General features: G+C 57.1%; 62 protein-coding genes, 1 rRNA gene and 4 pseudogenes. 28 read left to right on the top strand and 39 right to left on the bottom strand.

Annotated features, from left to right (window positions below; translation table 11 throughout):
• Nucleotides 1-299: pseudogene (locus BT125_RS24065) on the bottom strand (IS3 family transposase); the annotation flags it as partial.
• Between the two features lie 114 nt (nt 300-413).
• On the opposite strand from BT125_RS24065, the gene BT125_RS24060 reads away from it, so the two are divergent.
• A complete protein-coding gene (locus BT125_RS24060; RefSeq protein WP_072411103.1) occupies nt 414-659 on the top strand; it encodes a hypothetical protein in 246 nt (81 codons plus the stop codon).
• Nucleotides 660-890: 231 nt separating this feature from the next.
• Here the strand turns inward: BT125_RS24060 and BT125_RS24055 are convergent, their stop codons facing one another.
• On the bottom strand, nt 891-3,230 hold the full coding sequence (locus tag BT125_RS24055) for a KAP family P-loop NTPase fold protein (protein WP_072411101.1): 2,340 nt from the start codon (nt 3,228-3,230) through the stop codon (nt 891-893).
• Between the two features lie 544 nt (nt 3,231-3,774).
• Here BT125_RS24055 and BT125_RS24050 point away from each other — a divergent pair.
• From BT125_RS24050 to BT125_RS24025, 7 genes are all read left to right on the top strand, one after another.
• Nucleotides 3,775-4,623 carry a DUF2726 domain-containing protein gene (locus tag BT125_RS24050; protein ID WP_256573826.1) on the top strand — a complete coding sequence of 283 codons (849 nt, stop codon included), beginning with the start codon at nt 3,775-3,777 and terminating at the stop codon, nt 4,621-4,623.
• 291 nt (nt 4,624-4,914) lie between these two features.
• Nucleotides 4,915-5,526, top strand: coding sequence for a hypothetical protein (locus tag BT125_RS24045; protein WP_072411099.1), 612 nt, complete (start codon nt 4,915-4,917; stop codon nt 5,524-5,526).
• A 395-nt stretch (nt 5,527-5,921) separates the two neighbouring features.
• On the top strand, nt 5,922-6,926 hold the full coding sequence (locus tag BT125_RS29790; RefSeq protein WP_256573825.1) for an ATP-dependent nuclease: 1,005 nt from the start codon (nt 5,922-5,924) through the stop codon (nt 6,924-6,926).
• Nucleotides 6,927-7,003: 77 nt separating this feature from the next.
• Nucleotides 7,004-7,645: an ATP-dependent endonuclease gene (locus BT125_RS29785; RefSeq protein WP_256573824.1), complete on the top strand. Its 642-nt coding sequence runs from the start codon at nt 7,004-7,006 to the stop codon at nt 7,643-7,645.
• A 2-nt stretch (nt 7,646-7,647) separates the two neighbouring features.
• Nucleotides 7,648-9,285 (top strand): UvrD-helicase domain-containing protein, encoded by a 1,638-nt coding sequence (locus tag BT125_RS24035; protein ID WP_072411097.1) that lies wholly within the window; start codon nt 7,648-7,650, stop codon nt 9,283-9,285.
• A gap of 712 nt (nt 9,286-9,997) precedes the next feature.
• A complete protein-coding gene (locus BT125_RS24030; RefSeq protein WP_139271794.1) occupies nt 9,998-10,459 on the top strand; it encodes a hypothetical protein in 462 nt (153 codons plus the stop codon).
• A 363-nt stretch (nt 10,460-10,822) separates the two neighbouring features.
• Nucleotides 10,823-11,668, top strand: a complete 846-nt coding sequence (locus BT125_RS24025) for a hypothetical protein (RefSeq protein ID WP_072411093.1) — start codon at nt 10,823-10,825, stop codon at nt 11,666-11,668.
• A 323-nt stretch (nt 11,669-11,991) separates the two neighbouring features.
• Here the strand turns inward: BT125_RS24025 and BT125_RS24020 are convergent, their stop codons facing one another.
• The 3 genes from BT125_RS24020 to BT125_RS24015 form a co-directional block, all read right to left on the bottom strand.
• Nucleotides 11,992-13,233: a hypothetical protein gene (locus BT125_RS24020; protein ID WP_072411090.1), complete on the bottom strand. Its 1,242-nt coding sequence runs from the start codon at nt 13,231-13,233 to the stop codon at nt 11,992-11,994.
• Nucleotides 13,234-13,389: 156 nt separating this feature from the next.
• Nucleotides 13,390-13,551 (bottom strand): hypothetical protein, encoded by a 162-nt coding sequence (locus tag BT125_RS29500; RefSeq protein WP_170866867.1) that lies wholly within the window; start codon nt 13,549-13,551, stop codon nt 13,390-13,392.
• 387 nt (nt 13,552-13,938) lie between these two features.
• Nucleotides 13,939-15,588: a hypothetical protein gene (locus tag BT125_RS24015; RefSeq protein WP_072411088.1), complete on the bottom strand. Its 1,650-nt coding sequence runs from the start codon at nt 15,586-15,588 to the stop codon at nt 13,939-13,941.
• A 1,007-nt stretch (nt 15,589-16,595) separates the two neighbouring features.
• Here BT125_RS24015 and BT125_RS24005 point away from each other — a divergent pair.
• Both BT125_RS24005 and BT125_RS24000 read left to right on the top strand, forming a co-directional pair.
• Entirely contained in the window at nt 16,596-18,467 is a 1,872-nt protein-coding gene (locus tag BT125_RS24005; RefSeq protein WP_083564550.1) for a TraI domain-containing protein, read from the top strand.
• Nucleotides 18,468-18,712: 245 nt separating this feature from the next.
• Complete coding sequence (locus tag BT125_RS24000; RefSeq protein ID WP_072411086.1) at nt 18,713-19,030, top strand: hypothetical protein; 318 nt, start codon at nt 18,713-18,715, stop codon at nt 19,028-19,030.
• Between the two features lie 398 nt (nt 19,031-19,428).
• Here the strand turns inward: BT125_RS24000 and BT125_RS23995 are convergent, their stop codons facing one another.
• The 4 genes from BT125_RS23995 to BT125_RS23980 form a co-directional block, all read right to left on the bottom strand.
• Nucleotides 19,429-20,166, bottom strand: coding sequence for a hypothetical protein (locus BT125_RS23995; protein ID WP_072411084.1), 738 nt, complete (start codon nt 20,164-20,166; stop codon nt 19,429-19,431).
• Nucleotides 20,159-20,983: a hypothetical protein gene (locus BT125_RS23990; RefSeq protein WP_072411082.1), complete on the bottom strand. Its 825-nt coding sequence runs from the start codon at nt 20,981-20,983 to the stop codon at nt 20,159-20,161. The genes BT125_RS23995 and BT125_RS23990 overlap by 8 nt, the downstream gene beginning before the upstream one ends.
• Before the next feature lie 379 nt (nt 20,984-21,362).
• Nucleotides 21,363-21,779: a hypothetical protein gene (locus BT125_RS23985; protein ID WP_047598456.1), complete on the bottom strand. Its 417-nt coding sequence runs from the start codon at nt 21,777-21,779 to the stop codon at nt 21,363-21,365.
• Nucleotide 21,780: 1 nt separating this feature from the next.
• Nucleotides 21,781-22,335 (bottom strand): Panacea domain-containing protein, encoded by a 555-nt coding sequence (locus BT125_RS23980; protein ID WP_072411080.1) that lies wholly within the window; start codon nt 22,333-22,335, stop codon nt 21,781-21,783.
• A gap of 620 nt (nt 22,336-22,955) precedes the next feature.
• On the opposite strand from BT125_RS23980, the gene BT125_RS23975 reads away from it, so the two are divergent.
• Nucleotides 22,956-23,915 carry a hypothetical protein gene (locus BT125_RS23975; protein ID WP_072411078.1) on the top strand — a complete coding sequence of 320 codons (960 nt, stop codon included), beginning with the start codon at nt 22,956-22,958 and terminating at the stop codon, nt 23,913-23,915.
• Between the two features lie 213 nt (nt 23,916-24,128).
• On the opposite strand, the gene BT125_RS23970 is transcribed toward BT125_RS23975, so the two are convergent.
• The 5 genes from BT125_RS23970 to BT125_RS23950 all read right to left on the bottom strand — a co-directional run bounded on the left by BT125_RS23970 (nt 24,129) and on the right by BT125_RS23950 (nt 29,626).
• Nucleotides 24,129-24,950, bottom strand: coding sequence for an exonuclease domain-containing protein (locus tag BT125_RS23970; protein WP_072411076.1), 822 nt, complete (start codon nt 24,948-24,950; stop codon nt 24,129-24,131).
• Nucleotides 24,951-25,216: 266 nt separating this feature from the next.
• On the bottom strand, nt 25,217-26,206 hold the full coding sequence (locus BT125_RS23965; RefSeq protein WP_072411074.1) for a hypothetical protein: 990 nt from the start codon (nt 26,204-26,206) through the stop codon (nt 25,217-25,219).
• Between the two features lie 257 nt (nt 26,207-26,463).
• Nucleotides 26,464-26,949, bottom strand: a complete 486-nt coding sequence (locus BT125_RS23960; RefSeq protein ID WP_072411072.1) for an HNH endonuclease — start codon at nt 26,947-26,949, stop codon at nt 26,464-26,466.
• Between the two features lie 882 nt (nt 26,950-27,831).
• Complete coding sequence (locus BT125_RS23955) at nt 27,832-28,770, bottom strand: AraC family transcriptional regulator (RefSeq protein ID WP_072411070.1); 939 nt, start codon at nt 28,768-28,770, stop codon at nt 27,832-27,834.
• A 22-nt stretch (nt 28,771-28,792) separates the two neighbouring features.
• Nucleotides 28,793-29,626 carry an oxidoreductase gene (locus BT125_RS23950; protein ID WP_072411058.1) on the bottom strand — a complete coding sequence of 278 codons (834 nt, stop codon included), beginning with the start codon at nt 29,624-29,626 and terminating at the stop codon, nt 28,793-28,795.
• Nucleotides 29,627-29,835: 209 nt separating this feature from the next.
• Here BT125_RS23950 and BT125_RS23945 point away from each other — a divergent pair, with 209 nt between their 5' ends.
• The 3 genes from BT125_RS23945 (at nt 29,836) to BT125_RS23935 (ending at nt 33,817) form a co-directional block, all read left to right on the top strand.
• Entirely contained in the window at nt 29,836-30,351 is a 516-nt protein-coding gene (locus BT125_RS23945) for a sigma-70 family RNA polymerase sigma factor (RefSeq protein WP_072411106.1), read from the top strand.
• Nucleotides 30,338-31,321 carry a DUF4880 domain-containing protein gene (locus tag BT125_RS23940; RefSeq protein ID WP_072411056.1) on the top strand — a complete coding sequence of 328 codons (984 nt, stop codon included), beginning with the start codon at nt 30,338-30,340 and terminating at the stop codon, nt 31,319-31,321. The genes BT125_RS23945 and BT125_RS23940 overlap by 14 nt, the downstream gene beginning before the upstream one ends.
• Before the next feature lie 123 nt (nt 31,322-31,444).
• Nucleotides 31,445-33,817, top strand: a complete 2,373-nt coding sequence (locus BT125_RS23935; RefSeq protein ID WP_072411054.1) for a TonB-dependent siderophore receptor — start codon at nt 31,445-31,447, stop codon at nt 33,815-33,817.
• A gap of 121 nt (nt 33,818-33,938) precedes the next feature.
• On the opposite strand, the gene BT125_RS23930 is transcribed toward BT125_RS23935, so the two are convergent.
• Nucleotides 33,939-35,420, bottom strand: coding sequence for a hypothetical protein (locus BT125_RS23930; RefSeq protein ID WP_072411052.1), 1,482 nt, complete (start codon nt 35,418-35,420; stop codon nt 33,939-33,941).
• A gap of 485 nt (nt 35,421-35,905) precedes the next feature.
• Between BT125_RS23930 and BT125_RS23925 the strand changes: the two are divergent.
• Both BT125_RS23925 and BT125_RS23920 read left to right on the top strand, forming a co-directional pair.
• Nucleotides 35,906-36,177, top strand: a pseudogene (locus tag BT125_RS23925) (hypothetical protein).
• A gap of 293 nt (nt 36,178-36,470) precedes the next feature.
• Nucleotides 36,471-37,229 (top strand): annotated as a pseudogene (locus BT125_RS23920) (ABC transporter substrate-binding protein); the annotation flags it as partial.
• Between the two features lie 21 nt (nt 37,230-37,250).
• Here BT125_RS23920 and BT125_RS23915 read toward each other — a convergent pair.
• A complete protein-coding gene (locus BT125_RS23915; RefSeq protein WP_072411050.1) occupies nt 37,251-37,841 on the bottom strand; it encodes a hypothetical protein in 591 nt (196 codons plus the stop codon).
• 356 nt (nt 37,842-38,197) lie between these two features.
• Between BT125_RS23915 and katG the strand changes: the two genes are divergently transcribed.
• The 7 genes and pseudogenes from katG to BT125_RS23880 all read left to right on the top strand — a co-directional run bounded on the left by katG (nt 38,198) and on the right by BT125_RS23880 (nt 57,446).
• The gene (gene katG, locus BT125_RS23910) at nt 38,198-40,462 is read left to right on the top strand and encodes a catalase/peroxidase HPI (protein WP_072411048.1); all 2,265 of its coding nucleotides are present in this window, start codon (nt 38,198-38,200) and stop codon (nt 40,460-40,462) included.
• A 40-nt stretch (nt 40,463-40,502) separates the two neighbouring features.
• Nucleotides 40,503-41,774: pseudogene (locus BT125_RS30100) on the top strand (methyl-accepting chemotaxis protein); the annotation flags it as partial.
• Nucleotides 41,775-41,816: 42 nt separating this feature from the next.
• Nucleotides 41,817-42,680 carry a methyl-accepting chemotaxis protein gene (locus BT125_RS30095; RefSeq protein ID WP_371857826.1) on the top strand — a complete coding sequence of 288 codons (864 nt, stop codon included), beginning with the start codon at nt 41,817-41,819 and terminating at the stop codon, nt 42,678-42,680.
• A 331-nt stretch (nt 42,681-43,011) separates the two neighbouring features.
• Complete coding sequence (locus tag BT125_RS23895) at nt 43,012-45,567, top strand: Tc toxin subunit A (RefSeq protein WP_072411034.1); 2,556 nt, start codon at nt 43,012-43,014, stop codon at nt 45,565-45,567.
• Between the two features lie 31 nt (nt 45,568-45,598).
• Nucleotides 45,599-50,167: a Tc toxin subunit A-related protein gene (locus BT125_RS23890; RefSeq protein ID WP_072411022.1), complete on the top strand. Its 4,569-nt coding sequence runs from the start codon at nt 45,599-45,601 to the stop codon at nt 50,165-50,167.
• Nucleotides 50,164-54,651, top strand: a complete 4,488-nt coding sequence (locus BT125_RS23885) for a SpvB/TcaC N-terminal domain-containing protein (RefSeq protein WP_072411020.1) — start codon at nt 50,164-50,166, stop codon at nt 54,649-54,651. Before BT125_RS23890 ends, BT125_RS23885 begins: the two co-directional genes overlap by 4 nt.
• A complete protein-coding gene (locus BT125_RS23880; protein WP_072411018.1) occupies nt 54,648-57,446 on the top strand; it encodes an RHS repeat-associated core domain-containing protein in 2,799 nt (932 codons plus the stop codon). Before BT125_RS23885 ends, BT125_RS23880 begins: the two co-directional genes overlap by 4 nt.
• 67 nt (nt 57,447-57,513) lie before the next feature.
• Here BT125_RS23880 and BT125_RS23875 read toward each other — a convergent pair whose 3' ends face one another.
• From BT125_RS23875 to BT125_RS23860, 4 genes are all read right to left on the bottom strand, one after another.
• Complete coding sequence (locus tag BT125_RS23875; protein WP_060739274.1) at nt 57,514-57,882, bottom strand: glyoxalase superfamily protein; 369 nt, start codon at nt 57,880-57,882, stop codon at nt 57,514-57,516.
• Between the two features lie 124 nt (nt 57,883-58,006).
• Nucleotides 58,007-59,479 carry an N-acyl-D-amino-acid deacylase family protein gene (locus BT125_RS23870; protein ID WP_072411016.1) on the bottom strand — a complete coding sequence of 491 codons (1,473 nt, stop codon included), beginning with the start codon at nt 59,477-59,479 and terminating at the stop codon, nt 58,007-58,009.
• A gap of 1 nt (nt 59,480) precedes the next feature.
• On the bottom strand, nt 59,481-60,341 hold the full coding sequence (locus tag BT125_RS23865; RefSeq protein ID WP_072411014.1) for a MurR/RpiR family transcriptional regulator: 861 nt from the start codon (nt 60,339-60,341) through the stop codon (nt 59,481-59,483).
• 27 nt (nt 60,342-60,368) lie between these two features.
• The gene (locus BT125_RS23860; protein WP_072411012.1) at nt 60,369-61,718 is read right to left on the bottom strand and encodes a GntT/GntP/DsdX family permease; all 1,350 of its coding nucleotides are present in this window, start codon (nt 61,716-61,718) and stop codon (nt 60,369-60,371) included.
• Nucleotides 61,719-62,001: 283 nt separating this feature from the next.
• On the opposite strand from BT125_RS23860, the gene BT125_RS23855 reads away from it, so the two are divergent.
• Entirely contained in the window at nt 62,002-63,447 is a 1,446-nt protein-coding gene (locus BT125_RS23855; RefSeq protein ID WP_072411010.1) for a SulP family inorganic anion transporter, read from the top strand.
• A gap of 148 nt (nt 63,448-63,595) precedes the next feature.
• Here BT125_RS23855 and BT125_RS23845 read toward each other — a convergent pair whose 3' ends face one another.
• From BT125_RS23845 to BT125_RS23835, 3 genes are all read right to left on the bottom strand, one after another.
• A complete protein-coding gene (locus BT125_RS23845; protein WP_072411006.1) occupies nt 63,596-64,489 on the bottom strand; it encodes an NAD-dependent epimerase/dehydratase family protein in 894 nt (297 codons plus the stop codon).
• 101 nt (nt 64,490-64,590) lie between these two features.
• Entirely contained in the window at nt 64,591-65,502 is a 912-nt protein-coding gene (locus BT125_RS23840; RefSeq protein ID WP_072411004.1) for a LysR family transcriptional regulator, read from the bottom strand.
• Between the two features lie 88 nt (nt 65,503-65,590).
• Nucleotides 65,591-66,181, bottom strand: a complete 591-nt coding sequence (locus tag BT125_RS23835) for an NADPH:quinone oxidoreductase MdaB (RefSeq protein ID WP_072411002.1) — start codon at nt 66,179-66,181, stop codon at nt 65,591-65,593.
• Between the two features lie 199 nt (nt 66,182-66,380).
• Between BT125_RS23835 and BT125_RS23830 the strand changes: the two genes are divergently transcribed.
• Nucleotides 66,381-66,695 (top strand): putative quinol monooxygenase, encoded by a 315-nt coding sequence (locus BT125_RS23830; protein ID WP_072411000.1) that lies wholly within the window; start codon nt 66,381-66,383, stop codon nt 66,693-66,695.
• Here BT125_RS23830 and BT125_RS23825 read toward each other — a convergent pair.
• On the bottom strand, nt 66,685-67,449 hold the full coding sequence (locus BT125_RS23825; RefSeq protein ID WP_072410998.1) for a sulfite exporter TauE/SafE family protein: 765 nt from the start codon (nt 67,447-67,449) through the stop codon (nt 66,685-66,687). The genes BT125_RS23830 and BT125_RS23825 overlap by 11 nt on opposite strands.
• A 170-nt stretch (nt 67,450-67,619) precedes the next feature.
• On the opposite strand from BT125_RS23825, the gene BT125_RS23820 reads away from it, so the two are divergent.
• On the top strand, nt 67,620-68,501 hold the full coding sequence (locus BT125_RS23820) for a LysR substrate-binding domain-containing protein (protein WP_072410987.1): 882 nt from the start codon (nt 67,620-67,622) through the stop codon (nt 68,499-68,501).
• 97 nt (nt 68,502-68,598) lie between these two features.
• Nucleotides 68,599-68,943 carry a cupin domain-containing protein gene (locus BT125_RS23815; RefSeq protein ID WP_060739285.1) on the top strand — a complete coding sequence of 115 codons (345 nt, stop codon included), beginning with the start codon at nt 68,599-68,601 and terminating at the stop codon, nt 68,941-68,943.
• 67 nt (nt 68,944-69,010) lie between these two features.
• Here the strand turns inward: BT125_RS23815 and gntB are convergent, their stop codons facing one another.
• The 8 genes from gntB to BT125_RS23775 form a co-directional block, all read right to left on the bottom strand.
• Nucleotides 69,011-69,997, bottom strand: coding sequence for a guanitoxin biosynthesis L-arginine gamma (S) hydroxylase (gntB, locus tag BT125_RS23810; protein ID WP_072410985.1), 987 nt, complete (start codon nt 69,995-69,997; stop codon nt 69,011-69,013).
• 202 nt (nt 69,998-70,199) lie between these two features.
• The gene (locus BT125_RS23805) at nt 70,200-71,315 is read right to left on the bottom strand and encodes an aminotransferase class V-fold PLP-dependent enzyme (RefSeq protein ID WP_072410983.1); all 1,116 of its coding nucleotides are present in this window, start codon (nt 71,313-71,315) and stop codon (nt 70,200-70,202) included.
• Between the two features lie 3 nt (nt 71,316-71,318).
• Entirely contained in the window at nt 71,319-72,500 is a 1,182-nt protein-coding gene (locus BT125_RS23800; protein ID WP_371857825.1) for an MFS transporter, read from the bottom strand.
• 23 nt (nt 72,501-72,523) lie between these two features.
• A complete protein-coding gene (locus BT125_RS23795; RefSeq protein ID WP_072410969.1) occupies nt 72,524-73,828 on the bottom strand; it encodes a hypothetical protein in 1,305 nt (434 codons plus the stop codon).
• Nucleotides 73,825-74,886: a threonine aldolase family protein gene (locus tag BT125_RS23790; protein WP_072410967.1), complete on the bottom strand. Its 1,062-nt coding sequence runs from the start codon at nt 74,884-74,886 to the stop codon at nt 73,825-73,827. The genes BT125_RS23795 and BT125_RS23790 overlap by 4 nt, the downstream gene beginning before the upstream one ends.
• Before the next feature lie 11 nt (nt 74,887-74,897).
• Complete coding sequence (locus BT125_RS23785; RefSeq protein WP_072410965.1) at nt 74,898-75,860, bottom strand: proline dehydrogenase family protein; 963 nt, start codon at nt 75,858-75,860, stop codon at nt 74,898-74,900.
• A gap of 274 nt (nt 75,861-76,134) precedes the next feature.
• Complete coding sequence (mmsB, locus tag BT125_RS23780; RefSeq protein WP_046063065.1) at nt 76,135-77,022, bottom strand: 3-hydroxyisobutyrate dehydrogenase; 888 nt, start codon at nt 77,020-77,022, stop codon at nt 76,135-76,137.
• A 10-nt stretch (nt 77,023-77,032) separates the two neighbouring features.
• Nucleotides 77,033-78,559 (bottom strand): CoA-acylating methylmalonate-semialdehyde dehydrogenase, encoded by a 1,527-nt coding sequence (locus tag BT125_RS23775; protein WP_072410963.1) that lies wholly within the window; start codon nt 78,557-78,559, stop codon nt 77,033-77,035.
• Nucleotides 78,560-78,698: 139 nt separating this feature from the next.
• Here BT125_RS23775 and BT125_RS23770 point away from each other — a divergent pair, with 139 nt between their 5' ends.
• Complete coding sequence (locus BT125_RS23770) at nt 78,699-79,646, top strand: LysR family transcriptional regulator (RefSeq protein WP_053181727.1); 948 nt, start codon at nt 78,699-78,701, stop codon at nt 79,644-79,646.
• Here the strand turns inward: BT125_RS23770 and BT125_RS23765 are convergent.
• The 7 genes from BT125_RS23765 to rrf form a co-directional block, all read right to left on the bottom strand.
• Nucleotides 79,643-80,146 carry an outer membrane lipoprotein YfiB gene (locus BT125_RS23765; protein ID WP_072410961.1) on the bottom strand — a complete coding sequence of 168 codons (504 nt, stop codon included), beginning with the start codon at nt 80,144-80,146 and terminating at the stop codon, nt 79,643-79,645. The genes BT125_RS23770 and BT125_RS23765 overlap by 4 nt on opposite strands.
• 3 nt (nt 80,147-80,149) lie before the next feature.
• The gene (locus BT125_RS23760) at nt 80,150-81,418 is read right to left on the bottom strand and encodes a diguanylate cyclase DgcN/YfiN (protein ID WP_072410959.1); all 1,269 of its coding nucleotides are present in this window, start codon (nt 81,416-81,418) and stop codon (nt 80,150-80,152) included.
• The gene (locus tag BT125_RS23755; RefSeq protein ID WP_072410957.1) at nt 81,415-81,990 is read right to left on the bottom strand and encodes a regulatory sequestration protein YfiR; all 576 of its coding nucleotides are present in this window, start codon (nt 81,988-81,990) and stop codon (nt 81,415-81,417) included. The genes BT125_RS23760 and BT125_RS23755 overlap by 4 nt, the downstream gene beginning before the upstream one ends.
• A 138-nt stretch (nt 81,991-82,128) precedes the next feature.
• Nucleotides 82,129-84,225: an exodeoxyribonuclease V subunit alpha gene (gene recD / locus BT125_RS23750; protein WP_072410955.1), complete on the bottom strand. Its 2,097-nt coding sequence runs from the start codon at nt 84,223-84,225 to the stop codon at nt 82,129-82,131.
• Nucleotides 84,222-87,911 (bottom strand): exodeoxyribonuclease V subunit beta, encoded by a 3,690-nt coding sequence (gene recB / locus BT125_RS23745; protein WP_072411105.1) that lies wholly within the window; start codon nt 87,909-87,911, stop codon nt 84,222-84,224. The genes recD and recB overlap by 4 nt, the downstream gene beginning before the upstream one ends.
• Nucleotides 87,908-91,360, bottom strand: coding sequence for an exodeoxyribonuclease V subunit gamma (gene recC / locus BT125_RS23740; protein WP_072410953.1), 3,453 nt, complete (start codon nt 91,358-91,360; stop codon nt 87,908-87,910). The genes recB and recC overlap by 4 nt, the downstream gene beginning before the upstream one ends.
• 155 nt (nt 91,361-91,515) lie before the next feature.
• A 5S ribosomal RNA gene (gene rrf, locus BT125_RS23735) occupies nt 91,516-91,631 on the bottom strand.
• Between the last annotated feature and the right edge of the window lie 186 nt (nt 91,632-91,817).

Genomic DNA, 91,817 nt, shown 5'->3' with positions numbered 1-91,817 from the left:
TGCGCTTTCTGATTGGACAGAGCTAACTGCTCTTCAAGCTCTTTGATGCGTTGCTCTGGCGTTAATGGTCGGTTTTTGTCGGGCATAGACCCCATCCTCGGCGAGCCAATGTATCTGCCTGGGCTCCAATCCTGCCGACCGTGCTTGCGTAACCATGTCAGAACGGTAGTTTTGCCTTGAATCCCGTAGCGCTCCTGAGCCTCTTTATAACTCAGCTCGCCTTTTTCGACCTGATCGACGACCGACAATTTAAAGGTCAGCGTGTAGTCGCGCTGACTACGCCTTTTTGCTGATTCCATTACGTCCTCCTGAAAAACAGATCAGAAGGTGTAAACCTTATTCAGGACGGGACACCCCCACCCAGTACGGGCCTCCCCGTCTTGGGGCAGGCCTTTTTTATTTTGGAGGCCTTAATGAAAATTCGACTGGCAATGTATAAAGCCCTGAAGGCGATCAACGTGCCTGAGCAGCAAATCGAAACAGTTATCCAAGCCTTGGACTCTGATACGCGTTTCTCTTCTGCAGTTAAGTCCGATCCCGACATAGCACCATTTCGGGCAGAGCTATCTCGGTTTGAGGTGAGTCTCATTGTAAATATCGGCGTGATGCTCTCCCTCGTGGTGGCGATTCTCTTCGCTGGGATTGCGTTTATCCGCTGACAAGCTCTTTCTTCAGCAACACCGCGAGCCACCTGTTCTAGGACAGGTGGTTTTTTATTTTCTTATCTACAGTCCCCCGTTCGCGCAGGCGGTGTCTGCTAGGTCGCCACGCCTAGCCAGTTGCTTACACACGACTAAAGGCAGCTATGGGCCATAAGGAGCCCGTCGCATCTGTCTGGGAACTCAGGTGCGCTGCAGTGTTGTACGTTGCTGACCTGTCGACAGGCCCTATCACATGTCGAAAAGGTCGCCCTCTTTTATTCCGAGCCAGATCTCCAGATGGTTATGCAAAGTTCTCAAGGGCAACTCATGCTCCGGGAAGTCGGTGAGGTTGATCGCGTCGCACCTAGCCTTGGCTATTTCGATGCCTATGAAGTCTTCAATCGTTCCTCTGTTGAAGTAGTTTTGTACAGTGGAGACTCGATCACCCCAGGAATGGCTTGTGCCAGTGCTCATCATGCTCGTGGCCATGTTTGCAAAGCCATCGTCAGTTCTGATCGCGTCCAGCATCCAGGTACGAGGCTCATTGAAGGACCCCGCGTAATCTTTCCATCTGTAAAGTAAAGACACGAGATCCGGCTCGGCAATCAACACGTGACCGTCCGCAGCGCGTTCTCTTATCAACTGCAACCAAACGGCCTTCATCGCCTCGACGGTCTCGAGATCGAGTACAGGATCAAAGGTATCTGCCTTACCCTCTCTCTGATCAGTTGGATCATTCAGATGAATAAGGATCGCAGCTACAGATAGGGCTTTGGTTTGGCTGAGCGCTTCGAGCGTTAGTCCATTCCGTAACTCTGCCGGGATTCGTTTTAGGAACCAAGATGTAGCTCGCCATGCAGAAATCCATGGAGAGTTGAAGGAGGCTCCACGCAGGCCAACGAGCTTCTGAGCAATACTGAACATTCCTGGCAATAGCACGGCCGCGCTCTGTACAGGAAGGCGATCAACGGACTCGTCAAATCTCGCAACGAGCGAGGGGAGTAAGCCATCTGATTCGACTTTTGCGATCATCTCAGCCAGCCCGTCATGTGTTGCCGTCGCGTCTAGGAACTCTACGAAGCGACGTTCGGAAATTTCGCCGATCGACGTCTGAAGCTCAAAGTAGCGAGGGAAATAGCGCGCAGAACAAACCCGTTTTGCCGACAACCACTTGAGATGAAATCCATCGCCATAGTGCATGTTACCAAATGCCCACTCCAGCGGCGGGAACAGCTCGATGACCGTGTCTCGGGCGATGGCACGTCGTGCCTCTGGTACGACCTCGAGAAGTCGCTCTGCTGCGGCTTTTTCAGCATCCCGTCTACCGTCATCTCGGAAACGTCCTTCTTGGAGAACCAATGCTCTTTCTCTAAACAGGGCTTCATGTAGGTCCGACTCGAATACTCGTATAGCTTCCAGAACCAAGAAATCCACAATATTTACTTCGAAGACGTCCCCGGACGCTTGCAGTGGCAAATGCACCACGATGGACGAGATCAGTCGGCGCGCATCTCGCATGTTGCGTAGTCGAGGTTGAATACACCCAATCAAGGCATTACCCCAGCGCGTATGTGAAAATCCATTCGCCTCGATCGCGTAGCGGTCTACCAACTGGGACAGTTCCTCCAAAAAAATGCGATGTACAACCGACACCGGTACGGCAGGCAGGTCGAAATTGGCTTGCACGATTTTTTCAAGGAAGGCTCGACCATCGCCGTCGGCGACTGGATCGAGCGCTCGTTCTACTATGCTGGGCTGAAATAGCAGGACGAAGACGATATTGGGCAAATTAGCGTTCGCCTTCACTTGCCGGAGTAGAACCCGAATTTGTTCGGGTTCGAGTCTATCAATGTCATCAACGAAAACAATTAGCGGTCGATCGAGTTCGCGGAGACGGGCGTCCAGTGCTTCACGTACCTTATCGATCGACTCCCCGCTTTGGTCTTTTCCCAGATGCAACAGCATGCGCCCAAGAATAGAAGTTCCGACAGAAATAGCGGCGAGGGCGGCCGCGACTTTCGCAGCGGTCGGAAGATCGAAGCCTATGGCTGAGGCGACGAAAAGCACCGAGGTGCTAGTCAGCGCTGACGAAATGGCGTTGTTCGAGCTGCTCGCCTTTTTAAGCGGTGCGCCCATTCCCGTCAGAATCGCCCCGTATCGTCGCAGTGCTTCAGCACGAGCACGTGCTGCCTTTGAGTGTTCGCCCCCTAGTCGATCAGCTATTTGACCGAAAAGCGCACGAGAAATCGCACTACTGTCTCCCCACTGCCAGGGATTGAAGTCAAGCCAGTTTGTATTGTCGCATCTAGCTTCAAGTCGTTCAGTAATAAGGTTCTTTAGGGATGATTTTCCAAAGCCCCATCCGCCGCGGATTGCAAATACTCTACCTTCGCGCGGACTGAGCTCGGATAGAACGCCGGCTATACGATCCGCAAAGTCAGCTCTCCTCAGGCGATCCTCTGACCTCTTGCGAATGGGCGCCTCCGATCCTATTTCGCCCATCGGTGGATTGGCCGGAGCGACATCGTTTTTGAGCTTAGCTCGGCGGTGGGCCCACAATGCCGACAGGCGGGCCAATAATCCGGTCATAGCGATCAAACTTCCGTGTGGCGCAGTGCGCGTTGAGTAGTAAGGCAGTTCATAGCATGTTCCAGCCAAGCCCCGACTCCACAAAAAGATGAAGCTGTTGGCTCCACTAAGGCATGGTTACTGGGGGGCTCAGCCCAACATCGACATCCCTGTATCAGCTTGAGGCCTGCATGCTGCTATTCAGAGGGATAGGGAGTCAACCCGGTGCTCGCTATTGGCCGATTTCTGCCTGTCGCGAAGGGCTGAAAACGGCCGATTCTGTTGAAAAAGTCGGCCATGGTTTCCGCAGCAGAAAAGCATGCGTCTGAGATTGAAATCTTTACTTCCGAGAGCGGTTGCCGGACGCAGATTTCACGTAACAGCGTCCTAAAAAGGCGTTTTCACCGATCGCTCTCATGGCCTTTTCAGAAAACCGACTTTTTCAACACAATCGGCCAAAAGCGGACGTTTCGAGTAGGGGATCAATTTAACCAAACGACTGTCGGCGTTTGTCAGAAGCCCGGCTTCGGCCCTATCCTAGCCGCAAGATCAGGACAAGCAGAGCATGCGCATGGAAGATAGAGAGCAGCTGTACTTACTGCTGGCCCAAAAAGACTGGGAAGCGATTGGTAAAAGCATCTACAAGCACAAGAAGGCTAGGACGCAAGATCCCTTCTTGACGCAGGTCACTGCGTTCTTTGAGGCTGAGTTCTTTACCTTCGCAGAGCCTTTGTCGGCTGGCGAGCGCGCAAAGCAGTTTGAGTTCACCAACTTGATCATCGAGCTAGGTCAACACGGCTTTAGCCAAAATTTCGTAGATCGATTTGTGGATGAGCGTTTGAAGCTGATGCAGGAAACCAAGCACTCTGCACTCCTCAGCTACGCGCAGTCGTATCAACACCGCCCACTGGCCAAGCAGATCATCCAGTCATTTTTGCAGACAAAGCCAGAAGCGGTTGCCGCCAGTCTGCGTGAGCACATGACTATTCACGCGACAGAAGTGCGGGGCGGCGAGGCCAAAACCATTCGCCTGTTCAAGTCCAAGCAGGAAGAACACTTTTATGAGGCGGTACGCAAGGTTTTCCCGACTTATCATCCTTACCCAAATGTTGCGTTAAGTTGTGTATTGGATTACCAAGCCATCAAAGATCAGTTGTCGGAGAAGGCCAAATCATATTTCTTCCAAGCCATCATCGACAGTGTGGTGTTTGATGTGGGAAGTGGATATGAGCCTAGATACTTCATTGAGCTAGATAGTAGCTTCCATGATGGGGCTAAAGCCCAGGCCAATGACCAGCTAAAGGACTCTATTTTCAGGGCGGCGAACACTAAACTTATTCGCATCCGCCCCTTGAATGCCAAGGCATCCTCGGTCGAAGAGTTTGTAAAAGTGGTGCGTGAGGTGATGCGCTAGCTTTAAACGCCGGATTAGCCATCCATTACACAGGTATCCGACGAGAAGCAATGGCAAGGGGCTCTATTGACATCCGCTCTAGCCGTAAATCGGAGGCGTCCACGAAACCAATGGCGATTCATTCAGCCCGACAAACGGGTTTACTGCAGAGCATTTTGGAGGCTTAACGCTGCACTCGTTTCTATGATCGATCTCGACAATTTGGTCCCTTGAGACCCAACACATCACTCCACCGGATCTGCGCAAAAAATCGCGCAGAGCCGCTGAACAGACGTTAGGTAAACAATAAGCATGAAGCCGCCTTCCTATTCGCCACCATACGACAGCCCGCTAGAAAACGACTTCGCGTATCAAGCCGTGAAGCATCTTGACGAGTCCGTTGACTTGCAGGCTCAGTACCACGTCGAAACAATCTGCGGCTTATTTATCGTCGACTTTGTTGCGGTATCCAGGTCCGGTCGTCATGTGGGGTTCGAGTGCGATGGAAAGGAGTTTCACAACACCTCGAGGGATGAATGGCGCGATGCAATGATTCTTGGCTCGGAGGAGTTGGATGCAATTTACAGACTCCGAGGAGCGGACATCGCTTTCCAATTGGACAACATTTTGTTCCTGCTCTCTCGCTGCGAAACAGAGTTGTTTTCGGAGCGAGGCCGTCAAAACTTGATCTCTCTAGCTCATCCCGAGGTCCGGGATTTTGAGTTCAGCCCCGAGGATACAAATTTTCACGTCGCATTTGGCGATGACGATTTCAGTCCCATTAACCGAATTCACCTTGGGCTACGCCGCCGTGAAATTTCAGCTGGTCGTCGGCAGTTTTGGCAAACGGCTTACCAGTTCGCTGCCAGCATCGGTGGTGGGTCGCTAGATGCGGTTATTGCGGAATATCGGCGTGGCACCTAACAAACGATTGCACTCGGAGGTTCCAGCCGGCGCTTCGCAACAGTCGGGCTGCGGGTGAGCCGGGGCTTTAGTGAGCGCTTTTGGCCGCTTTTTGCCTGCCGTAACAGACCGAGATCGGCCAGAAGCAGTCATCGGCTGTCTAGGAAGTCCGCGGCGATCCAAGGAGAATTCGAGCTGATGTTGGACCGCGTCAGATAACACGGTCGTGAATGCATCCTCAGCCGTTTCGTGTGTGAACGCGCCATGCACGCGGCCTTGCGCACCCAGCCCCACCCGAGCCGGGAGCACCTACCGCTCAGCATCGAGAGCTGGCGCTGTTACTAATGCCCTATTGACACCATAGCCTTTCCGCCCGAAGCTCAAAATCTTACGCGAAGCTAAAACCAGGGAAGAAAATGCTTATCACCAAAGTGGTTTTAAAAGGTTTTCGAAATTTCGCGGATGCCTCAATCAACCTTGAGCGTAACACGCTGATTATTGGTGCGAACAATGTTGGTAAAACGAATCTGGTTTATGCTTTGCGCCTGCTATTAGACAAAAGTCTTTCAGATGCCGAAATTGAGCCCATGGAGTCTGATTTCCATATCTCAGGCGCTGGAAAAATTTCGGACACGCTTTCAATAACGGTTTATTTCTCTGAGGTAATAGAAGACGCTGTGCTCGCGAGCCTGAAGGGAAACATTACAAATGATTCGTGCTTTGTCCTTCAATATACTGCTGACAGGAGGAGCCTGACCTATGACGTTAAAATTGGTGCCACAAGATCTTCGCTTGTAGAAATTCCTTCAAGATACTATCTAAAGCATATAAATCTGAGATACGTGAAATCTCGAAGGGATCTTGAAAAATATATCAATACGGAAAAGAGACAACTTTTAAAGCTATCTTTAGAGAGTCGTAGCGAAACCGAATCGAAGTCCGATCATCGCCAGATGGCCAGAATTGGAAAAGCCTTAGAAGCGATCAACGACAAAATTCGAAACCTGCATTACGTAAAAGGAGCGACAGACTCTGTAAATGAGGAGCTGCAAAAGCTTGCTCACGATTTCAGTGAGTACGAAGTAAAGCTCGATTCAGGTGCAATTCAGGTGCAGCAATTTATTGATAGCCTTCGCTTGGGCGCATCTACATCTGGAGCATCAGTAATGCTTGGGGGCGACGGACGTAATAACCAGATCCTGATGGCCTTGTGGAAAGCTAAAAGCCAGCGCGAACATGATCCGGATAGTGAAGTGGTGTTTTACTGCGTTGAGGAACCTGAAGCACACCTTCATCCGCATCAGCAAAGAAAACTGGCTGATTATTTAATTAATGACCTGCCTGGCAAACGCTCATTACTAGTCACTCACCCCAGATTACGGCTCGCTATATACCCTCTTCAATTGTCCACCTCAAGGTAACCAGTGGAAGGACCAGAGCGGCGAGCAATGGTTGCAGTAACTGCATCAGCAAAGCATGGGATCACTTGGGATATAGAATGAGCATTTTACCTGCCGAAGCCTTTTTTGCTAAATGTGTTCTGCTTGTAGAGGGGCCTTCAGAAATTTTATTTTTTAGTGAGCTTGCAAAGCACCTATCCATCGATTTGGATTTCTATAATATCTCCATTTTATCTGTCGATGGAATTCAATTTAGCGTTTATGTAAAGATTTTAGACGCCATGGAGATACCATGGGTAATGAGAACAGACAATGACGTCTCGGGTATAAAAGTAAAAAAGGTACCGCTGCGTCATTTGGCTGGGATTAACCGTTGTCGCGCAGCGATAGGTCTAAGTGCTATGTCACATGCTCCACTCGGCACGACCACTCAATCATTGCTGGTCGATGGCACTTGGGAAAAGACATCCAAGGAGACGAACCCAAAAGGCGCCTATCTGTCTCGCGTCGATCTTGAGCATGACTTGGCGGAGGAGATGGAGTCTGAAGTGGTTTCTTATGTGTGTAAAAAATTGAAGAAACGAACTTTAGATGTCACAAGTGCCATCAAGTACTTACAGGGAAAGAAAGCTATCCGCATGAGGGAGTTGCTGGCTCAGATTTCGGCTAGTCTTCCTCTAATCAAAGATGGCTTTTTGGCGAAACCACTACTACATGCAAAAGCATTGGCTGAGGCCTAGGTATGCCTACTAAATTCACTTACAGTGATGCTCAGAAGGCGGCCATTGATTGCGCTGGCAGCATGGTTATCACGGCCTGCCCTGGAAGTGGAAAAACAACAGTAATGGTGGAGAAGATCCGCCAGGAATTTGGTAATCTCAAGCCACACCAAGGGATCATAGGAATTTCCTTCACCATAAAATCCAGCAAAGAACTAGGTGACAAATGCAAAAAGAACGGAGCCAATACCAGAGCAAGCTTTTTTGGAACCATCGACAACTTTTGTCTTGCTGAGATTATATTCCCATTCCTTGCTCGGATTTACGGAGTTAGCAAACAAGTAATCTCATGCGTGCAGTTCAGCCAATTAACAGATGAATACAAAGCTCATCTCCCTGACCTTTCAAAACCAAATATCAATTTAAGCACTGATGACTACGACTTCTACGAATCTGAATTTGTGGAACACTACCGGCAAGGGTTCGTTCTTCTAGAGGCCGTCACAATAATTGCTTGTAAGGTCTTGGAAAAGTCAGAGGCTTGCAGGCGTTATATCAAAGCCAAGTATCGCTCAGTTTACATAGATGAATATCAGGATACATCTGAGCCTCAACATGCCCTTTTTTGCGCCCTGCACTCACTGGGCTTGAAAGCTGTAGCCGTTGGTGATACCCGACAATCCATATTTGCGTTCCGAGGAAGTGATCCTCGCCACCTTCTGGCACTCGCAGCGGATGTGGTCAATTTCGAACATCACGTAATTGACATCAATCATCGCAGTCATCCCTCAATAATTAATTACTCCAAACGTCTATACTCCCCTCAGTGCCAACTAATTCCGGTTGCTGCCAATGAAATACATGTTTATCACCGTAGCTTCGATGGGACGCAGGAGTCTGTTGCTAGCGGCCTTAGTAATTGGATAGAGAAATCAGTTCGCGCATTGAAAATAGAGGATCTGAGTGAGGTCGCGGTATTAGTGAGATGGAACGGTTCGATTGATCGCCTACAAAGACATCTCACGCTGCCTGCAAGATTTTATAGAGACGATTCGTTGTCAAAAATTGCGAGCCCGCTGGGACGTTTCTTCTCTTCTCTGCTTACCTTTTATTTCGACGAGCGTAAGCTGGCAGAGCAGTTACTGGATGATTTCCTGCTAAGCAAAAGGACACCTGCAGGGCTCAGGGCTATTAGAAGATCGATCCATGGTCTGCGAAATTTTGAATTGAATAAGCTTCCAGACGAATTCATAAAAATTGCGACGCTTTTCAATTTTTCTGCGGATAACAAAACTGAGGTCGATGCACTACTACAGACCATTTCATCTCCAGAAGATATATTGCACTACAAAGCGGTACAATCAGGTGAAATTCAAGTGATGACCCTCCACAAATCGAAAGGACTAGAGTTTGACTTGGTTATTCACCTGGACCTCTATGACTGGGTGTTCCCCACGAGAACATACACTGGAAATTTTAATGAGGAAGTTTTTACGGATTGGGATCAAGACCTGAATCTTCACTTTGTAGGTATCACTAGAGCTAAAAAATGGTGTGTTTTGATCACGAGTACTCATAGAATAAACTCTGAAGACAATGTTAAAAAAGGCAGTCCCTCTCAGTTTCTTAGCTTGCCAGGGATAAAAGGACTGTATCGATAGAACGGCACTGCTGAAATGAGTTTCAACCACCGTCAGACAGTCCTCCTGCCATTTACCTGCCGTCGATTATTTTCTGAGTTATGCGATGACCATTCGGACCTGATGGCAATGGCTTTACGATGTCGCGTAATTCTGTTACAGATACTCGATTATCTGCGACATGACAATGCGACAAATGTGGCATTGAGATGAAGGGATGTTAATCCGATACCTGTCACGACTGACCGCTTATGGCCGACAGCAGCCCTATGTAGCAGGCTGCTATCGGCCAATTGCGGTCATTCCGCGTCTACGAAGCTCTTGAAAAATTCACTTATTGGAAAATCGCCTATAAAAAAAGGGGCGGTGAAGGCTCTATCTAGCCCGAGCGAAATCACTTAGTCAGCCAAGACTCGACAGTGTCTCATCTGGTTATACCTCGTCGGCAGGTCATCATGACTGACATTTGGTCACCGTCCACCGATGATGACGGGCTCCAGTCGGCTAGAAGCAACCCGTGGACAGTCGGTTTACAACTCAATAATATATAGAGCACATGCCGCCTTTCCTTCCCGGCAAAATGTCGCGTTTGCTAATACGACACTCAAGCTGACAAAAGAGTTGTGCATGAACAAGGTGCGTCATAAAAAAAATAGCGTAAAATATTACACCGCTTCTGCCACCTGCTTATAGTTAAATGTACAGAATTTACCACCTGAGAGATTGCTGATATATGAATGACATAGTCGAGCTAGCTAAAACTCCTGCATTTTGGTTTTCAAGTGTAATGATTGCCTTTCTAATGAGTTTGTTCTCCTCGTACGCAAGAGACTGGATTGATGGAGGGAGAGCAAGGTTGTTTAGCAAGTGGAAAGCTAAAAAAGCCCAGAATGATAAAGTGCTCCAAGAAAAATTAGAAATATTCAAAGCGGACGCAACTTTAATTTCGCTATATCAATCAGATATCGTTTTTCAAAAAGTCAGAAATGTGCTGTATCACATTGTGGTCTATATAGCCTGTTGCTTCTCTTTGCATAATGCCGCAAATTACAATTTCGAAGCCGCATTGATTTTCGGTGCAATTGCGCTGTTTATATTTTCCATACCTGTTCAATTAACAAATTTTAAAATAAATAAAATGTCGAAATTTCTTAATGCGCTGACGAGCGAGTCAGAAAGTCACTTTGAGCATTAACACCTAACAAATCGCTAGTTTCACTCGCGGACTTCAAAACGGTGCATGCGTTTTCACACAGCCTGGGCCAATAGCAGGCGGTGGAGTAAAGTAGGTGTTGACCCTGCGGGAGGCGCTTGTCACAGGCCTTGAATTTGATTAGCACAAAAGGCCTATTTCACATACCTCAGTAATTGATCGTGCCCTTAGGCCTTAAACAGCGCCAGCAGCCACTCAGCTTTCCGTGCAATGGCGTTTTTCAGCGTTTTAGGTAACAATGGATAAAATATGCGCCGGTGCGGATTATCGACTTAAGCAGTCTTTTCGCGAAACACTCGGTAAGCGAAAATTTTTCCATTCTGAATATAACGCAAGAGGTGGTATTTGAGAGAAAAAATCTTGTTTTGGTTGGTCGGGTATTTCCGAAATATAAAACCGCTTTCTGAGACATTGTTAGGTATTGTTTTTGCAATATTGTGCTTGTTGCTGCTGTGGGGCGGTTCTATTGCAGTCCAGAAGCTCACAGTGGCTGACTGTATCCAGATTGTTATAATGCTGTTTATTGCAGGTACTATGGCAGTTGGATTTGCATCCCATAGTCATGATAAAAAACATTCACAATCTTCCTTGAATTTATCCAGCGCACTTTCACTGCTAGAACGAGCTGCACAAGTTATAGTCGTTGACGGAAAATTGACGAATGACAGGGTAGCCTGGGTTACTTGTGCACGACTTATTTCTAGGGTTGAGGGGATTAAGCACCAACTTGCGACTAATACTCATAAATTAATTTTTGAGGCGGAGCATGATTTTCAACGCCACAAGTTTCGAGAGTTATTGCGGCCAGGCGGTAATGACCTCAATGGTGCGTTCTTCTGTGGTGGCACGTTGGAACAATCCATTGGCGAAGCGGTAATGTCACCTAATCATCTCCCTGACGGCAGAAGCTGGATTCCGGAGAGAATCATTAGGGTTGTGTATGATTTTATAAGTTTTCCAGAGGTGTACGAGGACCCATTGGATTCATCAGAAAAATATAGCAATAGTGATCGTAATAGATTGGATAGATCAGGATACGAAGGAGTTTGCGACTACTTAGCCTTTAGAAAGAAATTCTTTGCTCTAGGAAATGATATCAAACAAAAGGGCATAAAAGGCGACGAGCCGATTCAGGCGGAGTATATTGACAGCGTTGTGATTTCTGAGAAATATTCGTTCGATGACGACTAACCACACTCAGTCGCTGTCGAAAAAATATGACATTTTCGCTGTCTCGAACTTGCGCGCCTTTCGATTTTCAGAGGTGACTGAAAAACATGCTGATCCATTACGCAGATCCTCTAGATCCGGAGCACTGTCCCTGTTGCTGGTCGCGTCTCTTTCAGGAATGGTCGTCACTAGTTTTGTGTTAGCGGCATTGAGTACATCGATGGCTACGCTTATACGCAATTCTAGTGGTGCCGTCTTTCCTAGAAGGGATGAGTATGGTTACTCAGAAAAAAGCAGGGGCCGGGCCCCCACATAGTTGTGTAAATTTTTTCACCGTCGGTTACTTACTCAGCCGGTGTGACGTCTGGTATTGGTTCCCATGGCTCCCCCTCATCGGTTCGGCCTTCGCCTGGCGCGGAGCTTCTCGGATCTGTAGCACTGGCCCTAAAATCGGCAATACTTTCTGGAAGTAAAAAACCAAGTCTTCCTGTTTTAGTATTTATCCCCATAAGGCTTTGCTCAACTATAAAGCGAATCTGCCCTGCAATTTTGTCATCGAGTTGTTGAATGATATATTCGATAAAACCTTCGATAGCAGAGTAGTCAGAGTGAATCATGCCGAAGCGTACCGACTCCATAGATGCGCCTATAGTTATACTCCAGAAATCATCGTACCGTTTAAAAAGAGGAGTGTTTCCATGGAAGTAAATATCTCCAACTGCAAGCTTGCTCACTTCGACGTTTCCGTGTAGAAGATCATTTCTTTCATTCATTAAAGAATGGAAGGCTTTACACTCACTAGAAGAATAATCGACTGCACTCTTAAATCCCAAGCAGTGCAAGTGAAGTGTCTGAACCCTTATATCGATATTCTGCCGAATCAAGCTTTTGAACAACCGATCGTTCGATTTTATCTCTGGCCGAGCTAGTACAAAAAAAACCAGGTTCACAAAGGATTCCGCTAGCACGGGCAGCATCGCTCGCAACCCAAATACTAGACCTACCGCGGCACTGTATTTAGTTCTTAGGGTACGCCATGACTCTTCCAGCTCATGGGCGTCACCACTGTTTCGAGGATGCTTTAGTCTGTCGCGCTCTGGATCTACATCCAGTGAATCTAATTGCTTGAAGTTTTGATCAACTGCTCTTTTAATTCGATGATAAGGGTTTGTGAATTGCGTCCACGTTTCGATTTCCTTACGGAACTCTGTAATTTTCTTCCCGTACTTTCCCATGTCAGTCTTTATTTGACTGATAAACATATCCTTCGTGAGGCCTTTGTCTTTAAAATTGCCTTTTAAAGCTACCTCTGTACGAAAGTTCATCCCCATAATAGATATCAATCCGTCACTGGTAGCAAAATTCCAATCCCAATGTATTAAATTATCAGAAGTGTTTTTCTTAAGTAGAGTCATCAGTCCGTTCGGATGCCCATACTTTGCATGAAGATAACAATATAGATCTACGGGTTTCATTTCATTTGTAAACTCCCAGATCATACCGTTACTTGGAAGGAGACCTCCTTTCATAATATTCATAAAGCAACCTGGAGCAACAATCTCCATGTCTAAAAAATAATCTTCCATAACGACTCCACTTTTAAAGGTCAACGTTGCGCTCAAGATTGGCACAAAAATGCCCGCGTTGCGCGGACTGACTGGAAGGATGGCGTTATATGTTTATGTCCAGGCGCAGCATCCGTTTTCGCATAGCTGCGGCTACCTCGTTAAGTTCGGCGCCAGTCAGCATCCATGCGTAGATGAAGCATCCCTAGTTTCGTAGGCACCACTGAATGATCCCTTTTGGCCGCGCACGATTTCGCCAAATTTCCCGGCTTGATGCCGCTGTTCAGCATCATCTGCCCATTTGATGGCGGCAGGCGCTTCTTGAAAAAAATCAGACATGATTTCCTATCTTAAGATGTAGCGTCTCAACAGAACAAGATAGACCATATCCTCACTTACATCCCCCCCAGGCGATAACGGAAGCTCGTGACCGGCAGCTAATGGCCGTTTTCAGCCCTTCGCGACAGGCAGAAATCGGCCAAAAGCTGCTTTTTGTGGACGGGTTATCGCCCAAGAGTTCCGGCGCTGATGTGATTTTTACCCAGCCTGCCAGAATGCATTACCCCCCCCAAAAAGTGCGAAAAATGCCGACCTTGCGGATGTCGCCAAAGGCAGAATGTGGGTCAGTGGAAACCAGCAACCGGGATCAAAATCGCTTCAGAGACGACAGACAGAAGGGCCTGCCTGTCCAGCAACGCGGCTTTCACCGCGTCGCTGGCCACTTGGTTAGAAGTTACGGCGTTGATAGCGGATCGAGTGGAAGCTCAACTCCTCGTCACCATCAAACAGCGACTCTTCCAAGGGGTTGGCCACTCCGTTGAAGGTCGGCTCGAACATTGGTCCACTGGCCTGCAACGTTGGCGCTGCCTGTAGCTGCTCGAACAGCCCTTGGACGCGCAGGACCTGCCCTTCGCGGACGGCTTTCTTCAGCAACTTCAGCGGTGGACGCTCCACCAGTTTGAGCAAGGCCGGCTCAATATCGCAGTACAACATCTGCTTGTCCCCGTCGTTTTGGATCACGCGCCGGGTGATCAGGTGGGCACTGTGAAAGACTGTCTGTTCGATACAGTTCATCGACAGGCTCAGATCAACGCTGGTGTGGTCGGCCGGCAGGTCAATGCGCATGGCGTAGTGCGCACCGAACGTAGCGTGCTCGTAGCGAATGAAATCCCCCTTGTGTACCCGTTCCAGCACTTCCATGGCAAGGTCTGGATTGTCGGTCTGCAGGGTAAGGAGCGTTTCATTGGGCTCGGGCTTGATCTCCACCCGCAATTGGCATTCCAAGGTGAAGCGGCAGGCGGGGCTGATGAATAACAGGTCACCCCAACCGTGCAGGGGCGCGCTGATCCAGCCTGCGGCCGCCGCTCCATCCAGCAATCCATTGCATAGCGCCTGGTGATAGTCTGCGTAATCCCAATACTGGTGTTGTGTTGGTTTAGACACGATCAGCATCTCGATCTGCAGCAACTGGCCACCAAGCAGAATGACTTGAGAGCAGTTATTGTCTTCCTCCGGGAACTGGATGTACTGGCGGCGCAACGGCGGGTGTATCACCGGTTCGGCGCAGGGCACGCCGAACACCAAGTACGCGTGACCTTGGTAGAGGAACGGAATGAACTCCTCCCCCTCGTCATTGTAGCGGCGCTCCTGTGGCCACTCTTTCAGGCACTGGGCGAACCACCGCGCATGCATCTGCATCCGCGCAGATTCGGGAATCAGCGGTTCCACGAAGTCTGGCAAGTCGTCCCAGTCGTCTCCACGTTGATACTCGAACAGATAGTCTCTGCTCGCTTGATACCACGGAGCGACCTCCCACATGATTTTAAGGTCGTCGCCAAAGGGCTCTGCAGTCGCCGGCTCGACGGTGATCTCTGCATCAAAGGCAAATAACCGCGGCCAGAAAATCCGGGTTCCCAACAGCAGTAGATCCTTCCCGTTAACACAGACTCGACTTTGAATCACCGTCAGTGGGTCCGGCCCCATGTCGGTGGGTAGCCACTCACTTGGCGTGATGGCTTGCAACACATCCTGCAGTGCCACCGGGTTGCCTGGTACCGCGAATACTTTCCGCAGCGCTTCACAGAGCTCTGGTAAGTTGCGGTTGGTGATGATCAGTTGGCTGACCGAGGCCGCCAACGAGCATAGATGCTTGGCCAGATATGCTGTCGCGCCTAGGGACTGGGGCAGTTCGGCCAGTTGCAGCGGACCTTGAAGAGGGGGCTCCTGTTCGAGTCGGGTACACAGATCTGCCCAATCGGCACAGCCATAGGGGCCGCGCGCTAAAACGTATTTGGCAGTGGTCAGGTCGATATCGAACAAATCGCGCAGGCGCTTGGCCTGCACTTTGATGGTTTCGCGGCGTGTAGTCGGTACCATAAGTTTCTCCGTTGCTCCCAAGGAGCGACATCGGAGACGCCCACCCGCCATCCCCGATGCCCGGAAGAGGCTCAGGTCAAGAGATTGCTGTGATGATCATGGTTCGATCCGGTTAGCTGCGGCCGGTGAGGCCTCAAGGGGTGGGCAGCCCGTCGACCATGTAGCGACGTGTGGCCAAACTAGCGCAAAAGAATTTGCGACGCAAGCTACTGGGATCACGCGCCACTGGACTGACGGAGACTTGCGCCTGCGCGCCGACACTGGCGGAGGGGAAGCCTTGCAGCGCCCAGCTCCATCTTTCCCACAAGCTCCCTGTGCAGGCGTGGCATGGGGACCATGCCGCACCTGCGCAGGGAGCCGACAAGGCCGAAGGCCGCGTCAGTCCCATAGGCAATGATATGCGTGCCCGATGACGCGCAACTCATATGAACCGGGCCGTCACTGCAAACCGCAGTGACGGCCCAGCCGACGCCCCAACATCACGGGCAAATCCTGAACCCTAAAGAGTGCGGCATACATGATGATGCCCCCATACACTGGCCCAGCTAAAACCTAAGACGACAGGTTCGAGAGTCGTCATCCCAACAGCGCAAGACTCCTGCAAGCGCTGATCCAGCAGAATGGAGTTAGCCAGGTATGCAAGGCTCTGAAAGCATACCGACCCATACCCATGGGCGGAGCCGCTTTTGTCTATCGGATTTATTCCGTCATGTGCCGCTACTGCACCGTCCAGGCAGCGGTCCTTTGCACAATGCCGACTGCTTCCACTTAACAATCCCATCCATTTCCTTGGAGTACTCATCAACACTAAAAACTAACTCATCCCGTTCCATCTCCGTCCGATCTTCCAGCAGGAAGCAAGACGGACGTCTCAGTCGAGACATCGGTGTTTCCTGAACACCATGCCCCTGCCCTTCGGGGATCTCGCCTAGCGAGTTGGCACCAACACTTACCAATGATTTTCAGGACAGAACAACACAGTCAAAGCCTGTGAGCGTGAACGGTATATGGACGATTTGACCTACAGCCTGCGACAACTTTGCCGACGCAATCGCGACGGAAGTCACAACACTCAGGCCGACCGTATCCGCTCACTGGGGCTGATCGCACGCCAACTGCGCGAGTCTGGTTTCCGGCAGATGAGAGCCCCCTCGCTTAAGGGCAAACACGTACTGGCACTGCTGGATCGCTGGCAAGGCGAAGGCCTGTCACCTGGCACCATCAAAAATCGGCTGGCGCACCTTCGATGGTGGGCTGAAAAAATCGGCAAGGCCGGCATTCTCCCCGCGGACAACACGCAACTGGGTGTGGCCAACCGGCGCTTCGTCACTAACGTCAGCAAAGCCCGGGAACTGGGAACAGACCTTGGCAAGATCACCGACGCCCATGTGCACATGAGCCTCCAGCCCACTGACAAGTCTGTATCGGCGCTTCGAAGCCAAGCACTCATCCATATTTATAAGTGCTGCTTCATGTCGTCGCCAAGCGAATACCTCCCTTCCCTCTCGACAGGAGCAATTATGTTCTCACTGTTCCATCGCAAGCTTCGGCGTGCACTCGACCCTAGGGCTGCAGCTAGCCCAACATCACCCGCCGGCCTAACCACTCCCCAATCTGCGGAATCACTCTTGGCCGCTCCCCGCAGACAAAAGTTGCTGAGGCAGATCTGGCAGTGCACCGCCATGTCCCGCCCTCAATTCGATGAACTTTATCTCGACCCAATTAGACGATACGCCGAACTGGTTCAACTTTTCCCAGCATCCGAAAGTCAGTCCCACGCTTACTCCGGTGGGATGCTGGACCATGGCCTGGAAGTAGTTACGTACGCTCTAAAAATTCGCCGATCACGATTACTGCCCCCAGGAGCTCCACCAGAAATTCAGATCATCCAAACGGAAGCGTGGAATGCCGCACTGGCATACGCCATCCTGAGTGAAAACCTTGGCAAGATTGCGATTGATCTCCAGGTCGAATATTTGGATGGCTGCGCCTGGCACCCATGGCACGGACCGCTGACTCGACCTTACCGAGTACGATACCGAAAAGACCTCGATTATCGACTGCGCGGCCCCGCATCCAGCCTGATGATCCACCAGCTATTAAGCAGCGAAATCTTGGACTGGCTTTCCGCTTTCCCTGAACTGTGGGCCTCGCTCATGGCCCGCTGGTCTGGCCATAGCGAACATACCGGCGCACTCGGCGCGATCATTATTCAAGCCGAACAAGCTTTAGTAGCCAAAACCCCTGCACAGACCGCCACGGCAACTGAGAGCCATAAGCCAGCGACCATCGCCACACAATCAGATCCATCACTGTCAGATACACCATCAACCGACTATCTCGACTCATTAACGAATCAAATCGGCAAGCTTCCCAAGTGGCCTGAAGATTCCGACTCCGGACCTATCACCGAATCTGCCCAAGAACCGTCCGAGCCAGACAAGCATGCGAAGCCAAGCGGCGAACACTTCATGGAATGGCTGATCGAAGGCGTACGCACTCACGAGATCATCATGAATGACGATCAAGCGCTGGTGCACTCCGTCGAAGACACTCTCTTCTTGGTCACTCCTGGAATATTCCAACGCTACGCGAAAGCATTCCCTCATCCCGCCTCCATCTCTAAAAGACAGGGGCAGCCTGACTGGGAATGGGTTCAAAAGCGCTTTGGAAAAATGAAACTGCACCGCATACAAACGAACGGTCGTTGCATCTGGACATATGAGCTCAGCGGTGCACGCAAAACACGTTTCTTACACGGCTATCTCTTGAAAAAACACTATGGCTTGATAAGCGACTCGTCCCTTAACAACCCGAATCTGAAATTGGTGACGCCAGGCAGCGAGAAGCCTCATACAACATTAGGAAACACTCGATAACCGGTTTCCGGATTGACAGCAAACGCCCCCAGCGGCATTTTTGCTATGCATCTCGCTGATTCGTTCAGCACCAGCCGCCAGGATCTTCAAGACGGCGCTGCGGTTCTCCGCAGGATCCTTCATATGACCGCATAGCTTCCGGCAGCGCGGACAGTCGACTTGATGTCGATGGAAGCATGACTTTCCCACCCACGACGGGCCTTTCCCGTCGTGGGGAAGGCCTTTTTTTGTTTCAGGAGGCCTTAATGAAAATGGAACTGGCGATGTATCAGGCACTGCGCGCAATCGACGTGCCTGAGCTCAAAGCTGAAGCCGTTATCCAAGCATTGGAATCTGACATGCTCACACTACTCGCTACGAAAAGTGATCTCACCAATCTAGAGCAGCGACTGACTACTGAGTTGGCTAAAGCTGATCATCGGCTGACTTCCGAGATATCTAAAATTGATCACCGGCTGACTGCAGAGATCGCTAAATCTGATCTCAAGTTATCCATTCGCATGGCTTCCATGCTCGCAGTCACAATCGGCATCTTGATCGGGGCGATGAAAGTCTTCTTATAGTTTTCCTCAGCGATTACTGGAACCATCAAAACCACCTGTCATTCGATAGGTGGTTTTTTGCGACTTCTTCAGCGGTATATGGGTACATGTGGTGAAAAGGCGGGCAGCATCAACCAGGGATTGACCAGGCTAAAGGAAGGAAGTCGGCCTGGCCCCCGCCGCTGGGGGCCGCGGATGGACAAAGGCTAGAGTCGCCGCCAGCGGCCCTTATGATTCTCGCAATAGCAGCTCTCGACCGGCCGAAGTCGGCCATAAGCAGCCCCTCACGAGAGCCCCCTTTCGGTCGAAGTCAATCATTCCAAAAATCTATGAAAGCGGGCGTGATTAAAACAACGCGCGAAAACTCTAACTTATATAGCAAGGCTTTCACATAAACATGAGGGCAAAGAGCGTGCGCATCAGTAAAGATTGTAATTAAGACCAGTTTCGATTAGGACAGCATTGAATTCTTCGTTTGACTTTAAGTAATCGGTGGATGGAAACTGCAAAAATTGCGCACTCATCATTACTAGTCGCAATAGCGCAAAATCTGTGAAATTTATAAGGGTGAGATAATGCGAGCGCCTATCTTCCAAGGAAAACCCATTAGAATCACTTAATTTCTCAGAAATCATTTTCACCATATTATAAAAGACTCTGGTAACTCCGAATATTTGATCGGTAGCATCAACATTTTCTAAGTATTCGATTGCGCGATTAACCTCAGGCGAATTTTTTCTTAAAAGCTCAATATTATCTTCAATTTTAATAATGGCATCAGCCCCATACATTATCTCTGATGAACCCTCATTTTCGAATTCAATTTTTAATGTATGCAGCGAGGCCCGCTGAGAATCAATCATGTTAAAAAGCTGTACCTCGAAGGAGCGCAGTCTTTCAGATTTTCTTGTGTTGCTTATTTCATTTCTGAGGTCTTGGTTAGCTTGATTTTGCAACGTCAATGATTTGATGAGAAGCACAAGAGAGATAAAACTAAGCATGGGGTTTAGGAGACCACCAAAGTAGTCTCCCAGCTGTCCCCAGACAGCCGGATCGTTGGATACCCCGTACCCTAGCTTAAAATGAAATTGAAGGAGGTACGAGGCGAAAACACCGAGAAGCAATAATGCAGCCGCCGCTGCGTATCTGTTAATCATTATAAAAACCTGTGACAATATATTTTACAATCTTTCCGTCTCGAAGCTTTATGGGTCTAGCAATTATTTTTAGATTCTTCCACCTGGAACTATCTATTCCATTGTTGTGATCTAGGTTTTCAGAGAACTTTTTCTTGGCCTCTAATCTAACTTCTTTATACTCAATTCCAAAACCAAAAGCCACTGTTTCGTCCGCTCCTTCAAGAAGAAGCCTGCCGTTTCCAGTGTTTATGTTTAGCCTAGTGATGCTGGCAGTAATATCTGTACTCTTATCGGACTCCGTAGCCTGTAGCGCTAAAACAGTTGACTTGTTGAAACTGGCTATAACCACTTTTTCATTCAGGCTTTTTCTGTATCTAATTTTTACATCATGATCAAATTTTGTTGAAACTTTATGAAGGTTTTCCATTGAGGAAACACGCAATTTTTTTATTAAGGCTTCGGCCGAGTCGCCTAAATCATCTACGATTTTCTGAGCTTTTGCTGAGAGGTCGGCAGACTCAAGATAAAGAGACTCCTTCATGAAGTAAGACATTAACTCGACAAATGTTGTATTGCCAATTTTCTTGTATTCTCTTTGTAATTCCTCATCAGAGATTTCAACGGCGAAAACCTGCCCATAAGAACCTTTGAAGGTTCTTTTTAGAATTGTTCTCACACTGCTAACGCCTCTATGCCTTAAGGCGACTTTTCCAGTCACAAGAGTTTCTACAATGCTCAAGGTTGCTTCGGAAGCTCCTTGTAAGGTTTCTAGGCCTGCCTTCATGTCAACTTCGTAATCTACTGTTTCAATGACAATATCAAGATTGAGCGGCATATGTATCCCTGCTTACACCATTAATATAATAGTAACCATTTCATAGAAGTAGTGACTATCAACCGAAAAAACACCCAAGCCAAATGGCAATAGGCCATGCAAATATTTATACCCTACTGGACGTTCAGGTGCACGTGGTAAAAACTTGAGGTCAAAAAGCGCCGAAATCAGAAGCGACAAAAGAATGACAGTGGTCAAAAACTGTAACCACAGCAGCGTAGATTGCTAATTAGCAGCTAGAGAATAGTCGGGACAGATCACCTATCTGTGTTGCTGACCGCTAGCCTTGGACCTGCATCGATCCTCCCGACCTGTCGCTTCTCACTGAGCCGCTAGAAACGTAGCCTCAAGCGGATCGTGCCAAGCGAGCTATGGTTGATCACGGTTGAGCCAAACTGCCGTCGATCATAGACTCTTGAGCCACGCTGATGTCATCTGAGCCCTTAGCGCAGAACTGTACATCCCGTGTGAAAGTCTCTCCCAGGTGACCGATCCTAAAAACGCCGCCGGTAGCTAACCCTTGAGTCAGATGATTCTCACTCAGCTCATAAAACTCACTCAAGCAAATCCAAGTATTCTTCTGAAAGCATTTTGAACTGGCGGGAAAGAAGAAAGCGGCAAACCTGTTGCCGCTTTGGCAGCCAAAATCATTGCGGTAGTGGTGTCCCTGAGATGTGGTTTTGGCCACTAGGACAATCCCATTTTTCAAGTTTCCCAGCACAACCAAGTACTTGTCTTTGGCTGTGCCGTCAGAAAACACGAAATCTTTATGGAGATAGATCGTCCCTGGGGTCACATTATTTCCTTAACGTAGCGACCATTTCTGCTCGATCGGCGGCGAGCCCCATAACGGCGTCCTCCTCTTGTGTACGCACAGCCATTCGGTATGGGATTTTGTGTTGCTTTAGCCCCTGAACTTCATAGATCTGATGCCAAGGCAGGTTTTCTAGGTGGGTTTCCTCCACCATTTGCTCTGCATCAGAGTTTTTAAACTGATCCGCCAGGCTTTGCATAATGCGAAGCTCACGCTTCGAAAAATGCGAAGGATCGAATTTGCTTAAAGCCTCAACTCGAAACATCTGCCCCTTTGCTATTGGAATAAATTCGAATGAGCAATTACCCTCCCAATCTTGCTGAGGAGTTTTTAGCTCCTCGAAAAGGTCGGTGGGCACCGGCCCCATTGGCCACGCGAAGTACTCAAGCCCGGTGACAGGTCGCCCGGTATCTCTAAAATGAGAAAAATCAAGGAAATACAGGAGCTTAAATAGCTTCGTCTTTCCCAGCTTTCGTGTGTTTTGCGCAAAAAACTTGACCGCTTCGATCAGTTTTTCACGTTCATGGTCTATTAGCATGGGTACAAGGATAGCTCACTGCGAGTTCTCGACTCCACTACGCCGGACAATTGGTTCTGCAACCGACTATCAACGCGAATAATGGTAGAGGTGCAGTCGCATTGGAGAAGCGATGAAAGCATGATTTTGGGGACGTAAGGGTGCCAATTCGGCGTATCGCAGCCTGGCAGGCGTTCTTAAATTATCGTTCTGAGCCAATTCAGCTGTGATTGCCTTGTGATGACATGGAACCAATTTCGAGACAGACAAATTCTGCCAGTCACTGACAGCCTTCAGGATCCTTTATAGGTCGAAAGCTCCCGAATCCGAACGCCTGCCGGCTCAAAACCGTTGTTCATGTACGGCAGTAATAGACCCAAAGCCGCCTCTCGCAGATGGCAGATTTATCCAGGTAGACATCACGAACGGACGCGTTAAGCTATTTTCAGTCATAGACACACTGCCGGTGTTTTTGTAGTCTCGGGCAAGGTCACGTCGCTTGTCTTCTTCTGCTCATGCGGCGTTTCTACCTCTTGACGCAATTGGCTCAAGAGGTTCCGAAAATTAAAATTACGCGACACAGATGGCTGATAACATCACGCCTTTTTTTCGCTCACCGATTGTTAGAGCGTCTCTAGTTAATGGATATTATTGCGACCCTTCGAGGAAAGATCAATCAAGCTGGTGCGGGTGATCATACGCTTGGACTGATGGCGATGCTCGCGCACGTAGAAGTTGCTTATAAACATTTGAAGAGGGGGCAAAGGGATACCGATGATTCGGCATTCACCGATGCAGTGTATAGAACAAATCAAGCATTCGAAGGTGGCCTCAAAGAGGCTTATGGTGTTCTAGCCAAGAAAAACCTTGATAAGGCGCGAATATTTGATATTGAGCAGTTCTTTAGCAAGTCCAATGTATTCAGGAAGAGAGTGCTGGATCAATTTACAAACTACAGACAGGAGTGGAGAAACCCATCTACTCATGATCACAAATTGGACTTCAGCGAGAGTGAAGCGTTCCTCGCCATCGTGTCGGTAACAGCGTTCTCTTGCCTTCTTGTTGACGAGATGGCCTTACAGCTGGCACGCGACCGAGAAGAGGAAGCCGCAAAATTATTGGCGCGAACGATAAAAAGCAAGTTCAATTTTGCGGAGGGGGATCTTTTGGGGCGTGTTACTGAGGCCCTTAAATCATATTTTACTCTCCGTTCCGTGGAGGAGTTGGAAAGCAACTCGTACCCTCAGTGGCTAGGGTCGGTAGCGGGTTTTTTGACCGCTATCTTTCCTGATGCAGAAGTGTTGTCTGAAGCTCAAATTGGCGGGGAAAAAAGGAAGCTTGTTGCAGACGTCCTAGTGAAGAGTAGTGGTCAGTCAGTAGTTGTGGAGATCAAGAATAGAGTAAATATTCGCACATACGAATCGATGCTAATTCAGCTTGAGAGCGTGATCGCCAGTTCCGGGCATCGAGACGGAATCGTTTTCTATCTCCCAACAATGGTTACTTCTGGGCAGGTATTTGAACAAGATAGACTTTTCAACGGCGGAGAAGGCCGTCTTAAAGTGCTCAGCGCGGTCCCCCTAAAAAAGCGTTTCGAGTGATATGTATTTTGCATCAGAACGTCGCCATTACATGCTACAAATCGATAAAAATACATATCAGCGTTAATCGAAAAGCGGCCTTACGGAGCGGCCGCTCTCGGCCTATCATGACGGATAAGGCTCAGGCAGGGAGGGCTATTACAGCAATCTAACCCGGTAGTTGCGACTCACCCACCAAGTTTAGATCGGCTGTAGTAGGGCTTGAAAATCGCTTTAGCCCAAGATTCGAATTTTTTGCCCTTTTGAAATAAGTTCTTCAGCTTTTCTATGCTTAGAACTCCGCTCCATACCCGCCAATCTGCTTATGTCTTGGTCCCCTACAACGAGGAGGGTGGTGTGCTTGGTCACGCCTAAACCTACATCGCATCCAGCGGCTGCCGCCATATCTGCGGCATGCTGCCGAGGAATGGAAAGAGTGCCGGTGAACACGACAACATTACCCGAGAGCACGCCCTCAAGGCATGCAACCCGCGCTATGGAAGACACTGAATCGGGATTTAATGGCTGGTTAACCAGAGAGCACCACTCAGCAACTGTTGAGCCGGTGTCAGCGATTGCGCGGAGCAATATTTCCCCCGCAGCTCGGGCATCCTCGACAGCATCGTGATGCTCAAAAGCGATCCCAAAATGTGATGCTAAATTCTTAAGGCCGTAGCCAGACTGGGAAAACTGACTCCAAGCCCTACGTGCCACACGAGAGGTGTCGAGCCAGGAACAATCAAAAACCGGAAGGCCAGCACTTTGATTAGCTCGGAAGGTGGCTGTTCGATCAAAGGGAGTATGGCTAACAACAATCTTCCCGGCGACGAATGGCAAAACTTGCTGGTAGACCTCAGCCCAGTATGGCGCTGCCGAAATCATGTTTTCGTCGATCCCATGAACAGATACGTTCATGGGATGAAAATAATCATTAGGATTGACCAATGAGCCCCATGAGTTATGAAGCTTTCCGCTTCGAAAAACCACGACACCAATCTGACAAATGCTCGCCAGGTTCGGATTTGAGGTCTCAACGTCAATGACTGTGAAATCCATTTTGCCTCCGAAAATGTCGTACGGACTTACCGATTTCAGAACCCAGGGTGTCTAAGCGCAAGTTTAAGAGTTACGCCCTTCTAGATTCGAACGCAACATTGGTGACGCTACCCATTTGCCATCACAACGTCCAGCGTCCGTTGTTGGCCGTTAGCTGTCCTCCAAGAAGGGCAGCTTTGGGTCGATTGCCGCCTGTCGGGGAGGGCTGAAATCGATCCAAACATTCATTTTCTCGATAAAAAAATAGTATTGGCAGTGGTTGACGGCTAATGAGCGATCGCTTGGTATTCGAGTGGCAGTCCAAATGTGTCGCGCAAATACTCTATATATCTGATCTCTTCTGCGCTTGCCACGGTTGAGCCTACTACAACTAATTTCGTGGCGCGCTGATGGCCAGGCCAGTATGAATACTCCAATATTTGACCCAATGCCTGTCGAATACAAGCTCTTGCAGTGGATGCGGTCTTTATTTCATAGAACCAATAGCTCTCTCCTTGTTTAACTACAAGGTCTATGCTGATTCCGCTTGCATATATTTCGGTGCCGACGTTTTCCTCTCCGTATATATTTGAAAGTTCACTATAGAGATTACTCTGATAATCGTTATGCCTTAGTTGAATATCCAGCTCTTTTTGAGTTAGCAGCCCTGAAGTTACTGATCGTCTTTTTGTGCAGCCCGCAATGAACCTGAAATCGAAAAGCTTCTCTTTGATAGCTGTACGGGGGTTACCACCCTCCGTGAAAAAATAGATGGGAAGCAGCCGATCAAAGGTTTCCAATATCAGGCCATAATCAATTTTGCTTTTCTCCAACCTCCCTCCAAGAAATATAAAAACACCTTCTCTTACTCGTTCTTGAGGAATAGACGAAGGCATGTATTCAGTGCTTCGACCATCGCCTTCGTAGTGCCACATTCGCAAGTCTGAAAAATTCTCGCAATATTCGTTAAGATACTCATTGAATAGCGCTATTTTGGGGGTCAGTATCTCTATGCTCGGAAGGGACCGGCTGCACTCAAGGGAAAAGGCGACCCCGTATCTGAGGAAGTCCCCCTCAATACCGATGTTAAATTGAAGTTCTTTCCTGCCTCCATAATGCCATCCCCACTCTTCAAATACTGTTCTTTTATCGAATAGTTGATTGGATGAAAGCCTCGAATGGTTATTTATTTTTTTTCGAATATTCTGTAGCTTGCCAATTTCATATGCTTTTGACTTTTTGTTAATTTCCGCTGCTACATGTGCCAAAAAATGCATCAAACAGCTCCCTGTAGGTGATTGATCCGAACTGAGCCAGTTCTTTAACTGTGCAGGCCAATATACGATTTTAAACGAATAAGCACGACATGCCTAAGGAATCGACATAGAGACAAAAACCATTGTTGAGCATTCATAATTGCAGGCTATCGTTTAGCCAGTAGGATGTCCATCGAACCTCTGGCCGATTGCTGCTTGTCGCGAAAGACTGACAATGAGCCGCACCTGCCATTTTGTGAATGCGTCAGTGGGAATTGTTAGGTTTTTTTGGTTATAAGTGCTTTAAGTTGGGCAACCGTGAGCCAAGGCCTTGAGCGATGGAGTATTCTATGGCAATTAGAACACACCATTGCAATATCAGTGATTTTGGTTTTTTGTGAGGACTGCATCTCGCTGATAGGTACTATATGGTGAGCTTCGATGTAATCACTACCTCTTTTGCCATAGACCTTTTCAAAGTCAAAGTTACAGGCCTCGCAGGAAAGGCGCTTATTTGATTTTTTATAAGCCTCCTTCGCCGACTTAACTAGAGCTGCATTTCGCTCGCGAGCTGTATGTTTCCTTTCAACTATTTTCCCCTCAGGAAAGCCTTCTTGAGAAATTTTATTGCTTGTGAAATCTGTGCCCTCTAGGGATAGGCTCCATAACTTTCTTTTTTTATTGAATGGTGATACGCCTAAATCACTGCAATATTTAAGATATTTCTTTTCTAGCCTGTCGTCCTGTGCTAACTTTCCAAGCACTTTAGTGATGGCCGGATTCGTTTCTTTTCCGTCTTTCTTTCGCTGAATGTGAGCGTGAATTGTATTTTTTTATAGCCGATATAGCGACTAGGAGAAAATCGAAGTTCATTTTCGGTCTCGTATGCGATAAAGCAACTGCCCTTTCGAATCAATTCTGAACAGAATAGCTGCTCTTCATCGCTGCCTTCGCAAAGGTAGTCTTCGAAAAGCTGTAAGTTTTCTTCGATTTCAGTTATTGACGTCACAACAGTCATAATCGCTCTCGAGATGGACGGGACATTGGGTAGCACAAGCGCGGCATGCTTATGGAAATCGGCAACAATTTAACGCGCGAATTTAAGCTACCAATTTGCCACTAGTCTGTCCACCGACTGCTATTGGTCGTGAGCGGACGAAGTCGAACGTCGACGACTGTGCCATTTACGCTCTGTCATCCAAGTGCCGTTGCGCAGGCCTACTTCAGGGCTACGGAGACACAAAATTAGTTTTTCACAGGGAATGCCATTCGAGTCATCATTGGTACACAGATGTCCCCTTGAGCAAGGTATTCCATAAAGTATTCCAACAAAAACAATCCAACTGAATTTATCTTGGGAAATCAGCTAGATACCCGATCAATTCAGATTACCCCGGCCCACCATTTCAACGAAAAAAGACGTCCACGGACGTCTTCTTTTGTGCCTGAAAATCCACTGAAACAATGGCTTCACCCCCCTTCAGCTATCACAAGAGCATTTCCAGTTCCGCTCATTAAATCCCCACCTCCCTAGCACCAATACCTGGAATACCAACCAGCGCCAAAGGCAGCGCTCCCACCTGCTCCAGCCATGTACCGGCCTGAGCGTCAGCTAACCCAGACAAAAAGACCAGCAACCGCCACCCCTAATGCGACGACACATAGATGGACGGCCCGGCAGGCGCCGGCAACGCATAAGTCGCCTTCATCCATTCAATCTCCGCCTGTGGCGTTCGGCCGAACAGGCGCTTGAACTCGCGGCTGAATTGCGAGGCGCTTTCATAGCCGACGTTGAACGCCGCCGTCGAGGCGCTCATGGTGTTGCGCAGCATCAATAATCGCGCTTGGTGCAGGCGTGTCGATTTCAAGTACTGCATGGGCGTGGAGTCCGTCACGCTGCGAAAGTGCAGGTGAAAGTTGGGGATGCTCATGTTGGCTTCGTGGGCGAGTGTTTCGACGTCCAGATGCTCGTGGTAGCAGCTGTGGATCTTGCGTATCGCCCGGGTGATCTTGCCGAAGTGCCCCTGGCGACTGAGCGCGGCGCGCATCGAGCCTCCCTGCTCGCCGGTCAGGATCCGGTAGTAGATTTCCCGTATCAGCGAAGGTCCCAGGATCTGCCCTTCGCCCGGGCGACTCATGGCCTCCAGAAAACGCAGCGTCGAGGTGCGCAGCAAGTCGTCCATGGGCGAGGCGTACATGCCTTTGGGTTGTGCATCGCTGGGGCCCAGGGTTTCGTCCACTTGCAACATCAACTCGCTGGCCAGTTGCAGGTCCAGGCGCATGTAGACCGCCAGCATGGGTTCCGCGGCGCTGGCGTCGGTCTTCATGGTGAAAGGAACCGGGACAGACACCACCAGGTAATGCTGGGCGTCGTAGACATAGACGTCGTCGCCCAGGTAGCCACGCTTGCGCCCCTGGCACAGGATCACGATGCCGGGCTCATACAACACCGGCGTACGCGTCAGCGGTCGGTTCGACCGCAGAAAACGGATGTCCTCCAGCGCACTGAGGTTGTAGCCCTCTACCGGTGCGAGCTTTTCCATCAACCGCACCATGCGCGCGGTGCAGGCATCAACCTGGGTCATTGACGAGCCTCTTGCTTGCCATTCAATCGTCCGTCGAACGGCTCAGCGCTTCCCATTGATCGATCTCCCTGGCAACACGGCTCAGCTTGTCACGCACCAGGCTGAGGGCATCACTGCCCAGCAGCAAGTGGGCCGGCGGTGTCGGGCTGTCGATCAGTTGCAACATCGCTCGGGCCGCCTTCTGTGGGTTACCCGGCTGCTTGCCGCTTTTCTCTTCCCGCGCCTTGCGTATCGGGTCGAAACTGGCGTCGTAGTCGGCAATGCTTCGCGGGGTGCGTTGCATCGAACGTCCCGCCCAGTCGGTGCGAAACGAGCCCGGTGCCACGGCGGTCACGAAGATGTTGAACGGCAGCAATTCCTTGCTCAGCGTATCGGAGATACCTTCCAGCGCAAACTTGCTCGCGCAGTAGTAGGCAATGCCCGGCATGGTGATGGTGCCGCCCATGGAGGTGATGTTGAGGATATGTCCGGCGCGGCGCTCGCGGAAATAGGGCACGAAGGCCTTGGTCACCGCCACCGCGCCGAACACGTTGACGTCGAACTGGCGGCGCATCTCCTCCAACGGCGACTCTTCGAAGATGCCCTCATGGCCATAGCCGGCATTGTTGACCAGCACGTCGACCGGGCCATGGCTGGCTTGTATGGCGGCGACGACGCTGTCGATCCGCTCGAAGTCGGTGACATCCAGGAGCACACCATGGGCCTGATACGGGGACAGTGCCTCGAAAGCCTGCAATGCCGCGTCACTGCGCACGGTGCCGATCACCCGATGGCCCGCCGCAAGCGCTTCCCGCGCCAGGGCATTGCCCAGGCCGCTGCTGACGCCGGTGATGAATAGGGTTTTTCTGCTGCTCATGGTGAGCCTCCAATCAAGTGGGAACGAGGCCATGCTAGCGACGCAGAACCTCGACACCTATGCCGGTTTGCCTTGCAGCATTGCCTATTCCTATCAGGACTCGGATACCAGGCCCCGTCTCGCGCATCGGCTCCCACACATTTGCACTGACGTCAGCCGCCTGAATATAATGCGAGTCATTATCAATTATGTATGTTTCCGGGATGCTGATGCGCAGCAACGACACACTGGGCAATGCCGACCTCACCCTGCTCTATCGCAGCCACCATTCCTGGTTGCACAGCTGGCTGAGCCGGCGCATCGGCTGTCACGAAAGCGCGGCGGACCTGGCGCAGGACACGTTTGTACGTCTGCTCAAATCGCGTCAATTGAGCCCCTTGCGCGAACCCCGGGCTTATCTGAGCAGCATCGCCCGTGGGCTGATGATCGATCGGTATCGCCGTCGCGAGCTCGAACGCGCCTACTTCGAGAGCCTCGCGCTGCTCCCTCCACAAGCGGCCCCCTCTGAAGAAGAACGCTTGCTGATTCTTGACAGCCTCGAGCGGATCGACCGCCTACTGGACCTGCTCAAGCCAAGGGTGCGCGAGGCGTTTCTGTTGGCCCAGCTCGACGGTTGGACATGCCAGCAAATAGCCGAAAAACTGGGTGTTTCCCGCTCCACGGTGGAACGCGACTTGGCCAAGGCCCTGCAACACTGCTATCGCTCGCGTTATGCCGAACAGTGAAGCGCAAGCGCTGGATCCGGCGGTGGTCGATCAGGCGATCCACTGGCTGGTACGCCTACGCTTCAATCCTGCCGATGAGCAAACCCAGCGCAGTTTCGAGCACTGGCTGCAGCAGCGTCCGGAACATCGGTTAGCGTGGCAGCGTGTGGAAGCGCTTGGCGATGACTTCGCGGGCGTGCCACCTGATTTGGCCCGGCACACCCTCAAGGGCGCCCGCTCAGGCCTGCATCGGCGCCAAAGCCTCAAGCTACTGGGTGCATTGGCCACCTTGGGTGGTGCGACCTGGCTGGGCCGCGACTACACGCCGCTGCCGGCCATGCTTGCCCAGCAGCACAGTAAGACCGGCGAGCGAAAGCGCTTCCAGCTCGATGATGGCAGCCTTATCCAGCTCAACAGCGACAGTGCGGTCGACAGCTATTTCAATGCACAGCGGCGCCTGATCGTTCTGCGACGCGGCGAAATCATCGTGAACACCGATGCGGACGCAGGCTCGGCTCAACCGCGTCCGTTCTGGGTGCAAACGCGCGACGGATTGATCAGCACTTTGGATGCCCGGTTCCTCGCGTATGAGCGTGACGACGGGACCCTCATCTCGGTGCAGCGCGGCGCAGTCAGCGTATTTCCTGGATCCACTCAAACCCTTGCGGATAACAACACGGTCCAGGCCGGCAATCAGCGGCTGTTCACCTCAAATGGCGTTCGTGAATTCAAGGATAACGGCCTGGATGTATGGAGCTGGAGCGACGGAGTGATCAGCGCACGCAATATGCGCCTCGGTGATTTCATCGGGGCCTTGTCGCGCTATCGCCCTGGCCTGTTGCGCTGCGCCGAAGATATCTCGGGCCTGCGGGTTTCCGGCACCTTTCAACTTGCCGACACCGACCAGGTATTGGCATTGGTTGCGCAGTCACTGCACCTGCGGATCGATTATCGAACCCAATATTGGGTGACGTTGAGCGCCGCCAGCTAAGTGTTTTCTTCGCCGCCTATCAATATCAAATAAAAATGAGGTGATTTCTCATTCTCGTTCGGCATGTAAGAAAAGGCCGACCTACAGGCCGATCTGCCGATCCCCTTTCCACGGAGCGAGTTAATGAGTGCGTCCCCGGTTCCCCAGCGTCATCGACTGAATCGTGCCATCCACGGTGCGGTCTTCGGCGTCATCGTCAGCAGCTATGCGCTACCCACCCTGGCGCAGCCCTCGACCGTTGAGCAGACCCACCCGGTGCACCAGTGGAATATTCCCGCCGGTCCCCTGGCACCGGCGCTTGACCGCTTTGCCCGCGAGGCGGGTATCAGTCTTTCCTTCGATGCTTCAAGCGTAGCGAACCGCAATACCCGGGGCGTGAGCGGCACACTCGATACGCCCGAAGCGCTGTCGTCGTTGTTGCAGGGGAGCGACATAGCGATACAGCAGCAAGGCCCGAACGCTTACTTGCTGACGCCGCAAACCAAGGCGGACGGCGAACTCGAGGACTATCGCCTCGCGCCCATCCTCGTCAACGCCAAGGCCAGGGTAGACGGAACCGAAGACCCCAACTCGGTGGTTGCCCAGGAACTCTGGGTCGGCGGCAAGGTGGCCACCAGCATCCTCAACACGCCCGCCTCGGTTTCCGTGGTCACCGACAAGGAAATGAAGCAACGCAGCGCGAGCACGACCGAAGAACTGTTGCAATACACGCCCGGGGTCATTACCGACTATTACGGCACTGACGACCGCAACGATTACTTCCAGATCCGCGGCTTCCAGGCCACGACCTATCGGGACGGCCTGACCCTGGGTTCGATGCGCGGTGTGCGCGAAGAGCCTTTCGCCTATGAGCGCGTTGAAGTAATACGCGGGGCCAACTCGACGCTGTTCGGTCCGGCCGACCCGGGCGGCTCGGTGAACTTTGTCAGCAAGAAGCCGCGCTTCGACAAGTTTGGCCAGGGCTACGTCACCTACGGTTCTTTCGACCATGTCGAAACCGGTATCGATGTCGGGGACGCGCTGAACGAAAACAAAACCGTAGCCGGTCGCTTCACGGCAAAGATGCAAGACAGCGATCGCGAGTACGACCACTCGCGGGACGACAACAAGTTCTTGATGGGCGGCCTGACCTGGTCACCCACGGACTTCACCTCGGCCTCGGTGATCGTGGACTATCTGAAAACCCAGAGCTCGCCCAACAGCGGCGGTTACCCACTGGACAAGGAATACGACCGTGACAAGTTCTACGGCGAGCCCAGCTACAACTTCCACGATGTCGAACGCACCAACATCAGCGGCACCTTCAGCCATGATTTCGACAATGGCTTCGTGTTGCGCAGCAACCTGCGCTACAGCGAACTGACCGATGATTTCGGCTATGTGTTCCTCAGCGACTCCCCTACCCGCACCGGCACCACGGTCCCGCGTTACATCTTTGGCACTGACAGCGACGCCGAGCAACTGAACGGCAACTTGATGCTGCAATACGATGCCCGCTTCGAAAACATCGACAGCAGTACGCTGGTGGGCGTCGAGTATGGCGACTCTTCAACCGAGGAACGCTCCGTATATGCCACCACAGGCTCCATCGACCTGGCCAACCCCGTGTTCACGGGTGTGCCCAGCGGCGTAGCGCCCTATAGCAACGACAAGCTCGACACAAAAACCAAGGCCGTGTTCCTGCAGCAGAACCTGTCCTTCTATGAGCGCTTTATCGTCACCGCCGGTGTGCGCAACGACTCGCTGGATCTGTCCAGTACCGACATCAACAACGTAAAAGAGTCGGATAACTTCTCCGAAACCTCCTATCGCGGCGCACTGACCTATATCGTCAACGACGAAGTGTCCACCTACGTCAGCATGGTCGAGTCGGTGTCGCCACCCACGGTCGGCGTGGTCCCCAAGACAGGCAGGCAGTATGAAGTGGGGGTGAAATATGCGCCCATCGGCATGGACGCGCTGTTCTCGGCGGCCGTCTACGACCTGACCCAGGAAAATGTCAGCATCGCCGTCGTACTGCCCAGCGGTGTCATCGAGCAGCAAACCGTTGGCGAATCACGGGTACGCGGCCTGGACCTGGAAGCCAAGGCTGAGCTCACCCCTAACCTGAGCCTGGTGGGTGGCTACTCTTATATGGAGTCCGAAGTGTTGCGCGGTACTTTGTACGACGGCAGTTCACTCAAAGGGAATGAGTTCGCCACGGCCCCCAAACACTCCGCGTCGCTGTGGAGCTATTACAACATCCCCGACACCGATGTCAGCGTTGGCCTGGGTGCACGTTATGTGGGCTCCTATTACTTCGACGCGGCCAACACCGGCACCAGCGATGGCACGACGCTCTTCGATGCGGCCTTCAACTACAAACTCTTCAAAGGCACTGACCTGGCGGTTAACGTCAGTAACTTGCTAGATGAGCAACATGTGGTTGGTTCGGGGACTGCGAACTACTACAACCCGGGCCGCGAAGTCACGGCGAAGTTGAGTTACAACTGGTAAAAGCTGGCCGTTCATGATTGGGGCTCGGCCTGATGTGGGTCAGTCATTGAACGGCGTAAACCTGTGGGAGCACAACTTGCTCCCACAGGTTTGAACCTACAGAGCCAGACTGCGGCGAGCATCAAATACCCGGGCCGCTGACGCGAGCCGGCAACCTGGCCAACCGATCCCAACCCTCGGCACTGATCCCGGAACAGTTCAGCAACGCCAATGTGTGCAGTGGCAATTGCTCCAACACCGGCACTGCGGCTGAGGTAATCCGCGATTCCCCGGGATCTGCTGAGATCGTCAGATCACTCAACGGCAGCCGAGCGAGGTGGGCCACTCCGGCGTCGGTGAGCCAAGGGCTGTCATACAAACCCAGGCGCCGCAGCGGCAGATCGCGCAGGCAGGCCAGGTCAGCATCGCGCAGATCCAGGCCGCTTATTTCAAGTTGCTCCAGCGGCAAGCCCAGCTCGACGAGCTTGCGCAGAACCTTGCCATCGACACCGCGACAGAAGCTGAGATTCAGCCGCTTCAGTGGCAGGCCGGCCAGCTGTTTCAGTTCCTTCCAAATTAGGTCGTTCAATGACAGGTCAAGGGACTCCAACTCCAAACCACGTAGATCGCTCAACGTATCTGCATCAATGCCTTGTACATCGGAGAGCCCCAGGCGCTTGAGTGGAAACCCGTGCAGCACATCGAGCCGCTCAATTGTTTGACGTGAAGATTTGAGATTCAGGTCGGCGAGTGGCATGCCTTCCAATATCTCAAGGTCGCCCTCGCAAACATACGAAGAGGGAAGCGAGAGCCGTTCGATGGGCAGACCCACAATAGCGTGCAGCGTGGCGTCCGTTGCGTAACATTGATCCAGGCTCAGGGAGCGCAACGCGCTCAGGTGGGAGAGCCATGCAGGGTCCTTCAGGATTGCGCTGCTCCAGCCGAGGGACAGTTGCTCAAGGGGGTGACTGCCTAAGTGCGCCATCCCACGGGACGTCAGCTCGCCGACGCGTTCCAGCGTGAGTGATCGCAATCTGAGGTTTGACAGCCCGAGAAGGCCATCGTCGGTGACGTCATCGCAACGGTTCAACGACAACTCCTGCAGCGGGCTATTGCCGAGGTGTTGAAGGATTTTGTCGTCGAAGTCTTCACCGTAGGTGCTTAACTTCAGCCGGCGCAGCCGTTCGAGGGAAGGCAGGCTGGTGGCGTTATCGTCGCGGGAGAATCCGCTGATTTCCAGGTTCTCGAGAGCGAGGCCTGGGAAGCGTTGCCATACACTTTGATCGCAGCTGAAACGTGGGCTGTTGAGCACCAGCGTGCGTAAAGGCAGCCCAGCCAGGGCGTCGCACCACGCCGGCTCGGCGTTATCCAACTCCAAATGATCGACCGGCAGGTTGCGAAGCTGCGCCAGCAATGGTCCGGGGCGGTTGGCATGTGCTGTGGTGTTCAACTGAGTAATGACGATGTTAGCGGCCGGATCGCACAGGCCTGCGGCGAGGCGTACGCCGTCCAATGAAACCTCGGCGGTGTCGAGCAGATCGCGGTACAGCGCGGCACGTGTGGTGATGTCATCGGGGTGGGTGGCGAGTTGGGTGGTCAGCGCGTTGCGGGTGGGGTTGTGCACGGTTTGTGAGTCCGAAGTGGGCGAGCGCTGGGCAGGCTGCGAAAGAGAAAAGTGGCCATAAGGGAAGCACAAAAAAGAGCCTTGCTGAAGAGGATGTTGAGACGGAAAACGAGGTACCCCGGCCTTGTTCCGAATTACAGATTTCTAGCAGAAGATCAACGACGGCGCCCCTCAGGACAACTCACCCACCTAAAGGCTGTACAAATCCCCTGTGGCGAGGGAGCTTGCTCCCGCTGGGCTGCGCAGCAGCCCCCCTCTATGAACGCTCCGCACCCAAACGGAAGCAAACACCTCGCCGCCGACAGCCCAACCCCACGTAACGAATACCACCACAGACAGGCTAAACGTCCTACATCAAGCTCGGAAAGCGGCGTCTTGTAGCACCCGGACAAGGCGGCCTATATTCCGTCGTCGTCCTAATGGCGACTCGGGTTTGGCGACTCGATTAACGAGGTAGCTCCTTTCAATTGAATGAGGTACTACCGATGAAACGATACATGCCCATCACCGGCATCGATTGCATCCCCGCCACCCTGCTCATCGACACCGAAGCCCCGCTCGACGTCCTCTTCGAAACCGCCGACTACCGCATCCGTACCGTGACTCAACTGCTGGAAAACATCGCATTCCGCTCGGAAATCAGCTCCGACACGCTGGTGCTCTCCGACCTTTGCAAATGCTGACGATATCGCTGCGCGATGGGTGTGATGTGATGGATGTGATTGGGAGGCGGTTGCGGGCGCAGGCGGCTGAGTAAATGAAAACGGGCGACCTTTGTCCCGACCCTCGGGGCGACTACATCCATCTGCTGCGATGAGCTGTGGCGCAGTTCGTCAAGAACTGCGCCACATATTTATCCGACAATGGCGCAGTTCTGGGAACTGCGCCAAATTGCGCCAAAATCTTCTCAACAGCGCCAACACAAACATGCCTTCGACCACTGACATACCGCAAAAAAGGGGACAGATTTATTTTAGAACACACCGAGCAAGCTAATAAGCCTGCCCTCTCTGCATCTCATAAAATAAATCTGTCCCCTTTTTCTTTCGGAAGAAAGATCCCAACCTGGTCGTACACATGGATCCCTCCACCCGTGAGGATCATCTGCTGATCAACCATGAGCACGGCCTGCTGGGCAAGCCTGAAGTACGTCAGGCCCTGGACCTTGCGATCAACAAGAAATCCCTGGTCGATACCGTGACCTTCGGCCATGGCCAGGTGGCTTATTCCTACATTCCTAAAGGAGCGCTTTATCACAATGCCGATAACCTGCAGCGCCCGTACGACCCGGAAAAAGCCAAAAAAATGCTGGCAGATGCAGGCGCCTCAGGCCTGAAGCTCAACTATGTGGTCAATGCGGGCAATGAAGCCGACGAGCAGATCGCCGTGCTGGTCCAGCAACAGCTCGCAGCAGTCGGCGTGACAGCCACCTTGCAGAAAGTCGACCCAACCCAGAGTTGGCAAATGCTGATCGACGGCGATTACGATCTGTCCGTGATGTACTGGACCAACGACATCCTCGACCCGGACCAGAAGACCACCTTCGTGCCGGGACATGACACCAACATGAATTACATGACCCGCTACAAGAACGACAAGGTCAAGGATCTGGTCGCGGCCGCGCGGGTAGAAGTGGACCCGACCAAGCGCAAGCAGATGTATACCGACCTTCAGGCAATCGCCAAGCAGGACGTCAACTGGATCGATCTCTACTACAGCCCGTACATCAATATTTCGCGCAAGAACATCGAGCACTTCCAACAAAACCCACTGGGACGCTTCTCTCTTGAGGAAACAGTGAAGCGCTAGCGAGTAGTGGCAACGCCTTGATCACGAATCGAGGCTTGCCACTTGATGGCCGAGCAACATCGGCCGCTCCCCGGTCATCTCACACAGCAGCGCTGTGACGGCGTCCCCTTCAACCGTGCCATGCTCTTGCAGAAAGCCCGCCACGGCGCTGACCGCCGGCCAGTAACGGTGCACCAGGCAACTGCAACGCGCGATGGCCTGGGCTTGGGCGTCGAGCAGCTTGCGCGGTGGCAGCAGGCTGATCAGCTCGTGCCCCCGTTCCAGGTCACCCCGGCCGCTGCCCCTGATCAGCCGGTCGGACCTGCGGTGCCGGTAGACCGCCTCGGCCACTGGCCCGGCGAAGCAATGGAGCAGGTCACGCTCGATGGCATCGATCATCGAGGGCAGGTATTCAGCGATCCCCGGCGCGTCGAAGGCCGGACGCGAAACAAGGTAGTCGGCTTCGACCAACCCTTCTGCGTACTGCGGGTTGCCGCGCAGGTCGAACAGAGGCCCCGCGCAGGCTTCGACCTTGGTGCGCACGCTGATGCGCTTTATAGGTAGGCCATTCCACCAGAAGGCCAGGGCATGACCCGCTTCGTGGAAGGCCGTGCTGCGCGGGCATTTGTTCATGATGGGGTCCGTCACGGCAGGCGCCCTTCCTATCATCTGCCTCCCCCCCGGGCGCCGATAAAAGATTACTCCTATCGACCGTTAATACTGCGCCTATTAGCTATCTGGCAAAGGGGGACTAGCCTGAATTCAGGCTGGTGCAATCCGGCCCGTGAAACCTGACAAGAGATAGGAAGCGTTCAGAAACGTACTGGGCTTGCCGTGTGCCACCGTACTGGCAATTAGAGGTTGTCGCGTGGCCAAACATGATCTGTTGAACGAACTGTGAGCCCTGCGCCCTGTGTAATTCGCCTGTCGCTATTCGAAGCCCCCGCCGGGCTGGATAGCTGGATGAATACGACCAAAGGTAGCTTCTCATGGCAAACGAATCGAAATGCCCGTTCAATCACGCCGCTGGCGGTGGCACAACGAACCGCGACTGGTGGCCAAACCAACTGAATCTGAAGATCCTGCACCAGCACTCCTCGCTGTCCGACCCAATGGGCGAGGATTTCAACTATGCCGAAGCCTTCAAGCGCCTGGACTTCCAGGCTTTGAAACAAGACCTGCATGCGCTGATGACCGACTCGCAAGAGTGGTGGCCGGCGGACTTCGGCCACTATGGACCGCTCTTTGTCCGCATGGCCTGGCACAGTGCAGGCACCTACCGCACCGGTGATGGGCGCGGTGGGGCGGGTTCCGGCCAGCAGCGGTTTGCACCGCTCAACAGCTGGCCCGACAACGTCAGCCTCGACAAGGCCCGTCGGCTGCTGTGGCCGATCAAGCAGAAGTATGGCCGCAACATCTCCTGGGCCGACCTGATCGTCCTCACCGGCAACGTCGCGCTGGAGTCCATGGGCTTCAAGACCTTCGGCTTTTCCGGTGGTCGTGCCGATGTCTGGGAGCCGGATGAAGACGTCTACTGGGGCTCCGAAAACAAATGGCTGGGGGGCGACGTTCGCTACGGCAAGCCCGACAAAGCCGCCATGCAGGAGCCCGGCGAAGGCCAATTGGTGGCCGAACCTGGCAACGAAGAAAGCCGCACCGAGGAAGGACGCAACCTGGAGAACCCGCTGGCCGCCGTGCAGATGGGGCTGATCTATGTCAACCCGGAAGGCCCCGAGGGCCAACCGGACCCGGTCGCCGCCGGGCTGGATATTCGCGAAACCTTCGGCCGCATGGCGATGAACGACGAAGAAACCGTAGCACTGATTGCCGGCGGCCACGCCTTCGGCAAGACCCACGGCGCCGGGCCTGCGGATAACGTCGGCGCGGAGCCCGAAGCCGCTGGCCTGGAGCTGCAAGGGCTGGGCTGGAAAAACACCTTCGGCACCGGCAAGGGGCCCGATACCATCACCAGTGGCCTGGAAGTCACCTGGACCACCACGCCCACCCGCTGGAGCAACAACTATCTGGAGAACCTGTTCGGCTTCGAATGGGAACTGACCAAGAGCCCGGCAGGCGCGCATCAATGGACGCCAAAAAACGGCGCAGGCGCGGGCATCATCCCCGATGCCCATGACCCGGCCAAACGGCGTAATCCAACGATGTTGACCACCGACCTGGCGCTGCGCTTCGACCCGATCTACGAAAAAATCTCCCGGCGTTTCCTGGAAAACCCGGAGCAATTGTCCGACGCCTTTGCCCGCGCCTGGTTCAAGCTGATCCACCGCGACATGGGCCCGCTCTCACGCTACCTAGGCCCGGAACTGCCCAACGAAGAACTGCTGTGGCAAGACCCTATCCCGGCGGTCGACCATCCGCTGGTCAACGACAGCGACATCGCCGCCCTCAAAGGCAAGCTGCAGGCCTCGGGCCTCACGGTTCCACAGCTGGTGTCCACAGCGTGGGCCGCGGCTTCCACCTTCCGTGGTTCCGACAAACGTGGCGGTGCCAACGGTGGCCGCCTGCGCCTGGCCCCGCAGAAGGATTGGCCAGCCAACCAGCCAGAACAACTGGCCCAAGTGCTGGCGACCCTGGAAAGGGTTCGGAGCGAGTTCAACACGGCCCAAGCCGACGGCAAGAAAATCTCCCTGGCGGACCTGATCGTGCTGGCCGGCAGCGCCGGTATCGAACAGGCCGCGAAAAATGCCGGGCTCAGCGTGACGGTACCGTTCACGCCAGGACGCATGGACGCGAGCCAGGAGCAGACGGACGTCGAGTCGTTCGGTTTTCTCGAGCCCATCGCCGATGGTTTCCGCAACTACCTCAAGGGCCGGTACCGCGTGTCCGCCGAGGCACTGCTGATCGACAAGGCACAACTGTTGACCCTCACTGCCCCGCAAATGACGGCACTGATTGGCGGCCTGCGGGTACTGGATACCAACGTCGGCCACACCGCGCACGGTGTCTTTACCCAACGGCCAGGCACCTTGAGCAACGACTTTTTCGTCAACCTGCTCGACATGGGCGTGGAATGGAAAGCCCTTTCCGACACTCAGGAAACCTTCGAAGCTCGCGACCGCAAGACCGGCCAGGTCAAATGGACCGGCACTCGCGTCGACCTGGTCTTCGGCTCCAACGCGCAGCTGCGGGCCCTGGCCGAAGTCTATGCAAGCCCGGATGCCCAGGAGCAGTTCGTCAAGGACTTCATCGCGGCGTGGGTCAAGGTGATGAACCTGGATCGGTTCGATCTGCGGTGAAAAGCGCCCAAGTCCATGAGGTCGTGCAAGGAGCGGCCTCATGAACTTTTCTTCACCCCGCGCCTGCGTGGGATTGGGTAAAGTCCCCTCGCTCATTCAAGAAACTAAGGTTTTAGCCCGCGCTCCCAGCGGGCTTTTTTTTGCCTGCCATTCAGCGAAACCGCGATATCCGGAAAAAATCTTTCAGATCCAGCCCCCGCCGCCGATAAAGCCCTGCACACGTTTTTGCTGGCTCTTAACAACAACAATCTTCCAGCGTACTGACGATCAAGCAGCACAACGTTCCTGGAGGAATTTGATGAATAGCTGGTTTGGCAACATTAGCGTCAACATGAAATTGGGCCTGGGCTTCGGCCTGGTGCTGGTACTGACCTGCCTGCTGGCCCTGACCAGTTGGACCAGCCTGGGCGGCCTGATCCAGCGCAGCAACTGGATGAGCGATATCACTCAGCTCAACGCCGGCCTGACCAAACTTCGCGTCACCCGCCTGCAATACATGCTGACCAATGGCGACGAAACCGCCGCACAAAATGTGCAGACCACCCTCGATGGTTTCGTGGCGCAACAGAATGCCCTGCTCAGCAGCTTCAAGAGCCCGGCAAACGTCAAGCTGCTCAAGGAGCAGAGCGCGGTCATCAGTGCCTATCAGGTTTCCCTGAACAAAATGCGCAGCGCCTACCGCACCGGCAACAGCGCCCGCGACGCCATGGGCGCGAACGCCGAGGTCGCCTACAAGCTGATCGAGGCCATCGACGCCGACGTGCGGCACATGGCCCTCAGCGATGAACGTTTCGTCCAGTTCCAGGCCATCACCGAGGCCAAACAGGCCTTCATGCTGGCCCGCTATGAAGTGCGCGGCTACACCGCCAACAGCAACGCCGACACCGAACGCAAGGCCATCGCCCAACTGGACGCCGCCATCGCTTCGCTCGAGCCGCTGAATGAACATTTCTCCAGCAGCCGCCAGGATGAACTGCGCCAGTTGGAAAACGCCCTGACCCAGTACCGCAGCGCCGTGCAGGCCTTCAAGCTGGCCACCGCCGATGTGGTCCAGGCCCGCAAGGAAATGACCGACCAGGGCACGACCATCGTGGCCTTGAGCGAGCAGCTGTACCAGATCCAACTCGACCGCCGCGACGCTGAAAGCGCCGAGGCCCGCACCCTGCAACTGATCAGCACCCTGCTGGCGTTGCTGGTCGGTGTTATTGCGGCCGTCATCATTACCCGCCAGATCACCGGCCCGCTGCGCGAAACCCTGGCCGTGGTCGAACGCATTGCCAGTGGCGACCTGTCGCAGAATGTCATCGTCACCCGCCGTGACGAACTGGGCGTGCTGCAACAAGGCATCGCACGCATGGGCGTGACCCTGCGTGACCTGATCAGCGGCATCCGCGATGGCGTGACCCAGATCGCCAGCGCCGCCGAAGAGTTGTCCGCCGTGACCGAGCAGACCAGCGCCGGGGTCAACAGCCAGAAAGTCGAGACCGACCAGGTCGCGACCGCCATGCACGAGATGACCGCCACGGTCCAGGAAGTCGCGCGCAACGCCGAAGAGGCCTCCCAGGCAGCCGCCGCCGCGGATGGCGAAGCCCGCGCCGGCGACAAGGTGGTCAGCGAAGCCATCGCCCAGATCGAACGCCTGGCCAGCGAAGTGGTGCGTTCCACCGACGCCATGACCGTGCTGCAACAGGAAAGCGACAAGATCGGCAGCGTCATGGACGTGATCAAGGCCGTGGCCGAGCAGACCAACCTGTTGGCGCTCAACGCCGCCATCGAAGCGGCCCGCGCCGGTGAAGCCGGGCGTGGTTTCGCCGTGGTGGCCGACGAAGTCCGTGGCCTGGCCCAGCGCACGCAGAAATCCACCGAGGAAATCGAAGGCCTGGTGGCCGGCCTGCAGAACGGTACCCAGCAAGTGGCCGCCGTGATGAACAACAGCCGCAGCCTCACCGACAGCAGCGTGGCCCTGACGCGCAAGGCTGGGGAATCCCTGGGAAACATCACCCGCACGGTGTCGAACATCCAGTCGATGAACCAGCAGATCGCCGCCGCTGCCGAGCAGCAAAGCGCCGTGGCCGAGGAGATCAGCCGCAGCATCATCAACGTGCGCGACGTGTCAGAACAGACCGCCGCCGCCAGCGAAGAAACCGCCGCCTCCAGCGTGGAGCTGGCGCGGCTGGGTAATCAATTGCAGATGATGGTGAGCCACTTCAGGGTTTGATCATGGATCAACGCCCGGCTCCGATGGGATACGGGCGTTATGGATGAAGCACTCTTCAAGCGTTCCAGGGGTTGATGACTTCAACCCCTGAGCACTCAAAGTCTCGGGTATTGCGAGTTGCAATCAGCGCCCAGTGAGTACGGCAAATAGCGGCAAATCGGCCATGCTTGCCGTCCTCCTCCCCCAGGGGAACCCACCGGTACCAAAAACCGCCCCACGTATCGCCCTTTCGTACACATCTTCCCCTGAAGTCCTACCGTTTTTTTCTGCGTGCTCCTGTACGGTTTTCTCCCGAAACGCACATTTCGTTCGAACAGGAGATAGACCCCACATGGACGTTAGCAACGACTCGCTGCTGCACCGGCTCGTCGCCTTCCCTGCCCGCAAGAAAACTTCAGAAACTAAATTCAGAACAGCCCTGCAGCACATGGGTGTGACGTCGGTGTTCGACATCGTGCGCATGGACAAAGCGCAGTTCGCCCTCGAACTCGCCAAGCACAGCGACGCGGATGGCGGGCGGGTGTATGACAGCGCTGTGAGTTATGCCGGACAAATCAGCCGCCTGTACCAGGAGCACCGCGTATCTCCCAGGAAGGACACCCAGCCAAGTTTCCGGCACAGCCTGGATTCGGATTCAACGCCAGCGTCCGTCGGTTATCAGGCACTCTTCGAAGAAAATTGGGATCAGTTCTGCAACGAAGGCGACATCGCCGCCATCGACTCACCGGTGGCGTATCTACGAGCCCTTTATCTGTTCGCCCGGCAATTGGAGCAGCTACCGGCCTCAGTGCAAGCCGCCAGGATCGCCCTGGAAGAGCGACGGCCGGACCTCGGCAAGCTGATGCTCGATCGACAGAGCGCCTTCGCCACGTGCCCGATGCTTGAGATCATCAACGACACCCTGCGCAGCAACATCGCGGCGCACCTGGCCAGTACCGGCAGGAACGAGACCGTCCAGCAGGTGCTGGCCAGCGAGCACTATCCCTTTTCGCTGCCCTACGACCTGCACCATCACCAGTGCCTGCTCGGGCTGGGCGCAGGCAAACCCGCGCTAGGCGAGCTGAACTATCGGATCAGCCTGCAATTGCCATTTTCACCAGGCCCCTCGACGTATGGTCAGGTCACGACCTCTCATCACGATGCCCAAAAGCTGTTGTCCGGACTCAGCCCGGAACAACAGAATCTGCTGCTCGCGCCAAGCGCTTCAAGCGCCAGGCCTGACGCGCTGAAGAAAAGCTATGGCACCCAGGACATCACACGCCTGGATCAGCTCGATTTTTTCCAGGAACGCACCGGGCTGACGACGGACCTGGTGGAACAATTCCTGGCGCAAGGCCGCTACAGCCCTCGCAGCTCGATCAACAGCCCAGACGCAACACAAAGCGCTTATGGCGCCAGCTACATCAACGGGTCGGAAAGTACTCCCGCCCTGCGCATCGAAACCCAAGGGGCTTCGCGCGTCTTCATGCACTATTCCGATGAACGTTTCGACCGTCTCCAGCGCATGATCCGCCTGCATCGCTGGACCGGTATCCCCGTGGCCGAACTGGACACGCTGATCATTAATGCCCTGCGATCCGAGGGAAGCGACACACTCAGCGCCAACACGTTGCGCACCCTTGGCGTCTACCGGTATCTGAACCAACGTCATGGCATCGCGCCTGAAGAGTTCGCTTCTTTGCTGCACGACATGCCGATTGAAGCCTGCGGGGAGCGAGTCCCGTTGTTCGATCAGGTGTTCAACCGCACCCGCTTGCTTGAAAACCCCGTGTGGCAACTCCCCAAGAAGCCACTGGCCGTCACCGACCAGCAAACCTTCAGTTACTTGAGTGCCGGCCTCGGATTGCCCATGACCCACGACGCGTTGCCATTGCTTGCGCAACAGAGCGAACAATACCTGCCGGGGTTGGAACACGACCTGCCCACGGTTTCATCCCTCTACCGCCAGGCCCGCATCGCCCGGATGCTGGGCCTATCGCCGCTGGAGTGCACCGAGCTGGCCCGACTATTGGGCGGGGACGATTACGGCAAGGCACTGGTGACCGGGCGACTGTCTCCCCCGGCATCCTCAACGCCCGACATTCTCGACGTACTGATGGCCCTGGATTGGTCCGTCGGCTGGCTCAGGCAAAACGGGCTCGATGTGCAGCAGTGGTGTCGTCTGTTCGCTGAACCAGAAGCGGGCTTGCCGCTGAGCCAGAACCTGAAACAACGCCTGGCGAAACTTCGAGCGGACACCAACGCCGAACACGACCCTCAGCACCTGATTGAAACCCTGCTGCATGACATGGCCGACCTTTCCACCGAGCTCGTCCCTCACGTGATGCAAATGGCCGACACCGATGCCGAGGCGCTTGTCGCGGCCATCAAGGCTGTCCCGGGCATCATGCCTCAGGCGTTGGCAAAGGTACTTCGCGCCGCCGAGGCTTGCCAACACCTGCACCTGGACAGCAGCACGCTGAACGCCTTGATGGAAAACCCGACATGGCTGGCCTCGAACGCTTCCAGAGCCCTCACGCCGCAGACGCTGTATCTGCTCGAGCGTTTCAGCCATTGCGCCCGTCACCAGGCGCAGTCGGAAGAAAACCTGCTGCACTACCTGCACGTCGCCAACCAGGACGGCCAACAGGCGGAAAACGAAGCCAACAGTATGTTGGCCAGCCTCCTGAACTGGAACAGCGAAGAAGTGCAACGCCTCACGGCGCAATTGGAACCGCGACGCGCAACGTCAATGGAAGCGGTGGATTGGGTCATGCGCTGCCAGGCGTGTTGCGTCAGCACAGGGCTGTCGGCAGAGCTGCTGCTCAAGGCAACCGCACTGACTACCCAGAGCCCTGCATCGGATTGGAAAACCGTCGGCGAAGCGCTGATCGCGGCCAGCCATTGACCACCCCCACTTCAATATTCAAGGATCGAATATGACCGTTGCCCTGAAAAAGCAGCTCGATGAAAGCCTGCGCGATGCCCTGCTGGCGCTCTATCTGAACAAGGTCGCGCCCGACCAGGCCACGACAAAAAACCACCAGCTCAAGACAGCCCGTGACCTCTACGAATACTGGCTGCTCGATGTGCTGGTCAGCCAGGACGTGCCCACCACGCCAGTGGCCTGCGCCATTGCCAGCCTGCAGCAGTACATCAACCGCATCCTGATGAACCTGGAGCCCGGTTACGACCCGGCCAGTATTGGCGCCGAGCGTCTGAAAACGTGGCGCGATGAGATGCATCAGTACCCCACCTGGGCCGCCCATCAAAAACTGCTGTACTTCCCCGCGACTTATCTCGACCCCGCCCTGAGGGCCAACAAAAGCGAGAATTTCCGGCAATTGGAAAACGAGCTCAGCCAGAACCAGATTCAACCCGATGCCGTTCAAACGGCGGTCATGGCCTACCTGACTCGCTTCGAAGAAGTCGCCAACCTGAACATTCTCAACGGCTACATCGACGGCTCGGACTTTGCCAACAGCACCTATTACTTCATTGCCAAATCTCGCTCCGAAAATAGCTACTTCTGGCGCTCGTTGAACATGGCCCAGCGTCCACTCGACGGCACGCCACTGCCACCACCGGCCATCGCGCCCAAGCGGGACCAGTCGGATCCGTACGCCTGGTCGGACTGGGAAAAAGCCGACGTGCCCATTCCCGAGAATGCGGCCGAGCACTCGATTCGGCCGGTCTGGTTCAACAATCGTCTGTTCGTGACCTGGGCCGAATGCATCCACCAGGATCCCTCCGCCAACGCCCCTTCGCAGACCAATACCACGCCATCGGGCAAGACTCACCCGCTCTTGCGCTTGAGCTATTGCTTCAAGAAACAGGACGGCAACTGGAGCACTCCGCGGGTGGCCTTGCAAGGCTATTGCGAGGATGGGGCGCTTGGCAGCAAGGACGTGAACGCAATCAAGGCGTTGATACGCACCGTTGCGGTACGGCACAGCAACGGTTCGCAGGACGTCCTGTTTCTGGCCCTGTATGGTTATAAATCCCTGGTAGCGTCGGGCGTCACCACCGACAACAACCTCGTCTTCAACAGAACGACTTGCATCGACAAGCACCTCAGCCTTGAACCGGTTCGCTCAGCGGACTCCGCCACCGAGAAAGCATTCCTGGACGCTGCCGTCCAGCGCATCCAAGCCAAAACCTCCACAGACCTCGAACTCGTAGAAGCCGCTCCGCCCAGCGACATGCCCTCTAGCATGTCGGATTTCGAAAGTGCCTATCGCGATCGGATCAACCTGCGCTATACCAGGCACGGGTCCAGGCTCACACTGCACATGACGGCTAACATCGGCATTACCGGCGTAGGATTCATAACTCACCTGCCACGTAACACAATGCACTTGAGGGTGGATAACTCCTCCACTGTTGAACCTCACCTTCAATTCACTTTGGTATTCCCTGCTCAAGGCCTGCCGCAAACTCCCTACATGAGGCTCAATGGAGGTTCGAGACTTCGTCTCATCAACACCCCGGTCTCTCTCGACCGACGCTTCACGCTGTCCTTCAGGCACACGCCTGACGCACTGAGAGACAGTGAACACTCGCCCACCGTCACGCTATCCAGCCAGACCAACCTTGAAGGTAAATTCATTTCCACGGATGCCGTAAGACGACTGCTCGAGGCGAGCCGGCGTGAGAATACAAGCTCTTCCACAATCGCATCGGAAACCATTACCCTGCAAGGGGAGCACGCCAAACCTTTTGACGTGGGGCCCCTCGCTGTTCTGCGCGATGAACCGCTGAACAAGCAATATGTCGTCTTCCGGCAACCACCCACCTTAGCGGACCGCCCCCTGACCTACGACGACCTGACCGTCGTGGCCGAGTCCCTACCCGCGGAGCACCTGGCGCAGTCCTTTGATTTCGAGTGGCCCGGTAACGATCCCGGTCACGACGGCATCACCCTTCTTCTCGGGGTGGCGTTCGTCCATCCCCTCGAACCGGCAACGAAGCTCTATTCCGTCCTCAAGGCTATTACGCTGAAGCTCCCTTTAAAGCGCCAGCAACCTCCGACTATTACTCACGTCACGACACCCGGCCTGGGAACCACCCAATTCATCGACTTCGCCAAGTCCGCTATCGAAACCAGTGACGCCTCCAGCCGACTTCGCCCACCCATCCGATTGAACACGGTATTCGCCACCGAACTGATCCGCCGTACCGAAAACAGTCTGGATGAGCTGTTCGACTGGACGACACAACACCTGCAGGAACCCGCAATGCCCGGTGACTCGGCCAACGGCATGGATTTCCATGGCGCCTATGGCCGTTACTTCACCGAGTTGTTTCTCTATCTGCCCTGGCTGGTCGCCCATCGCTTGAATGCTGAACAGCACCACGAGGAGGCCGAGCGCTGGCTGCGCTATACCTTCGACCCGGGTCGCGACAGGAAGGCGTTTTGGCGGAGCGTGCCGCTGATCGACAACAGCATGCCTTCGTATTCCCACCAGGCCCCCCACGATCCCCATCAGATTGCCCTCAGTCATCCCGTACACTTTCGCAAGGCCCTGTACTTCCTGTACCTCGACATCCTGATCAGCCGAGGCGATGCCGCGTACCGCGAGATGACCCCTGACGGGCTCAGCGAGGCAAAGCTGTGGTATGTGCGGGTGCTGGACCTGCTGGGGCCACGCCCGGTCGTCCAACCGGCCGATCCCTGGACTGCCATCAGCTTGAAAGCGCTGAGCGACACCGCCGATGACAGCCTGCGCACTTTCGAATACGCGCTGACCGGCTTGACCGACAGTCACACACTGGCCCTTCGCGAAGGCAGCTCGCGGCTGACCCTGCCGGCGATCGACAGCCCGTATTTGCATTTGCCATTCAATCCGCAACTGCTCAAGTGCTGGGATCTCGCTGAAAGTCGCCTGTACAACCTGCGACATAACCTCGACATGGCCGGCAAGCCGCTGCATTTGCCGATCATCGCGGCGCCGCTGGACCCGCGAGCGCTCTCCAGCGCCAACGCCCTGAGTCTCCCGGACAGCCCGGCGACAGGTCTGCCGAGCGTCACCCTGCCCCATTATCGCTTCACCGTCATGCACAGCCATGCCCAGAATGCCGTGGAAAGCCTCAGCCAATTCGGCACGCTGTTGCTGTCGCTGATCGAGCGCAAGGAACAGGCCCAGTTGCAGGAGCTGCAACAACAGCAAGCCTGGGACCTGGCAAAAATTTCCGTCGACCTGCAACGCCAGGCCTTGATCATCGATCAGCGCAATCGCCAGGCCTTGCTGGCCAGCAAGGCGATTGTCCAGGGCCGGATCAATCACTATCAGCAATTGCTGGACAACGGTATCAGTGGCGCCGAGACCCTGGCCTGCCAGTTGTACTTGAACAGCGGTGCCTCCGAGCTCTCGGCATCGGACGCCCAGGTCACGGCTGGCGGCCTGATGATGGCTCCGAACATCTTTGGTTTCAGCAATGGCGGCATTCGCTGGGAAGGTGCCATGCACGCGGCTACCGCACTCGCCCAAGGCGCCGCCATCGACGATCGTACGGCGGCGGCTCATCTCGATCGCACGGCACAGTTCAATCGTCGCGAAGAAGAATGGACCCTGATTCGTGACCAGGCACAACTCGAACTGGCCCAGATCGACGCACAACTGGCGCAATTCACCGAGCAGCAAACCGCCACTCGCCTGCAATTGCGGCTTGCCGAATCGACCCTGGGCCAAGCCAAGGCCCACTACGACTTCCTAAGCAAGCGCTTTACCAAGGCGCAACTGTATCAATGGCTGAACAGCCAGTTGGTCGCACTGTATCGCCAGGCCTACGACGCGACATTGAGCCTGTGCCTGGCCGCCGAAGCCTGTTGGCAGCATGAAATAGCCGACTTCGACACACGCTTCATTCAACCTGGCGCCTGGCATGCGACCTATCGCGGGCTTGGCGCTGGCGAGCGGCTGAAGATGAACCTGTTGAAGATGCACGCCGAATATCTGCAACGTCACGAGCGGGAGCTGGAAATCCGCAAGACAATATCGTTGCGACAACTCAAGGGCAAAACCGCTGCCAGCTCTCTCAACAAGGAGTGGGCGCAGTTGCACGCCGACTTGAAGCAGGGCGGGTGCGAGTTCGAGCTGACCCATCAATTGTTCGAAGACGATTACAAGGACCAGCAACATTATCTGCGACGCATCAAAACCATCAGCGTGACCTTGCCCACCGTCGTCGGGCCCTATGAAAACATTCGAGCCACGCTGACCCAGACCGCCAGCACCGTGTTCCTGTCGCCGGGCGATCAAGGCCGGGCCATGGAGAGCTGGCGCGCCAACCAGCAGATTGCCCTTTCGACGGGTGTCGACGACAACGGTCTGTTCACCCTGAGCTTCGACGATGATCGCTACCTGCCGTTCGAATACACCGGTGCGATTTCCAAGTGGCAGCTGAACTTCCCGAACCCCGAGGCCCAAAAAGACCTGCTGGAGTCGCTGACCGACGTCATCGTGCACGTGAGTTATACCGCCAGGGTCGGTGGAGGTGTGCAATGAATGAACACGCCCCGCTGCCTGTCACCGCACCGTCCCTGCCCAAGGGGGGCGGCGCCATTCAAAGCATCGGCAAAGGATCGAGCCCCGTCGGCGCCCACGGTACGGCCTCCTATGAGATTGCCCTGCCCATTTCGCCTGGGCGTGGCTTTGCGCCGCCCTTGTCCCTGAACTATCTCAGCTCGCTCGGCAACGGGGTGTTCGGCATCGGCTGGGGATTGTCGTTACCCAGCGTGGCGCGACGCACCAGCAAGGGCGTACCGGCGTATACCGAGGACGATGAGATCGTCGGCCCCTCCGGGGTGGCGTGGCTACCCGAGCGCGATTCACAAGGCGTCATCGCCGCCACCCGCATCGACCACTACAACGGCCTGGACCTGGGTACGCGCTATACCGTCACCCGATACTTTCCAAGAGTCGAAAGCCGCTTCGACCGTATTGAACATTGGTCCTCGCAAGGCGATGAGGTCGGTTTCTGGCTGATGCACGGTGCAGACGGCAGCCTTCACCTTTTTGGCAAGCACCTGTCAGCACGGCGCGCCGCCCCCCAGGATACGAGCCGAGTCGGCGAATGGCTGCTGGAAGAGAGCCTGAACGCCCACGGAGAGCACATCCTCTACCAGTACAAGACAGACACCACGGCCCAACGCTATCTGAGCCAAGTCAGCTATGGCAATTTCAAGGCCGATGCACACCTTTACGCGTGGACAGCGGATCGGCTCGCGAACGTGCAATGGCACTTCGAACTGGTGTTCGACTATGGTGAACGGACCACCGCCTACACAGAAAAACCGGCCTATGAGGGGCAACAGTGGCAAGCCCGGAGCGATGCATTTTCCAGCTTCGCCTACGGTTTTGAGTTGCGCACCGAACGGCTGTGTCGCCAGGTCCTGATGTTTCACCGTTTCCCTGAGGAATTGGGCGCCGTCCCCGTCCTGGTGCGGCGTTTGCTGTTGGATTATCGCCAGACAACCCTGGGTTACCAGCACTTGAGCGCCGCCCATGACCAGGCGTTCGGCGAAGGTGAAGCGGCCGAAAGCCGACCGCCCGTCGAGTTCAGCTACAGCGCCTTCCAGCTTGCGCCTGAGCCCCGCGCCTGGCGCCGTTTCCAGGACATGCCGGGGCTCAACGACGGCCATGCCTATCAACTGATGGACCTGTACGGCGAAGGGCTGCCGGGGGTACTCCATCGAACCGACAACGGCTGGCATTACCGCGAGCCCGTGCGGGCCAAGGCCGAAGGCAACGACGTGGCCTACGGGCCGTGGCGAACGCTCCCCAACATTCCGGCGACCGATATGGCCACACCGGTGCACCAGGCCCTGAGCGACCTCACGGGAGATGGTCGTTTGGATTGGCTCGTCGCCCATCCGCAAGTGAGCGGATTTTTCGCCCTCGATGCCGAACGAAGCTGGTCTGGCTTCGCCACGTTCAATGCACTTGCGCCAGAGTTTTTCAGTCCCCAAGGGCAGTTGGCCGACCTGATGGGCGCCGGGCTCGGCGATCTGGCGGTGATCGGCCCGCGCAGCGTTCGCCTGTATGCCAACCAGCGGGAGCACGGCTTTTCCCCCCCAGTGGAAGTCCCTCGCGAGGAAAACGAAGACGCCCTGCCCCTATTCAGTGCCTCAGCCGGCGAACTGGTGGCTTTCAGCGATGTACTGGGCAGCGGCCAGCAGCATCTGGTGCGCATTCGTCACAACGAAGTGAAGTGCTGGCCCAACCTAGGCCGAGGGCGTTTCGGCAACGCCAGGGTGCTGGACTTTCCTGGGCTGGCCTACGACAGCTTCGACGCCGCGCGTATCCGCCTGGCGGACCTGGATGGCTCCGGCGCTGTCGACCTGATCTATCTGCAAGCGGACCGGGCCCTGATTTTCATGAACCGCTGCGGCCATGGTTTCAGCCCCGCGGTTGCCCTGCCCTGGCCGGAAGGCCTGCGCTACGACCCTCTGTGCCAGGTCAGCATCGCCGACCTGCAAGGGCTCGGTTGCGCCAGCCTGATCCTGAGCGCGCCGCACATGAGCCCGCGGCACTGGCGCTATGACTTCGTCAGCGCCAAACCGTACCTGCTCACCGGCATCCACAACAACATGGGCGCCGATCAGCGCATCCGCTACCGTAGCTCGGCCCAGGAGTGGCTGGATGAAAAACTGCAGCGGATGACGGACGGCAAGCCCCTCACCTGTCGCTTGCCCTTGGCCCTGCACCTGGTTTGCGCTCAGACCCAAGTGGATGAAATAACCGGCAATCGACTGACCCAGGCATTCTCCTATCGCCAGGGTTATTACGACGGCCTCGAACGTGAGTTTCGGGGCTTTGGCCTGTTACTGCAAACCGACACTGAAGCGAGCCCCGACGACACAGAGGTCCAGGCCTTGACCGCCACCTGCCTGAAAAAAACCTGGTTTCACACCGGGCGAAGGGTGAACCTGCCACGCAATGGCTATAGCCGGGCAGACAAGCAAGCCGTGCCACTGGGTAAAACCTTGCTGTGTCACTGGCCGCCAGAGTCGTTACAGGATCGCATCATTGCCTCGCCAGATGCGGCGACCGAACTGGAAATGTCCCGCGCCCTATGTGGCCGGGTATTGCGCAGCGAGGTCTTCGGCATCGACAGACAGTTGAAAACCACCCGTCTGTATTCGGTGGAGGAAAACCGTTATGGGCTGCGCCTGCTGCAAGCGCCCGACAGCGTTCGCCAGCAGGCCCGAATGTTGCCCCTGCTGCTGGAGTCCATCCGCTACCAGTACGAAGGCATTACCGATGACCCGCAATGCCGACACACCCTGAACCTGCAACACGACCGGTACGGCGCGCTGACCCACAGCGTGGACATCCATTACGCCCGACGAAAAACCACCAGCGATACACCACCGTTCAGCGACGCCGAACAGCAACAGTGGTGGCGCGACGCGCATGACCCGGCGCAGCAGCTCTACTACCTGAACGAAACCCGTGCCGAATTCATCCACCTGCAGGCGCCCCAGCAATGGCGACTCGGCCTCCCTTATCGCCAGCGCACCCAGGCGTTGCAACGACCCAAGCTCCCTGAGGATAAGGGGTTGAGCCCACAGAACCTGTCTTTCGAAACGCTCAGCGAACTCACGCAACAGACAACCTGGAAAACCCAAGGCGTGCTGACCGGCTTGTCCGTGCAGCGCTACAGACGCGCGTCGAGCGCAGCGACTCTGCCGGACGGCGTCGCCGATTTCCAGGCCCTGGTCGATCATCTGGAAAGCGCCGAGCTGGATGAAACGGCCTTGGGCGCTTTCCAATTACTGCCACAGGACAGCCGGCCCAAAGGAAAACTATTGGAACGAATGGGTTATCACCGAATGAGCGATTTCCTGCTCGACACCGCGCCTGAGAAAAAACTCTGGTCAGTCAAAAGCGCTTTCACCACCTACGCGCCATTGGCGGGCTTCTACCAAACCAGGACCGTACAACCGAGCAAAAGCCAAGGCGTGTACGAGATAGGCCATGACCCATACGCTTGTCTTGTCACCACCTTCAAACTGCCCGACGGCTGCACCACCCAAGCGTTCTACGATTACCGTTCGCTCCAGCCCCTGCGCATCATCGACCCCAACGGTAACGTACAAGAAAGTCTGTTCGATGCGTTCGGCCAAGTATTGGCTAGCTCTTTTCATGGGGACGAGCACCACACACCCGTAGGGTTCAAGCCGCTCGCACAGTTCAAACGACCACCGCTCAGCAGCCCCGCAGCCGCCATCAACCAAAGCGGGGACGCCCTGCAAGACGCCGCCACGACCCTCTATTACGCGCCCTTCAGTTGGATGGGGCGTGTATCGAAGGTTGCCCGGGCGGACACCGACTGGCTGGCGCGTTGCATGGGCAACGGCGACCTGCTGCCCTCCGGCCATATCCGCGCATCGGCCCGAGCCCGCCTGGCGGAGCTCCAGACACCCTGCGCCGACGATCTCAAGCTGAAAAACGAAATCGAAGCCGCGCCCCGTGAACCAATACACATCGCCACGCTGGTCGCCGACCGCTTCCCGGATGACGACCGAAGACAAATCCGCATCGCCGTCAGTGGCTTCGATGGCTTCGGGCGAACCCTGCAAAGCAAGCAACTCGTCGAACCGGGCCGGGCTTATGTCGTCGACGCCAAGGGCGACCTGACGCTGACGGACAAAAAGCCTAAGGAGCAGATCGCCGCCAGGCGCTGGCGTGTCAGCGAACGGGTGGAATACAACAGCAAGGGCCTGGCGGTGCGTATCTACCGCCCTTATTTCGCCGACCGGCACAGCCACATCAACGATGCGTCCTTGCGCCAGTCCGGGCATTTCGACCAACACTTCTACGACCCACTCGGACGCCCCAGCCACGCGTTACTCGCCAGGCAAAATGGTCTCGCCTACATGCGTCGGCATACACGTCATCCCTGGTACACCGTGGACGAGGACGAGAATGACACGCTGCAGGAAGTCCTGTCCGAACACACCACCACGACCGGAGGTGGCGCATGAACCCACGCCTTCATCACAAGACGCCCACGATTAACGCTCTCGACGGCCGTGGCCTGCCCGTGCGGCAAATCGCTTACTGCCGGCGCGACGCCCAGGCCCCCTCCCAGACGCGCATTACCCAGCAAGACTATGACGCGGCGGGACGAGCGGTGGCGCAGCGTGATCCTCGACTGTTTGCTATGGCGACCGGCGGGGCGAACCTGCGGACGCTCTTCAGTTTGTCCGGCAAGACGCTGTTGCTCGACAGTATCGATGCCGGGTGGCGCCTGTACCTGCCTGGCGAAGCAGGGCAGCTATCGCACTGCTGGGATCAGCGAGGCACCTATTGGCGAACCACCTACGACACGCAACTGCGCATGACGGCCGTCCATGAGCAAGCGGCCGGCGACGTGCCGCGCAGGGTCGAATGCCGGCATTACGGCGACAGTTCGCCGGAGTTCGCAGTGCATAACCGCTGCGGTGCGCTGATCCGTCACGATGACAGCGCCGGCACCCTGCTGATCCATGGCTATGGGCTTTGCGCCAAACCTCTCAGCCAGACCCGGCACCTGCTGGCCACCGCCGAACGCCTGGACTGGCCAGTGCAGGAGATAGACCGCGATCGCTTGCTGGAACAGGGGAACGGCTACACCACCAGTTGGCGCTACGACGCCCTCGCCGAGCTTATCCAGCAGACCGATGCCGCCCAGCACCAACAGCGCTACTCGTTCGATGTTGCCGGTCAGCTCAAGGCCGTGGGCCTGCAGATAAGCAACACAGCGACCGAAAAAGTCATCATGAGCGATCTGATCTATAACGCGTCCGGCCAGATCGAGTCCCAGACGGCCGGCAATGGGGTCGTCAGTCGCGCCGTGTTCGATCCGGCCAACGGTCGATTGATCGCCCTGCGTACGTCGCGGGCGGCCAGCACCTTGCAGGATCTGCGCTACACCTACGACCCGGTGGGCAACGTGACGCATCTCGAGGACAAGGCCCAACCGGTGCAGTTCGGCAATAACCAGCGGGTCGAAGCCGCCAGCACATTCACCTACGACAGCCTTTACCAATTGATCAGCGCGACGGGCCGCGAGGCCGCCGGATTGACCAGCCCCCCGGACCTTCCAGCCCTCGGCAAAACACCCATCGACCCGAATCAGCTGTTCAACTTCACCGAACACTACGAGTACGACGCCGGCGGCAACCTGATTGAGTTGCGCCATCGTCGCGACGGTAACCACTACACCCGGACCCTGAACGTGGCCGCCGCGAGCAATCGCCTGCGCGCCTGGAACAAAGGCCAATCGACGCCCGACGTGGCAGTGGACTTCGATGCCAACGGCAACCAGCAGGCGCTTGCCCCGGGCCAGACGCTGACGTGGAACCTGCGCAACCAGCTCGACGGCGTGGTGTTGGTGCGGCGTGAAAACGCTGCCGATGACATCGAGCGCTATCGCTACGACAGCGGCGGCCAACGGGTACGCAAGCTCCACACAACCCTGGGCGCAACACGGGTTCACACTCGGGAAGTCCGTTATCTGCCAGGCCTCGAAATTCGCACGCGCGATAATGAACGCCTGGAAGTCATCACCCTGCAAGCCGGTCGCTACAACGTGCGCTACCTGCACTGGACCGAAGGCCGACCGTCCGGTATCGCCGCCAACCCGATTCGCTATGGCCTTGGCGACCACCTGGGCTCCAGCTCACTGGAACTCGACGACCAGGGCGGCCTGCTCAGCCAGGAAAGCTACCTGCCCTACGGCGCAACCGCTTGGCAGGCTTCCCGCTCGGCCGTGGAAGCCGATTACCGGACCCTTCGCTACTCCGGCAAGGAACGCGATGCCAGTGGCCTGTATTACTACGGGCAGCGGTACTACGCGCCGTGGTTGCAACGCTGGATCAGCCCCGACCCGGCAGGGGCGGTCGATGGCTTGAACCTGTATGGCATGGTGGGAAACAACCCCCTCAGGTTTGTCGACCGTCAAGGGTGGATGAAGGAGGATTTCATCCAATGGATGAAAGAGGATGGCCACGCCCGCTCCCTGAAAATGATGCAGCCGCCACCGACGAAACACGCTAAAAAACGTGCCGGCACTCATCAAGAAGGTCCTGCAGACCCCGATGCCAGCCCCAGTTTCAGCAAAACCAAACGCAAGGAGCTGGTCGTTCACTCCCATGGTTTGGTCGAGGGCTTGGGCGTGGGTCTCAACGAATTCTACAACCTCACCGGGCCTAAATCCGGCCCGGAGGGATACCGTGGCGTAGACAAGACGTATGGCGGCACCGCCCAAAGCGAAAGTTTCTACCTGAAGTTCGGCAGCTACAGGATTGGCAATACCCATGAATACCTGGCCGACCTGGCCGAACGATACCGCGCGACGAAAAACGATCCGATCCATAAAATCGAACTGGACCTTGACGAGTTAAAGAGCGACCCCACGCTGAGCAGGACTGTCGAGGACGTCCATGAACTTCAGCAATACACCCAGAACCTCATCGCCAAGCACATCGAGAAATCCGACAACATCATTCCCACGCTCACGGGCGGGCCAGGGGCGCACGGAGAAGTCCGCCTGATCAACTCGGTCGTTGCGCTCTACCCGGGTCAAGCTGAAATGAAGCTGTCGAACACGCAACTGTTCACCCACAAAATAACCGGCGTGGACGAACCGAAACCTTTCATTGCCTGTTTCAATTGCAGCGGCATTATCCCGGAAAGCGTCAGTATCAAGACGGGGCGCCACGCTATGGACTATGCGAAATACAACGAGCATGTCTTGGCTATCAGTCGTGCTCCGCGCCCTGGTCTCAGTCCCTGACTGCATCTGGCCAATTCAAACCCGCTCGGATCCTGCCAGGCCTGGAGGATTCGAGCGGGAGCGCCTCTCAGACAGTGATCGCATTGGTAAACACCAACCGGTTCCCAAACGGATCGACCACCGTCATGTCCTGGCTCCCCCAGGGCATGGCCTGGATCTGGGGGTGGGCGTAGCGATACGCCTTGTCCTGCAATTGCTGTTGGAACGCTTCCAGCTCATCGGTCTCGATCCGCAGGGCCGAGCCCGGCGTGCAATCGCCATGGTGCTCGCTCAGGTGCAACACGCAGTCGCCACGGGAGACCTGCAAGTACAACGGGAAGTTATCACCGAAGCGATGTTGCCAGTCGACGGTAAAGCCCAGGAAGTCGACATAGAACGCCAACGCCTTGGTTTCATCGAAGATCCGCAGGATCGGGGTGGTTTTACCGAAGCTCATGGGTTGCTCCCTGGCTGAAAAGACCCAGTTTAGATGGGTTGACCCCAATGCTTCGGCCTTGGGCCCGGCTTCTTTAGTGTCGCAGTGCCATTATTGTGACGCCAATTTACCCAATATCAGCCGCTTACACGCCATTGGCTGGACCAAACCCCTGGCGCAGGTCGCCCTCCCGCGCCAGGAACAGCCCTTTCCGGCGCCCGTTTGCCTGCCCTTCGAGGTAGCTCAAGACACCATTGACCCACACGCCATCAATCCCTTCGGCAGATCGTTGCGGCTCGTTGAAATCGGCCACATCGCGAACAGTGCGTGGGTTGAACAGCACCAGATCCGCCCAATGGCCTTCACGGATTTCACCACGGTCCTTCAAGCCGAAGCGCGCCGCCGACAAACCGGTCATCTTGTGCACGGCGGTGTGCAGCGCAAACAGCCCGACATCACGACTGAAATGGCCCAGAACCCGTGGGAATGCGCCCCACAAGCGCGGATGGGGAAACGGGTCTTCGGGCAATCCGTCGGAGCCGACCATGGACAGCGGATGGGCGAGGATTCGGCGGACATCGCCCTCATCCATGCCGTAGTACACCGCGCCAGCCGGTTGCAGGCGCCGCGCCGCTTCCAACAGCGACACCGCCCATTCGCCGGCGATGTCGGTCAGGTCGCGTCCGCCCATTGACGGGTGTGGTGTCGACCAGGTGATGGTGATGCGATGGGCATCGGTCACTTGCTTGAGATCCAGGGTCGAGGAGCTGGCCGCGTAGGGATAGCAGTCGCAGCCGACCGGATGGGTTTTCGCCGCGTTCTCCAACGCCGCGAGCACCTGCGGGCTGCGTCCCCAGTTACCGGCCCCGGCACACTTGAGGTGGGAAATGATCACCGGGCTCTGCGCATGACGACCGATCTGGAACGCCTCGTCCATGGCCTCGAGCACCGGCTCGAATTCGCTGCGCAGGTGGGTGGTGTAGACCGCGCCGAATGCACTCAACTCTTCGCTCAGTTGCATGACTTCGTCGGTGGACGCCGAAAATGCGTTGGCATAGGCCAGGCCGGTGGACAAGCCCAGTGCACCGGCCTCCAGGCTTTCGCGCAATTGCCGGCGCATGGCAGCGATTTCTTCCGCCGAGGCAGTGCGCAACAAATCATCCATGTGATTGCTGCGCAACGCCGTGTGCCCGACCAACGCGGCCACGTTGACCGCCGGCTTCGCCGCCTCTACCGCCCCACGATAATCCCCGAAGCGTGGGTAGGCGAATGCCTGGGCCGTGCCAAGCAGGTTCATCGGGTCCGGCGGATCGCCCCGCAGGCTCACCGGCGAAGCGCTGATGCCGCAGTTGCCGACGATCACCGTGGTCACGCCCTGACTGAGCTTGGGCAGCATCTGCGGTTGGCGAATCACCACCGTGTCGTCGTGGGTGTGCACATCGATGAAACCCGGCGCCAGCACACGACCGGCGGCGTCGATTTCTTCAAGCGCCTGGGCATCGCCCAGGTCGCCGATGCGCTCGATGCGCCCGGCGCGAATCCCTACGTCGGCGTTATAGCCGGGGGTATCGCGGCCATCGATGACCAACGCGTTGCGAATAAGCGTGTCGTACAGCATGTCAGTCTCCCAGCGGCAAGTGATCGTCGCCGCCGCGGTAATCGTCCAGGGCGAGTTTGACTCGCCGCAGGCGCTCTTGATTGTCTTCGGGATGGGCCAGCGCCAGCTCGGTGGCGAGCACGTCGATGGCCAGCAGCATGCCGTAGCGCGCCGCCGTGGGTTTGTAGATGAACGAGGTTTCGGCGCCTTGCAGGGGCAGCACGCAGTCGGCCAGTTGGGCCAGCGGCGAGTCGGCGCGGGTAACGGCCAGGATCGCCGCGCCGTAGCTGCGGGCCAATTCAACGGCACTCAACAGCTCCGGCGTGATACCGGTCAGTGAACAGGCGATGACCAGATGCTGGTCGCTCAGCGAAGTGGCGGTGATGCGCATCATCACCGGGTCGCGACAGGCGGCGATCGGGTAGCCGAAACGCACCAGCCGCACCTGCAACTCCTCGCCGCACAACGCCGACCAGCCACCGAGGCCGAACGCATGGATCATTCGCGCCTTGCCGATCATCCGCACGGCATCGCCGAACCGCGACTCTTCGAATGCCGACAGATGCTGGCGCAGAGTCGCTTCGATATCGCCGACGATCTGTCCATAAAACGCTGATTGCTCCGGCGCCCCGGCGGGGTCGAGGAAACGGCTACCGACACCGCTGGCCTGGGCCAGTTGCAGGCGCAGGTCGCGAAGATCGCGGCAACCGACAGTACGAGCGAAGCGCGACAGGGTAGCGCTGCTGACTTCCGCCCGTTGGGCCAGTTCATCGAGGCTGGCGGAGGCGGCGAAGCCGACGTCTTCAAGCATCAGCCGGGCGATTCTTCCTTCGCCGGCACTGAAGGAATCCTGGCGGGAACGGATCTGGTAGAGGATGTCCATGGCGGCTCCTGTTGGGGTGCGTTGCGCTCAAAGCAAGCGCGAAAGCCCGAGGGTCAAGGCGAACGCGACCACGGAAATCAGCGTTTCGAGCACAGTCCAGGTCTTGAAGGTTTGCGTGACGGTCATATTGAAGTATTCCTTGATCAGCCAGAAGCCGCCGTCGTTGACGTGGGAAAAGATAACCGACCCGGCCCCGGTGGCCAGCACCAGCAGTTCGGGGTGGGGATAACCCAGGCCAATCGCCACGGGCGCGACGATGCCCGAGGCCGTGGTCATCGCCACCGTGGCCGATCCAGTGGCAACGCGCATCAGTGCGGCGAACAGCCAACCCATGACCAGCGGTGACAGCTGGAACTCCTGGGCCAGGCCGACAATCTGTTGCGTGACCCCGGCGTCCACCAGGATTCGGTTCAAACCACCGCCTGCACCCACCAGCAAGGTGATGCTGGCGGTCGGTGCCAGGCATTCGTTGGTGAACTTGAGGATCGATTCACGGTTGAAGCCCTGGGCCAGGCCGAGGGTCCAGAAGCTGAGGATGGTCGCCAGCAGCAAGGCGATCACCGAGTTGCCAATGAACAGCAGGAACTGGTTGAAACCGCTGCCCGGCGTGGAGATCAGGTTGGCCCAGCCGCCGATCAGCATCAGGATCACCGGCAGCAGAATGGTCCCCAGGGTCACGCCGAAACCCGGCAGCCTGGCGCGCGGCTCGCGGTCGAGGAATTGTCGCTCCAGCGGGTTCTCGGCCGGTAGCTGGATGCGCGGCACGATGAATTTGGCGTACAGCGGGCCGGCAATGATCGCGGTGGGAATGCCGATCAGGATCGCGTACAGCAAGGTCTGGCCCACCGAGGCCTGGAACGCCTGCACCGCCAGCATCGCGGCGGGGTGCGGCGGCACCAGGGCATGGACCACCGAAAGCCCGGCGACCATCGGCAGCCCCACCATCAGGATCGACACACCCACACGCCGGGCGATGGTGAAGGCGATGGGCACCAGCAGCACAAAGCCCACTTCGAAGAACAACGGCAAGCCCACCAGGAAGGCAATGCACACCATCGCCCAGTGGGCGTTGCGCTCGCCGAAGCGTTCGATCAGCGTCTGCGCCATCCGCTCCGCCCCGCCGGACTCGGCCATCATCTTGCCGAGCATCGTGCCCAAGGCCACCACCAGCGCAATGTGCCCCAGCGTCTTGCCGACACCCGCCTCGTACGCCCCCACCACACCCGACGGAGGCATCCCGGCCAGCAACGCCAGGCCAATGGAGACCAGGGTAATCACGATGAATGGATTGAGCCGGTAGCGGGCGATCAAGACGATCAGCGCAATGATGGCGATGGCCGCGTAGACCAGTAGCCAATAACCGAAAGCAGGTGCCATGCGTTACTCCTCGAATGGGGTCACGTCGATGTGTTCTGAAACTCATAAATCATTTCACCGAGAAATCTTCAAACCCACTGAAAGTAATTTTCGTACCTAGACAAGAAATGTCGCTGACAGACATCGTGATGCGGCCGCTATGAAAATCCGGCGCAGGACTTTCATGCAGAACCATTCTCTGGTGACGGCTGGCCGCCCCGCACTCAATTCCGTACTATCCGCACCTGTTTTTTGCACCACTCCCCGGCAGCCGACGCTCCACCGGCGCCCAGTCAGGTAAATCATGAAATCAGCCCGTCTTCGCGCCGACATCCTCGCCGGCCTCACCACCTCTTTCGCCTTGCTCCCCGAGTGCATCGCCTTTGCCCTGGTGGCTCACCTCAATCCGCTGATGGGGCTGTACGGCGCGTTCATCCTCTGCACGCTGACCGCGTTGTTCGGCGGTCGACCCGGAATGGTGTCAGGCGCGGCGGGGTCCATGGCGGTGGTGATCGTCGCGCTGGTGGTGCAGCACGGCGTGCAGTACCTATTGGCGACCGTGCTGCTGGGCGGGCTGATCATGATGGCGTTCGGGTTGTTGCGCCTGGGCAAGCTGGTGCGCATGGTGCCGCACCCGGTGATGCTCGGCTTCGTCAACGGCCTGGCGATCGTCATTGCCCTGGCCCAACTGGAGCACTTCAAGAATGGCGAGGCCTGGCTGAGCGGCCCGCCGCTGTACCTGATGGCCGGCCTGGTGGCGCTGACCATGGCCATCGTCTACCTGCTGCCGCGCCTGACCCGCAGCGTGCCGCCGGCGCTGGTGGCCATCCTCGGTGTTGGCCTGGCGGTGGACCTGCTCGGCCTGCCGACCCGAACGCTGGGCGACATGGCCCACATCGCTGGCGGCTTGCCGACCTTTGCCCTGCCGGACATTCCCTGGAACCTGCAGACCCTGCAAATCGTCGCGCCCTATGCGGTGATCATGGCGATGGTCGGCTTGCTGGAAACCCTGCTGACCTTGAACCTGACCGATGAAATCACCGAGAGTCGCGGTTATCCGGACCGTGAATGCGTGGCGTTGGGAGCCGCCAATATGGCCTCCGGGTTGCTGGGCGGCATGGGCGGTTGCGCCATGATCGGCCAGACGATGATCAACCTCAGCTCGGGCGGGCGCGGACGGTTATCCGGTGTAGTGGCCGGGGTAATGGTGTTGCTGTTCGTGCTGTTCCTGTCGCCACTGATCGAGCGCATTCCGCTGGCGGCACTGGTGGGCGTGATGTTCGTGGTGTCCCAGCAGACATTCGCCTGGGCCTCGTTGCGGGTGGTCAACAAAGTGCCGGGCAACGATGTGCTGGTCATCATCGCGGTGACGGTGATCACGGTGTTCACCGACTTGGCCGTGGCCGTGCTCTGCGGGATTATCATCGCGGCGCTCAACTTCGCCTGGCAACAAGCCCGGGAGCTGTACGCCGACACCCATGAGGAAGCCGACGGCAGCAAGCTTTATCGCTTGCACGGCACGCTGTTCTTCGCCTCGTCGACGCCGTTCCTCAACCAGTTCGACCCGGCCAACGACCCGGCCCTGGTAACCCTCGATTGCCGTCATTTGCGCTTCGTCGATTACTCGGCCGTCGCCGCACTCAAGACCCTGCGCGAGCGCTACAGCAAAGCGGGCAAGCACCTGCGGGTGTTTCACCTGTCCGAGCGTTGCAAGCAAATGCTCAAGCGCGCCGGCGTGCAGCACGACTGAAAAGTATCAGGCCCGCATGGGACCTTGTGGGAGCGGGCTTGCTCGCGAAGGCGGCGTGTCAGGCAGCCTGTTTATCGACTGACACACCGCCTTCGCGAGCAAGCCCGCTCCCACAGGTCCTATGTGTTACGGATGGCTTTGAGGGTACTCACACCATCTCATCAAGAATCCACTCCACCACCGACGTCCGCTTCGGCGTCCAGCCCAGCAGCTCACGGGCGTTCGTGCCTCGCACACGGCTGTTGGAACCCAGGCCATAGTTGGCCATTTCGTAGCCCCATTCGGCCTCGGCTTCGGCCAGCGGCCAATCTTGCGGCTCGCCCAGCTTCAGCGCTCGGGCCAGGGCAATGGTCATGTCGATGAACGAGGCCTCGCCGCTTTCAACGAAATAGAACGTGCCGGGTACGTTACGGGTCAGGGCCAGTTTGTACAGCTCGACCACGTCTTCGATGTGCACGTTGGACCAGATGTTCTGCCCCGGTCCTACATGCCGTACCACCCCGCTTTTACGCGCCTGCTTGAGCAGGCGTGGCAACTGCACACTGTCACGCTTGACCCCCAGGCTGTGGCCGTAGATCAAGGTGTTGCAGATCACCGCCGAATTCACGCCTTGCTGGGCGGCATCCAGGACAAGATTGTCGATGGCGACGCGGGCCGCTTTATCGACAGTGGGTGGCGGCAGATGGCCTTCCCGGTAGATGTCATCGCTGTGACGACCACCGGACGCATCGCCGACAATGCTCGAACCGCTGGTGTGCAACAGCACTTTGTTCGAGCCTTCGAGCCCTTCGATCAGGGCTTCGACCGCACCACGATGATCGCTGCTGGCGGCATTGATCACGGCGTCGGCGGCACGGGCCTGTTCGGTGAGCAGCGCGCTGTCCTCGAGGGTGCCAATGACCGGCTCGATGCCCAGCGCAGTGAGTTCGCTCGCCTGTTCGGCACTGCGCACCAGACCGCGAACCTGATGCCCGGCGCGTGCCAGGCCGGTGGCGATGGAACCGCCGATAAAACCGGCAGCGCCGGTGATGAATACGTTCATGGATAACTCCTTGCAACCTGAGTGATGGGACGAGTATCGAGGACTGGTCCTTGCCGAAACAGTCCACATTGCCCAAATCACTCTTGCCTTGAAGTCACGAATCAGCCCTTGAAGTCCCGCGAGGCATAGTCGACGAGCTTGCCCTGGATGAAGTCCAGGAAGCACTGGATCCGCAGGGCCAACTGCGAGTTGCGGTAGTACACCGCATTGATCGGCTGGCGGTATCCGCTGTTGGCATCGGCCAGCAGCACCTTCAGCCGACCGGCCTGGATGTCTTCGCGGGTCATGAAGTCTGACAGGCAAGCAATGCCCTGCCCTTGCAGGGCCAGGTGCCGCACAGTCTCGCCGCTGGACGCGCTGATGGCCGGCTGGATCGGCCAGCGATCACCGTGCCGGTGGCGCAGCGGCCATTGATTGAGGCCCTCGTTCTGGGCAAACCCCAGCAACGCATGCTCCGCCAGTTCGACGACGCTGGTGGGTGTGCCGTGCCGCTTCAAGTAGGCCGGGCTGGCGAGGATGTGCAACGGGCTGCAGCCCAGGGCGCGGGCGTGGAGCGTCGAGTCGGTGAGGGTGCCGATGCGGATGGCGATGTCAGTGCTTTGCTCCAGCAGGTCGATGATCAGGTCGTTGCTGTTGAGTTCGAGTTGGATGTCCGGGTAAAGCCTGCGGAACTCTTCAATGTGCGGGACGATGGCGTGCAGCATGAACGGCGAGGCCGCGTTGATCCGCAAGCGTCCCGCAGGATTTTTCTGGCGGGACGACAGGCGCTCTTCCAGTTCATCCATCTGGTCGAGGATGCCTTTGGCCTGTTCGAAGAAATACTTGCCCTCCTCGGTCAGGTCCATGCGCCGCGTGGTGCGGTTGATCAGCGTGATGTCGAGCTTGGCCTCCAACCGCGATAGCGTGCGGCTGACCGCCGATGGCGTCTGCCCGACCTGTTCGGCGGCGGCGGAGATCGATCCGCACTCGATCACGCAGACGAAAATCTGCAACTCGTCGGATCTGGCTTTCACGGGTGTCCTCTCATGACATGCAACTCAATGTGACAGGGCTTGCCACAGATGCATCATGGCCTTCAGGTAGGTCCCGATAGTAGCCGGATTACCGCGAAAGGCCGAACACCTCGATCAAATGCCGCTCATACCGCGCCACATCCTCTTCGATGTTCGGGCGCTTCATCACGTCCACGCACAGGAAGGTTGGCAGGCCGGTCATGCCGAGGAACTGATTGGCCTTGTGGAATGGGAAGTACACCGCGTCTACGCCCTTGGCTTCGAAGAAGTCGGTCGGGTCGTCGAAGGCTTGCTGCGGGGCGTTCCAGGTCAGGGACAACATGTACTGCTTGCCCTGGATCAGGCCGCCACTGCCATATTTCTGCGAGGCATCGGAACGGGTCCGACCGTCGCTGGCATAGAGGCTGCCGTGGCCTTCGGTGAAGACTTCATCGATGTATTTCTTCACGGTCCACGGGGCGCCCATCCACCAGCCTGGCATCTGGTAAATGATCACGTCGGCCCAGAGGAACTTGGCGACTTCCTCCTGGACGTCGTAGCCGCCGTCGATGAAGGTGGCTTTCACATCGAAACCGCCACGGTCCAACACGCTGAGCGCCGTGTCGTGGAGGGTGGCGTTGTAGCGACCGTCGGAGTGGGCGAATTGTTTGCCGCCGTTGAGCAACAGGACTTTTTTCATGGGGAGCCTCATCGGGTTCCACGGCGTGGGCCGTTGGAGGGCCGCTGCATGGAAAGGTTGAAAATGATGGCGGCAGAGTATCGATGAGCCTCGCGCGGAATAAGGCCCGGCACGACAAAAGTGATTTGATCAAAACGCACGAATCGACCATTGATTGTTGCCATAAAATTCAGCCGACTGTCATTTCAGGAGGCACCCCATGAGCGAACTGCACGGTTTCATCCTGCATGCCAAGACCCGCCCGGAAAAAACCGAAGCCTTCGAAGCGCTGTTTCGCGCCTACGTCGAACCAAGCCGTGCCGAGCCCGGTTGCATCGAATATCACATGCTGCGGGACCAGCAGGATCCAACGCTGTTCATCTTCTATGAAATCTGGGCCTCCCAGGCGCACCTGGAGGTGCACTCGAACCTGCCGCACATGCGGCAATTCTTCGAGCAACGCATGGACTATCTGGAGCGCGACTTCGACATCCGCCGCGTCGACATGCTCAGCCCGTCCTCGGCTAGCCGCTGATCAGCAGATGGCCGCCGAGCACGCCGAGGCCGATGAAAAATGTCCGTTTGAACAACACGGCGCTGATCCGCTGGCGTAACCACTGCCCCAGCCACATCCCCAGCAGCGCCGGTGCCAGCGCCAGTAACGAAGCGCTCAACTCGCCCCCGCCCAGTTCGCCGCGCCACAACAGGCCGGCGGCCAGGGCCAGCGTAGAAACGGTGAATGACAAGCCCAAGGCTTGCACCAGTTCATCCTTGCTCAAGCCCAGCGCTTGCAGATAGGGCACCGCCGGAATGACGAACACACCGGTGGCGGACGTGATCAGGCCGGTCAGCAGCCCACAAAGCGGAGCGATCCACGATTCGACATCGGCACCGACCCGCAGCGTTGGCAGCAACAGTCCGCTCAACGCATACAGCAACAACGCCCCGCCCAAGGCCCGCACGACCCAAGCCCCACCCGTCATACCGAGCCACAGCGTACCGAGCCCGGTGCCCATGAAAATCGCCAGCAGCAGCGGCCACAGGCGCCGGACCAGCGCTTGCAGATGGCCGCCAAACGCCAGTTGCCAGAGATTGGTCAGGGTCGCCGGGATAATAAGCAACGCCGCAGCCTGCGCCGGCGCCATAGCCAGTCCGAGCAAGCCCATGGAGATGGTCGGCAGCCCCAGGCCGATCACACCCTTGATGGTGCCGGCCAGCAGGAAGGTGACGATGACCAGCAGGGAAAGGGCCAGGCCGAGATGTTGATAGAAAGCGATGAGTGTGTTCATGGGGGTATCGTGCGCCTCGGGACTTGGCTTGAAAATCTGCCATATACTGAGGGTGCCTCTCTTGTGGCAATAGGCTGTTCATTCGCTGATGCGGCCGATGCCATCGCGAGCTTGCTCGCGATGGCGATGTAGCAAACACCAGACAAACCCGGCACAGGGATCACCTGCCCATGCACTTCGACCTCACCGACCTGCGCCTCTACCTGCACATCCTCGACACCGGCAACATCACCGCCGGTGCGGCCCGCAGCCATTTGTCCCTGGCCGCGGCCAGTGCGCGGGTCCGGGCCATGGAAGCTTCCCTGGGCATCGATCTGCTTGAGCGCGGACGGCGTGGCGTAACCCCGACGCCGGCTGGCAGGGCCCTGGCCGAGCACGCCCGGGTTCTGTTGCGACAGGCCGAACGCCTGCAACAGGACCTGGCTGAATACGCCAAGGGCGTCAAAGGCCGGGTGCGACTGTTGTGCAACACCAGCGCCATGACCGAGTACCTGCCCGAACTGCTGGCCGGTTTTCTCAAGGCCCATCCCAACCTCGACATCGACCTGCAGGAATTACCCAGTTCACGGATCACCCATGCGCTGCGCCAGGGCGCGGCGGACCTGGGGATCGTTTCCGACGCGGTGGACACCAACGGCCTTCAGGCCTGGCCGTTTCGCGACGATCCACTGGTCTTGATCCTGCCGTCCGGGCACCCACTGGCCGACGGTCGAGCCGTGCGTTTCAGCGAGACCCTCAGCCACGACTATGTCGGCCTGAACGCCTCCAGCGCCCTGGCGATTCACCTGGAAGAACAGGCCCTGCACATCGGCTCGCGCATGCAAATCCGCATTCGCGCCGATGGTTTCGACGGCATGATTCGCATGGTGGCCCATGGTGCAGGCATTGCCATCGTGCCGAAGGCGGCCATCGACCGGCGCCCGCCCGAGCCTTCATATCACTGCGTCCCGCTGCAAGAGGCCTGGACCCACCGGGCGCTGCTGCTGTGCGCCCGCAACTTCGACGGTTTGCCGGCCTACGCCACGGCCCTGGCTCGACATCTGGCCGATTGATGCGCGCTTCTGGATAGCTCGATGTCGACCACAGGCATCTACCCGCCCAGGCCACGCGTTAGGGTGCCTGTTCTCTTCCGCCCCTTTCGGAGTTCACATGACCGCCCCCATCACCGTCCTGCGCGACACCCATCCGCTGCCCGTACTCGATGCCTGCAAATGGGAGAAACTCGAAGGCGACCCGCACACCGTCAACCTCAACGCCTACACCAGCGAAGACGGCAGCAAGATCATGGGCACCTGGATCTGCACACCCGGCAAATGGTATGTGGAATACGTGAAGTGGGAGTACTGCCATTTCCAGGAAGGCTACTGCATCATCACCCCAGAGGGCCTGGAGCCGATCCATCTGCGCGCCGGTGATATCTTCGTCATCGAACCCGGCATGAAAGGCACGTGGGAAGTGGTCGAGACCGTGCGCAAGTATTTCGTCTTCGCCTGACGAACGCGTTTGACCGATACGCTGTGCTCAAAGGCGCGCCTGGAGCACAGCGCAGCATGACCGCCCGCTATGCTGTCACGTCAACGGTGCCGATTTTACCGCTTCGATACGCCTCGAATATCTGGTGCAGGCTCGATCGGGCATCGCCTTTCGCAGTGAAAATGCCGCCACACCCCCGATTGGCCGCCGCATAGCTTTCATCCTCCATCAATATCTGGTGCGCCTGCTTCAGGTTCCAGAACGGCACGCCGGCAAACAGGTGGTGGGTCAGATGATAGTTATCGCCATGCATACCGATAAACAATCGCTCGACCGGAGTGGGGAAACGATTGCGCGTCAGCTGCACCTCATCCTTGTACACCCCGAACATGCCGAAGTGCTCGGAAATCTCGGAGAGCCAGCCAATCACCTGGAACACCGTGAAGTAAGGGACCAACCAGAACAGGACATAAGCCCACGGGCCGACAAAGTAATTGAAGAGCAACAACATGGCGCCATGAACCGCCAGAAGCTTCAAGCCTTGTAACGGATTGGCCAGGATGTCCCCCGCCCGGTTCTTGACCAGATAAAGGAAGTACTTGTAGGTGTTGACCAGCGTCACGCTCCTGAACAGATGACGAAACAGGAAATCCAGACGGTCCTGAGCCTCGTACAAGCCCGACTCGATGTAGAAACGATGGTCGGGATCCTTCAGCTTGTCGCCTAGATGGTGGTGGTGCATCTGCACATGGGATCGACGATAGGCTTCATAGTCCTGGAAGATGGGATAGGCCAACAAATATTCACCGACCCATTTGTTAAGCGCCTTGCTTTGAGCCAACGTCATATGCGCCGCTTCGTGCAGAAGCGAGGCAAGTGCCCGCTGCCGAGAGCCAATGAACAACAGTGCCAGCGGATAAAGCGCGTTATAGCGATTGGCGAGAAATATCGCCGAGGCAATGATCAGAAGGTCCGCACCCAGGGCAACCAGCCAGTGCCAATTGTCTTTTTTGTACAAAGGCCGCAGACGCAGCCTGAGTGCAGCAGAAGGATTAAACCTGTTCACATCGTTCATCGGAATTCCCTTTCGTAACTCGAAGTGATGAATACAGGCGCTAAACGCCTGCGCAGCCTTAATGGGTTCCCCAGTCAAAACAATTAATGCAGTACCACTGCCGCAGACGGTCACTTGTCAGGCACACCACGCACATTCCATTGCGACAAACCGCACGACATAGACTTTTTATTTACAGGCCATTGGTTGCCTCATTGATCATTTATAACTCGGCCAGTAACGCGATGAACTCATCCACGTCTTGGGCATTGTTCCTCCCATTGATGGAAACGCGCACAAAACGCTCATGCCCCCGCGCCAACATGAAGTACGGCGTATGCGATGCATATCCCGGCCAAGCGTTGATACCTCGGGCGCGCAGATAACTGACCAGCTCTGTCGCCGAACAACGCTCATGGGTGAAAGCGATGATGCCCTGACGGTGAGTGCCCGGAGCAATCAAATTGACACCGGAGGTCTCTGCCAGACGCCGGAGCAATTCGTGATAGAGCTCTGACTCCGCCCCGTAGGTGCCCGACAAGCGCTCTTTGATCGCCTGGTTCAAACCCACTACGGCCGCGTTGTTACGCTCGGCATATTCAAAACAGCGGGCATCTCCCAGCCCTCGCGTAACGACGCCGCTGACATCGACCGTGGCCCGGCCCAGGTCAGTGAAACGAGGTTGCGCGGTGGCCAGGAAGCGTTCGGACAGGTAGGCAAACCCTGTTCCCCTTGGCCCACACAGGAACTTTCTGCCGGCAGCCGTCAACACATCGCAGCCGGCGGCGCGCACGTCCAGCGCCAGCATGCCCGCCGATTGACAGGCATCGACAAAGTACCAGGCCGAGTAGTCGCGCAGGATATTGCCTACCGCCTCGATGTCATTCACGATGCCGCAGCAAGAAGGGACATGGACGATCGAGACCAACTTGACCTCGGCGCTCATGTGCCGGGCCAGCCATCGCAGGTCGAGGTTGCCATCGGCCAACAGCGGCATCACTTCAACCACCACCCCATGCAGGCGCTGCAATGTCGCAAGTGCGATCAGGTTGCCTGCGTATTCGTAGGGCGTGACCAGAACGCGTGCGCCTTCGGACCAGGTCAATGCCTCCAGCGCGGTCACCCACGCCTTGGTCGCCCCATCGAAAAGCGCCACGTTACGCGCATCGGCGCCCAGCAGCCGGGCAACGTTTTCATAGACCTCAACGTCCAGGACAGGTGCGTACTTCAATTCGGTTTCATAAGCCCCCGACTCGAACTCGTCCTGCAGATAACGTTGCATCAGCTTCAGCGTCTCGGCAGACATCAGCCCCGAACCCGCCGTATTGAAGTGAATCATCAATCACCTCTCGCGCCTTGAACCCAGGAAATAGAACAGACTGGCCACGACCACGCACATGGATAACAGGTAGAACACCGCCCAAGGTGCAAAGAGCGACAGGGCAACACCGCATAGCACCGGCCCCAGCGCGGCCCCCAGATTGGACAGGTTTTGCGCACCGTAGTAAACGCCGCGCATATCCTCCGGGGCGATGTAGTCGATGAACAGGTATTCCACCGGGATAATGATGATCTCACCCACGGTAAAAACGATCATGGCCAATATCCAGGCCAGCGGAGTCTGTGCGTAACAAAACCCCATCAGGCCCACCACGAAAAACAACATGCCCAGCATCAGCATCCGGAACAGATTGTTCTGGTTGATCCTGGAGCCGACCAGGTATTGCAAACCGATCACCACGCAAGCATTGGTGGTGACCAGATAGTTGATGATCTTGTAGGTGTTCTCCGGCGTGCTGGTCACGATCAGGTATTGCGACAAATAGGCCGTGAACTGACCGAACACGACGGCACTGAGAACGCCGCCGATCGTAAAACACACCAGCTTGTAGTTACGCACCAAATGGACCAGCACGCGGGCAAAATCATGGCTTGGCCGCTCTACGCCTTCTCCACGAGGAAGCCGTGCCCCCATCCCGCTGTACAACACGACAAAAGCCACCCCGATCAACGCCGAAACCGCAAACGGCAGGCCGGGACTGATTTTCGCGCACAGCACACCCAGGAAAGGGCCGATGGCGTAACCGACGTTGGTCAGCGTGTACTTCATGGAAAACACGCTCGCCCGCTTGTCCACCGTCACCAGGAAACCTATGCCTGATTTCACCGCGATGTCGATCACCGCATAGGCGAGGTTGACCACCACGATAGCGATGATGAACGGCACCAGGCTGGCTACCTGATAAGCCACGGCAAACGCCAAGGCAAACAGCGTGGCGGCACCGAGCAGGATCCGGTAGTTGGAAAACCGGTCCACCAGAAAACCGCCGTAGACACCCAGGATGGAGCTGACGATCAACGCGCCGCCCACCACAAGACCGATATCGGTGACCCCCAGGCCAAAGGCCTGAGAGAAATAAACCACCAGATAAGGCAAGGCCAGCGCACGGGCAACGGTCAGGATGAACGTCGCCGACAGCAGCAGAACCACAGGCCGGGTATACACCTTGAATCCACCCTGCACCGCCAGCTCTCCCGACACGTCTTTCATGACAACATTTCCCTGTAGACGCCAGGTTCGTCCTCGCGCAGCAACTCGATGCTCTTCTGAATGGCTGCACGGTCGCGGTCGAGAATGAACACATGCCCCGGGCAGTTTTCCAGGGAAACGGTTTCCTTGAGCGCCCCTTCATCCTGGATCTTGATGCTGTGTACGCCAGGGATCGCTTTCCACCGAGCGAGGTCTGGCGCGCGCTTGATGGGCCCGGCCTGTCGAGCGATCAGGAACACACAGCTGGAATGGAAATAGAGCTTGTTTCTCGGGCGTTGCCGGTAGTCGAGAAAGGCCTGGGGGTTGATCAGCGAATCGATCCACAGGCTCAACTGGTTATGGCCCAAGGCCCGGGTGTAGGCCGACAGGTCGATGCCGCCCGGCATGCGTGCCGCGGTTTCAAGCAACACCGGTTCGTCGTCGACTATCATCAGTTCGCTGTGACCGACGCCCTGCTGGATACCCAGTGCATCGAGCACGGAAAAAATGTATTGCGACAGGCGACGGTAGACGTCGGCATTGTCCACCGGGCACATCAGCTGGTTGTAGTCGTGCACGGGCGAATCGCCAATTCGAGTGCGATACACCCGGATGATTTCGCTGACATAGTGCTGGCCGTCGACACTCACGGTATTGACGCAGTATTCGATGTCCACGTCCGTGGATTTGCTCGCCGACAACTCCGAGTTGAAATCCGAATTGTCCAGATACTGCTGGACCAGGATTTCCTCGTTGCTTTCAAGGAACAGGTTCTGGCTCGACTTGATGACCTCGAAGGCCTGTTCGACTTCGCTTTCCTGCGTACAGATATGAATATTGTCGGAGCCGGCACTTTTGATCGGCTTCAACACCACCGGCAGGATGCGTTGTTCTTTTATCCATTCCAGAATCGCTGCCAGCGAATCCGACTTGAAATGCTTGATCGAGCGCACACCCGCCCGCTGCAAGGCTTCATGCATTTCGAACTTGTCGCGCCAGCGAACGGCATGCGCCGGATCATTGCGGCGAGGGATATCGAACAGTCCCGCCAGATGCGCGGCCAGTTCAACGCCAAACTCGCAGCCGGCCAGCACGAACTGCACCGAGTAATCGGATAATGCCTGCTGCAGCTCGGCGTCAGAGTGGTAGAGAACGTCCTGGATAAAGTCGGCAGGACGGAACCAGGGCTTGTAGAAGGCGTTGACATTGGCGGTGGAGCGCACATGCACGCATTCAAATCCGCGGGAAATAAAAGCGGGCGCGATGAGGCTGCCGATCGAATAGGCATCCACGATCAGCACAATGTTTTTCTTATAGATCACTTGATCGTCTCCGGCGCACGGCTGAGCTCGCGGACGGTATCCTTGATAATCCCGGCGGCTTTATGGATATCGTCGCGGCTAATGTTGAGATGCGGCATGAAGCGCATTTCCCTGGCGTTATAAGGCAAGCCCCCCACTCCTTTCTGACGCAGAAGAGCGGCGAACTGCACCGGCGCGATACCCAGCGCGGCAATGTCCAGGGTGACCATGTTCGTGCCCTTGTAGCGCGCAGGCGCTTCGTCGATGTCATTGAGCAACTGGTGCAGCAACGCTGCGTGCTCATGGTCATCGGCCAACCGCTCGACGTGGTTTTGCATCGCATAAAGCCCGGCCGCTGCCATCATGCCGGCCTGGTGCAAATCACCCCCGAACCATTTGCGGTATTTTTTGGCGCGCAGTATCAGTTCTTGCGAACCCACCATGATCGAACCGATCGGCGCACCCAACCCCTTCGACAGGCACATGGACAGCAGATCAGCGTTGTCGGTGTATGAAGTCACATCGATGCCGGAGGCAATCGACGCGTGAAGAATCCGCGCGCCATCGAGATAACGATAGGCACCGATCTCCTTGGCGTAAGCAAAGACATTGTTCATTTGTTGCAGCGGAAAGATGTCCCCACCCTTGCAACCGAGGGTGTTTTCAATCACCACCACCCGCGGCAAGGCATAGTTCTGGCTCCAGCGGCATTTGGAGGCGTGGAGTTTTTCCAGGTCACCGACATCGAACAGGCCGTTGTCGTGGTTGGTCAGCGAAAAATTGACCCCTGAAAAAGCCGACGTCGAGGCCGACTCATAGAAATTGATGTGGTACGAAGCGTCGAGGAATATCTCGTCGCCCGGGTTTGTCAGTGCCTTGATCGCCAACTGGTTGCTCAAGGTGCCGCCTGAGGTGAACAGCGCCGCTTCCTTCTGGAAGTAATTGGCGCAGTACTCCTCCAGCGCACGCACTGTCGGGTCCTCACCGAAACAGTCATCACCCACTTCAGCCTGATAAATCGCCTTGCGCATGCCTTCCGTTGGCTTGGTTACCGTGTCGCTTCTCAGATCGATAAACATAAATTGCTCCGTTAGTAACCTGCGCCAAAGACGATGCGAGAGGGATCGTAGAAGTCAGCGAGGGACTCCAGGACGTTTTCAGGCGACTCGGCGAGTCGATGCAGAAAATGGAGGTACCAGCTGTCGCCATAAACCGCCGCGATACGACATGCCAACCCTGCCTCCTTGGCTTTACGCAACGTCTCGGGTTGCACACCGTGGAGCATTTCCAGTTCCTGGATCTGCGAGTGGTAACCCTGGTCGAAAATGCGCTTGATCAGGTTGGGATCCTGCGTCGCGCAACTGACCGCGATGTTGGCCTCGAGAAGTTCGGTAAGTAACGTCAAATAGCGCTGATCCAGTTCCGCGCCACGAGGGAGGGCTATTTCACGCGCTTCGTTGTATACACCTTTAACCAATCGAATCTTACGACCATACCCAATGATTTTGGGTAAATCATCAAGCGTTCTATGCAAGTGTGCCTGTACCGTTAGACCAACATTGGAGTGATCAGGCGCCAACTGGGAATACACTTCGAGGATCTTATCGACCGCCGAAGAGTGCTCCATGCTAATCATCACGGGAATATTATGTTCTGCGGCAGCAGACAGGATAGTGGCGGCGTTGCGATAGGCCGTTTCCTGGGAAATGAGCATGCCTACGGCACTTAGATCAAACCCCAATTGCGGTGTTAATCCGGCTTTGGCGAACGTCTGGATAGCCTTCAGATATTCATCGACGAAGGCCTGCACCACGCGCGGATCATGGTTCTCCTCGCCGACATACTCAACGCCGAGTCGATAGCCTTTGTCGTGGAGTAATTGGAGTTTTCCAGCGAGCTCTTCCCGATCCGAAGAGACGATATAGCGGTGGGCTGCTTGCTCGAATAATTTGAAGAACAACGAGTCTTTGCTGAAGGCGTCCCGACATTCTTGATTGAGCGCCAACTTTTTAAGGGCAGCAGATATAAGTACGCACGTATCCTGCGAAGGCATGGGTATCGCTCCTTGATAATGATTGCTCGTCCTGAGCGCCGAGTATTGTGCAACGTTTTTTGTCTGTCAAGGCTCCGTAACTATAACAACTCGTTATCACTTGCAGCGTTTTATATATATGAAACTAAGGACACTCAAGACAATGTCATACTAAATAACGTTTATTACAGCTTCACGGCAAATCTCGCCCAGTCAGCTTATTTCCCAGCCAGCTGGGCGGCCTTGAACATGAGACGCTGTGGCGAGGAAGCTCGCTCCCTCGCCCAGTGCCCGCTTATTGCGGCTTGCGATAGCTGTTAACAATCGCCGAAAAATCCTTGCCGCCCTCGCCCCGCTGGCTCATCGCCTGGTACAACTGCTGCGCCACCGCCCCCAGCACCACCGGCTGATGGGCCTGCCGCGCGGCTTCGGTCGCCAGGCCAAGGTCCTTGAGCATCAGATCGGCGCCAAAGCCACCCGTATAGCCACGGGAGGCCGGCGCCGTTTCGATCACGCCCGGCCACGGGTTATAGGTGTCCGAACTCCAGCAACGACCCGTCGAGCTGTTGATGATCCCGGCCAGCACCTGAGTGTCGATCCCCAAGGCATCGCCCAGAGCCATGGCCTCGCTGACACCCACCATGGAAATGCCCAGCAGCAGGTTGTTGCAGATCTTGGCGATCTGCCCGGTGCCGACTTCGCCACAGTGCACGATGTTACGGCCCATTTGCGCCAACACCGGTTGCAAGGTGGCGAACAACTCAGCCGTGGCGCCGACCATGAAGGTCAACGTGCCCGCCGCCGCACCGCCGGTGCCGCCCGAGACAGGCGCATCGGCCATCGCCACCCCTTGTTTCGCAGCGGCAGCCGCCACGTCGCGAGCGGTTTGTGGATCGATGGTGCTGCAATCCACCGCCGGCGTGCCAGCGGCGATACCGGCCAGCACACCGTCCTCACCCAGCCAGACGCTACGCACATGGGCGGCGGCCGGCAGCATGGTGATCACCAGTGCAGCGCCCTGGGCCGCGTCGCGAGGCGAGGCGCTGATCGTGCCGCCCAATGCCGCCAGCTCGGCCAGCACCGTCTGGTTCAGGTCGAACAGGTTCAGCGAATGGCCGGCCTTGAGCAGGTTGCGCGCCATGGGGGCGCCCATGTTGCCCAGGCCGATAAATGCGATGTTCATGTCCGGCTCCTTAACGCAAATTGATGGTGGTGTTCACACCGTCATTGACGCTGTCATCATCGAACCAGCGCGCGGTCACGGTCTTGGTCTGAGTGTAGAACTGCACCACTTGTTTGCCGTACGGGCCGAGGTCGCCGAGTTTCGAACCACGGGAACCGGTGAAGCTGAAGAACGGCACCGGCACCGGGATCGGGATGTTGATGCCCACCTGGCCAACGTCGATTTCGCTCTGGAATTTGCGCGCCGCCGCACCACTCTGGGTAAACAGGCCGGTGCCGTTGCCGAATGGGTTGGCGTTGACCAGGGCAATCGCCTGATCCAGGGTGTCGACTTCCAGCACCACCAGCACTGGGCCGAAGATTTCCTCGGTGTAGATGCGCATCTCGGTGGTCACGCCGGAAAACAGGGTCGGGCCGACAAAATTGCCCTGCTCGAAGCCCGGCACGCTGATGCCACGGCCATCGAGTTCCAGCTTCGCCCCTTCCTTCACGCCGCTCTCGATCAACTCGAGAATCCGCGCCTTGGCCCGCTTGGAAATCACCGGGCCGATGTCGGTGCCCGGCTCACTGCCGGCGTTGACCTTGAGCTTCTGCGCCAGGGCCTTGAGCTCCGGCAACCATTGCTTGGCCGCGCCCACCAGCACCACCACGGAGGTGGCCATGCAGCGCTGGCCGGCCGCGCCAAAACCAGCGCCGACCAAGGCGTTGAGGGCCTGCTCACGATTGGCATCGGGCAACACCACCGCGTGGTTCTTGGCGCCCATCATCGACTGCACGCGCTTGCCATGACGGCCCGCCAGGTCATACACGTGGGTACCGACCGCCGTCGAACCGACGAAGGAAACCGCCTTGATATCCTTGTGGGTGCAGAGCGCATCCACCACGTCCTTGCCACCGTGCACCACGTTGAGCACACCCGCCGGTACGCCGGCCTCGATGGCCAGCTCCACCAACAGCATGGTCGACAGCGGATCCTGTTCCGACGGCTTGAGCACAAAGGTGTTGCCGCAAGCGATGGCCATCGGGAACATCCACAGCGGAATCATCGCCGGGAAGTTGAACGGCGTAATGCCCGCGCACACCCCGATCGGTTGGCGCAGCGTGTAGGTGTCCACGCCACCGGCGACGTTCTCGGCGAACTCACCCATCTGCAGGGTGCCGATGGAACAGGCGTGCTCGACCACTTCCAGGCCGCGGAAAATATCACCCTCGGCGTCAGCGATGGTCTTGCCCTGTTCGGCGCTGAGCACCGCGGCGATGCGCTTGGAATGCTCGCGGATCAACGCCTGGAGCTTGAGCATGATGCGCATCCGCGCACCGATGGGCGTCAGTTTCCAGGTCTGGAACGCACGCTGGGCAGCGGCGATGGCGGCATCGACTTCCGACGCCGTCGCGAATGGAACCTTCGCCAACACCTGTTGGGTCGCCGGGTTGACGATGTCGTGCCATTCACTGGATTGGGATTCGACCCACTCGCCATCGATCAACAGTCTGACGGTTTGCAGGGTGGTGTCGCTGGGGGTAAGGGAAACGTTCATGCTGGCCTCCGGGATTGTTCTTATAGAGAGCGCTGGTTCAGCAAAGACCAAGGTGCATGGGCACGCATGGTGATGAGACGGTTTTTGGAGTATAGATGTGCAAACTTCTAATAAGAATGCACATAAAAGCCGGTCCATCATGCAAAAAAACATCACCTCCCTGGGGTCGCTGAATTGGGACGACCTCAAGTTTTTCCTCGAAGTGGCCCGCACCCGCAAGGCCAGCACGGCCGCCAAGCGCCTGGCCGTCGACTACACCACGGTGTCGCGACGCATCAGCTCGCTGGAAGCCTCGCTGGGCACGCTGCTGTTCGAAAAATCCCGGACCAACGGTTTTGTCCTGACCGCCGAAGGCCAGCGCCTGCTGGGGTACGCCGAATCGATCGAAAGCACCCTGCACATGGCCTGCGAACAGGTCTCAGGCTCTGGCGTGGCGCTGTCCGGCCATGTACGCATGGGCTGCACCGAAGGCTTCGGCAGCTTCTTCATCACCCCGCAACTGAGCCATTTCGTCGACGCCTACCCGGCCATTTCGGTGGACATCCTGCCGCTGCCACACTTCATCAGCCTCTCCAAGCGCGAAGCCGACATCGTCATCGCCCTCGAACGCCCCGAACATGGCCCGTATGTGTGCTGCAAATTGTGCGACTACCGGCTGCAGCTCTATGCCACCCAGCCCTACCTGGACAATCACCCACCGATCCAGCGCCCGGCCGACCTGAGCAAGCATTCGTTCATCAGCTACGTGGACGACCTGGCGTTCAGTTCCGAATTGCTCTACCTGGCCAACGTCCTGCCCGGCGCCAATGCCCACCTGCGCAGCACCAGCGTGATCGCGCAATTCGTGGCCGCACAGCAAGGGCGCTCACTGGCGATCCTGCCCTGCTTCCTCGCCGCCCAGGACCCACGGCTCTTGCCGGTGCTGCCGGAGGAAATCACCGTCACCCGGCAGTTCTGGATGTACTGCCGGGAAGACTTGAGGAAGCTCAAGCGGATTACGTTGTTGTGGGACTACATCCGCGAAGTGACTGAACAGAACCAGCCACTGCTGATGGGCGATAGCCGGGAGATGGTGTTCGCCGACTAGTCGGCGATGACCACGATGGCGACGCGGCGGTTTTCGGTGCGGCCGCTGGCCGTGTCATTGGAGGCGACCGGTTTGCTACTGCCCAGGCCACGCAGTTGGACGTTTTCTTCGCGCATGCCAACGCTTGTCAGCACCTTGCCCACGCTGGCGGCCCGACGCATCGACAGTTGTTCGTTGTAGGCCTGGGAGCCCGAGGCGTCGGTATGACCATCGATGCGTACCCGCTCGATGCCCGCCCCCAGCAACGCCTTGCCGATGCGCTCGACGATTTCGGTACTGGCCGGGTTGAGATTTTCCACATCGCTGCCGAACAACACCTTGCCCGACAAACCGAAGGCCCAGCCATCGTCGGTCAATTCGAAGCCTTGCTGCTTGAGTACGGCGATTTGCGCCGGGGTCAGACCTTTCGGCGGAGCCGTCTGGCAACCACTCAGGGCCAGGATGGCAAGCAAGAAAAGCGCCGCGAACCAGCGCAGGGAAAGTTGAGGGTATGAACGCACGATTCAGCTCCTGGTTTGAAGATCGACGACGGAGTGATCCGACCCCGCCGTATGTTGACCGCCTCGAGCGAGGCGTTTGGCTTGGTACATTGCCGCGTCGGCGGCGTGGAGCAGGGTGCCCGGTGTGTCACCATGATCCGGGTAGACGGCAATGCCGATACTGAGGGAGGTCAACACGGAAGCGTTGCCGGGCAATTGAATCGGCATCTCCATGCTGGCGATGATTTTTTCAGCGATCCGCTCGGCATCCTCGGCCTTGTGCAGGGGCGCCAGCAGCACGGCGAATTCATCGCCCCCCAGGCGCGCGACCAAGTCATCCTCGCGCAACTGGGCCCGGACCCGGGTCGCCACGGCTGTCAGCACCGCGTCGCCGGCGGCGTGACCGAAGTTGTCATTGATGCCCTTGAACCGGTCGCTGTCCAGGTACAGCACGGCCACTTGCTCGTTGAGCTTGCCGGCATTGCGCAAGGCGCGAATCAGTCGGCCTTCGAAAAACGCCCGGTTCGGCAAGCCGGTCAAGCTGTCGTGGCTGGCCTGGTGCGCCAGGGTTTCGTTTTCGCTTTGCAGGTGGGTCTGCCAGGACTCCAGTTCATCGAGCAATGCGTTGAAGTCATTGGCCAGGTTATCCAGTTCAGCAATGGCGGCCGGCGGCACGCGTCGATCCAGGGCTCGTTCGCTGCGTGCCGCGTGGGCCACCTCGGCCAGGCTGCGCAGCGGCCCGGTGATCGCACGCAACTGGCGCCGTGCCAGATAAAGCGCCACCCAGGCACTGACCGCCGTGCACAGGATGATCCCCGTCAGACCGCTGAGCAAAAAGCGCAACAGGCTACCGCCATGCCCCGCCAACACGATACGGCCGATGTTCTGCCCTTGATGAATGATCGGCAGGCTGATGGGCTTTTCCAGGAATGCCTTGGCAATGTGTACTTCCAGTTCCGACAACAGGCCGGTTTGCGGTCTCTGCCAACGCGCCAACAGACGGCCATGTTCATTCAACACCTGGGCATCGGCGACTTCCTCGGTGGAAGCGATCAAGGCCAGTGCTTCGGTAGCCGCGGCCGAATCATCGAAGACCACGGCAGCTTCCACGGTGTAGTTGATCGATCGGGCGATCAGGTGCAGGTTGTGATCGGCATAGACCCGCAATGCCAGCAGGCCAAGCAAAGTCAGGGAAACACTGGCCATGGTGATGGCCACCAACGCGACGATCAGATGACCACGACCGATGACCGAGCCCAGGGTGGGACGGACCCTTGGTTTGCGCTGTTTCATGGCGTCGCCGACCTGCGACGGGAAAGCTGCAGCACACTTGGATGGATGCGCACACCACTGCGTGCCACAGAGTCGAGGTTGACTTCGAAAGACACTTGTTCATCGCCGACCCGCAGGCAGAACAGGCTCCCCACGGTGCACTGGTCGCCGCCTTCGCTGATGCTCAGCACTGGCTTGCCGATCAAGGATGCAAACAAACGGGTGTGCTCATCGTTGGTCAGCCTGCCGACGTAGACCGCGTTGCAGTCAGTGGCGATATCGGGGTGATCGGCCAGCAGCCGCTGCACCGTCACCGGCCGCCCCGTGGCCTGGGTGGTGCCCTTGACCAGATCGTCGGTGTACTGGGTCGGCCCGACGATGCACAGTTGCAGTTGGGTAGGCTCCACGGGCCAACGGGCGTAGCTGAGAATACCCAATACCACCTGGGTCACCGCTTCGGCCCGCTGCTCGGCCTGGGTCGTGGTGACTTGCTCCTGGGCCATCGCGACAGGCAGCAGCAGACACAAAAGGCCGGCCAGCAGAAACTGCCCCCACCCCTTGCTGCGCACTGCCTCCCGTACAGGCACTTTCATGGAAAATCTCTTGATCCAGACGATAAGTGCCGGAACGATAGCACAGTGCCAAAAAGCCAGCGAGGCCGCGTGTTACGTAGACTTCGGCGCGAAACAGGCAAAATTGCCATGGGGCATGAACCATTAAAAGCTGATGATTCAGTCAGCCTGCTCCAACTCCAGCATTAACCCGCTCAAGCGCTTGACCTTGCGCCGGACCGCCTCCTCGAAGATGCCCACTCGCGGTTCGATCAGGCTGAACCATTGCTTGCCCCGGGTAATGGCGGTGTACACCAATTCCTTGGTCAAGACCGGGTTCAGCGCATCCGGAAGGATCAACGCGGTATGGGTGAATTCCGAACCCTGGGATTTATGCACCGTCATGGCATACACGGTTTCCACGTCATTGAGTCGGCTGGGCAGGACAAAACGCACACCGCCCTGGCCGTCATTACGCGGGAAAGCGACCCGAAGGACCTGTTTGCCGGCATCGGGCCCATCACGCTCGGGCAGCTTGAGGGCAATGCCGATATCGCCATTCATCAACCCCAGCCCATAGTCGTTACGGGTCATCAGCACCGGGCGTCCTTCGTACCACTGGTGATCGCTATCGATAAGGCGGGCCTTGAGCAATGCAGCGGTGATCCGTTGGTTCAACCCTTCAACGCCCCACGGGCCTTTACGCACCGCGCAAAGCAATTGGAATTCGTCGAAGGCCGCCAGTACCTTCCGAGCCCAATCGGCCCAACAACCGTCTTCCAATGGGCGAGAAATGGCCGGGCGGTGCTGCCGCAGCAGGCTCAGGTAATGCCGATACCCCTGGGGCCCTTCTGGCTTGCCGTCGAGCAACAGCTTTTCCAGCTTCGTGTCGTGCTCACTCACCAACTTCAGGGAGGCCAGATCGGCATATTGCTCTTGCTCCAGCAACTGACGGGCTTTTTCCGGCTGTTGCTGATTGACCCAGCGAGCCAGTTGACCGATCCCACTGCCTTCGCCGAAGCGTCGGGAATGCCTGAGCATGACCACTTGCTGCGCCAGGGGATGAGTGCCGTCGAGGTCTTGCCGCAGGTCGCTGGCCGCCAGGTTTTCACCGCTGACCGACTCAAGCCAGGCTCGGGTCCGGGGGCTGTACCAACCGTCCTCGGCGTCTCGACACAAATCCCCCAGCACTGCACCGGCCTCTACAGAAGCCAACTGGTCCTTGTCCCCCAGCAACACCAACCGGGCATGGGCCGGCAGCGCGTCCAGCAGATTGGCCATCATCTCCAGGTCGATCATCGACGCCTCATCGACCACCAACACATCCAGTGGCAAGCGATTGCCTGCATGGTGACGAAAATGCCGGGTGCCGGGGCGGCTGCCCAACAAACGATGGACCGTCGTGACGTCGCACGGAATGCGTTCGCGCACAGCCTCATCCACGTCCAGGGTCCGGACCTGCTGGCTGATGGACTCGGTCAGGCGCGCCGCCGCCTTGCCGGTGGGCGCAGCCAGGCGAATTCGCAGCGGCTTCCCTGCCTCGACGGCCGGAGCCTGCAACAACGCCAGCAGGCGCACAACGGTGGTGGTCTTGCCGGTACCCGGGCCGCCAGTCACGATGCTGAAGGCCCCGCGAGTCGCCAGCGCGCAGGCCAGCTTCTGCCAATCGATCGGGGCGTTGGCATTGGCCGGCCCGAACAGCCCGTCCAAACGCTCGCGCAGGTCTCCAGGCGCCGCTTCATGGTCAGTCAGCCGTTGGCGCAACGCCTCGTCGATCCGTCGTTCATAGCCCCAGTAACGGCGCAGATAAAGACGCTTGCCAGACAGCACCAACGGACGTTGCTGCGCCTCTTCGCTTTCATCCGCAGCCAGGGCCACCAGACGACTGGACGCCAGGGCCTTGCACCAATGGGCGCCGTCCAGTGTCTGCAATATTTGCGAGGGCAACAACATCACGCCTGGCTGCAAGTCACCCTCGGGGGGCAGCGACAGGGCGAAGTCCGGCTCCTTGAGGGTCTCGAACACATCCAGGCAGACATGCCCGTGGCCCAGTTGATGACTGGTCAGCGCAGCGGCGAGCAGGACCAAGGGATCACCGTCCGGAGCCAGTTCATGGAGGAACGCCACGAATGCCTTGTCCAAGGCTCGCAACCAACCGCGCTCGACCCAGCGCGTCAGTAACAACAGCAGGTCCTGGGCACGGCTCAAGGGGGCCAGGTCAACCGGGCTCTCGTCGTCGGACGCCTTGGGCAGCAGATCGGCAAAGGAACGACTCATAGCAGTTCTCCCTGTACCCATGCCGGCTCGGCCTTGGGTTCGGGCGCGCCCTGGAACAGCCGATCCAGTTGTTCGATCAAGGCCCGTGGCGGCTTGGTGAAATACACGCCCTGGCTGGTTGAGCGGGTGCCGCGAAGGAACAGATAGAGGGCGCCGCCGACATGCCGGTCGTAGTCGTAACCAGGGAGCCGCGCCTTGAGCTGGCGATGCAGGGCCAACAGGTACAGCACGTATTGCAGGTCGTAGCGATGGTCCAGGATCGACTGTTCCATGGCCTGTACGGTGTAGGCCATGTCATCGACACCCAGCCAGTTGGACTTGTAATCGGCCACGTAATACCGACCGTCGTGCTCGAACGTCAAATCGATGAAGCCCTTGAACATACCGTTGAGCAGCACCGGTTCCGCCGCGACGCGGGCTACACCTCCATGGGTGAACCGGCAAACCAGTTGATCAAGCTTTTGCACATCGACCTTGTGGCTGGCGAACCAGAACTCCATCTCGACCTGGAACCGGGTCAGTTGTTCGAGCACCACCGGCGCCTGGTCGTTGCCGACGGGCATGGGCATTTTGATCAAGTGCTGCAGCCAGTCGCTCAATGTAGTGATCCAACCTTTCCAGCCTCGGCGATTACAGCGTCGGGCAATGGCATCCTCGATATCCGCCGGCGCAGATGAAAAACCTTCTCCGGCGGCCCACTCCAAAAGACCATGAAGGAAAGTGCCGGGGCCGGGGCCACGGGGAAAACGGTGAATATCGCCACCGATGGCGACGGTCTCCCTGGGAGCGTCCGGGTCCAGTCGCTCATCGTCGAACAGCTTCTGGGCCTGCGGATTCTCTGGCGCGGTATCGCTGCCTTCGCTCAGGCTTTCACCGATGCGCAGGGCGCTGTAAGACGCGATCCACCAATTTTCGCTGGCTTTTCGCAAGGGCACCAAGGGTTCGAGCAACACAGCGTCGTTGCGCGGCGGCCGGTAGCGCTCGTCGGTCGCTTCGGGCACTGGCTGGCAACTGACCGCGACACTGCCTTGTTGCAGGTCTTCCAGCCAACGCTTCAACTCCACCGACTCGGTCAACGGCACACCACCGCCCAACAGATAACCCAGTGCGGACACATGCAGGATCGAGCTGTTGTTGTTGCCCCGCTTGAGGTCCGCCACCCCCAGCCAGCAGGCATGTTGTGCACGGGTCAGTGCCACGTAGAGCAGCCGCAGATCCTCGGCCAGACGCTCGTCATCGGCCTTGGCGATCAGTTCGGCGGTGGGCGTGAGGCTGATCTGCGCCTTGTTGGCCTCATCGTGGTAATGCAACGGCAATCGACTCCCATCCACCGGTTTCGTCGAACAGATGAAGGGCAAGAAAACCAACGGATACTCAAGGCCCTTGGACTTGTGGATCGTGACCACCTTGACCAACTGCTCATCGCTTTCCAGGCGCAGGATCTGCTCTTCCCCCGCCTGTCCGGACAAGGCCAGGTGCTCGGACAAATGCCGGATCAAGGCTTGTTCGCCATCCAGTTCACCGGCGGCCTGCTGCAACAGTTCGCAAAGGTGCAGCAAATTGGTCAGCACCCGCTCGCCATCGCTGCGCGCCATCAGGGCCTGGGGCAGTTCGAAATCATGCAGCAGGCGTCGCAACATCGGCAGCACGCCCTGGCTGCGCCAGACCGAACGATAACTACGAAACTGCATGACCCGGGCTTCCCAGGCCAGTTCATCCTGATTGAGACGCTCCAGCTCCGTCAGTGGCAGGTTCAACGTGATGCTGGCCAGCGCTGCCCGTAGCGGTCGCTCCACATCCGGCTCGGCGCAGGCCCTGAGCCAGGTCAGCAAATCCCGCGCCTCTTGCGAAGCGAAGACCGAATCCTTGTCGGACAGATAGACACTGCGCACGCCCCGCGCGGACAGCTCGGCGCGCACGGCCTGCGCTTCTTTACCGTCGCGCACCAGGATGGCGATATCCGCCGGGCGCAACCCGCGCAGCGTTTCGCCATCGACCGTGAAACCGTCGCGTCCCGACTGGCCACCGTTGAGCAATGCCGTGATCTCACTGGCGCACGCGGCCGCCATGGATTGCCGGTACACCGCACCGGAAAGCGGCTGCTCCGACGGTAGGTGCCAGATATTCAGCGCCGCAACGGTCTGTCCTGCCACCTGCAAGGACTCCTTGCGCCCCTGGGATTCAACGGACAGGAACGGCACCGGGTTCTCACCCGACGGTTCGCGGAACAGAAAGGCGCCGCGCCCCTTCGGACGGGACTCGGCCTTTTGGAAAATATGGTTTACCGCCCCCACCATGGCATGGCTGGAACGGAAATTCGTGCCCAGGGTATGTAACCTGCCGGTCGTGGCCTGGCGAGCACGCAGGTAGGTGTAGATGTCGGCACCGCGAAAAGCGTAGATCGCCTGCTTCGGATCACCGATCAGGAAAAGTCCGGTCTCAGGATCGTTGTCTTCGATGCGGTAGATGCTTTCGAAGATCCGGTATTGAACCGGGTCGGTGTCCTGGAACTCATCGATCAGCGCCACCGGAAACTGCTCGCGGATCAGGCTCGCCAGACGCTCCCCCCCGTCGGTCTGCAGCGCCGCGTCGAGACGCAGCAGCATGTCGTCGAAGCCCATTTCGGCGCGGCGACGTTTCTCGGCTTCGAACCGCGCTCCGACCCATTGCGCGGCATGTTGCAACACGGCGGCATCTGGCGTGGGCAAAGCATCCAGGCTGGCCTTGAGACCGGCCATGGCGTCCAGCCCGGGATGGTTGGGCACTTCGCCTTTCCAGGCTTCGGCCATGCCCTCGGGAGTCAGGCGCGTGAACCCAGTGCCAATGTCCAACAGCTCAAGGCTTTCGTCATCGACCCAGGCGGTGATTTTCTGAAACCACGGTTCGAAGTAACGCGCCTGCATCTTGCGCCCATCGACAGACTTGCTGGCGACGCCTTGCTGGCAGATCTCCAGCAGCTCCACGGCCCACTGTCGCCATGGCGCCTTGAGATCGAGCAAGGCAGCACTGCGCTCTTGCAGGGAGGCCGCGATGAGTTCGGCCGGCTCAAGCCCGTCGCCGTCGCCACGCTCGCTGGAAAACAACCCTCTCACCCGTGGCAACAGCGCAGCCGGCCCTCCCCAATGGGTACGCACCCAATTCAGCGCCTCGCCTTGCATCGAATAGCAGAACAGCCGCCAGTAATCGCGCAAGACCTCGCCCAGCAATTCGCTGTGGTCGGTTTCCAAGGTCTGGGTAAACAGGCTGCCGCTGTCGAAGGCATGCTCACGCAACATGCGCTGGCACCAGCTATGGATGGTCGAGACAGCCGCTTCGTCCATCCACTGCGCGGCGATGTCCAGCCGGTTCGCGCAGCCAGGCCATTGCTCGGCACTGAACTCATCGCGCAATGCGGCGATCAGTGAATCCGGCGCTGGAATCTCGTCGCGAAAGAAACGTGCGGCTTCGGCCAGACGGGTGCGAATTCGTTCACGCAACTCCTTGGTGGCAGCGTCCGTAAAGGTCACCACCAGGATTTGCGGCGGAAGCAGTTCACGGCCAAAACCGGACACCGAACCGCCATGCCCCAGCACTAGGCGCAGGTACAGCGCCGAAATGGTGAAGGTCTTGCCGGTACCGGCACTGGCCTCGATCAGCTGGCTGCCTCGTAGCGGAAAAGCCAGGGCCAAAGGTGTCTGCCGACTCATGAACGGGCCTCCTCGCCGGCCGATGAACGCCATGGGGCTTCCAGCAATGGCCGATAAAGCGCATCGCACCAGTCGGGGAATGTTTCGTCAGCCATCAAGGCCGCGAAATCCGGAAACTGTCGAGCCAAGGCCGGGTTCTCCCGCCGTTCGCCTTCAAACGTCTGTCCATCGCCCTCATAGGCTTTGCGCGCCGCGGCTTCGGCCTTGAGTGGATCACTCTGGCCGAGCCAAGCGAAAGCCGTCTTCACCGCGATCGGCAGCGGCTGGCGCATGCCGGTCTGCCAAGCCTGCAGCATGTCGACAAGCAGCTTTCGTGCGACTGGCTCTTCGAAAGGTGCCAGCAGTAAGCTGTCATCACTGGCCACCAGCGCTGTCGTCAACGACAAGCCGTTAGCGCAGGCCACAAGATGGTTGACCCAGGGCCGTATCAGGCGATGCCACTTGCGGGTCTTGGTGGAGCCGATGCTATTGGGTATAGCCGTGATGGCGAGGACCGCACCGTCGGCGCGCTGGTGCAGGCCACTGAGCCATCCTTCGACACTCACGCCCTGCAAGTGCAGGCTGACGGGCACGGCACTGGTCAGCGGTGTAGGCCATAACGCCAGAAGCTGTTGGTAACGCTGGAGCAGATCCGGCAAGGGCTCGATCAACTCACGCTGCATGCACTCTCCGAACCCGGCCATCGGCAACAGGCCGCTGTTCTGGAGTCTCTGGGCGTGGGCGGCCAGGGCCAGATCCGGCTGGTCCAGGCGTACCAGCGCAGCCTCGAGCAGGCTGTCACTCAGGGTGTAGCGTTGCAGCGCATCGAGCACGAAAGGTTCGTCATCGGCCAGAGGCGCCTCGACAACTTCAAAGAATACTTTCAGCCGCTGGCTGAAAAAATGGCGGACGGGATTGCGCAGGAAGTCCTGCAACTGACCGAGGCCCAAGGGTTCTTCCTGGACGTAAGGTGCCAGCAGCTGGGTTTTGTCGGTGTGATCGCAGGTGTCGTGGAGCATTCGCCATTCGCTGGCGTAACTGAACAGCTCGTCACCTTGATGGAAATAACGCGCACTGAACGGTTGCAGCGGATGCTCCTGGGTCAGGGCATCGAGGAGACTCTTGCTGTCATCGGCCAACCGCCAGCCACTGGCGAGATGATCGCGCAGTTGGCCGATCAACACCGATGCCGGTCGTTCACTGTTGTCGCGGATACTACGCCCCACCCAACTGATGTACAGCTTTTCCCGGGCCGAAAGCAGCGCCTCCAACAACAGGTAGCGGTCATCCTCACGGCGGGAACGATCGCCCGGGCGATAATCGCCGCCCATCAGATCGAAGTCCAAGGGTGGCTGGGCTCGCGGGTAATCACCGTCATTCATCCCCAGCAGGCACACCAGCTTGAAGGGAATCGCGCGCATTGGCATCAAGGTACAGAAGTTGACGGCTCCGGCCAGGAAGCGTTGGGACAGCCGCCCTTGATCCAGCCCGGCCAACCACGCCTCACGCACCACCGTCAGCGGCAATTCATCTTGCAGCCCCACCGACTCACAGGTTTCCAACCAGGTTTCACGCAAGTCTTCGAGTTGGGCCAGCAAATAGTCGTCATGCTCGTTGCTCGCCTGGAAAAATAGCTGCATCAGGTCATGCAGGCGCGCCCCCCATTGCTGCGGCGATGCCGGCTGGGTAAGTTCCTGATGAGCGACCTCCAGGGCATCCAGCAACGCAACCAGCGGACCGATCAATGCCGCGTCCAGGCCACCGATCTCGTCGTAGGGCTCGATGCCGTCATAGGCCTGCGAACTGCCGACAGCGTACCCCAGCAACATGCGACGCAAGCCGAAACGCCAGCTGTTCTGTTCAAGCTCCGCGGGCAAGCCCAACCCAGCACGGTGTTCGGCGCTCATTCCCCAGCGAATCCCCGCCCCTTCGATCCAGCGGTGCAATGTTGGCAGGTCGGCCTCATCGATGCCAAACCGTTCGCGCAACGCCGGGACATCCAGCAGATCGAGGATTTCGCTGACCGGAAAACGACTGTCCGGCAACTTGAGCAAATGCTCGACGGCAATCAGCAGTGGTTCACGCCCACGCTGCCCCTGGTCCGTCAGCGTGAATGGAATGAAACGAGGGTCGCCCCGGTCGAGCTGGCCGAACACCGCGCGAATGTGCGGCGCATAACTGTCGATGTCCGGGACCATGACGATGATATCCCGTGGGCGCAGAGACGGATCCGCACTGAAGTGGGCCAGCAACTGGTCATGGAGAATCTCGACTTCACGCTGGGCGCCGTGGGCCACATGAAAGCGGATCGAGCCGTCTCGCTGCGTATCGACGACAGGCCAGTGCTCCCGGGTTTCGTTCAGGGGGCGCAGCTCCAGGATGTCATCCTGCAACTGACTGAGCAGGGTCGTGGGGGTCCCATCCGTAAACAAGTCGATTCGCCCATCGCGAAATACCGCGCGGTAGCTGTTGGGGTCGTCGTAGCTGTCGAGCAGGTTGATATAGTCGCGCCCCTGCTTGCCCCAGGCAGCCAATAACGGATGGGCATGTTGATGCAGGGTTTGCGGATCGAGGACGGCGGGCATGCCGGTCTTGCGGGCCTGACGCTTGTATTGGTGACGCAGCAAGTCCTTGTCGGCGACGATGTCCGCCCAATGATGGCGACACGGGTTATGCACGCAGAGCAGAACCTGGCTGAACCGGGAAAGACCGGCAAGCGCCTCGAGGACTTGGGCAGGCAACGAAGAAATACCGAACACGATGACCCGCGCCGGCAAGCCTTTCGGAGCGACTTCCAGGTTGTTGATTCGCTCGATGTAGCGCTGGTGGACGCCGGCACGGCTTTGCGCCATGCCTTGTTCACCCACATCCAGCAACAAGGCACGCCACAGTTCCGCTTGCCAGCAATTCGCCGGTGCGAGCGGCTTGATTTCACCTCGGACATTTCGTGTCTGGTGTCGACCTTCAGCCCAATCCTCGAGCCAGTCGGCCCGGTATACCTGGTACTGGTCGAACAGATCGGCAAGACGTTCGGACAGTTGATAGCGCTTGCGCAGGTCGGTGTCGTGGGTAAGGAATCGTCGCAAAGGTTCGAAATGAGGCTGCTCGATCAATTGCGGCAGCAGGCGCATCAGGCGCCAGGTTAGCGGAGCCTTGTCCAATAGGGACTTGGCCGGAATCTCGTCACGCCCCAGGACTGTTCGATACAGCTGCCACATGAAACTGCCCGGCAATTGCACATCAATGGCCGCCGCAATACCGCAGCCGCCGGAGTCATCATCTTCCGGGTCTTCAGCCAGTGCGAGCTTGAGCCATTGGGCAATGCCGTTGCTTTGTACCAGGGCGATTTCATTTTCAAGGGGAGCCAGCGGATAGCGCCGCATCAAGCTGATCACCAGGCTGCGCAACTCATCAAGGCGATTCCCGTGAACCACCATGAAAGCTGGGCTAAGGGACGTTGCGTCCGGCATGAAAGGCATCCTTGAAAATGCAAAAGCTAGGGCAGAACCTTAGCACTGTCGGGGGGCTGTGACAGCCGGGAGCTGTCCGCGCTTGTGGTAAGAACTTCCCTGCGGGCAAAACAAAACCCCTACCTGCGTCAGCAGATAGGGGTTTCGGAATTTAATCTTGACGATGACCTACTCTCACATGGGGAAACCCCACACTACCATCGGCGATGCATCGTTTCACTTCTGAGTTCGGGATGGGATCAGGTGGTTCCAATGCTCTATGGTCGTCAAGAAATTCGGTAGCCAGCGCGTGCCTTGCGGTCACGTTCCAGCGAATGGGTATGCGATAGTTTGTGTGTTGCGGTTGAGCGTCTCGAACTTTCGGTTCGTTTCGTCTTCACACACCGCAATCTGGTCTCGTTCGCCCTGGGGCTTGGAGCATTCAAATTGCTTGGGTGTTATATGGTCAAGCCTCACG

It is taken from the genome of Pseudomonas sp. NFACC04-2 (assembly GCF_900119265.1).
Taxonomy (GTDB): domain Bacteria; phylum Pseudomonadota; class Gammaproteobacteria; order Pseudomonadales; family Pseudomonadaceae; genus Aquipseudomonas; species Aquipseudomonas fluorescens_AA.
This window is presented reverse-complemented; position numbering and strand designations above follow the sequence as displayed.

Bases quoted from the DNA above. Each gene is read 5' to 3' on its own strand.
- BT125_RS24060 (WP_072411103.1), top strand. From the start codon at position 414: ATGAAAATTCGACTGGCAATGTATAAAGCCCTGAAGGCGATCAACGTG.
- BT125_RS24055 (WP_072411101.1), bottom strand. From the start codon at position 3,230: ATGACCGGATTATTGGCCCGCCTGTCGGCATTGTGGGCCCACCGCCGA.
- BT125_RS24050 (WP_256573826.1), top strand. From the start codon at position 3,775: ATGCGCATGGAAGATAGAGAGCAGCTGTACTTACTGCTGGCCCAAAAA.
- BT125_RS24045 (WP_072411099.1), top strand. From the start codon at position 4,915: ATGAAGCCGCCTTCCTATTCGCCACCATACGACAGCCCGCTAGAAAAC.
- BT125_RS29790 (WP_256573825.1), top strand. From the start codon at position 5,922: ATGCTTATCACCAAAGTGGTTTTAAAAGGTTTTCGAAATTTCGCGGAT.
- BT125_RS29785 (WP_256573824.1), top strand. From the start codon at position 7,004: ATGAGCATTTTACCTGCCGAAGCCTTTTTTGCTAAATGTGTTCTGCTT.
- BT125_RS24035 (WP_072411097.1), top strand. From the start codon at position 7,648: ATGCCTACTAAATTCACTTACAGTGATGCTCAGAAGGCGGCCATTGAT.
- BT125_RS24030 (WP_139271794.1), top strand. From the start codon at position 9,998: ATGAATGACATAGTCGAGCTAGCTAAAACTCCTGCATTTTGGTTTTCA.
- BT125_RS24020 (WP_072411090.1), bottom strand. From the start codon at position 13,233: ATGGAAGATTATTTTTTAGACATGGAGATTGTTGCTCCAGGTTGCTTT.
- BT125_RS29500 (WP_170866867.1), bottom strand. From the start codon at position 13,551: ATGTCTGATTTTTTTCAAGAAGCGCCTGCCGCCATCAAATGGGCAGAT.
- BT125_RS24015 (WP_072411088.1), bottom strand. From the start codon at position 15,588: ATGGTACCGACTACACGCCGCGAAACCATCAAAGTGCAGGCCAAGCGC.
- BT125_RS24005 (WP_083564550.1), top strand. From the start codon at position 16,596: ATGGACGATTTGACCTACAGCCTGCGACAACTTTGCCGACGCAATCGC.
- BT125_RS24000 (WP_072411086.1), top strand. From the start codon at position 18,713: ATGAAAATGGAACTGGCGATGTATCAGGCACTGCGCGCAATCGACGTG.
- BT125_RS23995 (WP_072411084.1), bottom strand. From the start codon at position 20,166: ATGATTAACAGATACGCAGCGGCGGCTGCATTATTGCTTCTCGGTGTT.
- BT125_RS23990 (WP_072411082.1), bottom strand. From the start codon at position 20,983: ATGCCGCTCAATCTTGATATTGTCATTGAAACAGTAGATTACGAAGTT.
- BT125_RS23980 (WP_072411080.1), bottom strand. From the start codon at position 22,335: ATGCTAATAGACCATGAACGTGAAAAACTGATCGAAGCGGTCAAGTTT.
- BT125_RS23975 (WP_072411078.1), top strand. From the start codon at position 22,956: ATGGATATTATTGCGACCCTTCGAGGAAAGATCAATCAAGCTGGTGCG.
- BT125_RS23970 (WP_072411076.1), bottom strand. From the start codon at position 24,950: ATGGATTTCACAGTCATTGACGTTGAGACCTCAAATCCGAACCTGGCG.
- BT125_RS23965 (WP_072411074.1), bottom strand. From the start codon at position 26,206: ATGCATTTTTTGGCACATGTAGCAGCGGAAATTAACAAAAAGTCAAAA.
- BT125_RS23955 (WP_072411070.1), bottom strand. From the start codon at position 28,770: ATGACCCAGGTTGATGCCTGCACCGCGCGCATGGTGCGGTTGATGGAA.
- BT125_RS23950 (WP_072411058.1), bottom strand. From the start codon at position 29,626: ATGAGCAGCAGAAAAACCCTATTCATCACCGGCGTCAGCAGCGGCCTG.
- BT125_RS23945 (WP_072411106.1), top strand. From the start codon at position 29,836: ATGCGCAGCAACGACACACTGGGCAATGCCGACCTCACCCTGCTCTAT.
- BT125_RS23940 (WP_072411056.1), top strand. From the start codon at position 30,338: ATGCCGAACAGTGAAGCGCAAGCGCTGGATCCGGCGGTGGTCGATCAG.
- BT125_RS23935 (WP_072411054.1), top strand. From the start codon at position 31,445: ATGAGTGCGTCCCCGGTTCCCCAGCGTCATCGACTGAATCGTGCCATC.
- BT125_RS23915 (WP_072411050.1), bottom strand. From the start codon at position 37,841: ATGAACAAATGCCCGCGCAGCACGGCCTTCCACGAAGCGGGTCATGCC.
- katG (WP_072411048.1), top strand. From the start codon at position 38,198: ATGGCAAACGAATCGAAATGCCCGTTCAATCACGCCGCTGGCGGTGGC.
- BT125_RS30095 (WP_371857826.1), top strand. From the start codon at position 41,817: ATGGGCGTGACCCTGCGTGACCTGATCAGCGGCATCCGCGATGGCGTG.
- BT125_RS23895 (WP_072411034.1), top strand. From the start codon at position 43,012: ATGGACGTTAGCAACGACTCGCTGCTGCACCGGCTCGTCGCCTTCCCT.
- BT125_RS23890 (WP_072411022.1), top strand. From the start codon at position 45,599: ATGACCGTTGCCCTGAAAAAGCAGCTCGATGAAAGCCTGCGCGATGCC.
- BT125_RS23885 (WP_072411020.1), top strand. From the start codon at position 50,164: ATGAATGAACACGCCCCGCTGCCTGTCACCGCACCGTCCCTGCCCAAG.
- BT125_RS23880 (WP_072411018.1), top strand. From the start codon at position 54,648: ATGAACCCACGCCTTCATCACAAGACGCCCACGATTAACGCTCTCGAC.
- BT125_RS23875 (WP_060739274.1), bottom strand. From the start codon at position 57,882: ATGAGCTTCGGTAAAACCACCCCGATCCTGCGGATCTTCGATGAAACC.
- BT125_RS23870 (WP_072411016.1), bottom strand. From the start codon at position 59,479: ATGCTGTACGACACGCTTATTCGCAACGCGTTGGTCATCGATGGCCGC.
- BT125_RS23865 (WP_072411014.1), bottom strand. From the start codon at position 60,341: ATGGACATCCTCTACCAGATCCGTTCCCGCCAGGATTCCTTCAGTGCC.
- BT125_RS23860 (WP_072411012.1), bottom strand. From the start codon at position 61,718: ATGGCACCTGCTTTCGGTTATTGGCTACTGGTCTACGCGGCCATCGCC.
- BT125_RS23855 (WP_072411010.1), top strand. From the start codon at position 62,002: ATGAAATCAGCCCGTCTTCGCGCCGACATCCTCGCCGGCCTCACCACC.
- BT125_RS23845 (WP_072411006.1), bottom strand. From the start codon at position 64,489: ATGAACGTATTCATCACCGGCGCTGCCGGTTTTATCGGCGGTTCCATC.
- BT125_RS23835 (WP_072411002.1), bottom strand. From the start codon at position 66,181: ATGAAAAAAGTCCTGTTGCTCAACGGCGGCAAACAATTCGCCCACTCC.
- BT125_RS23830 (WP_072411000.1), top strand. From the start codon at position 66,381: ATGAGCGAACTGCACGGTTTCATCCTGCATGCCAAGACCCGCCCGGAA.
- BT125_RS23825 (WP_072410998.1), bottom strand. From the start codon at position 67,449: ATGAACACACTCATCGCTTTCTATCAACATCTCGGCCTGGCCCTTTCC.
- BT125_RS23820 (WP_072410987.1), top strand. From the start codon at position 67,620: ATGCACTTCGACCTCACCGACCTGCGCCTCTACCTGCACATCCTCGAC.
- BT125_RS23815 (WP_060739285.1), top strand. From the start codon at position 68,599: ATGACCGCCCCCATCACCGTCCTGCGCGACACCCATCCGCTGCCCGTA.
- gntB (WP_072410985.1), bottom strand. From the start codon at position 69,997: ATGAACGATGTGAACAGGTTTAATCCTTCTGCTGCACTCAGGCTGCGT.
- BT125_RS23805 (WP_072410983.1), bottom strand. From the start codon at position 71,315: ATGATTCACTTCAATACGGCGGGTTCGGGGCTGATGTCTGCCGAGACG.
- BT125_RS23790 (WP_072410967.1), bottom strand. From the start codon at position 74,886: ATGTTTATCGATCTGAGAAGCGACACGGTAACCAAGCCAACGGAAGGC.
- BT125_RS23785 (WP_072410965.1), bottom strand. From the start codon at position 75,860: ATGCCTTCGCAGGATACGTGCGTACTTATATCTGCTGCCCTTAAAAAG.
- mmsB (WP_046063065.1), bottom strand. From the start codon at position 77,022: ATGAACATCGCATTTATCGGCCTGGGCAACATGGGCGCCCCCATGGCG.
- BT125_RS23775 (WP_072410963.1), bottom strand. From the start codon at position 78,559: ATGAACGTTTCCCTTACCCCCAGCGACACCACCCTGCAAACCGTCAGA.
- BT125_RS23770 (WP_053181727.1), top strand. From the start codon at position 78,699: ATGCAAAAAAACATCACCTCCCTGGGGTCGCTGAATTGGGACGACCTC.
- BT125_RS23760 (WP_072410959.1), bottom strand. From the start codon at position 81,418: ATGAAACAGCGCAAACCAAGGGTCCGTCCCACCCTGGGCTCGGTCATC.
- BT125_RS23755 (WP_072410957.1), bottom strand. From the start codon at position 81,990: ATGAAAGTGCCTGTACGGGAGGCAGTGCGCAGCAAGGGGTGGGGGCAG.
- recD (WP_072410955.1), bottom strand. From the start codon at position 84,225: ATGAGTCGTTCCTTTGCCGATCTGCTGCCCAAGGCGTCCGACGACGAG.
- recB (WP_072411105.1), bottom strand. From the start codon at position 87,911: ATGAGTCGGCAGACACCTTTGGCCCTGGCTTTTCCGCTACGAGGCAGC.
- recC (WP_072410953.1), bottom strand. From the start codon at position 91,360: ATGCCGGACGCAACGTCCCTTAGCCCAGCTTTCATGGTGGTTCACGGG.